The sequence below is a fragment of the Pantoea sp. CFCC18177 genome (genome assembly GCF_059412425.1).
Map to the genome: position 1 here is coordinate 170,335 of NZ_JBNBPL010000003.1, position 115,343 is coordinate 285,677.

General features: G+C 53.5%; 98 protein-coding genes (2 of these 98 only partly in view). 37 read left to right on the forward strand and 61 right to left on the reverse strand.

Features of this window, described 5'->3' with window-relative positions:
* The 4 genes in view from pqiB to rlmKL are tightly spaced (at most 16 nt apart) and all read right to left on the reverse strand, a layout consistent with a single transcriptional unit that may run on beyond the window.
* Window positions 1–1,133 carry the 5' portion of an intermembrane transport protein PqiB gene (gene pqiB, locus ACPUC8_RS04960; RefSeq protein ID WP_039328964.1) on the reverse strand. It extends 511 nt beyond the left edge of the window, so only the first 1,133 of its 1,644 coding nucleotides appear in the window; its start codon is at window positions 1,131–1,133; its stop codon lies off the left edge, out of view.
* A complete protein-coding gene (gene pqiA, locus ACPUC8_RS04965) occupies window positions 1,105–2,388 on the reverse strand; it encodes a membrane integrity-associated transporter subunit PqiA (RefSeq protein ID WP_039328965.1) in 1,284 nt (427 codons plus the stop codon). Before pqiA ends, pqiB begins: the two co-directional genes overlap by 29 nt.
* Window positions 2,389–2,404: 16 nt before the next feature.
* Complete coding sequence (locus ACPUC8_RS04970) at window positions 2,405–4,318, reverse strand: ABC transporter ATP-binding protein (protein ID WP_039328966.1); 1,914 nt, start codon at window positions 4,316–4,318, stop codon at window positions 2,405–2,407.
* A gap of 5 nt (window positions 4,319–4,323) precedes the next feature.
* Window positions 4,324–6,441 (reverse strand): bifunctional 23S rRNA (guanine(2069)-N(7))-methyltransferase RlmK/23S rRNA (guanine(2445)-N(2))-methyltransferase RlmL, encoded by a 2,118-nt coding sequence (gene rlmKL, locus ACPUC8_RS04975; protein ID WP_494925678.1) that lies wholly within the window; start codon window positions 6,439–6,441, stop codon window positions 4,324–4,326.
* Between the two features lie 97 nt (window positions 6,442–6,538).
* Here rlmKL and ACPUC8_RS04980 point away from each other — a divergent pair, with 97 nt between their 5' ends.
* Window positions 6,539–7,648, forward strand: coding sequence for a YcbX family protein (locus ACPUC8_RS04980; protein ID WP_058969344.1), 1,110 nt, complete (start codon window positions 6,539–6,541; stop codon window positions 7,646–7,648).
* A gap of 4 nt (window positions 7,649–7,652) precedes the next feature.
* Here ACPUC8_RS04980 and ACPUC8_RS04985 read toward each other — a convergent pair whose 3' ends face one another.
* The 5 genes from ACPUC8_RS04985 to ACPUC8_RS05005 form a co-directional block, all read right to left on the reverse strand.
* Window positions 7,653–8,195 (reverse strand): cell division protein ZapC, encoded by a 543-nt coding sequence (locus ACPUC8_RS04985; protein ID WP_039328969.1) that lies wholly within the window; start codon window positions 8,193–8,195, stop codon window positions 7,653–7,655.
* A gap of 274 nt (window positions 8,196–8,469) precedes the next feature.
* The gene (gene pyrD / locus ACPUC8_RS04990; RefSeq protein ID WP_494925679.1) at window positions 8,470–9,480 is read right to left on the reverse strand and encodes a quinone-dependent dihydroorotate dehydrogenase; all 1,011 of its coding nucleotides are present in this window, start codon (window positions 9,478–9,480) and stop codon (window positions 8,470–8,472) included.
* A 118-nt stretch (window positions 9,481–9,598) separates the two neighbouring features.
* Entirely contained in the window at window positions 9,599–10,588 is a 990-nt protein-coding gene (locus ACPUC8_RS04995) for a glycosyltransferase family 2 protein (RefSeq protein WP_058969340.1), read from the reverse strand.
* Window positions 10,585–12,108 (reverse strand): lipopolysaccharide biosynthesis protein, encoded by a 1,524-nt coding sequence (locus tag ACPUC8_RS05000; RefSeq protein ID WP_494925680.1) that lies wholly within the window; start codon window positions 12,106–12,108, stop codon window positions 10,585–10,587. Before ACPUC8_RS05000 ends, ACPUC8_RS04995 begins: the two co-directional genes overlap by 4 nt.
* Before the next feature lie 318 nt (window positions 12,109–12,426).
* Window positions 12,427–13,407, reverse strand: coding sequence for a glycosyltransferase family 2 protein (locus tag ACPUC8_RS05005; RefSeq protein WP_494925681.1), 981 nt, complete (start codon window positions 13,405–13,407; stop codon window positions 12,427–12,429).
* Window positions 13,408–14,184: 777 nt separating this feature from the next.
* Here ACPUC8_RS05005 and ssuE point away from each other — a divergent pair.
* Genes ssuE through ssuB form a run of 5 tightly spaced genes read left to right on the forward strand, consistent with a single transcriptional unit; the run spans window position 14,185 to window position 18,450 of the window.
* Window positions 14,185–14,736: an NADPH-dependent FMN reductase gene (ssuE, locus tag ACPUC8_RS05010; protein ID WP_494925682.1), complete on the forward strand. Its 552-nt coding sequence runs from the start codon at window positions 14,185–14,187 to the stop codon at window positions 14,734–14,736.
* 10 nt (window positions 14,737–14,746) lie between these two features.
* Window positions 14,747–15,706, forward strand: a complete 960-nt coding sequence (locus ACPUC8_RS05015; RefSeq protein WP_102136015.1) for a sulfonate ABC transporter substrate-binding protein — start codon at window positions 14,747–14,749, stop codon at window positions 15,704–15,706.
* 11 nt (window positions 15,707–15,717) lie between these two features.
* Complete coding sequence (gene ssuD, locus ACPUC8_RS05020; RefSeq protein WP_039328979.1) at window positions 15,718–16,863, forward strand: FMNH2-dependent alkanesulfonate monooxygenase; 1,146 nt, start codon at window positions 15,718–15,720, stop codon at window positions 16,861–16,863.
* A 10-nt stretch (window positions 16,864–16,873) separates the two neighbouring features.
* The gene (gene ssuC / locus ACPUC8_RS05025; RefSeq protein WP_039328981.1) at window positions 16,874–17,662 is read left to right on the forward strand and encodes an aliphatic sulfonate ABC transporter permease SsuC; all 789 of its coding nucleotides are present in this window, start codon (window positions 16,874–16,876) and stop codon (window positions 17,660–17,662) included.
* Window positions 17,659–18,450, forward strand: a complete 792-nt coding sequence (ssuB, locus tag ACPUC8_RS05030) for an aliphatic sulfonates ABC transporter ATP-binding protein (RefSeq protein WP_039328983.1) — start codon at window positions 17,659–17,661, stop codon at window positions 18,448–18,450. Before ssuC ends, ssuB begins: the two co-directional genes overlap by 4 nt.
* Before the next feature lie 63 nt (window positions 18,451–18,513).
* Here ssuB and pepN read toward each other — a convergent pair whose 3' ends face one another.
* The gene (gene pepN, locus ACPUC8_RS05035; RefSeq protein WP_494925683.1) at window positions 18,514–21,129 is read right to left on the reverse strand and encodes an aminopeptidase N; all 2,616 of its coding nucleotides are present in this window, start codon (window positions 21,127–21,129) and stop codon (window positions 18,514–18,516) included.
* Window positions 21,130–21,373: 244 nt separating this feature from the next.
* Between pepN and pncB the strand changes: the two genes are divergently transcribed.
* The 4 genes from pncB to ACPUC8_RS05055 all read left to right on the forward strand — a co-directional run bounded on the left by pncB (window position 21,374) and on the right by ACPUC8_RS05055 (window position 26,923).
* Window positions 21,374–22,579 (forward strand): nicotinate phosphoribosyltransferase, encoded by a 1,206-nt coding sequence (gene pncB, locus ACPUC8_RS05040; RefSeq protein ID WP_039329008.1) that lies wholly within the window; start codon window positions 21,374–21,376, stop codon window positions 22,577–22,579.
* A gap of 144 nt (window positions 22,580–22,723) precedes the next feature.
* Window positions 22,724–24,124, forward strand: a complete 1,401-nt coding sequence (gene asnS / locus ACPUC8_RS05045; protein ID WP_039328987.1) for an asparagine--tRNA ligase — start codon at window positions 22,724–22,726, stop codon at window positions 24,122–24,124.
* Between the two features lie 299 nt (window positions 24,125–24,423).
* Window positions 24,424–25,533 (forward strand): porin OmpC, encoded by a 1,110-nt coding sequence (gene ompC, locus ACPUC8_RS05050; RefSeq protein ID WP_039328989.1) that lies wholly within the window; start codon window positions 24,424–24,426, stop codon window positions 25,531–25,533.
* Window positions 25,534–25,732: 199 nt separating this feature from the next.
* Entirely contained in the window at window positions 25,733–26,923 is a 1,191-nt protein-coding gene (locus tag ACPUC8_RS05055) for an amino acid aminotransferase (protein ID WP_039328991.1), read from the forward strand.
* Between the two features lie 45 nt (window positions 26,924–26,968).
* On the opposite strand, the gene ACPUC8_RS05060 is transcribed toward ACPUC8_RS05055, so the two are convergent.
* From ACPUC8_RS05060 to cmoM, 7 genes are all read right to left on the reverse strand, one after another.
* On the reverse strand, window positions 26,969–27,598 hold the full coding sequence (locus tag ACPUC8_RS05060; RefSeq protein ID WP_039328992.1) for an MBL fold metallo-hydrolase: 630 nt from the start codon (window positions 27,596–27,598) through the stop codon (window positions 26,969–26,971).
* A 36-nt stretch (window positions 27,599–27,634) separates the two neighbouring features.
* A complete protein-coding gene (mepK, locus tag ACPUC8_RS05065) occupies window positions 27,635–28,186 on the reverse strand; it encodes a peptidoglycan L,D-endopeptidase MepK (RefSeq protein ID WP_039328994.1) in 552 nt (183 codons plus the stop codon).
* Window positions 28,187–28,374: 188 nt separating this feature from the next.
* Window positions 28,375–30,186, reverse strand: coding sequence for a L,D-transpeptidase (ldtD, locus tag ACPUC8_RS05070; RefSeq protein WP_059109802.1), 1,812 nt, complete (start codon window positions 30,184–30,186; stop codon window positions 28,375–28,377).
* A gap of 156 nt (window positions 30,187–30,342) precedes the next feature.
* Window positions 30,343–34,809, reverse strand: a complete 4,467-nt coding sequence (gene mukB, locus ACPUC8_RS05075) for a chromosome partition protein MukB (protein WP_059109803.1) — start codon at window positions 34,807–34,809, stop codon at window positions 30,343–30,345.
* Window positions 34,806–35,540 carry a chromosome partition protein MukE gene (gene mukE, locus ACPUC8_RS05080; protein ID WP_039332446.1) on the reverse strand — a complete coding sequence of 245 codons (735 nt, stop codon included), beginning with the start codon at window positions 35,538–35,540 and terminating at the stop codon, window positions 34,806–34,808. The genes mukB and mukE overlap by 4 nt, the downstream gene beginning before the upstream one ends.
* Entirely contained in the window at window positions 35,521–36,843 is a 1,323-nt protein-coding gene (mukF, locus tag ACPUC8_RS05085) for a chromosome partition protein MukF (protein WP_039332444.1), read from the reverse strand. The genes mukE and mukF overlap by 20 nt, the downstream gene beginning before the upstream one ends.
* A gap of 11 nt (window positions 36,844–36,854) precedes the next feature.
* On the reverse strand, window positions 36,855–37,628 hold the full coding sequence (gene cmoM, locus ACPUC8_RS05090; RefSeq protein ID WP_039332454.1) for a tRNA uridine 5-oxyacetic acid(34) methyltransferase CmoM: 774 nt from the start codon (window positions 37,626–37,628) through the stop codon (window positions 36,855–36,857).
* Between the two features lie 124 nt (window positions 37,629–37,752).
* Here cmoM and elyC point away from each other — a divergent pair, with 124 nt between their 5' ends.
* Window positions 37,753–38,538, forward strand: coding sequence for an envelope biogenesis factor ElyC (elyC, locus tag ACPUC8_RS05095; protein WP_039332441.1), 786 nt, complete (start codon window positions 37,753–37,755; stop codon window positions 38,536–38,538).
* Here the strand turns inward: elyC and ACPUC8_RS05100 are convergent.
* The 13 genes from ACPUC8_RS05100 to ACPUC8_RS05160 all read right to left on the reverse strand — a co-directional run bounded on the left by ACPUC8_RS05100 (window position 38,518) and on the right by ACPUC8_RS05160 (window position 52,840).
* Window positions 38,518–39,411, reverse strand: a complete 894-nt coding sequence (locus tag ACPUC8_RS05100; RefSeq protein WP_039332439.1) for a YcbJ family phosphotransferase — start codon at window positions 39,409–39,411, stop codon at window positions 38,518–38,520. The genes elyC and ACPUC8_RS05100 overlap by 21 nt on opposite strands.
* A 110-nt stretch (window positions 39,412–39,521) precedes the next feature.
* Complete coding sequence (kdsB, locus tag ACPUC8_RS05105; protein WP_039332437.1) at window positions 39,522–40,271, reverse strand: 3-deoxy-manno-octulosonate cytidylyltransferase; 750 nt, start codon at window positions 40,269–40,271, stop codon at window positions 39,522–39,524.
* Window positions 40,268–40,450: a Trm112 family protein gene (locus tag ACPUC8_RS05110; protein WP_039332435.1), complete on the reverse strand. Its 183-nt coding sequence runs from the start codon at window positions 40,448–40,450 to the stop codon at window positions 40,268–40,270. Before ACPUC8_RS05110 ends, kdsB begins: the two co-directional genes overlap by 4 nt.
* 92 nt (window positions 40,451–40,542) lie before the next feature.
* The gene (locus tag ACPUC8_RS05115; RefSeq protein ID WP_039332433.1) at window positions 40,543–41,760 is read right to left on the reverse strand and encodes a winged helix-turn-helix domain-containing protein; all 1,218 of its coding nucleotides are present in this window, start codon (window positions 41,758–41,760) and stop codon (window positions 40,543–40,545) included.
* Between the two features lie 19 nt (window positions 41,761–41,779).
* Window positions 41,780–42,784 (reverse strand): tetraacyldisaccharide 4'-kinase, encoded by a 1,005-nt coding sequence (gene lpxK, locus ACPUC8_RS05120; protein WP_039332431.1) that lies wholly within the window; start codon window positions 42,782–42,784, stop codon window positions 41,780–41,782.
* Window positions 42,781–44,529: a lipid A ABC transporter ATP-binding protein/permease MsbA gene (gene msbA / locus ACPUC8_RS05125; protein ID WP_039332429.1), complete on the reverse strand. Its 1,749-nt coding sequence runs from the start codon at window positions 44,527–44,529 to the stop codon at window positions 42,781–42,783. Before msbA ends, lpxK begins: the two co-directional genes overlap by 4 nt.
* Window positions 44,530–44,563: 34 nt before the next feature.
* A complete protein-coding gene (locus tag ACPUC8_RS05130; RefSeq protein WP_039332427.1) occupies window positions 44,564–46,822 on the reverse strand; it encodes a DNA internalization-related competence protein ComEC/Rec2 in 2,259 nt (752 codons plus the stop codon).
* Window positions 46,823–47,026: 204 nt separating this feature from the next.
* A complete protein-coding gene (gene ihfB / locus ACPUC8_RS05135) occupies window positions 47,027–47,311 on the reverse strand; it encodes an integration host factor subunit beta (protein WP_039332425.1) in 285 nt (94 codons plus the stop codon).
* 86 nt (window positions 47,312–47,397) lie between these two features.
* Window positions 47,398–49,071 carry a 30S ribosomal protein S1 gene (rpsA, locus tag ACPUC8_RS05140; protein ID WP_039332423.1) on the reverse strand — a complete coding sequence of 558 codons (1,674 nt, stop codon included), beginning with the start codon at window positions 49,069–49,071 and terminating at the stop codon, window positions 47,398–47,400.
* Between the two features lie 122 nt (window positions 49,072–49,193).
* Complete coding sequence (gene cmk / locus ACPUC8_RS05145; RefSeq protein ID WP_039332421.1) at window positions 49,194–49,874, reverse strand: (d)CMP kinase; 681 nt, start codon at window positions 49,872–49,874, stop codon at window positions 49,194–49,196.
* 197 nt (window positions 49,875–50,071) lie between these two features.
* On the reverse strand, window positions 50,072–51,358 hold the full coding sequence (gene aroA, locus ACPUC8_RS05150; RefSeq protein WP_039332417.1) for a 3-phosphoshikimate 1-carboxyvinyltransferase: 1,287 nt from the start codon (window positions 51,356–51,358) through the stop codon (window positions 50,072–50,074).
* 81 nt (window positions 51,359–51,439) lie between these two features.
* Window positions 51,440–52,525 carry a 3-phosphoserine/phosphohydroxythreonine transaminase gene (gene serC / locus ACPUC8_RS05155; protein ID WP_039332415.1) on the reverse strand — a complete coding sequence of 362 codons (1,086 nt, stop codon included), beginning with the start codon at window positions 52,523–52,525 and terminating at the stop codon, window positions 51,440–51,442.
* A 51-nt stretch (window positions 52,526–52,576) separates the two neighbouring features.
* Window positions 52,577–52,840: a hypothetical protein gene (locus ACPUC8_RS05160; protein ID WP_058969304.1), complete on the reverse strand. Its 264-nt coding sequence runs from the start codon at window positions 52,838–52,840 to the stop codon at window positions 52,577–52,579.
* Here ACPUC8_RS05160 and ycaO point away from each other — a divergent pair.
* The 4 genes from ycaO to pflA all read left to right on the forward strand — a co-directional run bounded on the left by ycaO (window position 52,839) and on the right by pflA (window position 59,050).
* Window positions 52,839–54,602 (forward strand): 30S ribosomal protein S12 methylthiotransferase accessory factor YcaO, encoded by a 1,764-nt coding sequence (gene ycaO, locus ACPUC8_RS05165; protein ID WP_039332411.1) that lies wholly within the window; start codon window positions 52,839–52,841, stop codon window positions 54,600–54,602. The two genes, ACPUC8_RS05160 and ycaO, sit on opposite strands and share 2 nt — an antisense overlap.
* Before the next feature lie 335 nt (window positions 54,603–54,937).
* Window positions 54,938–55,798 carry a formate transporter FocA gene (gene focA / locus ACPUC8_RS05170; protein WP_039332409.1) on the forward strand — a complete coding sequence of 287 codons (861 nt, stop codon included), beginning with the start codon at window positions 54,938–54,940 and terminating at the stop codon, window positions 55,796–55,798.
* A 68-nt stretch (window positions 55,799–55,866) separates the two neighbouring features.
* Entirely contained in the window at window positions 55,867–58,149 is a 2,283-nt protein-coding gene (gene pflB / locus ACPUC8_RS05175; protein ID WP_039332407.1) for a formate C-acetyltransferase, read from the forward strand.
* Window positions 58,150–58,309: 160 nt separating this feature from the next.
* Window positions 58,310–59,050 (forward strand): pyruvate formate lyase 1-activating protein, encoded by a 741-nt coding sequence (pflA, locus tag ACPUC8_RS05180; RefSeq protein WP_039332405.1) that lies wholly within the window; start codon window positions 58,310–58,312, stop codon window positions 59,048–59,050.
* 40 nt (window positions 59,051–59,090) lie between these two features.
* Here pflA and ACPUC8_RS05185 read toward each other — a convergent pair whose 3' ends face one another.
* The 6 genes from ACPUC8_RS05185 to lrp all read right to left on the reverse strand — a co-directional run bounded on the left by ACPUC8_RS05185 (window position 59,091) and on the right by lrp (window position 68,093).
* Window positions 59,091–60,242, reverse strand: a complete 1,152-nt coding sequence (locus tag ACPUC8_RS05185; RefSeq protein WP_039332452.1) for an MFS transporter — start codon at window positions 60,240–60,242, stop codon at window positions 59,091–59,093.
* A 311-nt stretch (window positions 60,243–60,553) separates the two neighbouring features.
* Window positions 60,554–61,846 (reverse strand): serine--tRNA ligase, encoded by a 1,293-nt coding sequence (gene serS / locus ACPUC8_RS05190; protein ID WP_039332403.1) that lies wholly within the window; start codon window positions 61,844–61,846, stop codon window positions 60,554–60,556.
* 96 nt (window positions 61,847–61,942) lie between these two features.
* On the reverse strand, window positions 61,943–63,289 hold the full coding sequence (locus ACPUC8_RS05195) for a replication-associated recombination protein A (protein ID WP_039332401.1): 1,347 nt from the start codon (window positions 63,287–63,289) through the stop codon (window positions 61,943–61,945).
* Between the two features lie 7 nt (window positions 63,290–63,296).
* Window positions 63,297–63,908 carry an outer membrane lipoprotein periplasmic chaperone LolA gene (gene lolA, locus ACPUC8_RS05200; RefSeq protein ID WP_039332399.1) on the reverse strand — a complete coding sequence of 204 codons (612 nt, stop codon included), beginning with the start codon at window positions 63,906–63,908 and terminating at the stop codon, window positions 63,297–63,299.
* A 175-nt stretch (window positions 63,909–64,083) separates the two neighbouring features.
* Window positions 64,084–67,479: a DNA translocase FtsK 4TM domain-containing protein gene (locus tag ACPUC8_RS05205; protein ID WP_494925684.1), complete on the reverse strand. Its 3,396-nt coding sequence runs from the start codon at window positions 67,477–67,479 to the stop codon at window positions 64,084–64,086.
* A 119-nt stretch (window positions 67,480–67,598) separates the two neighbouring features.
* Window positions 67,599–68,093, reverse strand: coding sequence for a leucine-responsive transcriptional regulator Lrp (gene lrp / locus ACPUC8_RS05210; protein WP_006118610.1), 495 nt, complete (start codon window positions 68,091–68,093; stop codon window positions 67,599–67,601).
* A 521-nt stretch (window positions 68,094–68,614) separates the two neighbouring features.
* On the opposite strand from lrp, the gene trxB reads away from it, so the two are divergent.
* From trxB to infA, 5 genes are all read left to right on the forward strand, one after another.
* Window positions 68,615–69,580, forward strand: coding sequence for a thioredoxin-disulfide reductase (gene trxB, locus ACPUC8_RS05215; RefSeq protein ID WP_039332392.1), 966 nt, complete (start codon window positions 68,615–68,617; stop codon window positions 69,578–69,580).
* A 147-nt stretch (window positions 69,581–69,727) separates the two neighbouring features.
* Window positions 69,728–71,497, forward strand: a complete 1,770-nt coding sequence (gene cydD / locus ACPUC8_RS05220) for a heme ABC transporter permease/ATP-binding protein CydD (RefSeq protein WP_494925685.1) — start codon at window positions 69,728–69,730, stop codon at window positions 71,495–71,497.
* Complete coding sequence (gene cydC / locus ACPUC8_RS05225; protein WP_494925686.1) at window positions 71,497–73,227, forward strand: heme ABC transporter ATP-binding protein/permease CydC; 1,731 nt, start codon at window positions 71,497–71,499, stop codon at window positions 73,225–73,227. The genes cydD and cydC overlap by 1 nt, the downstream gene beginning before the upstream one ends.
* Window positions 73,228–73,260: 33 nt before the next feature.
* Complete coding sequence (gene aat, locus ACPUC8_RS05230; RefSeq protein ID WP_039332385.1) at window positions 73,261–73,953, forward strand: leucyl/phenylalanyl-tRNA--protein transferase; 693 nt, start codon at window positions 73,261–73,263, stop codon at window positions 73,951–73,953.
* 346 nt (window positions 73,954–74,299) lie between these two features.
* Window positions 74,300–74,518, forward strand: coding sequence for a translation initiation factor IF-1 (infA, locus tag ACPUC8_RS05235; protein WP_002211347.1), 219 nt, complete (start codon window positions 74,300–74,302; stop codon window positions 74,516–74,518).
* Between the two features lie 95 nt (window positions 74,519–74,613).
* Here the strand turns inward: infA and clpA are convergent, their stop codons facing one another.
* Both clpA and clpS read right to left on the reverse strand, forming a co-directional pair.
* Window positions 74,614–76,893 carry an ATP-dependent Clp protease ATP-binding subunit ClpA gene (gene clpA, locus ACPUC8_RS05240; protein WP_494925687.1) on the reverse strand — a complete coding sequence of 760 codons (2,280 nt, stop codon included), beginning with the start codon at window positions 76,891–76,893 and terminating at the stop codon, window positions 74,614–74,616.
* Window positions 76,894–76,948: 55 nt separating this feature from the next.
* Window positions 76,949–77,269 (reverse strand): ATP-dependent Clp protease adapter ClpS, encoded by a 321-nt coding sequence (clpS, locus tag ACPUC8_RS05245; RefSeq protein WP_039332380.1) that lies wholly within the window; start codon window positions 77,267–77,269, stop codon window positions 76,949–76,951.
* Window positions 77,270–77,591: 322 nt separating this feature from the next.
* Between clpS and cspD the strand changes: the two genes are divergently transcribed.
* A complete protein-coding gene (gene cspD / locus ACPUC8_RS05250; RefSeq protein ID WP_038647847.1) occupies window positions 77,592–77,813 on the forward strand; it encodes a cold shock-like protein CspD in 222 nt (73 codons plus the stop codon).
* A 91-nt stretch (window positions 77,814–77,904) separates the two neighbouring features.
* On the opposite strand, the gene ACPUC8_RS05255 is transcribed toward cspD, so the two are convergent.
* Entirely contained in the window at window positions 77,905–79,545 is a 1,641-nt protein-coding gene (locus ACPUC8_RS05255) for an ATP-dependent nuclease (protein ID WP_039332378.1), read from the reverse strand.
* Window positions 79,546–79,680: 135 nt separating this feature from the next.
* On the opposite strand from ACPUC8_RS05255, the gene ACPUC8_RS05260 reads away from it, so the two are divergent.
* From ACPUC8_RS05260 to ltaE, 3 genes are all read left to right on the forward strand, one after another.
* Window positions 79,681–80,577: a LysO family transporter gene (locus ACPUC8_RS05260; RefSeq protein WP_494925688.1), complete on the forward strand. Its 897-nt coding sequence runs from the start codon at window positions 79,681–79,683 to the stop codon at window positions 80,575–80,577.
* Window positions 80,578–80,687: 110 nt separating this feature from the next.
* On the forward strand, window positions 80,688–82,409 hold the full coding sequence (gene poxB / locus ACPUC8_RS05265; protein WP_494925689.1) for a ubiquinone-dependent pyruvate dehydrogenase: 1,722 nt from the start codon (window positions 80,688–80,690) through the stop codon (window positions 82,407–82,409).
* Between the two features lie 86 nt (window positions 82,410–82,495).
* Window positions 82,496–83,497 carry a low-specificity L-threonine aldolase gene (ltaE, locus tag ACPUC8_RS05270; RefSeq protein WP_494925713.1) on the forward strand — a complete coding sequence of 334 codons (1,002 nt, stop codon included), beginning with the start codon at window positions 82,496–82,498 and terminating at the stop codon, window positions 83,495–83,497.
* Between the two features lie 13 nt (window positions 83,498–83,510).
* On the opposite strand, the gene ACPUC8_RS05275 is transcribed toward ltaE, so the two are convergent.
* Together ACPUC8_RS05275 and ACPUC8_RS05280 are read right to left on the reverse strand one after the other, a co-directional pair.
* Entirely contained in the window at window positions 83,511–84,335 is an 825-nt protein-coding gene (locus ACPUC8_RS05275) for an N-acetylmuramoyl-L-alanine amidase (RefSeq protein WP_058969271.1), read from the reverse strand.
* A complete protein-coding gene (locus tag ACPUC8_RS05280; RefSeq protein WP_038647859.1) occupies window positions 84,335–84,655 on the reverse strand; it encodes a heavy metal-binding domain-containing protein in 321 nt (106 codons plus the stop codon). Before ACPUC8_RS05280 ends, ACPUC8_RS05275 begins: the two co-directional genes overlap by 1 nt.
* Before the next feature lie 152 nt (window positions 84,656–84,807).
* Here ACPUC8_RS05280 and ACPUC8_RS05285 point away from each other — a divergent pair, with 152 nt between their 5' ends.
* From ACPUC8_RS05285 to artJ (ACPUC8_RS05310), 6 genes are all read left to right on the forward strand, one after another.
* Window positions 84,808–85,347, forward strand: coding sequence for a lipoprotein (locus ACPUC8_RS05285; RefSeq protein WP_494925690.1), 540 nt, complete (start codon window positions 84,808–84,810; stop codon window positions 85,345–85,347).
* Between the two features lie 284 nt (window positions 85,348–85,631).
* Window positions 85,632–86,360: an arginine ABC transporter ATP-binding protein ArtP gene (gene artP / locus ACPUC8_RS05290; protein WP_052206066.1), complete on the forward strand. Its 729-nt coding sequence runs from the start codon at window positions 85,632–85,634 to the stop codon at window positions 86,358–86,360.
* A 15-nt stretch (window positions 86,361–86,375) separates the two neighbouring features.
* Window positions 86,376–87,107, forward strand: a complete 732-nt coding sequence (gene artJ, locus ACPUC8_RS05295; protein WP_283228552.1) for an arginine ABC transporter substrate-binding protein — start codon at window positions 86,376–86,378, stop codon at window positions 87,105–87,107.
* Between the two features lie 6 nt (window positions 87,108–87,113).
* The gene (gene artQ, locus ACPUC8_RS05300) at window positions 87,114–87,827 is read left to right on the forward strand and encodes an arginine ABC transporter permease ArtQ (protein ID WP_494925691.1); all 714 of its coding nucleotides are present in this window, start codon (window positions 87,114–87,116) and stop codon (window positions 87,825–87,827) included.
* Window positions 87,828–87,829: 2 nt separating this feature from the next.
* Window positions 87,830–88,498, forward strand: coding sequence for an arginine ABC transporter permease ArtM (gene artM, locus ACPUC8_RS05305; protein WP_058973357.1), 669 nt, complete (start codon window positions 87,830–87,832; stop codon window positions 88,496–88,498).
* 142 nt (window positions 88,499–88,640) lie between these two features.
* Window positions 88,641–89,372, forward strand: a complete 732-nt coding sequence (gene artJ / locus ACPUC8_RS05310; protein WP_494925692.1) for an arginine ABC transporter substrate-binding protein — start codon at window positions 88,641–88,643, stop codon at window positions 89,370–89,372.
* A gap of 63 nt (window positions 89,373–89,435) precedes the next feature.
* Here the strand turns inward: artJ (ACPUC8_RS05310) and rlmC are convergent, their stop codons facing one another.
* The 10 genes from rlmC to ACPUC8_RS05360 all read right to left on the reverse strand — a co-directional run bounded on the left by rlmC (window position 89,436) and on the right by ACPUC8_RS05360 (window position 98,451).
* Complete coding sequence (rlmC, locus tag ACPUC8_RS05315; RefSeq protein ID WP_494925693.1) at window positions 89,436–90,572, reverse strand: 23S rRNA (uracil(747)-C(5))-methyltransferase RlmC; 1,137 nt, start codon at window positions 90,570–90,572, stop codon at window positions 89,436–89,438.
* Window positions 90,573–90,620: 48 nt separating this feature from the next.
* Window positions 90,621–91,085 carry a YbjO family protein gene (locus ACPUC8_RS05320; RefSeq protein ID WP_494925694.1) on the reverse strand — a complete coding sequence of 155 codons (465 nt, stop codon included), beginning with the start codon at window positions 91,083–91,085 and terminating at the stop codon, window positions 90,621–90,623.
* 224 nt (window positions 91,086–91,309) lie between these two features.
* Entirely contained in the window at window positions 91,310–92,155 is an 846-nt protein-coding gene (gene potI / locus ACPUC8_RS05325) for a putrescine ABC transporter permease PotI (protein WP_039332211.1), read from the reverse strand.
* Window positions 92,152–93,108, reverse strand: coding sequence for a putrescine ABC transporter permease PotH (gene potH, locus ACPUC8_RS05330; protein WP_039332209.1), 957 nt, complete (start codon window positions 93,106–93,108; stop codon window positions 92,152–92,154). Before potH ends, potI begins: the two co-directional genes overlap by 4 nt.
* 9 nt (window positions 93,109–93,117) lie before the next feature.
* Entirely contained in the window at window positions 93,118–94,251 is a 1,134-nt protein-coding gene (potG, locus tag ACPUC8_RS05335; RefSeq protein WP_494925714.1) for a putrescine ABC transporter ATP-binding subunit PotG, read from the reverse strand.
* 245 nt (window positions 94,252–94,496) lie between these two features.
* The gene (gene potF / locus ACPUC8_RS05340) at window positions 94,497–95,606 is read right to left on the reverse strand and encodes a spermidine/putrescine ABC transporter substrate-binding protein PotF (protein ID WP_039336359.1); all 1,110 of its coding nucleotides are present in this window, start codon (window positions 95,604–95,606) and stop codon (window positions 94,497–94,499) included.
* A 372-nt stretch (window positions 95,607–95,978) separates the two neighbouring features.
* Window positions 95,979–96,458 carry a YbjN domain-containing protein gene (locus ACPUC8_RS05345; RefSeq protein WP_039336361.1) on the reverse strand — a complete coding sequence of 160 codons (480 nt, stop codon included), beginning with the start codon at window positions 96,456–96,458 and terminating at the stop codon, window positions 95,979–95,981.
* An 86-nt stretch (window positions 96,459–96,544) separates the two neighbouring features.
* Window positions 96,545–97,447, reverse strand: a complete 903-nt coding sequence (gene rimK / locus ACPUC8_RS05350; protein WP_494925695.1) for a 30S ribosomal protein S6--L-glutamate ligase — start codon at window positions 97,445–97,447, stop codon at window positions 96,545–96,547.
* Window positions 97,448–97,464: 17 nt separating this feature from the next.
* Entirely contained in the window at window positions 97,465–98,187 is a 723-nt protein-coding gene (gene nfsA, locus ACPUC8_RS05355) for an oxygen-insensitive NADPH nitroreductase (RefSeq protein ID WP_039336366.1), read from the reverse strand.
* A gap of 12 nt (window positions 98,188–98,199) precedes the next feature.
* Window positions 98,200–98,451 (reverse strand): DUF1418 family protein, encoded by a 252-nt coding sequence (locus tag ACPUC8_RS05360; protein WP_039336368.1) that lies wholly within the window; start codon window positions 98,449–98,451, stop codon window positions 98,200–98,202.
* Window positions 98,452–98,663: 212 nt separating this feature from the next.
* Here ACPUC8_RS05360 and ACPUC8_RS05365 point away from each other — a divergent pair, with 212 nt between their 5' ends.
* Window positions 98,664–98,927 carry a GrxA family glutaredoxin gene (locus ACPUC8_RS05365; protein WP_039336371.1) on the forward strand — a complete coding sequence of 88 codons (264 nt, stop codon included), beginning with the start codon at window positions 98,664–98,666 and terminating at the stop codon, window positions 98,925–98,927.
* A 60-nt stretch (window positions 98,928–98,987) separates the two neighbouring features.
* Here the strand turns inward: ACPUC8_RS05365 and ybjM are convergent, their stop codons facing one another.
* Window positions 98,988–99,359, reverse strand: coding sequence for an inner membrane protein YbjM (gene ybjM, locus ACPUC8_RS05370; protein ID WP_039336373.1), 372 nt, complete (start codon window positions 99,357–99,359; stop codon window positions 98,988–98,990).
* A gap of 255 nt (window positions 99,360–99,614) precedes the next feature.
* Between ybjM and ACPUC8_RS05375 the strand changes: the two genes are divergently transcribed.
* The 3 genes from ACPUC8_RS05375 (at window position 99,615) to ybjG (ending at window position 102,853) form a co-directional block, all read left to right on the forward strand.
* A complete protein-coding gene (locus ACPUC8_RS05375) occupies window positions 99,615–101,303 on the forward strand; it encodes an aspartate:alanine antiporter (RefSeq protein WP_039336374.1) in 1,689 nt (562 codons plus the stop codon).
* Window positions 101,304–101,505: 202 nt separating this feature from the next.
* On the forward strand, window positions 101,506–102,261 hold the full coding sequence (locus tag ACPUC8_RS05380; RefSeq protein ID WP_071885746.1) for a phosphatase PAP2 family protein: 756 nt from the start codon (window positions 101,506–101,508) through the stop codon (window positions 102,259–102,261).
* Window positions 102,248–102,853 (forward strand): undecaprenyl-diphosphate phosphatase, encoded by a 606-nt coding sequence (gene ybjG, locus ACPUC8_RS05385; protein WP_039336376.1) that lies wholly within the window; start codon window positions 102,248–102,250, stop codon window positions 102,851–102,853. Before ACPUC8_RS05380 ends, ybjG begins: the two co-directional genes overlap by 14 nt.
* 33 nt (window positions 102,854–102,886) lie before the next feature.
* Here ybjG and ACPUC8_RS05390 read toward each other — a convergent pair whose 3' ends face one another.
* Window positions 102,887–104,092: a serine hydrolase gene (locus ACPUC8_RS05390; RefSeq protein ID WP_039336379.1), complete on the reverse strand. Its 1,206-nt coding sequence runs from the start codon at window positions 104,090–104,092 to the stop codon at window positions 102,887–102,889.
* Window positions 104,093–104,368: 276 nt separating this feature from the next.
* Here ACPUC8_RS05390 and ACPUC8_RS05395 point away from each other — a divergent pair, with 276 nt between their 5' ends.
* Entirely contained in the window at window positions 104,369–105,025 is a 657-nt protein-coding gene (locus tag ACPUC8_RS05395; RefSeq protein ID WP_494925696.1) for an HAD family hydrolase, read from the forward strand.
* A 1-nt stretch (window position 105,026) separates the two neighbouring features.
* Here ACPUC8_RS05395 and ACPUC8_RS05400 read toward each other — a convergent pair whose 3' ends face one another.
* The 3 genes from ACPUC8_RS05400 to ACPUC8_RS05410 all read right to left on the reverse strand — a co-directional run bounded on the left by ACPUC8_RS05400 (window position 105,027) and on the right by ACPUC8_RS05410 (window position 107,674).
* The gene (locus ACPUC8_RS05400) at window positions 105,027–106,160 is read right to left on the reverse strand and encodes a PQQ-dependent sugar dehydrogenase (RefSeq protein ID WP_494925697.1); all 1,134 of its coding nucleotides are present in this window, start codon (window positions 106,158–106,160) and stop codon (window positions 105,027–105,029) included.
* A 105-nt stretch (window positions 106,161–106,265) separates the two neighbouring features.
* Complete coding sequence (locus tag ACPUC8_RS05405; RefSeq protein ID WP_039336385.1) at window positions 106,266–106,922, reverse strand: DUF3313 domain-containing protein; 657 nt, start codon at window positions 106,920–106,922, stop codon at window positions 106,266–106,268.
* Window positions 106,923–107,038: 116 nt separating this feature from the next.
* On the reverse strand, window positions 107,039–107,674 hold the full coding sequence (locus ACPUC8_RS05410; protein WP_039336387.1) for a carbonic anhydrase: 636 nt from the start codon (window positions 107,672–107,674) through the stop codon (window positions 107,039–107,041).
* 316 nt (window positions 107,675–107,990) lie between these two features.
* Between ACPUC8_RS05410 and rimO the strand changes: the two genes are divergently transcribed.
* Window positions 107,991–109,316 carry a 30S ribosomal protein S12 methylthiotransferase RimO gene (gene rimO / locus ACPUC8_RS05415; RefSeq protein ID WP_039336388.1) on the forward strand — a complete coding sequence of 442 codons (1,326 nt, stop codon included), beginning with the start codon at window positions 107,991–107,993 and terminating at the stop codon, window positions 109,314–109,316.
* On the opposite strand, the gene ACPUC8_RS05420 is transcribed toward rimO, so the two are convergent.
* Window positions 109,313–109,762: a DUF4385 domain-containing protein gene (locus ACPUC8_RS05420; protein ID WP_494925698.1), complete on the reverse strand. Its 450-nt coding sequence runs from the start codon at window positions 109,760–109,762 to the stop codon at window positions 109,313–109,315. The genes rimO and ACPUC8_RS05420 overlap by 4 nt on opposite strands.
* Window positions 109,763–109,876: 114 nt before the next feature.
* Between ACPUC8_RS05420 and ACPUC8_RS05425 the strand changes: the two genes are divergently transcribed.
* Complete coding sequence (locus ACPUC8_RS05425; RefSeq protein ID WP_494925699.1) at window positions 109,877–111,544, forward strand: methyl-accepting chemotaxis protein; 1,668 nt, start codon at window positions 109,877–109,879, stop codon at window positions 111,542–111,544.
* Window positions 111,545–111,659: 115 nt separating this feature from the next.
* Here the strand turns inward: ACPUC8_RS05425 and gsiD are convergent, their stop codons facing one another.
* From gsiD to ACPUC8_RS05445, 4 genes are all read right to left on the reverse strand, one after another.
* On the reverse strand, window positions 111,660–112,565 hold the full coding sequence (gene gsiD / locus ACPUC8_RS05430) for a glutathione ABC transporter permease GsiD (protein WP_283228573.1): 906 nt from the start codon (window positions 112,563–112,565) through the stop codon (window positions 111,660–111,662).
* A gap of 10 nt (window positions 112,566–112,575) precedes the next feature.
* Entirely contained in the window at window positions 112,576–113,496 is a 921-nt protein-coding gene (gsiC, locus tag ACPUC8_RS05435) for a glutathione ABC transporter permease GsiC (protein WP_039336398.1), read from the reverse strand.
* 49 nt (window positions 113,497–113,545) lie between these two features.
* The gene (gene gsiB, locus ACPUC8_RS05440) at window positions 113,546–115,081 is read right to left on the reverse strand and encodes a glutathione ABC transporter substrate-binding protein GsiB (RefSeq protein ID WP_494925700.1); all 1,536 of its coding nucleotides are present in this window, start codon (window positions 115,079–115,081) and stop codon (window positions 113,546–113,548) included.
* A 180-nt stretch (window positions 115,082–115,261) separates the two neighbouring features.
* On the reverse strand, window positions 115,262–115,343 hold the 3' portion of the coding sequence (locus tag ACPUC8_RS05445; RefSeq protein WP_494925701.1) for a dipeptide ABC transporter ATP-binding protein. It continues 1,742 nt past the right edge of the window; only the last 82 of its 1,824 coding nucleotides appear in the window; its start codon lies off the right edge, out of view; its stop codon occupies window positions 115,262–115,264.

Genomic DNA, 115,343 nt, shown 5'->3' on the forward strand with positions numbered 1-115,343 from the left:
AGGTTACCGGTTTTCAGCGTGGCGCGCAGGCCGCGCTTCTTACCATCCTGCAGATGCTGCTCAAGATTGAAATCACCACCCAGTCGACTGATAAAACGATCGGGTTCGATGCGAATCAATACTGGCACACGATAATCCGTGTTCAACGCCTGATTCACACCCGGAATGGTGTAAGGCACTTGAGAAACGGTTCCCAGACGAATACCGCGGAACTCAACCGGAGCACCCACCTGCAGGCCACGAATCGAATCGGTGAAGAACAGCAGGAAATCTGTGTGCTGAGTGTAGAGTGAATCCTGGATACTGCGTTGATCGTCAAACAGATGGTATTCCGCTTTGTTGTCGGCAACCTGCCCCAGTTCCGCACCATCTGGCACGTCAAAACTGACACCGCCGCTAAACAGCGTGGTCAACGATCCCATTTCAACCCGCATGCCCGATGCCGACATATCGACGGCAATGCCGCTGTCTTTCCAGAAGCGCACATTGGTAGTGACAAGACGATCATAAGGTGCAGCGATAAACAGCTGATAGGTCATCATGCGCTTTTCGGTATCAAAGGTACTGGTCTCAACCGTACCGACACGATAACCCCGGAACAGCACCGGATCGCCTGCATTAAGCTGACCGGCCTTTTTGCTATCCAGCGTCACGCGAATACCTTTGGCATCTGGTGGAGCCAGCGGAGGCGCATCAAGTAGCTGATAACGTTCAGGTTGGTCGCCTTTAGTACCCGGCTGAAGTTCGATATAGGCACCTGACAGCAAAGTGCCAAGACCCGTAATCCCTTCGCGTCCAATTTGTGGTTTCACTACCCAGAACACGCTGTCGCCATGCAACAGTTTTTCCATACCTGAATTGAGGCGTGCCTTGATCTCCACATGGTGCAGATCATCCGTCAACACCGCACTTTCCACCACACCGACGTTAACGCTGCGGCTTTTAATGGTGGTTTTTCCGGCCTCGATGCCTTCAGCGCTCTCGGTGATCAACGTCACTTCCGGGCCCTGATGGCTAAAATGATAAAACAGGATCCAGCCACCAATTAATAGCGTGACGATAGGTACGATCCATACCGGTGACCAGCGTTTAATCTGGTCTACCTCAGCAGTCCCGTGATGGTTGTCCGTCAAGACGCGGCTCCTTACGTTCAGTTTCCCGTAGTCGATCCCAAATCAGGCGCGGATCAAAGGTCATGGCTGCAAACATGGTGAGAATCACCACCATCGCAAACAGTAGCGCGCCTGGCGCAGGATAAACACTCATCAACCGTCCCATCCGCACCAACGCGGAGAGAATGGCGATCACAAACACATCGATCATTGACCAGCGGCCAACAAATTCCACCACCTCATAAATCAGGTGCATTTTTTCGTCATCGCGCTGCCCGCGTCCGCTGGCGTGCCAGCAAAGCCAGGCAATCGCCAACATTTTCAATGTCGGCACCATAATACTGGCTACAAAGATCACCAGCGCTACCGGCCATGAGCCATCACTCCACAGCAGAATCACACCGGCCATGATGTTCGAGGGATATTGTGAACCCAGCGTTTCGGTCACCATGATCGGCATAATATTCGAGGGGATGTAGAGCATCACTGAGGTGATCAGCAGCGCCAGCGTCCATTGCAAACTGTGTTTCCGCCGAGCTGGCGCGACTACGCCACAACGTGGGCACTCCCCCTGCGCAGTGGATAATATCGCAGTACAACAAGGGCAACTGCGTAGTCCCTGCTTCAGGCCACTGATCCCCGCCATTGGGACGATGGGTAGTGGAGGAAGAGGATCGATGCGCTGCCATACCCAACGGCGATCAACACACTGAAAAGCGCGCAGTTGCAAGACACAAAACAGGCACCACGGCCAGAAGCTACTGCCCAGACCAATATCGCCATATGCCATCAGCTTGACGAAACTCACCAGCACACCAGCCATAAAGATTTCGGCCATGCCCCAGCTACGCAGCTGGAAAAGAATACGTGCCAGCCCCAGCCTGAGGCTATGCGGCATACGTACCCGATTGACCAGCAAAATAATGGTGATCATGCAGAAAGCCGGAATGCCCTGCACAAACAGCATGAACAGCGTGGCCAGGCTGCGATAGTCTTCGCGGTCCATCACTTGGGGAATTTCGAGCAGCGAAATCTGGCTGCTCAACCCCGCAACATGCATGTTGATGAAAGGAAAAAGATTCGCCAGCACCAGCATAAAGAGTGCCGCGCAAGCGTACCCGGTTGGGCGTTTGCGCGGCTCATGCCAGTTAGCAGTGAGCGTGGTGTGACAACGTGGACAACGCGCGCGGCTGCCCACCGGCACGGCAGGCAGTTTCACGGTTAAATCACACTGTGGACAGAGTATCCACTGATGCGCCTGATCCGTTGCACACATGCTGACTTCCTCTGTGTTACGCGCCGTTTTTCAACGCTTCTAACTCTTCCCAGCGCTCAAACGCCACTTCCAGCTCTTGTTCGGTTTGCGCTAATGCATCCAGGACAGGCTGGGTCTTATCGTGTGGCTGGCTGAAAAAGTCCGGATGGCTCATTTTCGCCTGCAATTCACCGATACGTGTTTCCAGTTGCTCCAGTTTTTGCGGTAGCTGTTCCAGTTCACGCGTCAGGTTATAGCTTAGCTTGCCTGCGCTACGTTTGGACGCATCGGTTTTTTCGGCCGGTTTTGCCGCTGGAGAAGCGCTTTTCACCGCAGACGATTTAGTCTGTTTGTAAGCACTCCGCTGCAACTGCGCATCATGGTAGCCGCCGACAAAGGCACCGATCTCACCATTACCTTCAAAGATCCAGCACTCAGTGACGGTGTTATCCACGAATTGACGGTCATGGCTGACCAGCATCACGGTGCCCTGATAGCCATCCACCAGCTCTTCCAACAACTCCAGCGTTTCCACGTCGAGGTCGTTGGTCGGTTCATCAAGAATCAGCAGGTTGCTTGGCTTAAGGAACAGACGCGCCAGCAACAGGCGATTACGCTCACCGCCAGACAAGGCACGCACCGGCGTCATCGCACGTTTCGGATGGAACAGGAAGTCCTGAAGATAACCCAGCACGTGACGCGGCTTACCGTTAACCATCACTTCCTGTTTACCTTCCGCGAGGTTATCCATCACGGTACGATCCGGGTCCAGCTCAGCACGATGCTGGTCAAAGTAAGCAATTTCTAACTTGGTGCCACAATGCACGCGGCCGCTATCGGCCTTGAGCTGATCCAGCATCAGGCGCAGTAAAGTGGTTTTACCGCAGCCGTTCGGACCGATAAGCGCAATTTTATCACCGCGCTGCACCTGAGTAGAGAAGTCACGCACCAGCGTTTTGCCCTCTACGCTGTAATTGACGTTCTCCAGCTCGAAGACAATTTTACCTGAGCGCGCGGCTTCGCCGACCTGCATATTGGCTTTGCCCATCACATCGCGGCGCTCAGAGCGTTCACGACGCAGCGCCTTCAAAGCACGCACACGGCCTTCGTTACGGGTACGACGCGCTTTGATGCCCTGACGGATCCACACTTCTTCCTGCGCCAGCTTGCGGTCAAACTCAGCGTTCTGCATCTCTTCCACACGCAGCGCTTCTTCTTTACCCAACAGGAACTGGTCGTAGTCACCTGGCCAGGAGACCAGTTTGCCGCGATCGAGATCGACAATACGCGTCGCCATATTGCGAATGAATGAACGGTCATGCGAAATAAACACGATGCTGCCGGTAAAGGTTTTGAGGAACGTCTCCAACCAGTCGATGGTTTCGATATCGAGGTGGTTAGTCGGTTCGTCGAGCATCAACACGCGCGGATTGCTGACCAGCGCACGGCCAAGCGCCGCTTTACGCAGCCATCCGCCGGAGAGTGAAGAAAGCTCGGTATCCGCCTCTAAACCAATCTGCTGCAAGACGTCGTTGATACGGCTGTCCAACTGCCACAGATTCTGGTGATCCAGAATGGTTTGCAGTCGCCCCATCTCATTCAGGTTTTTCTCGCTCGGATCTTCCATCACCAGATGGGAAATCGCGTGGTAAGCCTTAAGGTGCTCCGCCTGCTCCGCCACACCTTCAGCAACGAAGTCATAAACCGAACCGGTAATGTTACGCGGTGGGTCCTGTTGCAGGCGCGAGACCACCAAATCCTGCTCATAAATAATGCGGCCATCATCCAGCGGTTGTTCACCATTGATGATTTTCATCAACGTGGATTTGCCTGCGCCGTTACGGCCGACCAGACAGACGCGCTCGCCTTCTTCGATGTGCAGTTCGGTGTTATCCAACAGCGGCGCATCGCTGAAAGAGAGGTAAGCGCCATGGATACTGATCAGTGACATAAAACTTATTCCTTACCGGCGTGGCTAACCAGCCAGCAGTTGTGAATTTGACGATTGCGCGCAAAATCTTGCGACAACGTTTTTTGGGTAATTTCCTGCGCCTGCAGACCAAGACGGGCTAAGCCATCGAGATCCATTTTGAAGCCGCGCTTGTTATTAGAGAACATAATGGTGCCACCGCGACGCAGCAGACGTTTCAGATTCTGCATCAGCATCATGTGATCGCGCTGCACGTCGAAATCTTCTTCCATACGTTTGGAGTTAGAGAACGTCGGCGGATCGATGAAGATCAAATCAAACTGCTCGTCACTGTCACGCAGCCAGCTCAGGCAATCCGCGTGCATTAAACGGTGTTGGCGTCCGGTCAGGCCATTAAGACGCAGGTTACGCTCAGCCCACTCCAGATAGGTGCGTGACATATCCACGGTGGTGGTGGTTTTTGCCCCACCCAAACCGGCGTGCACACTGGCCGTGCCGGTGTAAGCAAACAGGTTAAGGAAATCTTTGCCCGCGCTCATTTTACCCAGCATCTGACGCGCCAGACGGTGGTCGAGGAACAGACCGGTATCCAGATAGTCAGTGAGATTCACCAGCAGACGCGCGTCAAACTCCTGAACTTCGAAGAAGTCACCCTTCTCGCCTAATTTCTGATACTGGTTTTTCCCTTTCTGCCGTTCACGGGTTTTCATCACCAAACGGTTAGCGGGGATCTCCAGCACGCTCAGGGTCGCACTGATGACGTCAAACAGACGCTGGCGTGCTTTATTGGCATCGACCGTTTTAGGGGGAGCATATTCCTGAATCACTACCCACTCACCGTAACGGTCAACCGCCACGTTGTACTCTGGCAGGTCGGCATCATACAGGCGATAGCATTCAATGTTGGATTGACGCGCCCACTTCTCCAGCTTCTTCAGGTTTTTGCGCAGACGGTTGGCGAAGTCTTCCGCGATCTGTGCGCTACCTTCACCACTGTTGGCGGCCAGCTGGTAGTTTTTCTGCACGCATTCCAGCGGGCCATTTTTCGCTTTGAACTGGCGTTCGGCGCGCAGTTGCAGGCAGCTCAACAGTTCCGGGGAAGCGCTAAACAGCGACAGATTCCAGCCACCAAATTGCTGTTTCATGATACGGCCAAGCAGACTATGCAGGGCGATCAGTGCTGGTTCACTTTCCAGACGCTCACCGTAAGGTGGGTTGCTTAGCACCGTGCCCGTCACATCCTGACCCGCCAGCGGATTTTTCAGCTTGATGACATCCTGCTGCGCGAAGGTAAATAGTTCGAACACCCCTGCACGACGCGCGTTAGCACGTGCAGATTCCAGCACCCGGCTGTCATTGTCATAACCAAAGAAACGGGCAGTCGCGGAAGAGGTACCGATGCGCGCACGCTCTTTTGCTTCGCTGTGCACTTCCTGCCAGACCGCTTGATTATGATTTTTCCAGCGATTGAAACCCCAATGGGTACGCAACAAGCCTGGCGCGCGATCGGTGGCGATCAACGCAGCTTCCAGCAGTAAGGTGCCGGAACCACACATTGGATCGATCAGCGGTGTGCTGCTCTGCCAGCCGGAGCGCATCACAATGGCGGCCGCCAGCGTTTCTTTCAACGGCGCCGGGCCGGTTTGCTGGCGATAACCACGCTGATGCAGCGCATCGCCACTGAGATCCAGGGCGATGCTCACGCGATCTTTATTCAGCCACGCATTAATACGAATCCCCGGCTGTTCACGATCAACGCTCGGACGTTCCAGGTTCTGACGCGTAAAGCTATCTACAATTGCGTCTTTGATGCGCAACGCACCAAACTGGCTGTTGCGGATCACTTCGTTGGTGCCGCTGAAGTGGATCGCAAAACTGGTGTTGCTGTCGAACATCTCGGTCCAGGGGATACTTTGCGCCCCAACATAGAGATCGAGATCGCTCCAGACGCCAAATTCTCCCAGCGGCAGCAAAATACGCGAAGCCAGGCGGCTCCACAGCAGGCTTTGGTACATCACACGGTCGTCGGCTCGGAAGTGGACGCCGCCCTGCACCACCTGCAAATCCTGCGCACCCAGCGCGTCCAGCTCAGTTTTTAACAGCTCTTCGAGCCCACGCGCCGTACTGGCAAACAGAGAATTCATATCGTCACTTTTTACTCTTGCTAAAATTGTTGCGCATTATAGCGAATCAGCGTCCTATGTCATAAAGTTAGCTTCTTTTTGTCTTGTTGGAGTTTTGATGATTACGCTCTCTCGCCTCTACATTCATCCGGTCAAATCCATGCGCGGTTTGCAACTGTCTCATGCACAGGTACTGGAGAGCGGTTTAGCGTTTGATCGCATCTTTATGGTGACAGAGTTAGACGGGACGTTTATTACCGCCCGGCAGTATCCGGAAATGGTTCGCTTTACCCCAGCGCTGTTACCCGATGGCTTATTTCTCAATGCGCCCGATGGCAGCCAGGCGCTGATCCGCTTCAGCGATTTCACCGCACAGCAGGCACCGACTGAAGTGTGGGGCAATACTTTCACTTCACATATCGCGCCTGCAGAGATTAACCAGTGGCTGAGCAGTTTCTTCCCGCGCCCGGTGCAGTTGCGCTGGACCGGAATCGCGCCAACCCGCCGGGTGAAACGCTTTGAAAGCGTGCCGCTTAGTTTTGCTGACGGTTTTCCTTTCCTGCTGGTGAATATGTCGTCTTTACAGGATCTCCAGCAACGCTGCCCCGCCAGCGTTCGGGTCGAGCAATTCCGTCCTAATCTGGTGGTCAGTGGTGCCGCTGCCTGGGATGAAGACAGCTGGAAGACCCTCAAAATTGGCGATGTCACCTTTGAGATGCCCAAACCCTGCAGCCGCTGTGTGTTCACCACCGTTGGTACCGAAAGCGGACGTAAACATCCTGAGGGCGAACCACTGGCCACGTTGCAACGCTTCCGCAGCGGCCAGGATGGCAGCGGCGATATCGATTTTGGTTTGAATCTCATCGCGCTGAACAGCGGCGTGATTCGGGTGGGCGATACAGTCACCATTCTTGAGCGACAGACGCCGCGAGCTTATGGTCCAGGTGAGGTGGTAGAAACGCTGAAGCCGGCCGCCAGCAACCAGGCTGAAGTGACCATTGGCTATCAGGGAAATGCGTTTATCGGTGACAATCAGCAAGTGTTGCTGGAACAGTTGGAGATGCAGGGCTTTCGCATCCCTTACTCCTGTCGTGCCGGGATTTGCGGCAGTTGCAAGGTAACGCTGGTCTCTGGCGAAGTAAAAGCACTGAAGAAAAGTGCAGTGCGTGCAGATGGCACCATTCTCAGCTGCAGCTGTATTCCGGCAGGTGACATCGAACTGGCGTAAGCGTTTAAACAGCTCTCGCCAGGTGGGCTGCTTGTTCCTGCTGGTGAGGATGCAGGCGATCGTTCATGATCTTGATTGCATCGCCTAACTGCATGCCTTTACCGGCAACCGATAACGCATTTTGTGCCAGCAGGCACAGCGCCGCATTTTCACCGCTCTCAACCACCAGCAACTGCGCCCGCTCTCCGGTGTCCGCTAATGTCACGGCGACCATATCGCCCGCACCGGGCTGCCAGCTTTGCGCATGGCTGGTGAAATGCCAGCTTTTCGGCATAAGAGGTTTGAGAAAACGGCTGGCGACCAAGGCATTTAATACTAATTCGGCACGTTGATCGCCTTTTAATCCACTCTGACGGCAACGTTCTTCAAAAGTAAAATACAACGCGGCGTCATCCACGCAAAAACCGCTTTCATTAAAGGCATCCGGCGTCAGCATTTTACGCGAGAAGCGCGAGCGAAATAACATGCCGTCTGCCAAATCCAGCATCATGCGGTCATGCTCTGCGTCGAAATACCAACGCCAGTTGTCATCAGGTTTAATTTTCATGATGTGCCCTGTAGTTTATCGCTGCGCTAAACGGCGCTTAATTTTAAAATATACCCGTCATACTTCTAACCGCAGTTGCGTTGGCTGCGCGTGCTCACCCCAGTCACTTACTGATGTAAGCTCATGGGGATTCCCCCACTTGCCGTCTTGCTGCAACTCGAATTATTTAGGGTATATAACGCTAAAGAAAAGCTGAAAAATGCATCAGCAGCACAAAATATAAACGAGCCGAAGGGATAAATAAACCCCCCGGCGCGGGAAAGTGAGAAATGTCTTAGAGGTGGGTCACGATATCTTTAATTAACGTTGGGCCTTTATAAATGAAACCGGAGTATATCTGTACCAAGGTTGCACCGGCTGCGACTTTTTCACGTGCAGAAACCAGCGAATCAATGCCACCGACACCAATAATGGGCAAACGGCCCTGAAGCTCCTGCGACAGGCGGCGGATCACTTCCGTGCTGCGGGATTGCACCGGACGGCCACTTAATCCCCCCATTTCGTCAGCATATTTTACGCCCGTCACCAATGCACGATCGAGTGTGGTATTTGTCGCAATCACGCCGTCAATTTCATGGCGCACCAAACTGTCGGCAACCTGGATCAATTCTTCCTCTGAAAGATCCGGCGCGATCTTCACCGCTACTGGCACATATTTAAGCTGCCGTTCTTGCAGTTCTTTTTGTTTTAATTTGATCGCAGACAGAAGATCGTCCAGCGCTTCGCCATATTGCAGCGTGCGTAATCCCGGTGTGTTCGGTGAGGAAATATTGATGGCAATATAACCGGCATGGGCATACACCTTCTCCATGCAGGTCAGATAATCGTCTTTACCCTGCTCCACTGGCGTATCTTTATTTTTGCCAATATTGATACCGAGGATACCTTTAAACCGCGCCTTTTTAACGTTCTCGACCAGGTGATCGACACCGTGATTATTAAAGCCCATGCGGTTAATAATTCCTTCCGCTTCCACTAAGCGGAACATACGCGGCTTATCATTACCCGGTTGTGGGCGTGGCGTGACAGTCCCCACTTCTACAAAACCGAAGCCCATCGCGCCGAAAGCATCAATGCACTCCGCATTCTTATCAAGCCCTGCGGCAAGGCCCAGCGCGTTCGGGAAAGTCAGTCCCATGCAACTGACCGGGCGCGACGGCAGCGACTGGCAAATCAGCCCTTCCAGCGGGGTACCGCTGATAAAACGTAATTGTTGCAAGGTGAGTTCGTGCGCACGCTCTGGATCGAGCTTAAACAGCGCCGGCCGGACGATAGGATATAACATGCACTCTCCTGAATGGCGGAAGCGAGGGAAGTCGGGTGCACGCAAATTTGTGCGCCAGAATGGTAAAGGCCTCTGGCGCAAAAGTAAATTTAATCAGGTGATGCAGAGTTGATCGAAGTCAGCGCTTACCGGTATAGCGTGCTAACAGACTGCGACTTGCCTTCAAACCGTTATAAAGCATGGGATAGTACCACTGCAGTTTCATGCGCTTGCTCTCGCCGGTCACTTTACGGATCAACTGGTCGATGGTGACGTGCCACTCCTTGGGGACGTCGATGTTATTTTTGCGCATCTCAATCAAACAACCGTACATCACCGGTTCGTAATAGCGGTCCATCAGCCACTCATCGGCAGGCATACCCCACGCTTGCATAAAGCTTTCGCTGTTACCGCGTGCAATAAAGTAGTTTTCAACCCAGGCAAAAGTGGCTTTGCGTTGTGACAGCGAAGTCACCATAAAACGCTTGTAGTAATAGCTTTCGCCTGTGAGCACCACTTCCTGCGCCTGCATGTACAAGGCAAACATGTAGGGCGCATCCTCATGGTTTTGAATCGGCAGAAATTGCACCCCCACCCTTTCAATCAAATGGCGTGAGACAATACTGCTCCACAACACGCGATGCGCAGATTGGTGTGTGATCATATTGCGGAGGGTAGTGCTGCCGCCGGGAAACGCGCCCTGGATACGTCGTTGGTGAAAAAGTTGATATTGCCGCTGGGCGACGGGCAAGTCCGTAAACATTTTGGCGCCAAAGCAGAACAACTCCATTTCGGGATGCTGTGCCTTTGCGCGACGGAAATCAGCGAACAGGGTTTTACCGATGAAATCATCCGCATCCATAAAATAGATGAAGTCGCCGGTGGCAATCTCCAAACCAAGCGTGCGCGCCGCACTGACGCCGCCACGCTGCGCCTGCAACACCGTGATTTGTGGATAGCGAGCCGCCATCTCTTCTAGTAGCGCCACGCTGTTGTCCGTTGAGCCATCATCAATTACGATGATTTGCTCGGGAGGAGAAGATTGACCTACCAGCGAATCTATCGCTTCCCCTAACCATGGAGCGCAGTTCCAGTTAGGCACGATCACCGTCATGCTCACGCCGTTCATTCTCTCTCCTCAACGTTAAAGCCTTTATTGAACGGCAGCAGACGCTTGATCACCAGGCTGTGTAAGAGACAACACACTCCCAGATTGACCATGCCAATCAGCCCGAGCCATAACAGATTCAGCCAGCGATTTTGATCCCAACTAATGGGCAGGAGTGAGCAGAGCCAGGCCATAACCGCCGCAACAACCCATACCAGCAACACATCACGCGTTAACCATGCGAAATGAATGCCCGGCGCGAAGCGGCGATGCACCAGCCACGCCCACCCCAGCAGGTAGAACACGTTTTGCCCCAGCCATAACCAGCCGGTACCCATCGCGCCAAAGTGGAGAGCCGCAAAAATATTGAGCGGCACCAGAATAATGGCAAAACAGGAGAAACCTTTAACATGCAGCTTGAGGTTGCCGTTGACGTATTGCAGGTGATATAGCAAGCCACATATTGCCTGCACGCCACTGCCCAGCGCATAGAGGCTGAGGACAAACGACATCTCATTCACCACCTGCTGATTCTGCGTCCATGCCCACAACAGCGGTGCAGAGAAGCACGCAATGGTGATACTGAGCGGAGCCATAAATATCGCCACCGCTTGGGTGGTATACCGATACAGCGTCAGCGACTGGGCATCACCCTCTTTTTTGGTTTTCATCCCGGTCATACGCGGCACGATAGCCTGCATAATCGGGCTGCTCAGCAAAATAATCCCGGTGGCGGCCGTCGCGACCACGGTAAAGGAACCGTATTCGCTCAACGGCAACGTTTTTGACAGTACCAGACGGTCAATCTGAGAAATGAACGTCCATACGGCGCTGGCGTAGGCCGCACTCAGTGCGAAGCGAATAAAAGGTTTAAGTACCTGCTTTAAATTCTCATGCTTCTGTTTGCGCGCTGAAGCTGGCACCAACTGGAAACATTTGTAAATCAGACATACCGCTTCGGCGATCGAGACCAGTAACTGCCAGATAAAGAAACTCAAAACCGGATTGGAAAACAGTTGGATCACCAGGATGGCACCAAACGTTCTCAGCGTGACGATCACCAGATTGACGCCGTTGAGCCACACCTGATGTTCAAAGCCGACGATGACACTGCGATACGGGCTGGTACGCCAACGAATAGCGGCGGTGATGACCATAATCGCTACTGCAGTCACCACATCTGAAGATGGAAGATGCTGTGCATCCAGCCAATGATGCGCAATCCATGGCGTGGCCAGCCAACCGATGACCACTAAAATCACGGTCGAAATCAGGAAGAATGTTGACAGTGCGGCAAATAAAGAGGGAAACCAGATAAATTCAGCCTGGTTAGCACGATAGCGCGCGGCCTCACGCATCAACGTCGTTGAAACACCCGCATCTAACAACTGTAACCAGGTCAGTAAAATCGAAAAGAAACCGACTAAACCATACGCTTCCATCCCCAAATGATGAATATAGAGCGGTACAACCAGAATACCCGAGAGTGTCAGGTAAATCTGACCTACATAGTTGGCAATAGCGTTACGTTTAATTGACATAAGTATTGAGGTGTCTGGGAAATTTCGCTGAAAAACAGAGCCTGACACAGAACACCCTAACTGCCTACCAGACTTATTCTTAATTTTATCCTTGGTGCTAAATTAAGATTTTTGACATGCCATTTCGGCCATGAAAAAGAATTCACTGGGATGGCTAAAAATAACCAACCCCAATCTTCTCATGGGCCGAAGGAAAGTGAATTGAAGTTAAAATGCACATTATCTGTAACATCTTTAGCCGTCATGACGATAATTATTACACTTTTCTTGCAGAAACAGCCGGTCGTGGTTATTTCCTTTCTTCGGAATAAAATGGAATTACGCAGCGCGTTTTAATGTTTTCGCCACTTTAATATTCTGCAACAGAATAAACATTTCTGGCCGATGGATAAGTAGCCACTCTTTAATATTGGCTGGATCGTACTGTCCGCCTAAAAAACGAATCGCATTAATCACATACTCGGGTACTGCGGTGCCATTATAGAGCGAGAGGTAAATCATTAAGCGGAACGAGTGCAATAAATACTCTTTCTCAAGCTTCAGTTTCAACGGAGAGTGGCCCAGCGCGATTTTTAAGGTGCTGAATGCCTGCATAAAGGCGTTATAGCGCTGCAGGAAATAGTCATCACTCTTCCTGCTGTTCGTCAGTGAACCGTTACGCACGCGTTGATGATAATAAACTTTCTGGCTGACCCACGCATGTTGTGAGTAAACAAACGCCGACAAGGTGAACTGGTGATCCTCATGAACGCGGTCGCGAAAGCGGAGACGATGCTGTTCGACCAACGCTCTCTTCACGGCATAATTCCATGCAGCTGAGGTGTAACTACCATTGCACAGCAGGCGGGAAAACACCTGTTGAGACGGTTGTTTGCCGAACGTTTCATGACGGACTTTGGGGCGAGTGATGTGTCGCTGCCCCTCCTCGAACATTTGCGAACTGAAGCAGAACAGCTCGGTTTCTGGGTACGTTTGGTAGACTTGCTGTAATTCCTCCACCAAACCATCGGCCACAATATCATCTGGATCGCAAAAGAATAAAAACTCCCCTTGCGCAGCTTCAATCCCCTTGTCACGCGCTTGTCCTGCGCCAACATTTATCGTGGTAATAATCTTTACCTGTGGTAGATGCCCATAATGTTGTTCAACTAGCGCCAGCGTGCCGTCAGTCGAACCATCATTAATGATAATAATCTCATTGGGTGTACTTATTTGTTTAAGCAACGCGTCAACACATTCGACGATATAATTCTCTACATTGAATGTAGGAATAATCACAGATAACAGGACTTTAGACATAAACCTTTCCCGATAACGGTTGAAAGAAAATAAACCCTCAGGTCAATACCCGCGAGTTAAAAGCATTACGCTCAACAGTTAAACGCACGATAAACAGCAATAATGTTAATTCCGGGATCAGTTAAGCAGAGGGGTTTTTTATTTCACAGGGCCAAACAATAATTAAGTGAATTAAATCAATTCCCATACATTACGCCCATTAACCTCTTAGCTGATCTCGCTAAAAGGCGCATTAATAACTTTTACGTTTCCCGCTAGAGGGAAAGGCTGGTTACATATTTTATGTATGAAGTCATGTCTAAAATGGCTTATCTAAAGAAAATAAACAGATAGTGTTAAATACATTCTTTCAATTAAAGCTAAACGGTGTTTAAACGTGCCTTATGTTGCTACTGATTTACCTCGTTTTTTTTCTGTATTTTCCTGTTGATATTTCTTAGGGTACTCATACCCACTCAATCGACATGAGTTTGACCAAACGTAACCACGGTTACACCTCTCTTTCAGAAAAAATATCATTTCGATAGCAACGATTAGCCACGGTTTAATTCACGGCTGGTAATCAATGCATCGGGTGTGGGTGCCGGTTTTTAAGATTATTCGCAATTCGGTAGAACCACATCTATTGCGCCCATTCTGCCGCAATCATCCTTTTTGCAGTTTCTGCCTTTTTATTGCCAGATAAATCATTTAAGCCCATCCCCCTGCTCTGCCAGTATTGAACACATCAGTTCTCAATATCAGATAACCAATAACTTTCAGTTATAAGGAGTGACCATGCGGGTTATTACGCTGGCGGGTAGCCCTCGCTTCCCTTCACGCTCTACGGCACTGCTCAGCCTATGCCAACACGCGCTGGAAGCACGCGGTGTTGAGGTGATTCCATGGAATATTCACAATTTTCAGCCGGAGGATCTCCTCTACGCACGTTTTGATTCCCCTGCACTGGCGGCACTTAAAGCCGATCTGGCTATCGCCGATGGCCTGATTGTCGCCACGCCCATTTATAAAGCATCGTTCTCTGGCGCGTTGAAAACGCTGCTAGATCTGCTGCCGGAACGTGCCCTGGAACATAAAGTGGTGCTGCCACTGGCCAGCGGTGGCAGTGCTTCGCATATACTGGCGGTGGATTATGCCCTCAAGCCGGTGCTTAACGCCCTGAAAGCGCAGGAAGTACTGCATGGCGTATTTGCCACTGACGGTCAGATTCTGCATTACGACCGCCAACCAGAACTGGACCAGCAACTGGCCGCTCGTATTGATGATGCGTTAGAGACCTTCTGGCATGCGCTGCATCGTCGCCATCAACCCTATGCTCACGCGGTTTAAAGGAAGAACAATGAAAAGGATGTTTACGGGTTTACTGTTACCGGCGTTTGCCGCGCTTGTTGCCTTGAGCGGCAGTGCTGGTGCGTCTGATGCCCCAGACCAGTTGCGCATTGGCTATCAGAAGGGTTCCGTCAGCATGGTGCTGGCCAAATCACACCAACTGCTGGAGCAACGTTTCCCACATACCAAAATTAAATGGATCGAATTTCCAGCGGGACCACAGATGCTGGAAGCCCTGAATGTTGACAGCATTGATGTGGGCAGCACCGGCGATATCCCGCCGCTGTTTGCGCAGGCTGCAGGCGCCGATCTGCTGTATGTCGGTTCGGAGCCGCCCAAGCCGCAAGCGGAAGTGATTCTGGTGCCAAAGGATAGCCCGATTAAAACCGTTGCCGACCTGAAAGGCCATAAAGTGGCGTTCCAGAAAGGTTCCAGCTCGCACAATCTGCTGCTTCGCGCGCTGGAGCAGGCAGGGCTGAGTTTTAAAGACATCCAACCGACTTATCTGACCCCAGCCGATGCCCGCGCCGCTTTCCAGCAAGGCGATGTGGATGCCTGGGCGATTTGGGATCCGTACTACTCTGCCGCACTGCTGCAAGGCAATGTGCGAGTCCTGGTGGATGGTAGCAAGCTCAATCAAACCGGCTCCTTCTATTTAGCCACGCGCAAGTACGCGCAAGCGAATGGCCCCTTTGTGCAACAGGTACTGCAGGCGTTTAGTGATGCCGATGCACTCACTCGCAGCCAACGTGATCAGAGCATCGACTTACTGGCGCAAGCCATGGGCCTACCCAAGCCGGTGATTGCCAGCTACCTCGACCATCGTCCACCGACCACCATCACGCCGGTCAGCGCCCACACCGCGCAGGCCCAACAGCAAACGGCCGATCTGTTTTACGCCAACCATTTGATGCCGGTAAAAGTGAATATCGCTGACCGTATCTGGCATCCACAATCGGCCCAGCCATAAGGAATTGAATCATGAGCGTATCCGTATTCTGGTTTCTCCCGACCCACGGTGATGGGCACTACCTCGGCACCGCAGAAGGCTCACGTCCGGTAGACCACGGCTATCTGCAGCAAATTGCACAGGCCGCCGATCGCCTCGGTTTTGGTGGCGTGCTGATCCCCACTGGCCGCTCCTGTGAAGATGCATGGCTGGTGGCGGCGTCACTGATCCCGGTGACACAGCGTCTGCGTTTCCTGGTGGCGTTACGTCCTGGCGTGATTTCCCCCACGCAGGCGGCACGCCAGGCAGCAACGCTGGATCGCCTCTCCAATGGTCGCGCGTTGTTTAACCTGGTGACCGGTGGCGATCCCGAAGAACTGGCGGGGGATGGCGTGTTTCTCGATCACCGTGAGCGATATGAAGAGTCCGCCGAGTTCACCCGCGTCTGGCGTCGTGTTTCCGAGGGTGAGACGGTGGATTACGAGGGCAAACACGTCAAGGTGCGCGGTGCACGTTTGATGTTTAAACCGGTGCAACAACCCCGTCCGCCACTGTGGTTTGGCGGTTCGTCAGACGCTGCCCAGGATCTCGCCGCTGAACAGGTCGATGTCTATCTCACCTGGGGTGAGCCTCCTGCATTAGTGAAAGAAAAAATTGACCAGGTGCGGGCCAAAGCCGCCGCACAGGGCCGCAAGGTACGTTTCGGTATTCGCTTGCACGTGATTGTGCGCGAAACCAATGAAGAGGCATGGCAGGCGGCCGATCGTCTGATTGCCCACCTCGATGATGCCACCATTGCTAAAGCGCAGGCTGCCTTTGCCCGCACCGATTCCGTCGGCCAGCAGCGTATGGCTGCGCTGCATGGCGGCCGCCGTGACAAGCTGGAGATCAGTCCTAATCTGTGGGCCGGTGTCGGTTTAGTGCGCGGCGGAGCCGGTACCGCGCTGGTGGGCGATGGCCCCACCGTGGCGGCACGCATGCAGGAGTATCAAGACTTAGGCATTGAGACCTTTATTCTCTCGGGCTATCCGCATCTCGAAGAGGCTTATCGTGTCGGCGAGCTGCTGTTCCCGCATCTTGATTTAGCCATCCCGGAAGTGCCGAAGCCACGCGTGGTGCAGGCGCACGGTGAAGCGGTGGCGAATGATTTCACACCACAAAAAGTGTCACAGAGTTAAGGAGTTGATGATGGCAAAGATACAAAAACAGCTAACGAATGCCCTGCTCCCCTGGGCGCTGCCGGTGCTGTTGATTGTGGTGTGGCAACTCGCTTCACAAGTGGGGTGGCTCTCTACCCGCATCCTTCCGTCACCGGAAAATATCATTATTACGTTCTGGAAGCTGACCGTTAGCGGAGAGTTATGGCAAAACCTGGCGATCAGCGGCTGGCGTGCCGCCATTGGCTTCGCCATCGGTGGATCGATTGGTTTGATTCTCGGGCTGATCACCGGCACATCACGCGTTGGCGAACGTTTACTGGATACCTCAGTGCAGATGCTGCGCAACGTGCCGCACCTGGCATTGATTCCTTTGGTGATCCTGTGGTTCGGCATTGATGAGTCTGCCAAAATTTTCCTGGTGGCATTAGGCACACTGTTCCCGATCTACCTCAACACCTATCACGGCATTCGCAACATTGATCGGGGTCTGGTAGAGATGGCACGTAGTTATGGTCTTTCCGGCTGGAGCCTGTTTATCCAGGTGATCTTGCCCGGTGCCCTGCCTTCCATCATGGTGGGTGTCCGCTTTGCCCTTGGGCTGATGTGGTTGACGCTGATTGTTGCCGAAACCATCTCTGCCAACTCCGGCATTGGTTATCTGGCGATGAATGCTCGTGAATTCCTGCAAACCGATGTGGTGGTGGTCGCCATCATTCTCTATGCGCTGCTCGGCAAACTGGCCGATGTTGCTGCCCAACTGCTGGAGCGCGTATGGCTGCGCTGGCATCCAGCTTACCAATTAAAGGAGAACGCATGAGCAACGTAACCTTAAGCCCGTCGCGCCTGAACAGCGGCACCCCAGTGGGTGTGAACGGTGTCAGTAAGCAATACGGCGATCGCACCATTCTGAATAACATCGACCTGCATATTCCGGCAGGCCAGTTTGTCGCCGTGGTTGGCCGCAGTGGCTGCGGTAAAAGTACCCTGTTGCGCCTGCTTGCCGGGCTGGAGTCCACCACCCGTGGCGAGTTACTGGCAGGAACCGCGCCGCTGGCACAGGCACGTGAAGATACCCGTTTGATGTTCCAGGATGCCCGCCTGCTGCCATGGAAAAAGGTGATTGATAATGTTGGTCTGGGTTTAAAAGGACGTGAATGGCGCGCTGCCGCGCTGGAAGCGCTGGATGCTGTAGGCCTCGCCGATCGCGCCAATGAATGGCCCGCTGCGTTATCGGGTGGACAAAAACAGCGTGTGGCACTGGCGCGTGCGCTGATTCATCGTCCGGGATTGTTGCTGCTGGATGAACCGCTGGGCGCACTGGATGCCCTGACGCGTATCGAGATGCAGGGATTGATCGAGTCACTGTGGCAACAGCATAACTTCACCGTGCTGCTGGTCACGCACGATGTCAGTGAAGCGGTGGCCATGGCCGATCGCGTACTGTTAATCGAAGAGGGGCAAATCGGTCTGGATTTAACCGTGGATCTGGCGCGACCACGCCGTCGTGGTTCGGCGCGTCTGGCCGAGTTAGAAGCGGAAGTTTTGGATCGCGTGATGAAACGCAGTACATCCGAACAACCGCTGAAATTTGCGCAACAGCGATAAGAGAAAAGCGCGATAAATCGCGCCGCTACAGATTGGTGCATACCCTGTAGCGGCGCAATTTTATCAGGCATTCAACGCCTTGGTGATCTTCTCATACAGATCGCCCGACAGTTTATCCAGCCCTTTCAGAGTCTCCAGTGCCTTGCGCATCAGTGCCTGACGGTCAGCATCATAGCGTTTCAGGCGAATCAACGGCTCGATCATACGCGCCGCCACTTGCGGGTTACGCGTGTTGAGATCGGTCAGCATCTCCACCAGGAACTGATAGCCACTGCCATCTTTAGCGTGGAACGCGGCTGGATTACCCGCAGCAAAAGCGCCAATCAGCGAACGAATACGGTTCGGGTTGCCCATGGTGAATGAGCGGTGGTTGAGCAATTCACGCACTTTATTCAGGACGTCATCTGCTGGGCTGGTTGCCTGCAGCACAAACCATTTGTCCATCACCAGACCATCCTGATGCCAGCGCTCATCGTACGCCGCCAGCAACGCGTCACGGCAAGGCAATTGCGCCGCCACTGCCGCTGAAAGCGCCGCCAGTGCATCCGTCATGTTAATCGCCTGCTGATACTGCGCCTTCACCAGCTTATCGGCCTGCTCCGCATCGGCGAAGGCCAGATAGCTCAGACAAACATTTTTCAGCGAGCGCTTGCCGATTTCCGCATGCTCAATACGGTAATCTTGGCTCTGATTCGCCAGATACACGGCATAGAGTTCATCGCTCAACTCCGTGGCCAGCGCATGGACTAACGCCGCACGTACTGCCGAGATCGCCTGCGGATCAATCACCTCAAACAGCTCGGCGATTTCGTTCTCTGAAGGCAGTGACAGAATCAGCGCCGTCAATGCCGGATCGCCCTGCTCATCCAGCAACACGGCACGGAAGGCATCCGCAACATGCAACGGTAATGACAACGGTTGTCCCTGCTGATGGCGCGCCACATTCAGGCGAATGTAAGTGGCCAGCAGGCTCTGTGCCGCATCCCAGCGCGAGAAATCATTGCGTGCGTGACGCATCAGGAAGGTGAGCTGTGCATCGCTCCATTTATAGTCGAGCTTCACCGGAGCCGAGAATTCACGCAGCAATGAAGGTACCGGCTGAAAGTGGACGTTATCGAAGATAAAGGTCTGGAACTCTTCCGTGACATTTAATACGTGATGTACCGGATGACCATTGTGCTGCAGCGGAATCACTTTGCCTTCGTTATCGTACAGTTCAATATCCAGCGGAATGTGCAGCGGTAATTTCTCTTTTTGTTCAGCAGTCGCCGGGGTGCGCTGCGTCACGTGCAGGGTGTATTGCTCCAGTTCCGGGTTATAGTCATCGCGTATTGTCAGCACTGGCGTACCCGCCTGGCTGTACCAGCGGCGGAACTGCGACAGATCGACGTTAGAGGCATCTTCCATCGCCTGGACAAAATCGTCACAGGTTGCTGCGCTGCCATCATGGCGCTCAAAATAGAGTTGCATGCCTTTCTGGAAGTTTTCCTCACCCAGCAAGGTATGCATCATGCGGATGACTTCCGAGCCCTTCTCATAAACGGTCAGGGTGTAGAAGTTGTTCATTTCAATCACCTGATCCGGGCGGATCGGGTGTGCCATTGGACTGGCGTCTTCAGCAAACTGCGCACCGCGCATCACGCGCACGTTATCAATGCGGTTCACCGCGCGTGAACCCAGGTCCGAGCTGAACTCCTGATCGCGGAACACGGTCAGCCCCTCTTTCAGGCTGAGCTGGAACCAGTCACGGCAGGTAACACGGTTACCGGTCCAGTTATGGAAATACTCGTGCCCAATCACCGCCTCAATGCCGAGATAATCTTTATCCGTCGCGGTTTCCGCTTTCGCCAGCACATATTTGGAGTTGAAGACGTTAAGACCTTTGTTCTCCATCGCGCCCATGTTGAAGAAATCCACGGCGACGATCATGAAGATGTCGAGATCGTATTCAAGATTAAAGCGCTCTTCATCCCATTTCATGCTGGCTTTTAACGAGGTCATTGCCCAGTCAGCACGGTCAAGATTGCCGCGATCGACAAAGATCTCCAGCGCCACATCACGGCCTGAACGCGTGGTAAAGCTGTCTCGCAGCACATCGAAGTCACCTGCTACCAGTGCAAACAGGTAGCAAGGTTTCGGGAAGGGATCCTGCCATCTCACCCAGTGGCGGCCATCTTCATGCTGTCCACTCTCCAGCTTGTTGCCGTTAGACAGTAAGAACGGATAAGTCGCGGCATCAGCAATGATGGTGGTGGTAAAGCGCGCCAGCACATCAGGGCGATCCAGATACCAGGTAATATGGCGGAAACCTTCGGCTTCACACTGGGTACAGAGCGCATCACCCGATTTGTACAACCCTTCCAGCGCGGTGTTCTTGTCTGGATGAATGTCATTAATAATGGTCAGCGTAAAGTTGTCCGGCAGTTGGCTGATCACCAGAGCCCCTTCTTCTTCACGGTAGTGCGGCCACGGCTGCCCTTCCACCGCCAGTGACACCAGCGTAAGGTCTTCGCCATCCAGACGCAGCTCGGCATCCGCAGCGCCAAGGCGCTTCACCTGGCTTACCGCAGTGACGCGCGTGCTGGCAGCCTCCAGGTCAAAGGTTAAATCGATATCGGTGATGGTGAAATCTGGCGCACGATAGTCGTGGCGATATTTAATTTGCGGCTGTTGCGTCATAAGTCCTTCTCGCATCGTTGAATTATCTACCCGTCAGAGTCTAAGCGGGTTGCGCCTTCGTTGCCACGCACAATGCGTGCCTTCGCTGAAAAGGCTACAATTCATTAACAATGGCACAAATGACCCTCGACCTGCCACCCGCAATTATGGTGTGATCCCGGTCATTACTGTTTTATACTCCTGCGTCTTTATGACTTTGTTGACACCGGGCTCTGCTCCGCGGAAGAGGATGCTGAAACGCACCATGACTGGACACGCTTCCCCGATTTTGACCACGCTGCTTGATACCGATGCGTATAAGCTTCACATGCAGCAGGCCGTTTATCATCGTTATTACGATGTCCCGGTTACGGCAGAATTTCGCTGTCGCGGCGATGAATTGCTCGGCCAGTATGCCGACGAGATTCGTGCGCAGATCGATACCCTGCAATCTCTCGCCCTGAGCGACGATGAATATAATTACCTCAGTGGCTTACCTTTCTTTGAAACCGATTACCTCAACTGGCTACGCCAATTCCGCTTCGATCCTGCGCAGGTTAAGGTGCGTAATGATAATGGACGCCTGACGATTCAGATCAGCGGACCGTGGCGTGAAGTGATTTTGTGGGAAGTGCCGCTGCTGGCACTGATCAGTGAAGTGGTACACCGCCATCGCACGCCGCAAATGGGCGTTGATCAAGCGGTCACACATTTGCAGCAGAAGCTGGTGGATTTCCGTCAGCAGGTGGGTGACCTGGATATGTCACGCTTCCAACTGATGGATTTCGGCACCCGTCGCCGCTACTCCAAAGCGGTGCAGGAAGCGATTGTCAGCACCCTGAAAGCCGATTTCCCATGGTTAGTAGGCACCAGTAATTACGATCTGGCCCGCCGCTTACAGCTCAATCCGGTTGGCACCCAGGCACATGAGTGGTTCCAGGCACATCAACAGATCAGTCCTGTGCTGGCGAACAGCCAACGTGCCGCGCTGCAATCCTGGCTGGATGAGTATGATGACCAACTGGGTATCGCTCTCACTGACTGTATTACCATGGATGCCTTCTTGCGTGATTTTGGGCCAGGCTTCGCGCACCGTTATCAGGGGCTGCGCCATGACTCCGGAGACCCGGTTGAATGGGGTGAAAAGGCCATCGCACATTATCAGCGCCTGGATATTGATCCGAAAAGTAAAACGCTGGTGTTCTCCGATAACCTGAATCTGGACAAAGCCTTGGCGTTATATCGTCACTTTGGCCAGCGCGCCAACGTGGTATTCGGTATCGGTACGCGCCTGACCTGCGATATTCCCGGCGTTACGCCGCTAAATATCGTGATCAAACTGGTGAGCTGCAATGGCAAACCGGTGGCAAAACTCTCGGATAGCCCTGGCAAAACCATCTGCCAGGATAAAGCCTTTGTCCGTGCACTGCGCAAAGCTTTCGACCTTCCACTGGTCAAAAGAGCCAGCTAATCACCGATGCAGGGTGCTCGCACCCTGCTCTCTTGCAACAAATCTCCCCTTCTCCCGGCAAAATTGCTTGTTTCCTGTTGGCTCGCAAGTAACATAGCAAAACCCCAAAAAGGGGCTTTTACCCACTTATATAGAGAGATATTTATGAGCGTAGTGCCTGTAGCGGATGTACTGCACGGCCGTGTCGCGGTTGACAGTGAAGTCACCGTACGTGGTTGGGTGCGTACCCGAAGAGATTCCAAAGCCGGTCTTTCCTTTATCGCCGTTTATGACGGTTCCTGCTTTAATCCCGTTCAGGCCGTCGTCAATAATTCTCTGAATAATTATCAGGATGAAGTGCTGCGTCTGACCACCGGCTGCTCGGTTATTGTCACCGGTAAAGTGGTTGAATCACCGGGCGAAGGCCAGGCGTTCGAACTGCAGGCGACGAAAGTGGAAGTCACCGGTTGGGTTGATGATCCAGACACCTATCCGATGGCAGCTAAACGTCATAGCATCGAATACCTGCGCGAAGTGGCTCACCTGCGCCCGCGTACCAACCTGGTCGGTGCCGTAGCGCGTACACGCCATACGCTGGCCCAGGCGCTGCATCGCTTTTTCCATGAGAATGGCTACTTCTGGGTTTCCACCCCGTTGATCACCGCCTCTGATACTGAAGGCGCGGGCGAGATGTTCCGTGTTTCCACACTGGACATGGAAAACCTGCCGCGCGATCCACAAGGTAAAGTCGATTACGACAAAGACTTCTTCGGTAAAGAAGCCTTCCTGACCGTTTCCGGCCAGCTGAATGCGGAAACTTATGCTTGTGCACTGTCAAAAGTCTACACTTTCGGCCCGACCTTCCGTGCAGAAAACTCCAACACCAGCCGCCATTTAGCGGAATTCTGGATGCTGGAACCGGAAGTGGCATTTGCTAACCTTGACGATGCCGCGGCGCTGGCAGAAGCCATGCTGAAATATGTGTTTAAAGCGGTGCTGGAAGAGCGTGCGGATGACATGGCGTTCTTCGCCGAGCGCGTAGACAAAGATGCGATTGCGCGCTTAGAACGTTTCGTTACTACCGATTTTGCTCAGGTAGACTACACCGATGCAGTGGATATTCTGCTGAAGAGCGGTCAGACGTTTGAGAACCCGGTGTCATGGGGTGTGGATCTCTCTTCTGAGCACGAACGTTATCTGGCAGAGAAACACTTTAAAGCGCCGGTAGTGGTGAAAAACTACCCTAAAGATATCAAAGCGTTTTACATGCGTATGAACGATGACGGTAAAACTGTGGCGGCGATGGACGTTCTGGCGCCGGGAATCGGTGAAATCATCGGGGGTTCGCAGCGTGAAGAGCGCCTGGATGTACTGGATGCGCGTCTGGCTGAGATGGGCCTGAATAAGGAAGATTACTGGTGGTATCGTGACCTGCGCCGCTACGGCACCGTTCCACATGCAGGTTTCGGATTAGGTTTCGAACGATTAATCGCCTATGTCACCGGCGTACAAAATGTAAGGGATGTTATCCCCTTCCCACGTACCCCGCGTAATGCTAATTTCTAAAATTAGCCATTAAATATAAGTAATTCATATATATAACGAGGTCGGCACTGCCGGCCTTTTTTTATTTTTGTAAATTTTGAGTTCTCTCACAAAGTTCCCGATATTTTACAAATTGTAATACATAATTTCTTTTTGATACGTAATTGCGAGATTTGAATCATTTTCGGGCTAGAAATAGCAACCCTGTGATGGAAAGATGCGTGCAGACACAGGAGACATCAAACTTCTTTCAAGGTTCTGTAAAGATTTCTTGACGGCAGTGGCAGATGTCCAAATAACTCCAATGAGGGTAATAAAAAATGATGAAGCGCAACATTCTTGCAGTGGTTATCCCTGCTCTGTTAGCTGCAGGCGCAGCAAACGCAGCAGAAATTTACAACAAAGACGGCAACAAACTGGATCTGTACGGTAAAGTTGATGCGCGTCACAATTTCTCTGACAACGCTGGCGATGACGGCGACCAGACCTATGTTCGCTTCGGCTTCAAGGGTGAAACCCAGATTAACGATCAGCTGACCGGTTACGGCCAGTGGGAATACAACGTACAGGCTAACCACACCGAAGGTGGTGCTGACGCACAGTCTGGCAACAAAACCCGTCTGGGCTTTGCTGGTCTAAAATTCGGTGACGCGGGTTCATTCGACTATGGTCGTAACTACGGCGTTATCTACGACGCAATGTCTTACACTGACCAGTTGCCAATCTTCGGTGACGATACCATGTACCAGGAAAACGACAACTTCATGATTGGTCGTTCAAGCGGTCTGGCTACTTACCGTAACAGCAACTTCTTCGGTCTGGTTAACGGCCTGAGCTTCGCTGTACAGTATCAAGGTAAAAACGAAGGCAGCCGTGACCCACTGTATCAAAACGGTGATGGTTGGGGTACTTCTGTAGCCTATGACACCGGTATGGGCATCAGCGCTGTAGGTTCTTACTTCTCAGCTGACCGTACCACCGCTCAGGTTGCTGATGGCAACGGCGATAAAGCTGACGCGTACGCATTCGGTCTGAAATATGACGCGAACAATGTTTACCTGGCAGCCTTCTATGGCCAGTCAAACAACACCACTGCTTACGGTAACACCGCTCGTCAGACTGCAAACAAAACTCAGAACTTCGAAGTGGTTGCACAGTACCAGTTCGACTTCGGTCTGCGTCCATCCATCGCTTACCTGCAGTCTAAAGGTAAGGACCTGAACGGAAACACTGCTAACGGTTCTACTTTCGCTGGCGGCGATGCAGACTTGGTTAAATACATCGAAGTGGGCGCGTACTACTACTTCAACAAAAACATGTCTACCTATGTTGACTACAAAATCAACCTGCTGGATGACAACGACTATACCCGTGCTCAGGGCGTAAGCACTGATGACGTAGTGGGTGTTGGTCTGCAATACCAGTTCTAATCACCTGATTAGAAATTTGTAAGACCTAAAAACGGAGCCTTCGGGCTCCGTTTTGCTTTTCAGTGATCGGCTTCTCAATTAGCGCCACTACTTTATACACGCGGCTTATTTCTTTTTTATGTCAGCGGTTGGCAATAGTATCATCTGACGTTACCCTGATAGCTCATTTCGCTAAAGTTCACCTACACGGAACTGACTCATGTTTGAATCGATCTCTGCCGCACCCGCCGATCCTATTCTGGGACTGGCTGACCTGTTTCGCGCCGATGACCGCCCGAATAAAATCAACCTTGGCATTGGTGTCTATAAAGATGAAACCGGTAAAACCCCGGTTCTGACCAGTGTTAAAAAAGCTGAGCAGTATCTGCTGGAAAATGAAACCACCAAAAATTACCTGAGCATCGATGGTCTGGCTGATTTCGCCAGCTGCACTCAGGCGTTGCTGTTCGGTAAAGAGAGCAGCTTGATTGCTTCGGGCCGTGCCTGCACGGCGCAGACGCCTGGTGGTACCGGTGCTCTGCGTGTTGCCGCTGATTTCCTCGCTAACCAGACCAACGTTAAGCGGGTCTGGGTGAGTAATCCAAGCTGGCCGAACCACAAGAACGTGTTTAACGCGGCTGGCCTGGAAGTCTGTGATTATCAATACTATGACGCAGCCAACCACAGCCTCGATTTTGCGGGCATGGTAGCATCGCTGCAGGAAGCGAAAGCCGGCGACGTGGTGCTGTTCCACGGCTGCTGCCATAACCCGACGGGTGTCGATCCTTCCGCAGATCAGTGGCAGCAGTTGGCGAAGCTGTCGCAGGAAAAAGGCTGGCTGCCACTGTTTGACTTCGCTTACCAGGGCTTCGCCCGTGGATTAGACGAAGATGCTGAAGGCCTGCGTATTTTCGCTGCCTCACATCAGGAATTGCTGGTTGCCAGCTCCTACTCCAAGAACTTTGGTCTGTACAACGAGCGCGTGGGTGCGTTGACACTGGTTGCTGCAGACAGCAACACCGCTAAGACCGCCTTCAGTCAGGTGAAGTACAGCATCCGTGCTAACTACTCGAACCCGCCTTCACACGGTGCCGCTGTGGTGGCAACCATCCTGGGCAACGATGCGCTGCGTACCATTTGGGTACAAGAGTTGAGCGATATGCGTCAGCGTATCCAGCGCATGCGTCAGCTGTTTGTGAATACGCTCGCCGAGAAAGGGGCAAAACAGGACTTCAGCTTTATCATCCAGCAGAACGGCATGTTCTCGTTCAGCGGTTTGACTAAAGATCAGGTGGTACGCCTGCGTGATGAGTTCGGCGTGTATGCCGTTAATTCTGGTCGCGTGAACGTGGCAGGTATGACGCCGGACAATATGTCTGCGCTGTGCGAAGCGATTGTCGCCGTGCTGTAAGACTCAGCATCGTTACATGAAAAATGGGCCTCTGCGGCCCATTTTTTATTGCAGAAATGGATTACTGATTCGCTCGCGACCCAGGGTTGAAATGGGTCCATGGCCCGGCACAAAAGTTACATCATCGCCTAACGGCAGCAGCTTAGTATTGATTGCAGCGATCAGGTCGCTGTGACTGCCCTGCGGGAAATCGGTACGGCCAACACCGCCATTAAAAATCACATCACCGGAGATCAGCAAGCGACCCGCGCGGTCGAAAAAGACAATGTGTCCCGGCGTGTGGCCAGGGCAAAGCAGCACCTCAAGCGAGACATTTCCTACCTGTACCGTTTCACCCTCTTCCAGCCAGCGATCTGGCGTCAGCGGCGCGCACTCGGGTAAACCAAACATACGGCTTTGGGTTGGCAGATTATCCAGCCAGAAGGCGTCCAGTTTATGTGGGCCGACAATTGGCACCTGATAATGCGCAGCGAGCTCGGCAGCGGCACCAACGTGGTCGAGATGACCATGCGTCAACAGGATTTGTGCGGGTGTTAAGCCCCGCTCAGCCAGCACGGCAATAATGGTTTCTGCATCGCCGCCGGGATCGACTAACGCCGCCTGCTGGGTCTCTTCATCCCAAATGACCGAGCAGTTCTGAGAAAAGGCCGTAACCGGAATAATATGGTAATTCATAGCGCTCCATGACCGACACACGCAGCGCTGCCGGTATCAGGACCAGTGCCTTGCAGGCCCGGTATCAATGTGTACGAAGTTGCTGCGCGGGTAATATCCTACACCACCAGCGCGCATAGATAACGCCGCTTTGCGAACATTGCTCAATGAAATTCCCTCGATATGGAAATCCATCGCCTGCCCTTTGGTGTGATAACTGTGTTTTGCCACGCCAGGGCCCGATTCACGCAGCATATTATTGGTGGCGAGCGTACGGTAACCCGAGATCAGCTGCACAGGCTTGCGCGTATTCAGTACCATCTGCAAACGGTAAAGCTGGTCAAAGAGATGCGGATCGATGTGTTTTACCTGATTGGCGCGGTAATCTCGGAAGAAGTGGTTTAAACGGGCTAACTCATCCTTGTCATAACTCTTGCCGTTAAAAAACTCCGTTTTAAGGGTTTCGCCGGTGTGAAGGTTATTAAGCGTCAATACTCGTGGGCGAGCGGTGGAAAGCGAAGCCAGAGCTGAACCTGGAAGCAGTGACAAACCTGCCGCTGCGCCTCCAATCAGGAGTAATCGACGACGTTGAGAATCAAAATTAGCCATGTTGCGGGGTTACCTAATCTAAAACGATAAAAATATGTGTAAAAAGTACACAAGGCCGAACAGTAACCTCAGCCCAAGAGTCAGTCAACCCAGAATGCGTCACAGAATGATCAAAACCCGCCTGAGAAGGTATTTCTCAGACGGGTCTTGGGGTTTTTATCGAGAGGTGATAACAGATAAATCAACCACTAGAGCAGCAGTTTGCCCGCTTTTGCCAGGACCTGGCTACCAGAACGCGCGGTGTTATCATAATTGTAAATATCTGTACGATATTGCGGTTGGCCATCTGCGGCGACCCATGCCGTCAGATAGTAGAGATTCACCGGGATACGATGACGAATCGGCACGTAACGGGTGTCGCCCTGCTTCAGCGTGTCGGAGATCCGGCTGTCGTTCCAACCCACATCCTGCAACAACAGATCGGCCAGTTCCGAAGCTTTATTCACGCGGACACACCCTGAACTTAACGCGCGTATATCTCGCTGGAACAAACCATGATTCGGCGTATCGTGCAGGTAGATGGCATCCGAACTTGGCATATTGAATTTATAGCGGCCCAACGAGTTCATCGCCCCCGGAGCCTGACGAATCCGATAAGGGAAGCTCGCGGCGGAAACCATGTGCCAGTCAATCATCGAAGGATCGATCACTTCAGCATCAGCACTCCAGCCGGATAACAAGGTGTAACCATGCTTATAGAGGTAGCCAGGATCCTGTTTGACCTTGGGCACAATATCCTGGCGCACCAGTGTAGTCGGCACATTCCAGGGCGGGTTAAGCACCACATTATTTAATGCGCTACGCATCAGCGGGGTTTTGCGATCCGGACGCCCCACAATCACACGCGATGAAAGGATGGTGGCACCGTTGTTGTAATAGGTCAGTGAATAGTTAGGAATATTCACCATGATGCCGTTATGCATATCATCCGGCAGCAGGCGCAGACGCTGAATATTGAGTGCCAGTAAAGAGGCGCGCATTTGAGGCGAGACATTCAGCCACTCGCGGGTACGCGGCCCAATGGCGCCATCATCCGCTAAACCTTGCCAGTGCTGGAAGCGCTTCACGCCCTCCACCAGCGCAGCATCGTAAACATTATCGCCTGCTGGGGTCGGATTGGCCGCCACATTACCGGCGGTCTGCGGGCTCTGCGACGGGAGATCACTGACGTTGGCCGCTGATGGGCTCACCGCCACAGGTTGATTGCTCTGACTGACCGGCACCGATGCCGTAGGCACCGCATCGTCAGCTGGAGTAGGCGTGCTGCTGTGCGCGGCTGTTAACATGCCGGTGCGCTGGAGAATCTCACGCAGTGCCGGGATATCGTTGCTGATTTGGCCTGGCTTTAAAGTTCCGTTGTCACGCAGCTGCGGCCAAGGGCGGTTATCGGTGAGCAGGGCCTTTAGCGCACTGTGCATCGGCGCATATTGTGGATGCTGTGGCGCTAAAGACAGCACAAAAGCACGGCTGCCGCCGCCGTTTACCGCATTCTGCCATTGATTAATGGCCGCGATGCCGGGCATAGCGAGTTTGTAAGGCACATTGCTATACAGCCAGGTTTCACCCTGGGTCGGCACATTAGCGACAAACTGCAAATACCCCAACATGGCATCGCTCAGGACGATATCGCGCGCAAGACCCGTAATGGTTGGATTAGTGAGCCTTTCAACCCAGCGCGTGAACTGCGGCTGTACGCCTGAAAGCGCCACTTCCGCCAGCTGTTGCTGAAATGCCTGCACAGCGTCACGGTCTTGCCACAGCGGCGCCATATTGCGTGACGCATAAATGCCGGCGAGACCGGGGAGATAAAACGGTTGTTCACTCGGGCTGAACGCCTGCTGAATTTGATGCTGGCTTGCCGCCACGCTCAGGGTGCTATGAGACGTTCCCGGCAGTGCGGCAATGATCGCTGCATGGCTGGTGGCCAGCGGCGATAAAACCAGTGAAAGACTGAGTGCTAATGCAGCACGTTTAATTCTGTTTCTTTTGTTCAGCAACATCCCTGCCCCCTTCTCACCTAAGACACAGCGCCCTGTTATCGCTATGTACAACCTTACTCTTATTGTTGAGTATACAAATAAAAAACGGCATCTGCCTCAGTGTGCAAATGCCGTTTACAGATTAAACGGTACGCTGTTTTTTAACCAGATTCAGCGCTAGGTATTTTCTGTTTCCAAATCGATATCGCTGTTCTCACGCTTCACCGGTGCCGGGTCCGCAGAGAAGCCACGCAGACCGACCACATGAACGTGTTCCGTATTATTGAACACTTTACGTACCAGCTTGTAAGTGGTCCCTTTTTCCGGACTGATGTTCTCTGGCGCAGCAATCACCAGCTGCATCTCCAGACGTTCACAGAGTTCAAACAGCGTGGCAATCGAACGGGCATCAAGACGCGCTGCTTCATCAAGGAACAGCAGACGGCACGGCGAAATATCCTTACCGCGCAGACGACGGGACTCCTCTTCCCAGCTCTGCACCACCATCACCAGAATCGACATACCGGTACCAATCGCTTCACCGGTCGACAACGCACCGCTCTCTGCGCGCAGCCAGCCATCCGAACCACGGTTAACCTCCACTTCCATCTCCAGATAGTTGCGGTAGTCGAGCAGCTCTTCACCGATGGTTTGCGGCGTGCGCTGACCCATATCGATTTGTGGGTTGAGGCGCTGATACAATTTTGCCAGTGCTTCCGAGAAGGTCAGACGATTACTGGTAAACAGATCCTGATGCGCTTCATGCTGTTCTGACAAGGTATCCAGCAGCGTTGAGTGCGCTTCGCGGACATTGACGTTGAGACGCACACTGCGCACCTGACCAAAACTCACCGCCTGCAGGCCTTGGTTCAGCTGACGAATACGGTTCTGCTCGCGCTGAATAGTCTTACGAATGATGTTAGCCGCACTGCGGGAGCTGATAGCCAGTGTTTGCTCGCGCGCGGTCAACTCTTCCGTCAGTCGATTCAGCTCGATTTCCATCTGTTCGATGGCTTCAACCGGATCGTCGGTGCGAATGATATCCTGGCGGATACGCTCACGCAGATGCTGATACACCGCGATAAAGAATTGAACCTTGCGCTCCGGGCGTTTGGGATCTTCTGACATACGCAATACATCGCGTAAATGCTCGTTATCTGCCACCGCCAGACGCAGCGCACCCAAGGCCTTATCTGACATCGAACGTAGCTCGTCACCGCTCAGATAAGCGAGTTCACGACGATGCAGACGGCGCTCAACGCCATTCTCTTTCACCAATCGCAGTACCGTGCACCAACCCGCTTTGGCACTGACCACCTGCTCGCGAATCACATGGTAATCGCGCTCCAGCTTACGCAGTTTTTTCTGCAGGCTGTCCATTTCGGCTTCGCAGAAGGTCAGCTGTTTTTCCAGCTGATTGCGACGCGCACGGTTATGGCTCAGCGCCGTGTACAGCTCATCACGGCGAATACGTGCACGCTCTTCGGCGCTGGCATCGGCATGAACCCCAATGTCCTGCATCTCTTGCTGCATCTCTTTCAGCATGTCGCGCTTGGCATCGTAGGAACTTTTCAGTGACGCCAATACTTGCGAATACTGCGTGAGCTGGGCCTGATGGCCACGCAGGCGTTCACGCGCGCTGCTGCGCTCGGCTTCTGCTTGTTCAAGACGACGGCGCAGTTTCTCGTTAAGATCGGTGTTGCCATTCAGCATGCCCGCTGAATCTTCGTAGCTGAAGTGCGCGCGGCGCTGCACCACTTCCGTCAGGGCAAAGGCCTGCTGACGAGCATCGCGCTGCTGCTGTTGCGCCTGCTGATAGTCACGTTCCAGTTGGTCATGCTGCTGAGGATCGCTTTGCAACACGGAGACCAGTGGCTCCAGCTTGCTGAGTTTAGTGCTGTGCTGATGTAAGAAACGCGCTGCTTCCTGTGCCTCTTCAACGCGCTCGCGGATCTCTTCGCAGCGATCGCCTAGCGAATCGTCCAACAGCAGGTTTACGCGCGGTAACAGGCGGTTCAGCTGGCTGACACCTTCTTTGGCCTGCTCGAACTGCGCACGCTGTTGCTGGTTGTCATTCTCATGCTGCGCCAAAGCGCGTTCCAGCTCGCCACGACGGCTATTGAGTTGGCGGATTTGCGCTTCAGGATCCTCATCAAAGGCTACCGCCAGATGACTGCCGATAAAACGGCTAAAGGATTGATGCAAACGCTGGGTTTTCTGCACATCGAACGAGAGCGTGGCAAAACGCTCCGCCAGCTGCTCGCGTTCGTTGTTCAGCAGTTCCAGCTGATTTTCACGCGCAGCGCGACCAAACAACGGCACTTTCGGGAAGCGAGAGTAGCGCCACTGGCGCTCTGCCACCTTCACCACGACTGCTTTTTCCAGCTCATCGACGCTGAATACGCTGTCATCAAAGGACTGCGGATCCCCTTCGATTAAATAGAGATCTTCCGGACAATCGTCGAGGCCATCCAACAACTCACGCACCAACGACAGATCCGGCACCACGATGGCGTGGCGAGAAGGACCATACAGCGCCGAGAAATAGGGTGCGTCGTCGAGCGTGACGTCATCGTAGATTTCCGACAGCAGCACACCGCCAAAACGCTCCGCAAGCTGGGTCAGGCGGGCATCTTCGGCACCGCCTGGCTGGCTAAGGCGCTCGATTTGCTGCTCTACCTCACGCTTGCGGGCCGCCACGTCGTCGCGCTCGACGGTGGTTTCACGCTCACGCTCCAGCAACTGCTGCATAAATTCGGTGATTTGCTGGCTATTGGTCAGCGCTTGTCCGGTCTGCTCACTGAGCTGAGTCAGGATTTCCTGCGCGGCCAACCAGTGCGGCGCACGGGCGGTCAATGCCGTGATACGTTCGCGCAGTTGTTCCAGCTCCTGACGCATCAGCATGCGGCGTTCACCCGCATCTGCAACGCTTTCATTCAACTGCTCAATCTGTGCTTCTAATTCACGTTGCAGCCCTTCCAGCGCATCCGCGTCGTACTGCTGCCCCTGGCGTTTGCAGAAGTCAGCCAGCAAACGCTCGGCGTCATGCTGTTCACGCAGACGCGTTTCCAGTTCGTTGAGGCGCAAACGCAGTGAAGAGAGTTGATCCGCGTGATGGCGCTGATTGGCCGCATCGCGCAGTAACTCACGTCCGACTTGCCATGCATCCTGACGGCTAACCTCACCGGCAATGCTGGTGACCAGCGCCAGTGCCTGCTCAAACTGACTGTGGGCCGCTTCGGCCACGCTGAGTTTCTGTTCCAGACGCAGCAGTTGCTCAGTCGCTTCTTCTTCACGTGCCTGGAACGTTTCTTGCCATTCAGCCGCGTTATCGATGGTCAGACCCGGCAACTGACACTGCGTACGCGCTTTTTCCAGCGCCTGTAAGGCTTGCTGATACTGAATCGCGCGGGTTTGCTGCACATCGAGCGCCTGCTGGAAGTCGGCTAACTGGCTTTTCAGCTCATCCACTTCGATTTCTGCTGCTTCGGCGCGCGCTTCGTTCTCTTCCTGCACTTCACGCGCTTCTGCCACCACCTCATTCTGCTCTTCGAGGCGGTAAGTCAACTCTTCGAGATCGGCATCATAACGCTCAATCTTCTCCTGCTGGCGCATGGCGGTCTGCACCAGATTCAGGTGATCGCTGGCACCTTGATAATCGGTTTCCAGATCGTTTTCTGCACCGTTATGCTCAGACAACTCTCGTGCCATCTCGATATGGCGATACTGCTCCGATGCCAGTTGGTTGCGGCTGGTAAACAGCTCATTACGCAGTTGCAGCGCACCGTCGAGATGAATACGTCGCTCATTGGCATGACGCATATAATCCGCAGAAACGTAGCTGGTCGATTCAGAAATCAGATGTTTAAACAGGTCGCGATCGGATTGCGTGACGCGAATCGCTTCCAGCGTCATGCGGTTCTCACGCAGCGCCGCTTCCATATCCTGGAAAGCTTTGCGCACGCCGCCATTTTCTGGCAGCAGGTAATCGCGCAATGAACGGGTGATCGCACTGGAGATACCGCCGTACAGCGATGCCTCAATCAAACGATAGAATTTACTACGATCGCCTGCGGTGCGCAGACGACGCGGCACCACGCCCAGCTCAAACAGCACCGCGTGGTAATCAGTTACGGAGTTGTACTGACGGAACTGTACGCCTTCCTGCGCCTCGACTCGTTCTTTCACTTCCGCCAGCGGTAACACACGCGCCTGACGGCTGTTAAGAATTTCGGTCAGCATATCTGTCGGCTGAGAGTCCGTCGGCAAGCCGTGAATACTGAAAGGCTTGATATCGACTTTCTTATCGCGACCGGCCACTTGCTGCAGTCGTACGCCCACCACCACACGCTGATGGCGTGAATTGACGACATCCAGCACCGAATAGCAGACGCCCGCACGCAGTTTACCGTGCAGACCTTTGTCACGTGAGCCAGAGGTGGCACCCGCTTCGGTGGTGTTACGGAAATGCAGCAGCGTTAAATCGGGGATCAGCGCCGTGACAAACGCGGCCATGGTGGTGGATTTACCGGCACCATTACCGCCGGAAAGCGTGGTCACCAACGCATCGAGATCAAAAGTACGGGCAAAGAAACCGTTCCAGTTGACCAGCGTTAGCGAACGAAATTTACCGCGTTCAATCATTCCTGTTCATCCTCCGCGTGATCATTCGCATCGCTTTCAGCGTCCTGTTCATTTTCTGCGTCATCACTCTCATTGGCTGCGGGTTTCGTCTCCAGCGTCATGGCTTCACCATCACGGATCAGGCGCAGTTGCGCTTCGCGCGCATCATCACCGCTGCGCACATCCGCACCAAAGCGGAATACGGACTCCATAATGCGGAATTTACTGCTGTCGTTGCCCATAAACCACACCATGCCCAAACGGCGCAGGCGGCTCAATGAAGCACGCATTTTTTCCTGCAGTTTGGCGCGGTCCAGGTCTGAGCCGGTTGAACGCTGATTCACCAGCTTCAGCAACTTGCTCTCATCAGCCAGCGACAGCAGCTCGTCATACAGCTCCTGCTGGGTGAAAATTCCTTCATTCGCCAGACGTTCCGGGCTGAGGTAGAGGTAGCACAGGATTTTGCCCACCATCATGTCCAGCTCTGAGAGTACCGAGCGCGGAATCAGCGTGGTTGAGCGCGGACGCAAATAAAAGAAACCTTCGGGTGCGCGCATCAGTTCAACGTTGTAGCGCGCATAAAACTCTTCCAGGTACTCCTGGTAATCCATCAAAAAAGCGTGATTATCCAGCTCTTCGATGCCGATGTGGCGTCCCGCACGCAACAGACTGTCAAGCGCAGGGAAAATCGGGTTTGCCAGTGCCAACGCCAGCTTAACTGGCATCACTTGTTCAATATTTGTCGATGACATGTGCCTGCACCTTGGCTCCGTAATCATTAATGGTCTGCCACTGCGCGGGCAGACCGGCTAAATCAGCTTCTGCCACACCCAGTCGCACCGCTTGATCGATGACGATGCGCGCCAAATCAAAGTGGCGCGCACGCGGATACTGCGACAGATAGTCACGCATCACGGTGGCGAGGTTGAGCGGCTTTTGCTCTTGCTTATAAATCTGTAAGGCTTCTTCGATCATCGCGGCCAGCTGCTCGCGAATCTCGTTAAACTCTTCGTATTCCATCTCAGGCGGCAGTTCACCCATCACCTCGTCATTACGCAGCGTCATCTCTTCATCACGCATATCGTAGAGGCGATCGGCATTGGCGTAGGTCAGCGCCCAGGGTTGATCGAAGTAGTTCTGCACCGACAGGCGTAAACGCTGTGCGAACACGCGGTTCTTATCCATGTCGATGGCGGTACGAATAAACTTATGCACGTGGCGGTCGTAGCCAATCCACAAATCGATGGCCTGCTGGCCCCAACTGATGATGCGGTCCAGCTTGCTTTGCAGGTCATACACCAGTTTGTCGACAAAGCCGAGATCCGGGCTGCTCAGCGTGGCGTCCTGAATGCGTAACAGGTTAGCCTGCAACTTATCGCCCGCAGCTTCCAGCGTATCCTGCAATTCACGCAACGTGCCGGAGGTTTCTGACAGCAACAGCTCACAGCTGGAAATTGCCGCACGCCAGTCTTGATTGAGCAGATCGGCGATGTCCGTTTTCACCGCTTGCTGCTGCTCATCCATCAAACGTTGCGTCATATCGATGCTGTCGAAGATCTCCGCCACGGAGTATTTCAGCGGCGCGAAGACGTTACGATGCCAGTGGAATTCGTCGCCATCCTCTTCAGCGGCATCGGCGGCGCGCTTCAATTCCTGGGCTACGATCGACAACTGCATCGACAGACGCAGCGTAGAAAACTCACGCTGACGGATGTAGTAGTCGGTAATGCCGATGGCGAGCGGCGTCAGGCGATAGATGGCATGCCCTTCCGTCAGTTCGCTGGTAAAGCGGTTCAGCAAGCGTTGACGCACCATGTCATTGATGGCGTTATTAGCACGCACTTGCACAGTTTCGTTGGTTTGTTCGAACGCTTTACTGACGTGACGAAATGCGTCGATCAGTTCACCTTCACTCATTTCACCGTCCATGCGCTCACCGTTTAAGGTGGCAATGGCCAGCAAAAAGGCCAGACGTTCTACCGGCAACGCAAGTGAAAAGTCATTCTTGCGCGCCCATGCCACCAATTCGGGGACCGTCTGGGAAAATTCGCTCATAGTTGATCCTTCTACCTGGGTTTGCGCGCGGTCACGTGGATATAGCGCCCTAAGCTTAAAAAGGGCTCCTGACGACAGTAGCGCCGTTCCATTTCAATAATGTCTTCTATGCTCTTCACAACGCCAGGCGGTGGGGGTTTCATGTAATCACAAAACACACGAATCCCGGCTCGCTGCTCAATCTCAAAACCTGCCGCGACCAACCAGCGATTGACGTCCTCAGGATCGCGCGGGAAATCCGGCGATAGTGTCCGCTTTTTACGTTTGGTCATATTGGCACGCAGGTAGCCGAAATTACCGAGTTGCAGCGTGCGGAACGTTAGGCTGTGCGCATTGTAAAACATCAATGACAACACTCCGCCGGGCTTCAGCGTTTGCCACAGCGCGCGGAGCACTGCTTCCGGTTCGGCTACCCACTCCAACACAGCGTGAAACAATACCAGATCAACTGGCTTATCCAAATGTTCACCAACCTGCTGGGCGCTAATTTGTTTGAATTGCATGTTGTGGCTCACACCCTCGGTGTGGGCATGGGCTTCCGCCAGTTTCAGCATCTCAGCAGAGAGATCGCACAGCAATACCTGATGGCCACGCGCCGCCAGACCACTTGAAATTTGTCCTACGCCGCCGCCGGCATCCAGCACGGCAAGCGGGCCATCTGGCAAAGTGGGTAACAAGGCATCAAGCTCGTCCCACAGGATCGCCTGGCGCACCTGCCCTTTGCGCGTGCCATAAATGTTCTGCGAGAATTTGTCCGCCAGATCGTCAAAGTTACGATCCTGCATGATGATGGCTCCGATCTGCTGCATTCAACTTATGCTATTTTGTCACAGGCTCGACAAGAATGAACCTTTCACGCCACCGTAACTGTCTGGCTGCTGTTTTTTCGGACAAAAGGAGCAATTTTCAATGTTTTTTGCATTAAAAAAATGGATTGGCGCGATGTTATTGCCTTTGCCACTGCTGCTGTCACTGATGGCGGCGGGACTTTTGCTGCTCTGGTTTAGCCGTTGGCAAAAAAGCGGCAAAATCCTTATCTCCGCCAGTTGGCTAATGCTCTTGTTGCTGAGCCTGCAACCCATCGCCGACCGCTTACTGCTGCCGCTGGAACGTCACTATGCGACCTGGAACGGCACGGAACCGGTGGATTATATCGTGGTGCTCGGCGGTGGCTATACCTTCAATCCGAATTGGGCTCCCAGCTCCAATTTGATTAACAACAGCCTGCCGCGAGTGGCGGAAGGTGTTCGCCAGTGGCGGCGCTATCCGCAGGCCAAAATGATCTTCACCGGCGCAGCAGCGGGGTTTAACCGTCGCAGCAACGCCAGCGTGGCGGCGGAAGTGGCGGAAAGTCTGGGCGTGCCGCCTGAGGCGATCATTACACTGGATCAACCTCACGACACCGGTGAAGAAGCGCAGGCAGTGAAGCAAACCATTGGACAACACCCTTTCCTGTTGGTCTCTTCTGCTAACCATCTGCCCCGTGCGATGCACTTTTTCCAGAGCGCAGGCATGAATCCGATTGCCGCCCCCGCGAACCAGCTCGCGATTACCTCACCTATCAGTGCGTGGGATCGTATTCTGCCTTCGCCGCTATGGTTAAGTCACAGTGAGCGCGCCATTTATGAAACATTAGGGCAAATCTGGCAGCGGCTGCGTGGTGATGACCTTAACTCAGCCGAGCCAGGGCAGTAACTGTTCACGGGCATTGTCGAAGCGCGGACGGTCAAACTGTCCGCTGCTGACTAAGGTATCCACACAATCCCACAGCTGGTATAGCCAGCGCCGCCAGACAAAGCCTTCGGCCACCGGTGCACGCTGCAGATAGTGTTGCAGCAATGAGGCTTCGGCACCGCTATCAGCCAGCCGCATCAGCTCATATTCGCGTGGAGCCCACAGAATATTGCCGGGTTGCATCATCGCCACCAGTTGGTCGCTGTGCGCATCCTTCAACATACTGGCCAGGCGCAGATTGCCATGCATCAGCACGCAGGGGTCATCGAAATCGGCAAACAATTGAGTTAATTGCTGGCGACTGCGGAACAAAATCTGCCGATCTTCTAACGTAAATGAGGGCGGTGAGAGGTAGCCGAGCGTCGACCACAACACTTCAACACGCTGGCGATACCACGCAGGCCAGCTGTTCTCCTGCACACTATCGACACGGCCCACTAAACCGTGGCTGTCGATTCGATGCCAGCCCAGCACACCCTCAACGATCTGTTCGCACAGTTGCTCCCAACGGAGTGAGGTACGGGCCGGTGCCTCAGCCGATACACCATTGAAACGAGCCATCAACAGCATTTCATGCACCGGTTGCTGCTGGCTCAGCACTAAGCCAAAGACCGCAGGCACCGGCACCAGGCCATCATGGCCCAGCATTGTAAGTTTTTTGGCTTCTAGCGCAGCGCGACCCTGATGACGGAAATACTTCGCCACCAGCGGCATAGGCTTACCGCTGTTGTCATAGAGTGCATACAGACGCGATTGCGCCTGTTCGCTGATGGTTTCGAGGCGGCTGATACCTTCACCCAGTACCAGCGCCAGTTCTGAACGGAGCTGTTCCATGCGTTATCCTCCGCGGTCAAAAGACTTTACTATCCTGGAGGCCATGGTGGCGTAATACTTAGCGCCAGATCAAACTTTGTGGCCAGCACACGTGGCTGGCCGATAGGAGATTAACCTTGCATGGCCGCACGTACGCGCGCCAGGTCTTCCGGTGTATCCACGCCAACGCTTGGCACGGTTTGCGCCACCGCGACGTGAATCTTCTCGCCATACCACAATACGCGCAACTGCTCGAGCAGCTCAATGTGTTCCAGCGAACACGGCTCCCAGGCGATATAGCGACGGACAAATCCGGCACGATAGGCATAGATACCGATGTGTCGTAGTAATGTGTCACCAATTTGCTCACGCGATTTCGCGTAACGCTCACGATCCCAGGGAATGGTGGCGCGTGAAAAATAGAGCGCGTAGCCTTTGGCATCCATCACCACTTTAACGGCATTGGGATTGAACGCTTCCTCAGCATCGGTGATCGGCACCGCCAGAGTCGCCATTCCTGCATCGGCTTGCGCCAGATTATTCGCGACCTGACGGACGATTTCAGCCGGGATCATCGGCTCATCACCCTGCACGTTGACGATGATAGTGTCATCGGCAAACTGGTATTTTTCGATCACTTCGGCCAGACGTTCGGTGCCAGATTGGTGATCGGGGCGCGTCATACAGACTTCACCACCCGCTGCCGTCACCGCTGCAGCCACTTCTGGGTGGTCAGTGGCGACAATTACCCGATCCGCTCCCGATTCGCGCGCACGCTCCATCACGTGCACCACCATCGGTTTGCCGTGAATATCCACCAGCGGTTTGCCTGGCAGGCGCGTCGATGCGTAACGCGCTGGGATGATCGCGACGAAACTCATGGATGGATCTCTTCAACTGACAGGGTACGGGCTTCCACTTCCAGTAACACGGGAATGCCGTCACGCACCGGGAAGGCCAGTCCGTCAGGTTTGCAGATCAGCTCCTGCTGCTCTTTGTTGAAATACAGTTTTCCGTTACAAACCGGACAAGCAACAATCTCAAGTAAACGGTGATCCATCATTTTCTCCTTTAGCACCGATTCGTCAGGCACTAAGCATACCATAGCGCACCCGGCCACAGTGCGCTGGGCGCGGCAATATTCGTGTGTTGTCAGCGGTTGATATCCCACTGATGGGACCAGGCAGCCAGCAACGCGGGGGGCGCATTTTCCAGTATCACCTGGCTCGCACCCTGCCATTGTGCAAAACGATTAATCGCTTTTTGCACATCCTCAAGAAACGCGTTGCTCACCCGCGCACCGGGTTCGAGCCAGAAGGCACGAATTACCAGTTGCTGGGACTGGCGATCCATTTTGGCATCAATACGCGCTTTTAAAGCGCCACGATGCAAGACAGGCAGGACAAAATAGCCATATTTGCGTTTCTCGGCCGGGGTGTAACACTCGATACGATAGTCGAAATTAAACAGTTCAAGCGCACGGCGTCGGTCCCACACCACGGGATCAAAGGGAGAGAGCAACGCAGTGTGCGTAGCTGTCGGCATTTTTTCCAACAGCGGCAACAGACCTGTGTGCAACCACATTTCACCCAGTTGCTCCACTTCGACCCGGACAATGTCACCCCGTGCCTCTGCCTTTTCCAGCCAGGTTTTGATAGGGGCGCGTTTGAGCCGGTAATAGTCCGCCAGCCAGTTCGTGCGGAAAATACCCAAGCTGCGTGCGCTATGATTCAACATCGCCAGCACCGCTTCCGCTTCGCTAAGCGCATGCTGTTCATCATTCCATTCCGGCATCACGCGGCTGCGCAGATCGTAAACACGTTGGAAGTTGCGCCGCTCTACCACCATCAATTCACCGGCGCTGAAGAGATTCTCCAGATGACGCTTATGGGGCTTCCATGCCCACCAGCCGGGTTTCGTCTGCTTATCGTTAGCGAAATCCGCGGCGCGAACTGGGCCGTTTTCACTGATATGTGCCAGTAAGTCGGTAATCTCCTGCTGATGCGCTTCCACCCACTGCTCACTGTATTTCCAGCCAAGCCGTTGTGGCTCCAGCATACGATGGCGCAGCAGCGGATAATCCTCAAACGGGATAAAACAGGCTTCATGTGCCCAGTACTCAAACAGTTCCCCGGCAGCTAACGTCTCTTCCAGCCAGTTTGTTGGGTAAGCGCCAAGACGGCTAAATAACACCAGATAAGGGCTGCGCGCAACCACGTTGATGGTGTCAATTTGCAGCAAAGACATTTGGCGCACGCTGGCGTGAATATCCGCAAAGCGCGCGCGGCGGCCCAGCGGACGTAACAGTCCCTGGGCAGCCAGATGGAGATGACGAGCGGTTTGCAGCGAGAGGGAATTAACGGTAGTCATACTCGGTTCCCTGTGACGGTTATGCGCGCGAGCGGGTTTCGCGCGCAGTAGTGCAGAGTTGCGTTACATCATCGAGTAGCGCATCAAGTGTTGCGCCCGACAGATGCGCATCAACCGGCAGATACCACCAATGCTTTTGAGCAAAGCCACGGCACTTCACGGCATCTTTTTCCGTCATCAGCAAACATTGCCCGGCCTGCGTTAAGCGGACCAGTTCATCTTCGCTGTAGGCATGATGGTCAGCAAAAGCGACCTCAGCAACCGGACTGACGCCCTGCTGCTTCAGGGTATTAAAGAAGCGCGGGGGGTGACCGATACCGGCCATCGCCACGATCGCCGGTAACTGATCCAGACTGGCAGTATCACCAGTGAGCAGATTCACCGCTAAGCCCGGCTGCAGCGTCATCGAGATTTCTCCCGCTTGCGCCTCACCGCCATTGACGATAACCGCATTCACATCCTGCAGGCGTGAAGCACGTTCACGCATGGGACCCGCAGGTAACCACCAGCCATTGCCAAAACGTCGTGCACCATCCACGACCACAATTTCACGATCGCGCTGCAAGGCGTAATGCTGCAGCCCATCGTCAGTAATAATCACATCCAGTGCGTGATCGGCCAGCAGCGCTTCCACAGCCAGACGGCGTTCAGGGGCAACCGCCACTGGCGCCTTTGTACGCTGCGCAATCAGCACCGGCTCATCACCCGCTAACGCTGTAGGGGTATCCGCCGTGACCCGCAGTGGGTAACGATCTGCTTTCCCACCGTAACCGCGCGACACAACACCCGCACGCAGACCACGCTGCTGCAGCGCCTGTACCAACCAGATCACCACGGGCGTTTTGCCATTGCCGCCAGCCGTGAGGTTGCCGACTACAATCACCGGGCAAGGCGCACGCCAGCTTTTACGCCAGCCGCGCTGATAGCTAAGGCGAATCAGTACACTGATGGCCCCATACAGCAAGCTGAGTGGCCACAACAGTAGCCACAACGGCGAGCGCCCGCTCCAGATGCGTTCAATCATTGGCCAAACTGCAGTTTGTGAAGTTGCGCATAAGCGCCCTTCTCAGCCAGCAAGACTTCATGGGTACCACGTTCAACAATCCGACCATCTTCCACCACCACAATTTCGTCGGCCTTTTCGATGGTCGACAAGCGGTGGGCAATCACCAGCGAAGTGCGGTTTTTCTGTAGTTCATCCAGCGCGGCCTGTATGGCGCGCTCAGATTCGGTATCCAGCGCGGAAGTGGCTTCGTCGAGAATCAGAATCGGGCAATCACGAAGCAAGGCGCGCGCGATGGCGATTCGCTGACGCTGGCCGCCAGACAGCAGAACTCCGTTCTCACCAATGACGGTATCGAGGCCGTTATCCATTTTCTTGATGAAGTCCATGGCATGCGCCATGGTGGCAGCCTGCTCGATCTGCTCACGCGTGTATTCACCGTTGCGCGCATAGGCAATGTTGTTGGCAATGGTGTCGTTGAACAAGTGGACATTCTGGGAAACCAGCGCCACCTGATTACGCAGCGAACGCAGCGTATACTCACGCAGATCGTGACCATCCAGCAGAATTTCACCTGAATCGATGTCGTAAAAACGCGTCAGCAGGCTAGCCATGGTCGATTTACCCGAACCCGAACGCCCCACCAGTGCCACGGTTTTACCTTCTGGCAGCGACAGGTTGATATCACGCAGTGCAGGCACTTCACGGCCTGGGTAGGTGAAGGTGACGTTGCGGAATTCAACATCACCTTTGGCACGGCCAATTTCACGCTTGCCGTTATCAATTTCCTGCTCACTATCCAGAATCGAGAACAGCGTCTGGCAAGCCGCCATCCCACGTTGGAACTGGGCGTTAACGTTGGTGAGTGACTTCAATGGACGCATCAGCGCAATCATTGATGAGAACACCACGGTAATGGTACCGGCAGTCAGGGTTTCCATTACGCTTGGGAAGCTGGCAGCATACAGTACAAAGGCAAGGGCCAGAGAAGCAATCAGCTGAATCACCGGATCGGAGATGGAAGAAGCCGATACCAGCTTCATACCCTGCTGACGCATTTTATTACTGACCTGAGAAAAACGTTCTGCCTCGACATCCTGACCACCAAAGATCAGCACTTCTTTGTGCCCTTTCAGCATCTGTTCGGCGCTGGTGGTGACCTGGCCCATGGTGTTCTGCATGTTCTTACTGATGTTGCGGAAGCGTTTGGACACGGTGCGAATGGCAAAGGAGACAATCGGTGCCAACACAATCAGGATCAATGACAGCTGCCAGCTGTAATAGAACATCATGATAAACAGGCCAATGATCGAGGCCCCTTCGCGTACCACCGTCACCAAAGCACTGGAAGAAGATGACGCAACCTGTTCCGAATCATAGGTAATGCGCGATAACAGCGTACCGGTGGATTGCTGGTCAAAGAATGCCACGGGCATGCCCATCATGTGACCAAACAAACGGCGGCGCATGTTCATTACCACGTTGCCGGATACCCAGGAAATACAATAGCTGGAGATATAACTGGTGACGCCACGAATCAGCATCAGACCAATCACCGCAAGCGGCATCCACAGCATCACGGACTTATCGGCTTTCCCGAAGCCATCATCCAGTAAAGGTTTCAACAGCGACAACATTAAGGTATCGCCAGCCGCATTGAGAATCAGCGCCACCGCAGACACGAACAGTCCAGCTTTGTGCGGTGCAATCATCGGCCAGAGTCGGCGGAATGTCTGCCACGTTGAGAGATCTTTGTCTTGATGCATTATTTATTCACGCTGTTTGAAATAGCCGCTCATTCTACCTGGATTCACGTTTGACGCCAAACCACTGATGATACCAGCGGGGCATTATTTGCTCTCTTAACCCCTTAATCTGCCAGTCTCCTTGCCGAATACCGATGTGGATCTGTCCCGATTGTGCGGTGTCATGCCAGATGTAGCCCTGTTCGCGATAGCGAGAGACCACAGATTGTGCCGGCATGCGCCACGCGTTATAGCGAGCGACAGAGGCGATTGCCGCTTTTCCTGCAACACTACGTAACAGTAATGGTCCAGAAGAAGTCCGGCTGCCGTGATGAGGAACCTGTATCAAGGTGCTGGCCAGCCGTTCTTTCTCCAGTGCCACTAATTTTTTTTCTGCTTCCAGCTCAATATCCCCCGTGAGCAGCAGACTGACTTTGCCGTCATCTACCCGCACCACACAGGAATCATTATTTTGCCCCTGAGTATTACCTGCCGGAGGCCAGAGTGCGGTGAAGGTCAGTTTCCCCCACAGCCACTGTTCCCCGCGCTGACAAGGCAAATGCCCTGCTTCTGCTAACGCGCTACGGATAACAAGGTCTGGATTGGCGTCGCGCAATGAGTGCAATCCACCCCGATGGTCCAGGTGTTTATGGCTAATGATCACCGCTTGTAGTTTGCGCCCCTGATAGTGTAGCCAAGGCAAAATAACGCGGGCGCCAGCATCATCCTGTTGCCAGCGTGGTCCCGCGTCATACATCACAACGTCTTTGCCCTGAGTAATGGCGATGGCGAGGCCATGTCCGACATCTATCATGTCCACCTGCCAGTCATCTTGCTCCGTCTGGCTGCGCCAAATGACGATAGCTAACGCCAAACCACAGCATGGCGTCAGCGCACGATACAGTAAGCCGCTACGCCACAATATCAACCCTACCCACAGCACCGCGACGGCGGGTATTGCTTCATTCAGCGGCCACCATCCTGCCGGGAGTAGCGCCAATCCCTTCATCACCAGACTGACAGACCCGTCGGCCAGCCACCACAAAACGGCAGAAACAGGCGGCACCGGTAGCAACAGTGCCAGTAAAATCAATGGCACGGTAATTAATGACACCACGGGCACAGCAATAAGGTTGGCAACCAAAGCACTGAGGCTGATGCCCTGGAACAGATAGATTTGCAGCGGTGCCATTAAGATCATCATGCCCAACTGCAAGTGCAACAGGCGCAGCGGCAACCATCGCCAGCCCTTGCTGAATCTCGCAGGCAGCGGATACCACTGAAACCAGGCTATCAACATCGCCACAGCGAGTGAAGAGAGCCAGAAACTCTCTGACAAGATGGTGAGTGGATCCAGCCAGAGCAGGCTGCCGATGCACAGCGTCCAAACCTGCCAGCCACTGAGTTGCCAGCCTGCAAGCCGACTCAGTATCCAGATCGTCAGGGCAACCATCGCGCGCTGCGCTGGAGCGTGGCTGCCAGAGATCCAGCAGTAAACAGCAGCCGTCACCAGGCTGCCCACCAGGGGCAATACATATCCAATGAATCGAGCTGGAAGGAAAAATTGCAGTGCCCGAGCGATTGCCCAGCCCACGCTGGCGGCTAGTGCGATATGCATCCCCGATATTGCCATCAGATGTGCGGTTCCCGTTTCCCGCAATAACTGACGTTGTGCAGACGTCATGCTGTCGCGATCGCCAAAGGCTAACGCTTGTAATATCGCCGGTTGCTGCAGCGTTTCTATTCGCGGTAAGTGAAAGTTGACCAACTGTGCTCGCCAACTGCAGTTCAGTGATTGTGCCTGCTGTTCGATAATACGTCCCTGCAGTGGCGTGTGATTGGCGAGTGCAAAGCGTTGGGCATCAAACCCGCCTTCATTTAATCGACCATGTACCGCACGCAGACGCAGTTTCATTTGCCAGCGTTGTCCGGCACAAAATGGTGATTCGTTGGACGCTGTACTGAGGGTGACAAACAGCGGGGGAAACTGATATTTTTCGCCAACGCGGATAATCTGCGCACTGAGTTGCTGCTTTGTTTCACGTACTTCGGTAATGCGCAGCGTCACATCGACGGGGGCTGGCGTCAAATCCTCTATCGAATCGATTATCTGCCGGGCTTCCAGCAGCGCCCATGACAACAGTAGTAAGCCCATGCCGGTTACACGCAACGCTGTAAGTGGCATCAATCCAGCAACGACGCCTGCCGCAGCCAGGGAGGCGATCGCTGCGCTTGTCGGAATTTGCGGCAAAAAAACCAACGCTAAGGTGGCCAGAATCATGGCCCGGGCCAGCAGTATCCCTGTCATACGCATGCACTATCTCCCTTAAAGAGCGATAAGTTTGCGCGCGGTTAGAGAGAATAGCGTGGTGATTATTTTGCGTTTTAGGCAGGGATTCAACGGAATCGATAGGGTTTGCAGCAGGCCAACTTGATGTTGGAATCAAGTGCACAGTGTCTGGCTGTAGGCAAAAAAAAACGACACCCTGAGGTGTCGTTTTTGTCGTTCGGTCACGGCTTAGCCGTATATGTTTGCACGGTCACGCAATTCTTTGCCCGGCTTGAAGTGGGGAACGTATTTACCTTCCAGATCCACTTTGTCACCCGTTTTCGGGTTACGACCAGTGCGCGGTGCGCGGTAGTGCAAAGAAAAGCTGCCGAATCCCCGGATTTCAATGCGCTCGCCCTGTGCCAACGTTGTGGCCATGTGCTCGAGCATCTCTTTGACTGCATCCTCAACGACTTTCGCCGGGATATGAGAGTGCTGGCCAGCAAGTCTTTCAATCAGTTCTGACTTGGTCATGTAACCTCCGGTTAATCCTTAATGGGAAAGGTATGACAGCTTTTACCGAAACCGGACGATTTGCATCGTCCGGTGCCTCGGGTCGATTACTCGCCTTTAGCCGCTTTGAACGCTTCAGCCATAGCGCTAGAGAAGTTGCTTTCTTCCTGTTTGGTGTTAACAGTGTTGATTGCTTCTTTCTCATCAGCCTGGTCTTTAGCACGAACAGACAGGCTTACAACGCGGTTCTTACGGTCAACGCCGGTGAATTTAGCTTCAACGTCGTCACCAACACTCAGAACCAGAGTTGCGTCTTCGATACGGTCCAGTGAAGCTTCTGAAGCGCGCAGGTAACCTTCAACGCCATCAGCCAATTCTACTGTAGCACCTTTAGCGTCTACTGCAGTCACTTTACCGTTAACGATAGCGCCTTTCTTGTTCAGGGTGATGTAGTTGTTGAATGGATCTTCAGCCAACTGCTTCACGCCCAGAGAGATGCGCTCGCGCTCTGCATCAACCTGCAGTACAACAGCAGCGATTTCGTCGCCTTTTTTGTACTCACGAACGGCTTCTTCGCCAGTCGCGTTCCAGGAGATGTCTGACAGGTGAACCAGACCGTCGATACCACCGTCCAGGCCGATGAAGATACCGAAGTCAGTGATTGACTTGATTTTACCTTCAACGCGATCGCCTTTGTTGTGGGTCTCAGCGAACTGCTGCCATGGGTTGTTTTTGCACTGCTTCAGACCCAGGGAGATACGACGACGTTCTTCGTCGATGTCCAGAACCATAACTTCAACAACATCGCCCACGTTAACAACTTTAGATGGGTGAATGTTCTTGTTGGTCCAGTCCATTTCAGAAACGTGTACCAGACCTTCAACGCCTTCTTCGATTTCTACGAAGCAGCCGTAATCAGTCAGGTTGGTTACACGACCAGTCAGGCGGGTGCCTTCTGGGTAACGCTTAGCGATAGCAACCCATGGATCTTCGCCCAGCTGTTTCAGGCCCAGAGATACACGAGTACGCTCGCGGTCGAACTTCAGCACTTTAACAGTGATTTCGTCGCCCACGTTGACGATTTCGCTCGGATGCTTAACGCGTTTCCAAGCCATATCGGTGATGTGCAGCAGGCCGTCAACGCCACCCAGATCCACGAATGCGCCGTAGTCAGTGAGGTTCTTAACGATACCTTTAACTTCCATGCCTTCCTGCAGGTTTTCCAGCAGCTGATCACGTTCAGCGCTGTTTTCAGATTCGATAACTGCGCGGCGAGAAACAACCACGTTGTTACGTTTCTGATCAAGCTTGATCACTTTGAATTCAAGCTCTTTGCCTTCCAGGTGCAGAGTATCGCGAACCGGACGAACGTCAACCAGTGAACCTGGCAGGAACGCACGAATACCGTTCAGCTCAACTGTGAAGCCACCTTTAACTTTGCCGTTGATAACACCGGTAACAGTTTCAGCTTCTTCGTAAGCTTTTTCCAGCGTGATCCAAGCTTCGTGACGTTTAGCTTTCTCACGGGACAGCAGGGTTTCACCGAAGCCGTCTTCTACTGCGTCCAGCGCAACGTCAACTTCGTCGCCTACCTGGATTTCCAGTTCGCCGGCTGCGTTCTTGAACTGCTCTGCAGGAATTGCAGATTCAGATTTCAGACCCGCATCAACCAGGACTACGTCTTTGTCGATAGAGACAACAACGCCACGAACGATGGAACCCGGACGGGTTTCGATTTCTTTCAGTGATTCTTCAAATAGTTGAGCAAAAGATTCAGTCATATTGATAATCTTAGGATTCTTCAATTTAACGTCCACCTGACGTCATTGTCGGATGGGGTTGTTTCACATGCCCAGCACCGGGTCCTTGGTACAGGGTTACAGCAATTCGGTTGCCTTAGCGATTACATGCCCAGCTTACTTCGGGCATAATCGAGTGCCTTTTCAATCACTTGCTCAATGGACATACTGGTTGAATCCAGCACCAGAGCATCAGCGGCAGGCACTAAAGGTGCGATAGCGCGATTACGATCGCGGTCGTCGCGTTCCTTTATCTCGGATAAAAGGCGATCAAAGTTAACATTAAAGCCCTTCTCCTGCAACTGTAGCATACGACGATGCGCACGCTCTTCCGAACTGGCATCCAGGAAGATTTTTACCGGTGCATCGGGGAAAACCACGGTGCCCATATCTCGACCATCCGCAATCAGGCCTGGTTCTTCACGGAATGCACGCTGGCGACGCAACAGTGCTTCACGCACACGTGGGAAAGCTGCCACGCGCGAAGCCGTGTTGCTGACTTCTTGCGTGCGAATTTCACCCGTCACGTCTTCACCTTCAAGAATGACCTGCATTTCACCTTCCACAGAAAGGAAACGCACATCCAGGTGAGCCGCCATCGGAACTAACGCTTCTTCTGATTCAATATCTACCTGATGATGAAGTGCAGCCAAAGCCAATACGCGATAAATGGCACCAGAGTCCAGCAAGTGCCACTGCAATGACTCCGCCATCGCTTTACACAAAGTCCCTTTACCTGCGCCACTTGGCCCATCAATGGTAATGATCGGGGCGATTGCCGTCATTGTTCTCTCCTGTTGCTGCGTGCTTATTATCAGCCTTCTTGGCTGTCTGGATTGCGCGGCATTATACGCTGCCCGCGTCAGGTTAGTACCCTTTCGCGAACACAGCGCTAGAATTTTAGTCAGATTCGGAAGAATTTCCGCTCATCAAGACCAGAAGAGAGCGAAGAAACCCGGCACAAGCGTACCGGGTAGGAAGATTATGAGGCGTGGCTGATTTTCGCTAACTGTTGGAAGTAGTCCGGGAAGGTTTTCGCCGTGCAACCAGGATCAAGGATGGTTACTGGCGTGTCGGACAGCGCAACCAGCGCAAAGCACATGGCCATACGGTGATCGTTGTAGGTACCGATATCCGCATGTTGCAACTGGGCAGGAGGCGTGACACGGATAAAATCGTGGCCCTCTTCCACTTCAGCACCGACTTTGCGCAATTCTGTCGCCATCGCGGCCAGACGATCGGTTTCTTTAACGCGCCAGTTATAGATGTTGCGCATTAAGGTTGTGCCTTTGGCAAACAACGCCGTGGTGGCAATGGTCATCGCCGCATCAGGAATATGGTTCATGTCCATATCGATGGCGGTCAGCGTGCCACGCGTACAGGCAATGTAATCATCACCCCACTCGATCACCGCACCCATTTTTTCCAGCACATCCGCAAAACGAATATCGCCTTGCACGCTATTGCGGCCGATACCCGTTACACGCACGGTTCCGCCTTTAATTGCTGCAGCAGCAAGGAAGTAAGAAGCCGAAGACGCATCACCTTCCACCAGATAATCACCCGGTGACTGATATTGTTGCTGGCCCTTCACCACAAAGCGTTGATAATTTTGGTTATCAACGTCCACACCAAAGCAACGCATCAGGTGCAGAGTGATATCGATATAAGGCTTGGAAACCAAATCACCTTTGATGGTGATAACAGTATCTTTCGCAGCCAAAGGCGCGGTCATCAGCAATGCGGTCAGGAACTGGCTGGAAACACTGCCATCCACGCTGACTTCACCACCCACGAAGCCGCCGTTCAGGCGTAACGGGGGATAATCCGTCTGCTCCAGATAATCAATGTTCGCGCCGCCCTGACGCAACGCATCAACCAGATGACCAATTGGGCGCTCTTTCATGCGCGGTTCACCAGTCAGTACGATCGACTGTTGGCCTAAGCACAGTGCCGCCGCCAGCGGACGCATTGCCGTACCCGCATTCCCCAGGAACAGCTCCAGTGGCTGGTCAGCGTGCAGTGGCCCTGCATTACCCACCACTTCACACACGGTGCGATCGGCAGAGAGCGTATAACTGACGCCCAGCGCTTTGAGCGCATTCAGCATGTGTTTGACGTCATCGCTATCCAGCAAGTTCGTCAGGCGAGTTGTGCCGTTTGCCAGCGCAGCCAACAGCAACGCGCGGTTAGAGACGCTTTTTGAACCCGGTAAGTTTACCGTGCCGTCAACGCGGGCAATCGGTTGTAGAGTCAGGGAGTCCTGCATGTGAAACCAAATCTCCAGAAAAGACGAGACCCCGTCCAATCACGGGGCCAGATGCCAGCCAGGCTGGCATAAAGTAAGTAATTAACCGTGGCGACGTTCGAAGTCGATCATGAACTCAGTCAGGGCTTTAACCCCTTCCAGCGGCATCGCATTGTAGATCGATGCACGCATGCCGCCAACCACACGGTGGCCCTTCAAGGCATGCAAACCTGCCTGCAGTGACTCCTCGAGGAATACTTTGTCCAGAGCGGCGTCGGCCAACTGGAATGGCACGTTCATGCGTGAACGGTTACCGGAAGCAACATCGTTACGATAGAAGCTGCTGCTGTCGATCACGCCATAGAGAAGGTCAGCTTTCGCCTGATTAACCTTATCCATTTCAGCCACACCGCCCTTCTCTTTCAGCCATTTAAAGACCAAACCAGAAAGATACCAAGCGAAGGTTGGCGGGGTGTTGAACATGGATTCGTTTTCTGCCAGCACCTTGTAATCAAGAATAGAAGGCACATAACGTTGCGCTTTACCCAGCAGGTCTTCACGCACCACCACCAGCGTTAAGCCTGCCGGTCCGATATTTTTCTGCGCGCCCGCGTAGATCACACCATAACGGCTGACATCAATAGGACGAGACATGATGGTTGAAGAGAGGTCGGCAACAACAACTTTGTCACCAAAATCCGGTTCTTCATCAATAGCAATACCGTCGATGGTTTCATTCGGGCAGAAATGCACATAAGCAGCATCATCGTTCAACTGCCATTCACGCATCGGTAACAAAGCACGTTTACCTTCCAACGTGGTTTTGACATCAATGGTGTTTGGGGAACAATATTTTTCCGCTTCTTTGATGGCGCTGTGAGCCCAGTAGCCGCCATCAATGTAGTCGGCGGTTTTGGCTTCACCCAGCAAGTTGCCCGGGATAGCCGCGAACTGTGCACGCGCGCCACCATGACAGAACAAAACTTTGTAGTTGGATGGGATCTTCAGCAGATCGCGAAAATCCTGTTCTGCTGCTTCAGCAACCGCAATGAACTCTTTACTACGGTGACTGATCTCCATCACCGAGGTGCCTAATCCGTGCCAGTTTGTCAGTTCTTGTTCTGCACGACGGAGCACTTCTACCGGCAGCATCGCTGGGCCGGAGCTAAAATTATAAACCTGCGTCATTTCCCCTCACCACTGTCATATCGAACGGTTATGAATACCGTATCGGTTTTATCATTGCCTCCGAATGGCTGCAATCATTAATCCGGCGGAGATCACATTTACAGAGCAGGCATCGCCGCAGCTTATGTCATAAATGCAATCAGCCACGGAATTTTGTGAGGTGGTTTCATGAAGTAAAATCAGAATGCAGCCAGGTGAATAAAAAGCCGCAACAATACCGCGATAAATTTGGAACACTGAATAGCGAAGCAGGCGCAAAACCCGTATCATTGCGCGCTTTACGCCCACCCCATCGACTTGAGAGAGCGCCAACATGACGCAAACGTTTATTCCAGGAAAAGACGCCGCACTGGAAGACTCCATTGCCCGCTTCCAGCAGAAGCTGCAAGATTTAGGCTTCAATATTGAAGAAGCCTCCTGGCTTAACCCGGTTCCACATGTTTGGTCTGTGCACATCCGCGATCGTGACTGCCCACTGTGCTTTACCAACGGTAAAGGTGCCAGTAAGAAAGCCGCGCTGGCATCTGCGTTAGGCGAGTATTTTGAGCGTCTCTCAACCAACTATTTCTTCGCTGACTTCTGGCTGGGTGAATCCATCGCGAAAGGTGAATTTGTTCACTATCCCAACGAGAAGTGGTTCCCACTGACTGAAGATGACAGCCTCCCGGCTGGTATTCTGGATGCGCGCCTGCAGAAATTTTACGATCCAGAAGATAGCCTGAGCGCCTCAGACCTGATTGATTTGCAGTCGGGCAATGCTGACCGCGGTATCTGCGGCCTGCCGTTTACCCGTCAGTCCGATCAGCAAACGGTCTACATTCCGATGAACATCATCGGTAACCTGTATGTTTCTAACGGTATGTCCGCCGGCAACACCGCCAATGAAGCGCGTGTACAGGGACTTTCTGAAGTCTTTGAGCGCCATATTAAAAATCGTATTATCGCCGAGTCCATCAGCCTGCCGGAAATCCCGGCTGAAGTGATGCAGCGCTATCCCGGTGTGATCGAGGCGATTGACCGTCTGGAAGCAGAAGGCTTCCCTATCTTCTCTTACGATGCTTCCCTTGGTGGGAAATATCCGGTCATCTGCGTAGTACTGTTCAACCCGGCAAACGGCACGTGCTTCGCTTCCTTCGGTGCACACCCTGACTTTGGCGTGGCGCTGGAGCGTACCGTCACTGAACTGCTTCAGGGCCGTGGCCTGAAAGATCTGGATGTGTTCACCCCGCCGACCTTTGATGACGAAGAAGTGGCTGAACATGCTAACCTCGAAACGCACTTCATCGATTCCAGCGGCCTGATCTCCTGGGATATGTTCAAAGACGATGCAGATTACCCGTTTGTTGACTGGAGTTTCTCTGGCAGCACGCACGAAGAGTTCGACACCTTGATGGCGATCTTCCGTGCTGAAGATCAAGAAGTGTATATTGCTGACTACGAGCATCTGGGTGTTTACGCTTGCCGCATTATCGTGCCGGGCATGTCCGATATCTATCCGGCGGAAGATCTGCTGTTGGCCAATAACAGCATGGGCGCGCCACTGCGTGAAACCTTGTTGGCGCTGCCAGCCAGCGAATGGGAACCCGAAGCCTATCTGAACCTCATCGAGCAACTGGACGAAGAAGGCCATGACGACTTCACGCGCGTGCGTGAACTGCTGGGTCTGGCATCGGGCAAAGATAACGGCTGGTATACCCTGCGTATCGGTGAATTGAAAGCGATGCTGGCGCTGGCAGGTGGTGATTTAGATCAGGCACTGATCTGGACTGAATGGACCATGGAGTTTAACCAGTCGATCTTCAGTGAAGAGCGCGCCAACTATTATCGCTGCCTGCAGACGCTGTTACTGCTGGCGATGGAAGAAGAGCGCGATCCAGTGCAGTATCATCGTGCATTCGTGCGCATGTATGGCCAAACGGCAGTTGATGCCGCATCCGCTGCTATCAGCGGTGAAGCGCCATTCTATGGTCTGCAAGCGGTCGATCTCGACCTCAAAGCCTTCCCTGCTCACCAGGCTCTGTTAGCGGCTTACGAAAAATTGCAGGCGGCCAAGCGCCAATACTGGTCAAAAAAATAACGCCAGTTTTGCAGTGAAGTATTAATTGGCACTGAATCATTTCAGTGCCTTTTTTATGACTAAAATACAGCTGTCACACTTAACCTTTATATTTAACAATTCGTCTTCAATCGCTAAACGTAATTAACTGTTTACTCGCGACCAGGCTACGTCATTAAAATATTAGTGTATATTTTAAAAAAAATTTATTTCATAAAAATCATATAATTAAATACAAAAAGCATCGTTACCCGCCTCGCTTATCCCCGCCAGCCCTGGCATTTATGATCCACATCAATTCCTGACCTATACTCCTTTGTTAGTATCATTACAGACAAATTTTGGAGAGCGTTAGTGTGAAAGCTGACAACCCTTTTAATGCATTACTACCGGCGGCAATGGCTAAAGTTGCAGAAGATGCCGGTGTTTATAAAGCCACTAAACACCCTTTAACCACCTTCTTCCTTGCCATCACCGCTGGCGTATTTATCTCTATCGCTTTCGTCTTCTATATCACTGCCACAACTGGCAGTGGCGCGATGCCTTACGGCATAGCCAAGCTGATTGGCGGCATCTGCTTCTCACTTGGCTTGATGTTAGTGGTGGTATGTGGTGCTGACCTCTTTACCTCCACCGTACTGATTGTGGTGGCGAAAGCCAGCGGGCGCATCACCTGGCTGCAACTCGGTCGCCACTGGCTGAATGTTTATATCGGTAACCTGTTTGGTGCCCTGTTCTTCGTGGCATTGATTTGGTTAGCGGGTGAACACATGGTCGCGAACGGTGCATGGGGTCTAAACGTGCTTCAGACCGCAGACCATAAAATGCATCACACCTTTATTGAGGCCGTAAGCCTGGGCACGCTCGCTAACTTGATGGTTTGCCTTGCAGTGTGGATGAGTTATTCCGGCCGCAGTTTGTTCGACAAAATGTTCGCGATGATCTTGCCCGTCGGCATGTTTGTTGCCAGCGGCTTCGAGCACAGTATTGCCAACATGTTCCTGATTCCAATGGCCATTGTTATTCGTGATTTCGCCAGTCCTGAATTCTGGCAGATGGCCGGTTCCAGCGCCGCACAGTTCCCGTCTCTCAGCGTTGGTGACTTTATAGTTAACAACCTGATTCCAGTGACCATCGGCAACATCATTGGTGGCGGATTGTTAGTCGGTTTGACCTATTGGGTTATCTATCTGCGCGGCGATGAGCCCGTGCATTAATGAATTGATACGGGCGTGCGGCAGCGCACGTCATACGTCAGAGTCTCCCTAAATAAGGCAGGTATATCATGTCCGAACTTAACGAAAAAATGGCGTCAGCCTGGGAAGGATTTAGCGCCGGCGAATGGCAGAACAGTGTCAACGTCCGTGACTTCATCCAGAAAAACTACACCCCGTATGAAGGTGACGAATCTTTCCTGGCGGGCGCAACACCAGCCACCACAGAATTGTGGGACAGCGTGCTGGAAGGCATCAAAATTGAGAACCGTACCCACGCTCCGGTCGATTTTGATACCGACCTGGCTTCAACTATCACCTCTCATGACGCGGGTTACATCAATAAATCTCTGGAGACCATCGTTGGTCTGCAGACTGAAGCACCGCTGAAACGTGCCATTATCCCATTTGGCGGCATCAAAATGGTTGAGGGGTCTTGCAAAGTCTACGGACGTGAACTCGATCCTGCGCTGAAAAAAGTCTTCACCGATTATCGTAAAACCCATAACCAGGGTGTGTTCGATGTCTACACCCCAGATATCCTGCGCTGCCGTAAATCCGGTGTGTTGACCGGTCTGCCAGATGCTTATGGTCGTGGTCGTATTATTGGTGACTACCGTCGCGTGGCGCTGTACGGCATCGACTATCTGATGAAAGATAAAGTGGCACAATTCAATTCACTGCAAAGTGATATGGAGAACGGTGTCGATCTGGAAGCCACCATCCGCTTGCGTGAAGAGATCTCAGAACAACACCGTGCATTAGGCCAAATCAAAGAGATGGCCGCTAAGTATGGTTGCGATATCTCTCTGCCAGCCGTGACGGCGCAAGAAGCGGTACAGTGGACCTACTTCGGTTACCTTGCCGCTGTGAAATCTCAAAACGGCGCAGCCATGTCATTTGGTCGCGTATCCACCTTCCTTGATGTTTATATCGATCGCGACATCAAAGCCGGTAAATTGAGTGAAGAAGGCGCGCAGGAGCTGATTGACCACCTGGTGATGAAACTGCGTATGGTGCGTTTCCTGCGTACCCCAGAGTACGATGAACTGTTCTCTGGTGACCCTATCTGGGCAACCGAATCCCTTGCAGGTATGGGTGTAGATGGCCGTACATTGGTCACCAAAAGCACCTTCCGCTTCCTGAATACGCTGTACACCATGGGCCCATCGCCTGAGCCTAACATGACCATTTTGTGGTCGGAAAAACTGCCCGTTAACTTCAAAAAATACGCGGCCAAAGTCTCTATCGACACATCCTCATTGCAGTACGAGAATGATGACCTGATGCGTCCTGACTTTGATAACGATGACTATGCCATCGCCTGCTGTGTCAGCCCAATGATTGTCGGTAAACAAATGCAGTTCTTTGGTGCCCGCGCCAACCTGGCAAAAACATTGTTGTATGCAATCAACGGTGGTGTGGACGAAAAACTGAAAATGCAGGTGGGTCCAAAAGAAGCGCCAATCACTGACGAAATCCTGGATTTCGATACCGTTATGGCGCGTCTGGATCACTTCATGGATTGGCTGGCGAAACAGTACGTCACCTCGCTGAACATCATCCACTACATGCACGATAAGTACAGTTATGAAGCCTCACTGATGGCGCTGCATGACCGTGACGTTTATCGCACCATGGCTTGTGGTATCGCGGGCCTGTCAGTGGCTGCCGACTCCCTGTCAGCTATCAAATATGCGAAAGTGAAAACCGTGCGTGATGCTGATGGCCTGGCCGTGGATTTCGAAATCGAAGGCGAATACCCGCAGTTCGGCAACAACGATTCACGTGTTGATGACATGGCCTGTGACCTGGTTGAACGTTTCATGAAAAAAATTCAGAAACTGCAAACCTACCGTAATGCGGTACCTACTCAGTCAGTGCTGACCATTACCTCAAACGTTGTTTATGGTAAGAAAACCGGTAATACCCCAGATGGTCGTCGTGCCGGTGCGCCATTTGGACCGGGTGCTAACCCAATGCACGGTCGCGATCAGAAAGGTGCCGTTGCCTCACTGACCTCGGTTGCCAAACTGCCGTTTGCCTACGCTAAAGATGGTATCTCTTATACCTTCTCCATCGTGCCAAACGCGCTGGGTAAAGATGACAACGTGCGTAAAACCAACCTCGCCGGTCTGATGGACGGTTACTTCCATCACGAAGCGAACATTGAGGGCGGCCAGCACCTTAACGTCAACGTCATGAACCGTGAAATGCTACTGGATGCGATGGAACACCCTGAGAAATACCCTCAGCTTACCATCCGTGTTTCCGGTTATGCTGTGCGCTTCAACTCGCTGACTAAAGAGCAGCAGCAAGACGTTATTACCCGTACCTTCACGCAGTCTCTGTAATTCTTCCAGAGATGTAAAAGGCTCCTGCGGGAGCCTTTTCTCCACAAGTCTGTTTTGCCAGTTTGCTGGTGATGGCAACCTGGCAAAATCGACTTTAATCCCAGAGCACAACACAGATTGTGCCGCCTGATGTTGAGGCTAAACCGGAGAACTCATCGCAATGTCCACCATTGGTCGTATCCACTCATTTGAATCTTGCGGCACCGTTGACGGGCCCGGCATCCGTTTTATCACTTTCTTCCAGGGCTGCCTGATGCGCTGCCTCTATTGCCATAACCGCGATACGTGGGACACGCATGGCGGCAAAGAGGTCACCGTTGAAGACCTGATGAAAGATGTCTTGTCGTATCGCCACTTTATGAAAGCCTCTGGCGGCGGTGTTACCGCGTCTGGCGGAGAAGCGATTTTGCAAGCCGAGTTTGTGCGTGACTGGTTCCGCGCCTGCAAAGCACAAGGGATTCATACCTGTCTCGACACCAACGGTTTTGTCCGTCGCTACGATCCGGTGATTGATGAGTTGCTGGATGCCACCGATCTGGTGATGCTCGACCTGAAGCAAATCAATGACGATGTTCACCAGATTCTGGTCGGGGTGTCCAATCACCGCACGCTGGACTTCGCCCGATATCTGCAAAAGAAAGGTAAACGCACCTGGATTAGATTTGTCGTGGTGCCTGGCTATTCCGATGATGACGACTCAGTACATCGCTTAGGTGAGTTCACCAAAGATATGGACAACATCGAGAAGATTGAGTTGTTGCCCTACCACGAATTAGGCAAACACAAATGGATAGCGATGGGGGAAGAGTACAAGCTTGATGGCGTGAAGCCACCGAGTAAAGAGACCATGGAACGGGTCAAAAATATTCTCACCAGCTATGGTCACGAGGTGATGTACTAAATGGCATAAGGGGAGCAATCGCTCCCCCTTCTTTTTGCCGTTAAGCATGTGCCACTGGGGTGGCATGCTGATCGGCCTTGCGCAGCAGCATCACCAAATACACCAGTGCCACCACCGCAATCATCACAAACAGCAGGCGATCGGAGTAGTTCTGCATCAGCATCGACGTCATGCCAGGCCCAACTAAACTGCCAACGGTATAGCTAAACAGCAGAGCCTGATTCATCGCGACCAGCTCGTGGTGAGCCACGGTCTCGCATGCCCACGACATCGCAACCGGGTAGAGGGTAAAACCTGCCAGACCCAACACAAACAGCGCGGGTGCCATGGCGGTATCACCCAGCATGGCAATCGCACCCAGAATGACGACAAACACCTGCACGCGTAAAACCATTAAGCGGCCAAAGCGGTCAGCCAGGCGTCCGACCGGCCACTGCCCTACGATGCCTGCGCTCACCAGTAATGCCATCCAGTATCCGACGGTGGCATCGCTCATTCCCTGATGGGACAAATAGAGTGGCATCAGTCCATACAACGATCCCAGCACAATGCCTGAAATCACACAGCCGTTAATACCCAGACGAGAACTGCGACGACGCAACATAGTCCAGATACGTCCGGTCGATGCCTCTTCTGTTGCAGCTCCAGCATTCACACGCAGGAATACCACTGGCAACACGGCACAAATAATCAGTGCGGTCACCCACGGAATAACGTGCAGCAACTCAGTCGAGACACGGCTAACCAAAAGCTGACCCGCAACCGTGCCCAGGTAGTAAACAATCATATAGGCCGCTAACAATTGGCCGCGATTGCGTACCGTGCCGCTACACAGCAATGCACTCTCCACCACAACCCAGATCAGTGCGCAACCTAAGCCAGCCATGAAACGCAGAGACGTCCAGTTATAGAAACCGTCTAATAGCGCCATACCCATGGTCGCCAAAGCAAACAGCACGCTCGCCAGATAAAAACAGCGATTAAATCCGTAGCGATTGATAAGCCAGCCTGCCAGCAAGGTCCCGAGCAGGTTGCCGGTGTAATAGGCTGAGCTGGCCATCCCCACCTGCCAGGTCGGCAGTTGATCATGTGTAAGCCAAAGCGGTACCAGCGTATTAAGCACAGCAATAGACACCGTCATGAGCATTAAGCCGCAGAGCAGCAACACGACGGGGCGCGACCAGGTTGACATAGGGATTAAAACCAAAGAAATGTAGATAATTGCGCGCAGTTTGCCATTCGCTATTTTAAAGTCAATGTGCAAAAAATAGTCGCCGCACAATTTGCTGCAGAACAATTTATTTTTTTTATCTTCAGCAGGTTAGAGGATATATCTCACACGATGGGACGATAGCTATCTGTATGAATTTATAGATTTTAGTCTTTTAAGGCCATCTACTGACGATAACGTTTATTTCTGATTAATTCTTACTAAAAAATAATCCCTGAGTTATAGACAATAAAAAACCCGGCATAGCCGGGTTTTTACTGGGAAAGTCTCGATTAACCAATCATTTCCAGACCGCCCATATAAGGGCGCAACACTTCTGGCACCTCAATGCGGCCATCAGCTTGCTGGTAGTTTTCCAGTACCGCAACCAAAGTACGGCCTACAGCCAGACCAGAACCATTCAAGGTGTGAACCAGGCGTGGTTTTTTGTCTGCTTTGCTGCGGCAACGCGCTTGCATGCGACGCGCCTGGAAATCCCACATATTTGAGCAAGAGGAGATTTCACGATAGGTATCTTGCGCTGGCAGCCACACTTCCAGATCGTAGGTTTTGGCAGAGCCGAAGCCCATATCACCGGTGCACAGCAATACTTTACGATAAGGCAGATTCAGCAGCTGCAAGACTTTCTCAGCGTGTCCGACCAACTCTTCCAACGCATCCATCGAGGTTTCTGGCGCAACAATATGCACCATCTCTACTTTGTCGAACTGGTGCATACGGATCAGACCACGGGTGTCGCGTCCGTATGAACCCGCTTCTGAACGGAAGCAAGGTGTATGCGCCGTCAGCTTGATCGGCAGATCTTCTTCTTCGACGATCTCGTCACGTACCAGATTGGTCAGCGGCACTTCTGCGGTCGGGATCAGCGCATAGTTGCTGCTACCGGCTTCTTCACCCAGTGGCTTAGTGTGGAACAGGTCTTCACCAAACTTCGGCAGTTGACCTGTACCAAACAGGGTTTCACGGTTGACCAGATAAGGCACGTAGGTCTCAAGATAACCGTGCTGCTCGGTGTGCAGGTCAATCATGAACTGGCTCAGAGCGCGGTGCAGACGTGCAATCTGGCCCTGCATCACAATGAAGCGAGATCCTGTCAGTTTCACTGCGGACGCAAAATCCAGGCCTTTTACCGCTTCACCCAGCTCAACGTGGTCTTTTACCGGGAAATCAAACTGGCGCGGCTGGCCCCAGCGGCTGACTTCCTGATTCTCGCTGTCATCTTTACCCAGCGGCACTTCATCGACCGGCAAGTTAGGCAGAGAGAGCGCAAAATCACGAATTTCGTTCTGCAGCGTGTCCAGTTCCGCTTTGGCCGCATCCAGGCGTTCGCCCAGCGCGTTCACTTCCTGACGCAGTGGCTCGATGTCTTCCCCACGCGCTTTGGCCTGACCGATGGATTTGGATCGGGAGTTACGCTCTGCCTGCAGGTTTTCAGTTTCTACTTGCAGGACTTTACGACGCTCTTCGAGGGAGCGAAGCGTTTCCACATCCAGTTTAAATCCTCGGCGTGCCAGTTTTTCTGCGACTGCGTCTGGCTCATTACGCAGCAGATTGGGATCGAGCATGCTTATCCTGTGTAATTAAGGTTGATTGAACGAATGAAGGGATGCATCCCACTGGAATGCATTGAAATACTTGCTCACCTTACCGTAAGGTCTTTATCAGCGGTAGCGTTTTATCGGGCTATTTTGATCCTGTTCAGCCAGCCAGGCGAGTTTTTCGCCAATTTTCCCTTCAAGCCCCCGATTGGTTGGCTGATAGTAGCGCGTTTGCGCCATTTCAGGCGGGAAGAACACCTCACCGGCGGCGTAGGCATTAGGCTCGTCATGCGCATAGCGGTACTCTTTACCCAACCCCATCTCTTTCATTAATTTGGTCGGGGCATTGCGCAGATGCTCTGGCACATCATAATCCGGCGATTCGCGCGCATCACGCATCGCCGCCTTGAAAGCGGTATACACGGCATTACTTTTCGGTGCACAAGCCAGATAAACTATCGCTTGCGCAATCGCGCGTTCGCCCTCTGCGGGGCCAACACGGGTAAAGCAATCCCAGGCTGAAATCGCCACCTGCATGCCACGCGGATCGGCATTACCGACATCTTCGGAAGCGATGGCCAGTAAGCGACGCGCCACGTAAAGCGGATCGCCCCCTGCGGTGATAATGCGTGCGTACCAGTAGAGCGCGGCATCCGGCGCCGATCCACGCACCGATTTATGCAGTGCGGAAATCAGATCGTAAAAGCGGTCACCTTTATTATCAAAACGCGCCGCCCTTTCACCGGACACTTCATTGAGCAGTTGCGGCGTCAGCTCGCGCAGGCCTTGTGCATTGCTCTCTGCCATATCGGCCATCATTTCCAGCGTATTGAGCGCCCGCCGCGCATCACCATTGACCAGTTCAGCAATCATCCGACGCGTGTTATCCGGCAACAGAATATCGCTGTTGCCATAACCACGGTCGCTGTCTTGCATGGCTTGTGTTAACACCCGTTCAATGTCTTCGGTGGTGAGGGATTTCAACAGATAAACACGCGCACGCGACAACAATGCCGAGTTGAGTTCGAATGAGGGATTTTCTGTGGTGGCGCCAATAAAGGTGATGGTGCCATCTTCAATATGCGGCAAGAAGGCATCCTGCTGACTTTTATTGAAGCGATGCACCTCATCGACAAACAAAATGGTGCGACGTCCGAGCTGACGATTCTGACGCGCACGCTCAATTGCCTCTCGGATCTCTTTCACGCCAGACGTCACCGCAGAGATGCGCTCAACGTCTGCTTGACCATAATGCGCGATGATCTCAGCTAGCGTGGTTTTCCCTATTCCTGGCGGCCCCCAGAGGATCATCGAATGCAGATGCCCGGCTTCAATAGCACGCGGCAGCGGTTTGCCCGGCGCCAGCAGATGCTGTTGCCCGATATACTGCTGCAACGTTGCTGGCCGCATACGCGCGGCCAGGGGTTGAAACTCATTCGAAGAGGCGAAATCAAGGGACAGGTTACTCACGCTGACCTCACTGACGTTGATCGTCGACCGTTACCCCTTTAGGCGGCGTAAAGGTAAATTTATCCGGGCTAATCGCGCCATTTTTCTGACTTTTTAGCTGGTAGTCACTGTGCTGGCCATCTTGTTCAATCGCGCTGAATTTATTAATGGTGCCGGATGCAGAAACATTGATGGTGAACTGTTTCAGATTGCCGTCGCTGCTTTTCGGCGTCAGTTCAAAGTTGTCGCCCTGCTGCTTGATGTTGTACTGCTGCCAGTCGCTTGGCTGGTTACGCGCAATCAACATAAACGGGGTGTTGCTGGTGGCATTCTGCAACAGGCTGACGCTCGCCTGCTCAACAAAGGGGTTATAGAACCACAGATTCTTACCGTCAGAGATGATGACGCTTTCGTCTGGTGCGGTCATGTGCCAGTTAAACAGGCTTGGGCGCTTAACCCACAGTTCCCCTTCCCCATCCTGCACATTGGCACCGCTACCGTCGGTGACCTTCTGGCTAAAGCTGGCATGGAAACTGTTCACCTTGTTCAGACGTTGTTGCAAATCGCTGGACGCATCCGCCAATACCGATGCAGAGACAAAACTGGCCAACAGGCCGCAGGCAATAACGCGTAATTTCATCTGATTCGATTCCTTATTCATGGTTTCCCGACACTTACCGCATTAAACGTAGTTGCCGCCCTGTCAGTTCGACAGGAGAAAAAGCCGAAAGCTCCCGAAGATATGGGGATCGTTTCGCAGATAAACAACGGGCCAGTGTTAACTGGCCCGAATATAGCTCACTGCTGACACAAGATTACATCTCATGCGGCGGCGGGGAGAGGACTTCACGGTTACCGTTATGACCCGGTTCAGACACAATTCCCTGCGCCTCCATCTGTTCAATAATACGTGCAGCACGGTTGTAACCAATACGGAATTGACGCTGGACACCCGAAATCGAGGCGCGACGTTTCTCCACCACGAACGAGACGGCCTGGTCGAACAGCGGATCCAGTTCTTCATCGCCGTCCAGCCCACCTGCAGCAGTTTCGCTCTCTTCACCCGCCGTGATGCTGTCGATGTATTGCGGACGTCCGCGTGCTTTCCAGTCTTGCACCACCGCATGCACTTCCTGGTCACGCACGAAGGCGCCGTGAACACGGACTGGCATCGAGGAGTTTGGCGGCATATAAAGCATGTCACCCATCCCCAACAGCGATTCTGCGCCCCCCTGATCCAGGATAGTACGCGAGTCAATCTTACTGGAAACGGTAAAAGCAATACGGGTTGGAATGTTGGCTTTAATCAAGCCGGTGATCACATCCACTGACGGGCGTTGCGTTGCCAGCACCAGGTGAATACCCGCTGCACGCGCTTTCTGGGCGAGGCGAGCAATCAACTCTTCCACTTTCTTACCTACCGCCATCATCAGGTCGGCGAATTCATCCACCAACACCACGATATAAGGCAGTTTCTCCAGTACCGGCGGCGTCGTGTCCATGCTGTCGCCCGGCTTCCAGAACGGATCAGGAATCGGACGGCCCATCGCCGCTGCCTGCTCAATCTTCTCGTTATAACCCGCCAGATTACGCACGCCGAGTGCTGACATCAGCTTGTAGCGGCGTTCCATCTCACCCACACTCCAGCGCAGCGCGTTGGCGGCATCTTTCATGTCGGTAACAACTTCAGTCAGTAAATGAGGAATACCTTCATAAACCGACAGCTCCAGCATTTTCGGGTCGATCATGATAAAGCGCACTTCTTCCGGCGTGGCTTTATACAACATGCTGATGATCATGGTGTTAACGCCCACTGACTTACCGGAACCGGTGGTACCCGCAACCAGTAAGTGAGGCATTTTCGCCAGATCCGCAACAACCGGCTGACCCGAAATATCTTTACCTAACACCACAGAGAGCGGTGAAGGATTATCACGGAATTTATCGCAATCCAGTACTTCACGCAGATACACGGTTTGGCGGTGCTTGTTCGGTAACTCCAGCCCGACATAAGGCTTGCCCGGAATCACTTCCACCACACGCACTGCAACCGCAGAGAGTGAGCGCGCTAAATCGCGTGACAGGTTAGAGATACGAGCGGCTTTCACACCCGGCGCAAGGTCGAGTTCAAAACGGGTGATCACCGGGCCTGGCGAAATGCCCACCACTTCCGCTTTCACACGATAGTCAGCCAGACGCGCTTCAACCAGACGCGCAGTTTGCTCAAGGGCAAACATATCCACCGGCTCTTCTTCCGAAGGCGGCGAAGTCAGTAAATCGAGCGTTGGCAATGGAGTAGACGGTTTTTCCAGTGGCCGCTCATGACGCACCAGGAACGGATGGAACAGGCTGTCCTGCGCTGGCGTAGCCGGTTTTGGCGTTTCGCTGGGTGCAGCATAACTTTCCGGCTCAGCCGAAGACCATGGGCTGTTCTGCTCAGTCAACGATGGCAGGGTTTCCGGTTGCGGCGCTGCAGGCTGCTGCCATTGCGATGGCGCTTCCGGTTCTGGCGTCGCGGCAATAGTAAACAGCGGCTCGCTTGGACCGTCATCAACCAAATCTTTCATCGGCGAAAAATCAAAGGCTGACGAGGTATCAAGACTAAATACCGGGCCATCACTGGCATCTGATGGCTGATAGCGCTGTTGCTGCTGTGCCGCAAACTGATTCGCGAGCTGCGCCTGATGCAACGCCTCTTCATCATCCTCTTCCGGTTGCTGCTGCCAGCTGTCGCCATAACGCTGCTGCTGTTGAGATTCATAGGCCTGACGCAACTGTGCCTGCTGCAGTGCGGCATCATCATCATGATCATGTTGCGGTGCATGGTAGGTTGCCGTCATTTCTGGCAACGTCTGCTCCGCCTCTTCTCGTGCCTTTTCTTCCGCCATACGCTGAGATGGCAGTTTAATGCCATAAGAAGCCCGTTCACGACGGGTTGGCAGTTTGACTTTATTCGGACGCGGTAATTCAGGACCAATACCCTGCTTCACCTGCGGGTTGTAATCTCGCTCAGGGACAATATCAAAAGCCGGTGTGTAAGCTGACGCGCTCTTCACCGCCGCCATGCCCGCTGCTGCCGCTGCGGCAGTATTGAGAGAAGCAGACGAGGATGCCGCATCCTGCCAGTTGCCCATGCGCGGGCCATCATCCTCATCAGCCAGTGAGAATGGAGCGGGCGTTGACGCAGGTTCATTCGGCACTTCAAAACGATACAACGGTGGCGCAGGCTGAATCACTGGCTCGGGAGCAGCCGCAACAGGTGCTACTGGCACAGGTTCGGTTGGCAAAGCGTTCACCGGAGGCGTCACAACAGAGGATTCAGTTGGCGAACTGACCGCAGGTTGCACAGCAGTCGGAGCCTGTTGTGCGGCTTCTGTGGTAACCGCAATAGCCGTGGCTGTTGCTGCACTGGCTTTCGCCAACAGCGGATCATCCGCCAGTTCTTCCGCAATGGGCTCGGCGATTTTACGTGGTTTAGCCAGCAGAACGTCATCAGCGTCATGATGGGCTTGCGTAGCACGTAACGGAGGCGCGGCATCTTCTGCCTGCTCCTCGTCTTCGTACTCGTCATCTTCTTGCCAGGGTTCGTCATGGCGCGAGCGATTGCTGGCAAAGGTCAGCACGCCCATCACCACACCGCCAATCCTTTCGGCAATGGTAAGCCAGGACCAGCCGGTATACAGCGTAATACCCGCAGCCCAGACGCACAGCAGCGTTAAGGTGCCGCCCGCGGAACTGAACCACGGTGCCATCGCATTGCTGACCAAGCTGCCAATCACGCCGCCGGAAGCAAAGTACCAGATGTCATCCACGTTGAGCGCCGCCAGGCCGCAGGTGGTGACCACCAAAGCCAAAACGCCGATCAAACGTAAACCAACGGCAAAGTAATCGATGTAATCCTGACGATCGCGCTGACGGAACGTAATCCAGCACAGCCCAATAATGACGGGAGGAATGGCATAGGCCATCACGCCAAAAATGAACAGCAAGGTATCCGCCAGCCATGCGCCAACACTGCCGCCTAAATTATGAATCGGCTCATGCCAGGCGGTCTGCGACCAGCTTGGATCTGAAGGGTTGAAGCTAACCAGCGACACCATCAAATAGATGGCGAACAGGGCCACAAGGATGAGTAACGCTTCCAGCAGCCTGCGTCCACTGCTCAGCGGTTGTAACGAAACGTCTTTATCTTCTGTATATTCCTGGCTCAAGAGAACTCTCCAGGTGCCTGTAAATTAAGAAGGAAACAGCGTCGGGCAAGCCCGACGCTGATCCTGTATGAATTCACAGGAGTGTACCGAATTCCTGCAAGCTTTGCACCTGCCCTGCACTAACGGGTTTTGATCACCAGACGATTGCTCTGTTTGACCTCTTCCATTACCACGTAAGTACGGGTGTCATTCACGCCCGGTAGGCGCAGCAAGGTTTCACCCAAGAGCTTACGATAGGCGGACATGTCCGGTACACGGGTTTTCAGCAAGTAGTCAAAGTCACCGGAAACGAGGTGACACTCTTGAGTTTCCTCAAGTTTTTGCACTGCGGCGTTAAATTGCTCAAACACATCGGGCGCACCACGATTCAGAGTAATCTCAACAAACACCAGCAGTGAAGCGTCCAGATAATGCGGGTTCAGCTGTGCGGTATAACCCAGAATGAAGCCCTGACGCTCCAGGCGACGCACACGCTCAAGACACGGTGTAGGTGATAACCCAACACGTTTCGAAAGCTCAACATTGGAAATACGACCGTCTTTCTGCAATTCATTCAGAATGTTTCTGTCGATACGATCCAGGTCTTTTCCGGGGCGTTTCTTATTGTCTACCATTATTATTGTCTCTCTTAATTCCTTCCCTTTACCTGCCACACCCTGAAAACGCTCATTGTTCAGGGCCTTACTTAAGCGAAGCCTATAAGTCTGTGCAGTAATGCGGCCATCCGTATGACGCATGTTGTCTGTCCACACCATGCGTCATTACCAATGTCAGACTGAGTTTATCTGGCAAAAACACGCAAAACAGAAATGAAATTCTGTTTTGCGCCGCTAAATATTCTCTGCTTCTGGTAATGTTTTCGCAAAACAGCAGGCGATTGTCAAAGTAAAACATCCAAATTCAGTACAAGATGCCAGACAGAGTGCTGGGATGCTGTTTTTTAATAAGAATTTTTATACTGCTGCACCAGAAATTGCCGAGCATTGCCCCCTTTTGGCGCAACAGACGTGCAAAATTGCGCCTCATCGACTACGCCGCTTGCAGCGATTGTTAACAAAATCGCTGAAACCTTTTTTTGCGTCGCTAATTTCCCTACAATCAAAAACTATGTTGTCAGAAAAAAACTGAGGAACGCATGAGTACGGCCAAACACAGTAAGCTGCTCATTTTGGGCTCCGGCCCTGCCGGTTATACCGCTGCAGTGTATGCAGCGCGCGCCAACCTGAATCCGGTATTGATTACCGGACTGGAAAAAGGTGGTCAGCTCACCACCACTACTGAAGTGGAGAACTGGCCTGGCGACCCGCACGATCTGACTGGTCCGTCGCTGATGGAGCGCATGCATGAGCATGCCGAGAAGTTCAACACCGAAATCTTGTTCGACCACATCCATACTGTGGATTTGCAGAACCGTCCCTTCCGCCTGACGGGCGACAGTGGCGAATACACCGCTGATGCACTGATCATCGCAACGGGGGCGTCAGCACGTTACCTCGGTCTGCCTTCTGAAGAAGCCTTTAAAGGTAAAGGCGTGTCCGCTTGCGCGACCTGTGACGGCTTTTTCTATCGCAACCAGGAAGTCGCTGTCATTGGTGGCGGTAACACTGCGGTTGAAGAGGCACTGTATCTGGCCAACATCGCGTCAAAAGTGCATCTGATTCACCGCCGCGACAGCTTCCGTGCTGAAAAAATCCTGATTGACCGTCTGATGGCGAAAGTCAGCAGCGGCAATATCGTGCTGCACACCGACCGCACCCTGGAAGAAGTGGTTGGCGATCAGATGGGCGTAACCGGCCTGAAATTACTCTCGACCAAGGGTGAAGCGCCGTCGACCCTGGATGTTGCGGGTCTGTTTGTGGCTATCGGCCACAGCCCTAACACGGCTATTTTTGATGGTCAGTTAGCGCTCGAAAACGGCTATATCAAAGTGCAGTCCGGCCTGCACGGTAACGCGACACAAACCAGCATTCCTGGCGTATTCGCTGCGGGCGACGTGATGGACCACATCTATCGTCAGGCAATTACCTCTGCAGGCACCGGCTGTATGGCAGCATTGGATGCAGAACGTTATCTTGATGGCTTGGTTAAAAACGATAAGTAAGTTGTTAATAAGCTGATCATAATTGCTGAGAGGCGACCTATATTGGTCGCCTTTTTTATGACCTGCGTGCTACAGTTCATGCGCTCAGGATGTCCGGACAATTGATCCGGTATTTGCCTCTCTCCATCAGTGATCAAACGGCTTCGCATGGATAAATCACGGCAGCAACACCTTCTCCGCTGGCTTCGTCAGCAACGCATTCACGGCGCACGTAGTTTACGTGCAGCATCGCTTTTCGGTTTAGCCGGGGCGCTGGTCATTATTGTTCAGGCCTGGTTGCTGGCTTCGTTGTTGCAAAATTTGATTGTGGCGCAACAGCCACGCGGCTCACTGCTTGCGGATTTTATGCTGCTGTTGCTCTGCTTTGTCCTGCGCGCCGGGCTGAATTATGCGCGCGAAATGGCAGGATACCAGGCGGGTGTTGCGATTCGCCGTGCTTTGCGCCAGCAGGTGCTGGATAGACTGAATGCGTTAGGCCCTGCCTGGATTCAGGGCAAACCCGCGGGAAGTTGGGCAACACTGCTGCTGGAACAGATTGAAGAGATGCAGGAGTATTACGCGCGCTATATTCCGCAAATGTCGCTGGCCGTGTTTATTCCCTTTGCCATATTGATTGCTATCTTCCCCGTCAATTGGGCCGCCGGTCTGATTCTACTCGCAACCGCACCGCTCATTCCGCTGTTTATGGCGATGGTCGGCATGGGTGCGGCAGAAGCTAACCGTCGAAATTTTCAGGCGCTGGCTCGACTGAGTGGCGATTTTTATGATCGCTTGCGCGGGCGCGAAACCCTACGCTTGTTTCATCGCGCCAAAGCCGAACAGCATGCGATTGCCGAAAGCACCACGGATTTCCGTCAGCGCACCATGGAAGTGTTGCGCCTGGCCTTCCTCTCTTCGGCCGTTCTGGAATTCTTCGCTTCCCTGGCAATTGCCGTCGTCGCGGTTTATTTCGGTTTTTCCTACCTTGGCGAACTCAACTTTGGGCATTACGGAACCGGCGTCACGCTGTTTGCCGGATTCCTGGCCCTGATTCTGGCACCGGAATTTTTCCAGCCTCTACGCGATCTCGGCACTTTTTATCACGCTAAAGCACAGGCGGTTGGCGGGGCAGATGCACTGGACAGCTTCCTGACAGAAAGCCCTGATATCGACGCGGCTCAGTCTTCTACCTCAATAGCATTTGATACACCATTGACGCTGCTGGCGCAGGATTTGATTGTCATGACAGCCCGCGGTGAGCCGCTGTCTCAACCTCTTAATTTCACTCTCGCAGCCGGCAAACGCATCGCGTTGATTGGTCAAAGTGGTGCCGGTAAAACGGCGTTGATGAACGTGCTACTCGGCTTTCTGCCTTATCAGGGTTCGCTACGCGTCAACGGTCACGAACTGCGTGATATCAGCCGTGACAACTGGCATCACCATGTGGCTTGGGTGGGACAAAATCCCCATTTGCCTGCGTCAACGCTGCGCGAAAACCTGTTACTGAACCGAACGGTTGATGACATCACGCTCACGAATGTGCTGCAACGCGCGGGGGTGAATGATTTTCTGGCACAACTTCCGCAAGGGTTGGACACGCCACTGGGCGATGGTGGATTAGGGCTTTCTGTTGGTCAGGCGCAGCGCGTTGCGGTGGCGCGGGCGCTGTTGAAGCCCGCACAGCTCCTGTTGTTGGATGAGCCTGGCTCCGGACTGGATAGCCAAAGCGAGCAACATGTCATGCATGCGCTGCATCAGGCGGCTACCCAGCAAACCACCCTGATGATCACGCATCAGCTCAATGCGCTCGCCGATTGGGATGAAGTGTGGGTCATGCAATCCGGGCAATTGGTACAGCAGGGCAGTTGGCAACAATTGAAGGATCAAGAGGGTCCGCTGCGCGAGATGGCGCAGCACCGCCAGCAGGAGATTGTTTGATGAAAAATTTATTGCCGTTCTTGCGTCTCTATCGCCGTCACCCCTGGCGTTTAGGTTTAGGCATCATCCTGGCGATCGCGACCTTGCTGGCCAGCATCGGCCTGCTTACCTTGTCTGGCTGGTTCCTTGCCGCCTCCTCGCTGGCGGGTGTGGCGGGCCTGTATAGCTTTAACTACATGCTGCCCGCCGCAGGCGTGCGCGGCGCGGCCATTACCCGCACGGCATCCCGTTACTTTGAACGTCTGGTCAGTCACGATGCAACATTCCGGGTATTGCAGCATTTGCGCGTATTCACCTTCAGCAAGCTGATTGCGCTGGCACCAGAGCAGCTGGCGCGCTTTCGTCAGGGCGATCTGCTGAACCGCTTTGTTAGCGATGTTGATACGCTGGATCATCTTTACCTGCGGGTGATTTCGCCGCTGCTGGGTGCCGCCGTTGTCATTATTATCGTCACCTGCGGTTTGGCCTATCTGGATGTGCCATTGGCTTTGCTGCTGGGTGGCATCATGCTGCTGACATTAATCATCCTCCCGCCTCTGTTCTGGCGGCTCGGAACTTCTGCTGGCCAGCAAATCTCGCAACGCCAGGCCAGTTGGCGCTTGCAACTCACACGCTGGGTGAGCGGGCTGGCTGAATTACACATTTATGGTGCGGCGACGCTGTGGCGCACTCACCTCGATGATGAAGAAAAAGCCTGGCAGCAGGCTCAACGCCGCCAGCATCGTCTGCAGGCCGTCGCGCAGAGTGTGCTGCTGCTGATCAGTGGTTCAACGGTGGTGCTCCTGCTGTGGATTTCAGCCGCGGGGGTGGGAGATAACGCAGCGCCCGGTGCATTCATCGCGCTGTTTGTCTTCTGCGGTCTGGCGGCATTTGAAGCGCTGGCCCCGGTTGCCGGTGCATTTCTGCCTTTGGCTCAGGTCACGGGGGCGGCACAACGCGTGCAGGAGATCATTGAGCAGGAGCCGCAAATCCGTTTCCCGGACGCAACGATACATTCTCAGCCCGGCATTTCGCTTACGCTGGAAGATATTGTTTTTCGTTACCCACAGCGGCCAGAGCCGGTGCTTAACCACTTTTCACTTCATCTCAAAGCCGGTGAACATCTGGCGTTGCTCGGCCCCACCGGCTGCGGGAAATCCAGCCTGCTGGCGTTGATCACGCGCGGCTGGGAAGCGCAGCAAGGTGAAATCGCGCTCAACGCGATCCCGATTAATGAATGGGATGAAACCAGCCTGCGCCAGCGTATCAGCGTTGTTACCCAGCGCGTCCATCTGTTTAGTCAGCCGCTGCGTGACAATTTACTGTTGGCTAACCCAATGGCCAGCGACACACAGTTGCAGGATGTTTTGCGCCAGGTAGGTCTCAGCCATTTAGTTGAGCATGATGAAGGACTTAATGCGTGGATGGGGGAAGGCGGTCGCCCGCTATCAGGCGGTGAACTGCGCCGTTTGGCCATCGCCCGCGCGCTGCTGCATAACGGTGATTTGTGGCTGTTGGATGAACCCACAGAAGGGCTTGATGCCACCACCGAACAGCAGATTTTAGCGCTGTTGCAACAGGTAGCGAGTGATAAAACGCTGGTCATGGTGACGCACCATTTAAGCGGCCTTGAGAAGATGGATCGAATTTGCGTTATGGATCGAGGACAGATTATTGAATCGGGCTCACACGACGAATTAATCTCAAAAGCGGGTCGCTACTGGCGTTTCCAGCAGCGCTTTGCGCTATAGTCTAAGCGACTAGCCCGAAGGGTAAATGACGCAATGAGACTGGTACAGCTTTCACGGGATTCGTTAAATTTTCCACCGCCAGAGATGGCGCTGCGCGAGCCAAATGGACTGTTGGCGATGGGTGGCGATCTCTCCCCTGCCCGCCTGATGAATGCCTATCAGCGCGGTATTTTTCCGTGGTTCTCCCCCGGTGACCCGATTTTGTGGTGGTCGCCGGATCCACGTGCTGTGATGTTGCCGGAATCTTTCCATCTCAGCCGGAGCATGGCGCGCTTTCATCGTCGCTCCCCTTTTCGTGTCACCATGAATCATGCGTTTCCGCAGGTGCTTGAGGGCTGTGCCAGCGGTCGTCAGGAAGGGACGTGGATTACGTTTGAAGTGAAGCGCGCCTGGCTGCGCTTGTATGAGCTGGGTCATGCCCATTCCATTGAGGTCTGGAGCGATCATCGTTTAGTCGGCGGCATGTACGGTCTGGCACTTGGGCAAATTTTCTGCGGTGAATCAATGTTCAGCCGTCAGGAGAATGCGTCAAAAACCGCGTTATGGGTTTTCTCTCAACATTTTCTGGCTCATCAGGGCCGTTTGATTGATTGCCAGGTATTGAACCCGCATACCGCCTCATTGGGCGCCGTTGAAATCCCACGTGTCGATTATTTACAGTACGTGCAAACACTGGCGTGGCAGCCTGTTTTGGCGGGTTGCTGGCAAACACAAACCCTTTTTTGACCCTCCCCGCAGATGTTTTGCACACAATTCCCGACAAAAGTGATACAATAAGCGAGTTTGGTATGTCGTCCGCGCTTCGCTGTGGCGAGCCGGAATTGCCAGGTTGGGAATCTCATACATTTCCCGAAGCTGTATCAGTTGTGCATCAGCAGCCAATTGCTACAGATTCTTAGCCCGCTAATCCCCCGCAGACGTCAAAAAACACCCGAATTTTTCCGTAATGCACGCGCAATGGCGCGACGCACGGCGAAGCGTTGGCAAAATCACCAACGGTTCTTTACATAAATCATGGAATTCGGCATTATCTTGCCGGTTCAACAGTTTGGTAGTTCACCCAGAGGATTCGATGGCCAAAGAAGACAATATTGAAATGCAAGGTACCGTACTGGATACGTTACCTAACACCATGTTCCGCGTAGAACTTGAAAACGGGCACGTGGTTACCGCTCATATCTCCGGTAAAATGCGCAAAAACTACATCCGCATCCTGACGGGCGACAAAGTGACTGTCGAGTTGACCCCGTACGACCTGAGCAAAGGCCGCATTGTCTTCCGTAGTCGCTAAGTTGTTGCCCACATCTCGCGTTGGTGGCAAGTAACTGAGCGCGAAAAAAAAGGCCGGATTCTCATCCGGCCTTTTCTTATCTGGAACTTAGCACATCAGTGCACAGTCCCTTCAGTTTTACGTTTTTCCGCACTCAGGAAGTGGTAAGTCAGCTGGTTTTTCTCTTTATCCAGCGCCACCGAGACTGAGCCTCCGTCGACCAATGAACCAAACAGCAGTTCGTTCGCCAATGGTTTCTTCAGATTTTCCTGTACGGCACGTGCCATCGGACGTGCACCCATCGCCTTGTCGTAACCTTTGTCAGCCAGCCAGTCACGTGCATCATCACTGACTTCCAGTGATACGCCTTTCGCATCCAACTGTGCCTGCAACTCGACGATAAATTTATCCACGACCTGATGAATCACCGCCGTATCCAGGTGACGGAACCAGATAATGTTGTCGAGACGGTTACGGAACTCTGGTGTGAAGATCTTTTTGATCTCCTCCATCGCGTCAGTGCTGTTGTCCTGATGAATCAGACCAATCGATTTACGCTCGGTTTCACGTACACCGGCGTTGGTGGTCATCACCAGCACGACATTGCGGAAGTCCGCTTTGCGGCCGTTGTTATCTGTCAGCATGCCGTTGTCCATCACCTGCAACAGCAGGTTAAAGACATCCGGGTGAGCCTTCTCGATTTCATCCAGCAGCACCACCGCATGTGGATGTTTGATCACCGCATCAGTGAGCAAACCACCCTGGTCGAAGCCCACATAGCCTGGAGGCGCACCGATCAAACGGCTAACCGTGTGACGCTCCATGTATTCGGACATATCGAAACGCAGCAGCTCGATACCCAGCGCCTTCGCCAACTGAACCGTGACTTCGGTTTTACCCACACCCGTCGGGCCGGCAAACAAGAACGAACCTACGGGTTTACGCTCCTGGCCTAAGCCTGCACGGCTCATTTTGATCGCTTCCGTCAGCGCTTCAATCGCGTTGTCCTGTCCGAACACCAGCATTTTCAGACGGTCGCCAAGGTTCTTCAGCGTATCGCGGTCCGTTGCCGAGACACTTTGCTCTGGGATACGCGCAATACGCGCCACCACAGATTCGATGTCAGAAACGTTGACGGTTTTCTTGCGCTTGCTGACCGGCACCAGACGCGCACGCGCACCGGCTTCATCAATCACGTCGATAGCCTTATCAGGCAAATGACGATCGTTGATGTATTTCACCGCCAGCTCTACCGCAGCACGCACCGCTTTCGAGGTATAACGCACATCGTGATGCGCTTCATATTTCGGTTTCAGGCCGTTGAGGATCTGTACGGTCTCTTCCACAGAAGGTTCGGTGATATCGATCTTCTGGAAACGACGCGCCAGCGCACGGTCCTTCTCAAAGATATTGCTGAACTCCTGATAGGTGGTTGAACCCATCACGCGGATTTTCCCGCTGGAAAGCAGCGGTTTGATCAGGTTCGCCGCATCAACTTGCCCGCCAGAGGCAGCACCCGCACCAATAATGGTGTGGATTTCATCGATAAACAGAATGCTGCTGGTGTCCTGTTCAAGCTGTTTCAGCAGCGCTTTAAAACGTTTCTCAAAGTCACCACGGTACTTGGTGCCTGCCAGCAACGAACCGATATCGAGCGAGTAGATAGTGCAGTCTTTCATCACTTCAGGCACGTCGCCCTGCACAATGCGCCAGGCGAGACCTTCCGCAATCGCGGTTTTACCCACGCCAGACTCACCCACCAGCAGCGGGTTGTTCTTACGGCGACGGCACAGCACCTGAATGGCACGCTCCAGCTCTTTATCGCGGCCGATCAGCGGATCGATTCCGCCGACACGAGCAAGCTGATTAAGATTGGTGGTGAAGTTTTCCATACGTTCCTCCCCGCCTGCTTGCTCTTCGTTAACCGGATTTTCCGCGTTGTTCTGCGGCTGGCCGGGTTCGTCTTTACGCGTACCATGGGAGATGAAGTTCACCACATCAAGGCGGCTCACTTCATGTTTGCGCAGCAGATAAGCCGCTTGTGACTCCTGCTCGCTGAAAATGGCGACCAGCACGTTTGCCCCAGCCACTTCGCTGCGACCGGATGACTGGACATGGAATACCGCACGCTGCAACACGCGCTGGAAGCTGAGCGTCGGTTGCGTATCGCGCTCTTCCTCACTGGCTGGCAGCACCGGCGTGGTTTGTTCGATGAAGGCTTCGAGTTCCTGTCGCAGAGCCACGATATCTACCGTACAGGCTTCCAATGCCTCTCTGGCCGACGGGTTGCTGAGCAATGCCAGCAACAGATGCTCGACGGTCATAAACTCATGACGGTGCTCGCGCGCTCTGGCGAAAGCCATGTTTAAACTGAGTTCCAGTTCTTGATTGAGCATTTGGCACCTCCCCCAATTATCGCTCTGACGACCTATCCCCTATATGGAGACGGGCTCAGGCTTTTTCTAGCGTACACAGCAACGGATGTTCATTCTCTCGTGCGTAGTTGTTCACCTGGGCGACTTTTGTTTCCGCCACTTCTGCAGTGAATACACCACAGATCGCCTTTCCATGGTAGTGAACTTTCAACATCAGCTGCGTTGCACGTTCAACATCATAAGAAAAGAACTTTTGCACCACGTCAATAACAAATTCCATAGGTGTATAATCGTCATTATTCAGAATGACTTTATACATTGAAGGCGGCTTTAACCCTTCGCGTACTTTATCTTCGGCCAGATGTTCAAAATTAAGCCAGTCGTTTGTGTTTGCCATAATGTTCCGTCGAAATTCTGCGTTACGATTGTGCACATTGCTGTGCCCATTCTTAAGTTTAACATGTCTGTCAAGCCACCATTCCTCGATTAAAAAACGGCACTAAAAGCCCATGCGCGACCTGTATCACAAAATTTGCAATAGCGTTAACTGCCTCAAATTTTGATGAATTTCTCCCCATGCGCCAGGGCCGTTTGCTTGACGATAAGGTCCGTTTCTCTACATTCTACTTACACAAGCTGATTGAGTTTTAAACAAACTCGACTCACAGCTTCAATGACCTCACCTACTTATCAAAATGTCTTGCGAGGGAAGTAAAAGCATGGAGACGGGTACTGTTAAATGGTTCAACAACGCCAAAGGCTTCGGCTTTATCTGTCCGATTGGCGGCGGCGACGATATCTTCGCGCACTACTCCACGATTCAGATGGAGGGATACAGAACGCTGAAGGCCGGCCAGCAGGTTCAGTTCGATGTCCATGAAGGGCCAAAAGGCAATCACGCCAGTCTGATTGTGCCCTGTGAAGTCACGCAAGTCGCCTGACGCGCGTGTCTCTTCATTCATTCTGACCACTCCCGAAAAAAAATGCCAGCCGCATACGCTGGCATTTTTCTTTTACGAATTTTCCCGCATCTTAGTCCGCCCGACCTCTTGCTAACCACATCACGCGCGCAAATAACTGGTCGAGTAACGGCGGAATCGCCTCTGGCCCACGTTCCGCCGCAGACAGCGCCACAGCAATCGCCAGTTCAGGCTTCGAGCTATGCTGAATCGCTTTGGTAATAATACGCCGTGCATTCATCGGCACGTTTAACGGCAGGTGCGCCGTCTGGTGGTAAACATCACTAAACCCATGCTTATAGAGAAAATGTTCAATGTCGGGTGCGGGGAACTGGGTCAGATGATCGGCCTCTTGCTCATGCTCCTGCAGTTGGCCGCGCGCACTGGCAGCATATTTGTTGCCCGCTTCATCACCGTCCGTCAGCACATGCCAGGCGATGCCCATGCGGCGGGCAAATTTCAATAACGGCTTAAGACCGGCCTGGGCAAACTCAATCACTTTGACCCCTTCAGCAGCAAAGTGATAGCCACGCTGCCGCGCCAGCTCATTGATAATCCACACTTCCGTCTCGCCTTCCACCAACAACCAACATCGCGCAAACAGGGCTGATGGGCGATTAACGCGAATGTGAAAGCCAATGCGCCGACTCTCCTCGGCACTCAGCCCTTCAGGCCCCACCCGCCAGGCTGCGACCCGCGTGGGTTCACGCACCAACCGGCAGATGTTTTCCACCGGCACTTGCGAGAGCAGTTCACCCGAATTGGTGGTGGTGATTTTCTGCAAAGGCATCAGATCCAACAGATTCCACGCCACCGATAGCATAATGGGGTGCAAACGCGTTTCCGGGTCTTCGACCAACAGCAGCGGATGCGCACCCGGCGGTAACGCTTCGTTACCGTGCGCCTGAATTAACAGCGAAAACATCCGTAACAGGATCACCTGACGGCTACGTGACTCAGTGCTGGCAATCAGATGATTCAGCTTATCCAGCGAACGCCAACCCTGGCTGCCGTCGCGCATTTCGGGGGCCACACGCGCAGCACTGCTGCCGGGTTGCTGCACGAGAAAATAGTGCTCCAGCAGTTGCTGCATGGTGTGCAATCCCTGACGCAGTAAATCATCGCTCAGCGTTTGCGGACGCACCACTAAATCACGCGTTAACTTATCGACTTCCTGCACCAGCTCGCTCATGGTCGATGCCCGCCGATCCGCATCCGTTTCACTCTGTCGCCCACGCCGACCAAAACGCGCATCGCGCAGGCGTAATACGGGGTAAAAAGCACGTAAATGGGCCAGCGCAGTCTCCGTGCCCTCCATCGGTAACACATCACCATGCTGATCAATAAAGCGCCAGGTGGTTTTCACCCCGTGTTCGTTACGCCGCGCACGGGTGCTGAAGCTGATGTAGCGCCCCATGTCATCGTGCTGCCAGAAAGGCTGAAACACCGCATTTTCATCGTCATCCTGGGCGCGAAAACGGAACACTAATCTTAGCTGGCGCAGGCGCGCGTCGAGGTCACCGGGAGGGAAATGAAAATCGTGCTCGGAAAATTGATAAGGCTCAGCAGCAGGTGCTAACAGCAAGGTCAAGGCATCCAGTAGGCTCGATTTACCCCATGCATTCTCGCCTATCAGCAGATTGGTGTCAGTCAGCGGCAACGACAGCCGATTAATGCCACGAAAACCCACAATGTCGATGTGTTCCAGAATCATCTTTTCCTCCCTTCGCTGTTTGCCTGAGCATGGTCCGCGGCGTTAGGTTGGTCAAGTAATCGAACCGGGAAAAGGTTTACACTTCAAATATTTTCCGCTAGCGTTGCGGCCCTTTCCCAAGGATGGACGCGTAATATGTACGGCTTAATCATTATTCTGCTGCCGCTGGTTTTCGGTTACCTGCTGCACATCCAGCACGCTCCCCTGCTGCGCGGCGTTGCCCGCATGCTCAGCGCACTGGTGTATATCATTCTGTTCTTTATGGGCACCAGTCTGGCGTTTCTTGATAATCTCAGTAGCAATTTGTTGGCGATCTTTCATATCGCCCTTATCAGCATGCTGTGCATTCTGGCCTGCTCTCTGTTGGCATTCTGGCTGCTGGAGAAGCGCGTTCCCTGGCACCACCCGCATAAGCAGCAAGCCCTGCCCTCACGCCTGCATATGGCGCTGGAGTCGCTCAAGCTCTGTGGTTCAGTGTTGGCGGGTTTTTTACTCGGTCTCACCCAATGGCCCGCGCTACGCCATGCCTCAACCGTAAGCGAATATGCGTTGATGCTGATGCTGTTTCTGGTGGGTATCCAGCTTCGCAGCAGCGGCATGACGCTACGCCAAATCACCCTGAATCGTCGTGGCATGCTGGTTGCCGCGGTGTCTCTTGGCAGTGCGCTCATCGGCGGTATGTTAGCGGCGTTGTGGCTCGACCTGCCGATAAAAACGGGTATGGCCTTAGCCAGCGGTTTTGGCTGGTATTCCCTTTCCGGCATTCTAATGACCGAATCTTTTGGCCCGGTGATCGGTAGTGCGGCCTTCTTTAACGACCTGTTGCGCGAGCTGCTCACCATTATGTTGATTCCAGTGCTAATCGGTCGCCAACGCAGTATGACGCTGGGGTTAAGTGGCGCCACGTCAATGGATTTCACCTTGCCGATCCTGCAACGCACGGGCGGTATGGAGATTGTGCCAGCCGCAATAGTACATGGCTTTATCATGAGTTTACTGGCTCCGATCCTTATCGCGCTGTTTTCCGCTTAATCGCCAACAGCGCATTTTTTCACGGCTACGCGAGGATTCCATCGTCTACGCTTCTGACTGACACGTTTCCGCCATCGGGATAGATGGCAAACACCAGAAAGGAGCGAACGATGAAACAAACTGTGGCAGCACTGCTGGCCAAAACCCTGGAGAGCGCGGGCGTAAAGCGTATCTGGGGCGTCACGGGTGACTCCCTTAACGGGTTGAGCGATAGCCTGAATCGAATGGGCACCATCGAATGGATGCCCACGCGCCATGAAGAGGTCGCCGCCTTTGCGGCGGGGGCCGAAGCCCAAATCAGCGGTGAACTGGCAGTGTGCGCTGGCTCCTGTGGCCCCGGTAACCTGCATCTGATTAACGGCTTGTTCGATTGCCACCGCAATCACGTTCCGGTGCTGGCGATTGCCGCACACATCCCTTCCAGTGAAATTGGCAGCGGCTACTTTCAGGAAACGCACCCGCAGGAGCTGTTCCGTGAATGCAGCCACTATTGCGAGCTGGTTTCCAACCCGGAGCAGTTACCGCAGGTGCTGGGGATTGCAATGCGCAAAGCGATCCTCAATCGCGGTGTGTCGGTGATTGTACTGCCCGGCGATGTGGCGTTAAAACCCGCGCCAGAAGGCGCACGCAGTGAGTGGTATCCACCACAACTGCCACACGTTGTCCCCTCAGCCAGCGAAATTGCCCGCCTGGCCGAAACCCTGAACGGCGCGCAAAATATTACCTTGATGTGCGGCAGCGGTTGTGCCGGGGCTCATGCTGAAGTGGTGAAGCTGGCAGAGACCCTGAAAGCGCCAGTGGTGCACGCGATGCGCGGTAAAGAGCACATCGAGTACGATAATCCTTACGATGTCGGCATGACGGGTCTGATTGGCTTCTCTTCCGGCTATCACGCCATGATGAACGCCGATACGCTGGTGCTGCTCGGTACCCAATTCCCCTACCGTCCGTTCTATCCCGCGGAAGCCAGGATTATACAGATCGATATCAATCCGGCCAGCCTCGGCGCGCATAGCCATGTTGATATGGCGCTGGTCGGTGACATTAAAGCCACGTTACAGGCGCTGCAACCTCAGCTCAGCCGTAAAAGCGATCGTCAACATCTCGACAGCGCGTTGGAGCACTATGTTGATGCCCGTAAAGGGCTGGACGATCTGGCCACCGCCAATGATAAACAAGCCATTCACCCACAATATCTGGCACAGCAAATCAGCCAGTACGCCGCTGACGATGCCATTTTCACCTGTGACGTCGGCACCCCTACCGTCTGGGCAGCACGCTATTTAAAGATGAACGGCAAACGTCGTCTGTTAGGGTCGTTCAATCATGGTTCGATGGCCAACGCGATGCCGCAGGCATTGGGCGCGCAGGCCATTGACAAACAGCGTCAGGTGGTGGCGCTTTGTGGTGATGGCGGTTTCAGCATGCTGATGGGCGATTTCATCTCCGTGGCGCAACTCAAGTTGCCGGTGAAGCTGGTGATCTTCAATAACAGCGTGCTGGGCTTTGTGGCGATGGAGATGAAAGCGGGCGGCTATCTCACTGATGGTACGGATCTGGAAAACCCTGATTTCGCCGCTATCGCTGCCGCCTGTGGCATCAAAGGCATTCGCGTCGAGAAAGCCTCAGACCTTAATGGCGCTCTGGAACAGGCTTTTGCGCATGACGGACCGGTGCTGGTCGATGTGATTACTGCCAAAGAAGAGTTGTCGATGCCGCCGCAGATCAAAGCCGAACAGGCCAAAGGATTCAGTTTGTACATGCTGCGTGCGATTCTTAATGGTCGCGGTGATGAGATTGTAGAACTGGCGAAAACTAACTGGCTGAGGTAAAACCGTTTCTACAAGCTGAGCGCAATGTGCGCCAGACGGGCAGCCTCAAGGCTGCCCCGACAACGCTGTTTACCCAGGAGAGCGATGTGATCGATTTACGCAGTGATACCGTAACCCGCCCGAGTGCCGCCATGTTGGATGCAATGATGGCCGCCGAAACTGGCGATGATGTCTATCGCGATGATCCCACCGTGAATGCCTTGGAAGCAGAAGCCGCGCGTTTGAGTGGCAAAGCGGCTGCTTTGTTCTTCCCTACCGGCACCCAAGCCAATCTGGTGGCGTTGCTGTGTCACTGTCAGCGCGGCGACGAGTATATCGTGGGTCAGCAGGCACATAACTACAAGTACGAAGCGGGCGGTGCTGCAGTGCTGGGCAGTATCCAGCCTCAACCGATTTCGCACGCTGAAGATGGTTCGCTGCCGCTGGCGGATATCATTGCCGCCATCAAACCGGATGATATCCATTTCGCCCGCACGCGCCTGTTGAGCCTGGAAAACACCCATCACGGCAAAGTGCTGTCACAGCGCTATCTGGAACAGGCCTGGAATTTAACCCGTGAGCGTAAGCTGGCACTGCACATTGATGGCGCACGCATTTTTAACGCGGTCGTGGCACAAAACCTTGAGCTGAAGGATATCGCACGTTACTGCGACACCCTGACCATTTGCCTGTCAAAAGGACTGGGCACGCCGGTCGGTTCGTTGCTGTGTGGTGATGAAGCCTACATTGAACAGGCGCGTCGCTGGCGTAAAATGACCGGCGGCGGCATGCGCCAGTCAGGGATTCTTGCGGCGGCTGGCTTATATGCCCTCAAACACAACGTGTCACGCCTGAAAGAGGATCACGACAATGCGGCGTGGCTCGGAGAACAACTCAGCGCCATTGGTGTTGAGGTGATGAATCAACACACCAACATGCTGTTTGTGAAGGTGCCCTCGGAGCAGGTTGAAGCACTGAAAAGCTGGATGCATTCAGGCGATGTGTTGATCAGCGTAGGCCCGGTGACACGTATCGTGACGCACATCGATGTCACCCGTCAGGATTTGCAACGCCTGGTTGCGCACTGGCAAGCGTTCCAACAACAGTAACTGTGGCGGCGCGTTACTGCGCCGCACCGTATTTCGCCAGCAGCGCACGGGCAATCGCCAGCGTTTCTGCATCCGCTATCCCACGATAATCCCGCGAGCGGAAATGCATCTGAAACGCCGCAATCAGCTTGCGCTGCATCTGTGGTGTCGTGGCCGATGCCACGTCATAGCCGTAGCGCTGCAATGCATCCAGCAGTTCTGACTGATCAACGGGTGCATCGACCGCCTGACCGTGTAAATAACGCTGCACTGTGGCCTGATCGGGCCACGCCCCTAAACCCTGCGCAGCCAGTTGCTGCCAGGGAAAGAGCGGGCCGGGATCTTGTTTACGCTGCGGCGCGATATCACTGTGGCCCACCAGATTCTCGGGCGTGATGGCATAGCGCTGGGTGATGTCTTTCACCAGTGCCACCAGCACGCTGATTTGTGCCGGCGTGAAAGGCTGCCACTCCACGCCCGTTAAGGTTCGCGTGTAGCCACGATTCACAATCTCAATGCCAATCGACGTGTCATTGATACGAGTGGCACCTCGCCAGAAACTCGGCCCGGCGTGCCACGCCAGTTCACTTTCCGGCACCAGTTGCCATATCACACCCTGCCCGCGTTTCTGTTCTGGCTGCTGTGGGATCAAATAATGGGCGCTGACCTCACGATCGGTGAGTGTGGCCAGTGAAGAGGGGAAGTCTTCAGCGGTGTAGTGGATCACCACCACTTTCACTCTCGGGCGCGCACCCTGCGCCGGATGGGCGGTATCCACCCAGTAACCGTGACGCGGCTCAATCGAGGACTGGCAGGCACTGAGCAGCAACGCCGCTGCCAGCAGAGCAATCAATCGCATCAGCGAATGATCACGGCAGTGCCGGTCACGCTGACCATCAGCATGCTGCTGTCTTTGCCCACCGTTTCGTAATCAATATCAATACCTACTACCGCGTTCGCACCCAGCGCTTTGGCCTGCTCTTCGAGTTCTTCAAACGCAATCTGGCGCGCTTTTCGCAGCTCTTTCTCATAGGCACCAGAACGGCCGCCGACGATGTCACGAATGCCGGCAAAGAAGTCGCGGAAGATGTTGGCCCCCAGAATCGCTTCACCGGTGACGACACCGCAATATTCGCTGATGCTGTGCCCTTCCAGCGTGGGCGTGGTGGAAAATTTCATCGCGGTCTCCTTGTTTGAGTGATTCGGGCGAATGCGTTTAGCCAACGTATCTGCATCCTGAAGTATGACGGGAACAGCTCGTACGGCGTAAAAGCGAAACTATACTCTATGATAAAAATGGCGCTTTGCCAGTGAACTATAAGGAAATCGAGATGAGAAACAATGCCTTTGCGCTGCTTGTTCCCGCTGCGTTACTGCTCAGTGCTTGTACCACCGTCGAACCGGTGACCAAGGATAATGGACCGCGTACCGCCAGCTGTATCGACGGTGGTCCGGATAGCGTTGCGCAGCAGTTTTACGATTTACGTATTAGCCAACCCACTCAGGGCCTGCCGAACAGCACCACTCTGGCAAAATATCGCCCCTACCTGAGTGATCGCCTGTATCAGAAGCTGTTGAGCGCCAGCACACAAAGCAATAAGCCTGCGTCATGGAGTCAGGGCGACCTGTTCTCCAGCTTGTCACAGGGGCCGACGTCAGCGGATGTCGCCAGCGCCTCAACCATTCCGAACCGCGATGCCCGCAACATCCCGCTGCGCGTCGCATTAAGCCGCGATGGCAAAAGCTGGAATGATGAAGTGCTGATGATTCAGGAAGGCACCTGCTGGGCAGTGGATGATATCCGCTATGTGGGCGACTGGCCGCATGCAGGTGGTGGCTCGCTCAGCCAACTGCTGGAAGAGAAAAAATAGCCTGACCGTGTCGCTACAGTCTTATACGGCGAGGTTTTGAAGGGTGCGGCCTTGAGGCACCCATCCCCGACACAACCGTAGCGAAGCGATTTATCGCGCTTCTTTCAGGCAACCCTGAGCTGAAAGAGGCGCAATCAATTCCGCCACCAGACCTTGAGCGCCGATATTTTGTGCTACGCTTTGAGGACTTCACTGCTGTTTAATAAATTTTAACCCACCACAATTGCATAACTATTCTGGTGACGTTAAGATTCGCGGCACTAATTACTATTCAATTTTTGCGCATGAGTATTCAACTAAACGCCATTAACTGTTTTTACGGTGCCCATCAGGCGCTGTTCGATATCAACCTGGCTTGTCCGCAGGGAGAAACGCTGGTGTTGCTCGGCCCAAGTGGCGCGGGTAAAAGTTCGCTCCTGCGCGTCCTTAATCTGCTGGAGCAGCCGCGTTCCGGTAGCCTGCAGATTGCCGGTAATCACTTTGACTTCAGCAAAGCACCGTCTGATAGCGCGATCCGCGAACTGCGCCAGAACGTCGGCATGGTGTTCCAGCAATACAATCTGTGGCCGCATCTCACCGTGGTGCAAAATCTGATTGAAGCGCCGTGCCGGGTGCTGGGTCTCAGCAAAGACGCCGCGCGTGCGCGTGCTGACAAACTGCTGGACCGCCTGCGTCTGACGCCTTTTGCTGACCGTTTCCCGCTGCACCTTTCCGGTGGCCAGCAGCAACGCGTGGCGATTGCCCGTGCGTTGATGATGGAACCCCAGGTGCTGCTGTTTGATGAACCTACCGCCGCACTCGACCCCGAAATCACCGCGCAGATCGTCAGCATCATTCGTGAACTGGCGCAGACCCAAATCACGCAGGTGATTGTGACCCACGAAGTGGAAGTGGCGCGTAAAACGGCCAGCCGCGTGGTGTACATGGAGAATGGTCATATTGTTGAGCAAGGCGATGCCAGCCACTTTTCACAGCCGCAAACCGAAGCGTTTGCACATTATCTTTCGCACTAAGTCAGGATGCATCTAATGAAAAAAGTCGTACTTGCTGCACTGCTTGCCGGTCTGAGCCTCAGCGCTTCTGCTGCGCAGACCCTGCGTTTCGCCACCGAAGCCTCTTATCCGCCGTTTGAGTTTGTCGATTCCGACAACAAAATTCAGGGCTTCGATGTCGATCTGGCCAATGCGCTGTGTAAAGAGATTGATGCAACCTGTACTTTCACCAACCAGGCGTTTGACAGCCTGATCCCAAGCCTGAAATTCCGTCGTTTCGACGCGGTGATGGCGGGTATGGACATCACCCCTGAGCGTGAAAAGCAGGTGCTGTTCTCCAAGCCTTACTATGATAACTCCGCCATCTTTATCGCGCAGAAAGGCAAGCTGGCCGATGTTGCCGCGCTGAAAGGCAAACGCGTTGGCGTGCAAAACGGCACCACGCACCAGAAATACCTGTCTGACAAACACAGCGACATCACCGTTGTGCCTTATGACAGCTACCAGAATGCGGTGCTGGATCTGAAAAACGGCCGTATTGATGCCGTGTTTGGTGATACCGCGGTGGTGAACGAGTGGCTGAAACAGAATGCTAACCTCGCGCCATTGGGTGAGAAAGTGACGGATAAAGATTACTTCGGTACCGGTTTGGGTATCGCGGTGCGTCAGGGCAATACCGATCTGCAGGGCAAATTCAACACCGCTCTGGAAAAGATTAAAGCTGATGGCACCTACAAAACCATCTACAACAAATGGTTCCAGCAGTAATTTCTGATGAATGAACTCATTCCACTCGCAAGCGCCGCCGGCATGACCGTCGGCCTTGCTGTTTGTGCATTGATCGCCGGCCTTGTGCTGGCGATGATCTTTGCTGGCTGGGAGATGGTGCGCTGGAAACCGCTGGCGTGGATCGGCACTCTATTGGTGACCCTGATTCGCGGCTTGCCGGAAATTCTGGTGGTGCTGTTTATCTATTTTGGCGCGTCGCAGCTATTACTGACGCTCTCTGATGGTTTCCACATTAATCTCGGCTTGTTCAGCATTCCCGTACAAGTGCAGATTGAGAACTTTGATGTCGGCCCCTTCCTGTGCGGGGTGATTGCTCTGGCGATGCTCTATTCCGCTTACGCTTCTCAAACCCTGCGCGGGGCGCTGAAAGCCGTGCCACAGGGGCAGTGGGAATCAGGCCAGGCATTGGGCATGAAGAAGTCGGCGATTTTCTTGCGCCTGATTATGCCGCAAATGTGGCGTCACGCACTGCCAGGTCTCGGTAATCAGTGGCTGGTATTGCTAAAAGATACCGCGCTGGTGTCACTGATCAGTGTCAATGACATTATGCTGCAAACCAAAAGTATTGCCACGCGCACCCAAGAGCCTTTTACCTGGTATCTGGCGGCGGCGGCCATCTACCTGATCATTACGCTGTTCAGTCAGGCGGTATTGCGCCGTATTGAATCGCGCACCACGCGTTTTGAGCGGGGGGCCTGACCATGCTGGACTACTTACCCGAATTGCTAAAAGGGCTGCACACCAGCCTGACGCTCACTGTGGCATCGTTAATCGCTGCGCTGGTGCTGTCAGTCCTGTGTACCATTGTGCTGGCATTAAAAGTGCCGGTAATGAATGCCTTGGTGAAAGGCTATATCACGGTGTTTACCGGTACACCGCTGTTGGTGCAGATCTTTCTGATTTACTACGGACCCGGCCAATTCCCGAGCATTCAGAATGTGCCATGGCTGTGGCATCTGCTTTCGCAACCCTGGCTGTGTGCGCTGCTGGCGCTTTCGTTGAACAGTGCCGCCTATACCACGCAGCTGTTTTACGGTGCGGTAAAGGCGATTCCGTCCGGCCAATGGCAATCTTGTGCGGCACTGGGCATGAATCGCAAGGATACGCTGCGCATTTTGCTGCCTTATGCCTTCAAGCGCGCCCTCTCCTCGTATTCCAATGAAGTGGTACTGGTGTTTAAGAGTACATCTCTGGCGTATACCATCACGCTGATGGAAGTGATGGGACATGGGCAACTGCTGTATGGCCGTACCTATGACATCACCGTCTACGCCGCTGCTGGCTTGATTTATCTGGTGGTCAACGGTCTGCTGACGTTAATGATGCGGTTGATCGAGAAGCGCGCGCTGGCGTTTGAACAACGGAACTAATCCTTAGCGGCGTGATAATTCACGCCGCTACCATTCTCACGCAACTCAATGTAATTTTTTAATCATATTTATTGCATATAAATTCATTAACTGGCATCGTGTTAACCGTTCAATCTCTGGCATGGTTTACAGGAGTCATATAATGAAAAAATGGATTGTTGCCGCTACACTGGCAACACTGGCAATGAATGCTTATGCGGCAGAAAAAATCCGCTTCGCTGCTTCTGCTACTTACCCCCCTTTTGAATCACTCGATCACGACAACCAGATTGTCGGCTTCGATATCGATCTGGCCAAAGCGCTGTGCCAGCAGATGAAAGCGGAATGCACCTTCACTAACAACGCCTTTGATAGCCTGATCCCTTCACTGAAATTCCGTCGCTATGATGCGGTGATTTCCGGTATGGATATTACTGCCGAGCGCAGTAAGCAGGTTGATTTTACCCAACCTTATTACGCCAACTCCGCGATTGTCATTGCCCATAAAGGCCAGTTTACCGATTTCAGCCAGCTGAAAGGCAAACGTGTCGGTGTGGAAAACGGCACCACGCACCAGAAATATCTGCTGGAGAAACACCCAGAGGTGATCGCCGTGGCCTATGACAGCTACCAGAATGCGATTCTGGATTTGAAAAATGGTCGCCTGAATGGCGTATTTGGCGATAGCGCGGTGGTCAATCAGTGGCTGAAAGCCAATGACGATCTCACTTCCGTCGGTGAGCACATTACGGATAGCCAATATTTTGGCACCGGACTGGGCATTGCAGTTCGCAAAGGGAATGACCCCTTATTAAAAGAGTTGAATACCGCGCTTGAGGCATTAAAAACCAACGGCACCTGGCAGCAGATCAACCAGAAGTGGTTCCCGGAATAGGCATTATGGAATGGCGTAGTATGCCATCTGGCAGGTTCTGCACGTCCTCAGTCCAGACGGCCGCTACGCTGTTCCACCCTTCTTGATCAGTAACGTCAGCACTTCAAAATGCGCGGTGTGCGGGAACATATCAAACAATTGCACACGGGTGATGTCATAATCCGCCAGCCGTGCAATATCCTGCGCCATGCTGCTCGGATTACAGCTTGAATAGAGAATGTAGTCCGGGGCCATCTGGCTGAGATAATCACACAATTCTGCTCCAATCCCGCGACGCGGTGGATTGACCAGCACCAATTGCGGCACCTGCGCGCGCGAGGTGGCAAACTGCGTGGAATCCAGTGCCGCAAAGCTCACTTTCTCCAGCCCTAATTGCTGCGCGGATTGTCTTGCGCAGGCGATGGCTTCGGCATTGATCTCGATGCCAGTAAGCTGCATCTCCGGTGTCGCACAGTGCAAACCGAACCCGCCCACGCCACAAAACAGATCCCACATGCTGCTGACAGGCAGTTCAGCGACCCACGCACGCGCGGTGGCGTAGAGGTTCGCGGCAACCTGCGGGTTGGTCTGGAAGAAGCTCTGTGGACGAATATACAGCGGCACCTGATTAAACATCTCTGGCAGCGCCTGCTCGGGCGTTAGCGCAATCTCTTCATCGCCCTCTAAAATTGCCATATGTATCGGCTGGATGTTGGCAGAAATCACCTGCAGCTGCGGCAACTGCTGCTGGAGCCAAGGCAGCGCAGCGCGCAACTGCACCAGCTTGCTGGTGGAGCGAAGCACAAAACGCAGCATCATCCCGCCTTGTGAACTCTCTGTCAGCAGCAGGAACTTTAGCTCACCGCGTTTACGCGCCACGTTATAAGGGGTTAAACCGGCACGCGCGATAAAAGGCTTGAGTACTTCAAATACAGGCGTGAAGCTGGCGGGATAGAGCGGACAATCACAGAGATCAACCGGCTCGCCCTCACGCGCCACCATCCCCAGAATCGGGCGCTCAACGCTGCCACTCACCACCATTTTGGCTTTATTACGAAACCCCTGCTGCGCAGACGTTACCGGCGGGAGATACTCAGCCACCGGCATCTGTTGCAGCAACTGCTCAAGTAGCGACTGTTTATCGCTGAGCTGTTGCGGATAGGGTTTTTCCAGCCACTGGCACGAGCGACAGCGACCGGCATCATAAAGCGCGCAATGCATGGAGAGGCCTGTATTCAGAATCGGGAGAAAAATCGGGGGCAGATTGTATCATCGGCCACGGAAAAAAGCGCGGCTGCTGGACGGGACAAACAGCAGCAGCAGTACCATCACATCCGGCACTTTCTGCAGCAAGGTATGATGAACGATCTGCGCATTGGTCTCTCCGGAAATGCTGAAGATTTCCGGGTAAATCCAGCCAACGGAAGCCATCAGCATATAGGCCAGAACAATGACTTGTGTCGCGACATAGCCCCAGCGACCACGATTACTGCCGCGCATCAGGGTAAAGGCGCACCGCAGTTCAAATAAGAAGATGAGCTGGCTGGCGATAAAAATCAGCGTGGAGTCCCAGGCTTGCGCACTACGATGGACAAAATTAGCGATTTCGTCGTAGCCCAGTTCGTTGGCGAGCATCAGCACGCTAAGACAGCGCGTGGCAATGATCGCGATGCCCGCGACCATGACCGCCACAGGCGCTGACGTTAAAATGGGGGTTTTTAGCGTTTCCGACATCCCTGAACTCCGTAACCATAAAAAACAGCCTGGTCGTGAGTTACCCCAAAGAATTCACGTGTCAGGAAGGTGGCAAATGAGCGAATCCCCCGTCACTTACATCAGTAAGTGACGGGGGGGAACACCTGTTGCCAACGCACCCATACCAAGAGTAGGCCCCATGGGGGGACGTGAAGTATGAAAGGTAAACCAGCCTGTGTTTATTTTGGCAAATGTTACGGCTTTCAGCCACGTCTGGCTTTCTGAATATCGCGTAAACGCTGCTTTTCTTCGTGTGCCATAAAGCGCCAGGCGATAAATCCAACAAGGCCGACGACAAACAAAATCAGCGAAGCCAGCGCATTGATCTCTGGGTTGACGCCACGACGTACAGTGGCAAAAATCGCCATTGGCAACGTCGTCGCACCCGGCCCCGTAACAAAGCTTGCGATAACTAAATCGTCAAGCGACAGGGTAAAGGCCAACAGCCAACCGGTGACAATCGCGGGGGCGATCATCGGTACGGTAATCACGAAGAATACTTTGAGCGGTGTTGCGCCCAGGTCCATCGCCGCCTCTTCAATCGAGCGGTCCAGCTCACGCAGGCGCGAGTTGATCACCACCGCCACATAGGCGGTACAGAAGGTCACGTGCGCCAGCCAGATGGTGAGCATGCCGCGATCGCTCGGCCAGCCAAAGGTGTTGCCCATGGCCACAAACAGCAGCAGCAGTGACAAACCGGTGATCACATCTGGCATCACCAGCGGTGCGGTCAACATAAAGGCAAAGCCACTGTGCCCACGGAAGCGACCAAAGCGCACGATAATCACCGCCGCCATGGTACCAAGCACCACCGCCATGGTGGCAGATAGCGCGGCAATAGTCAGGCTCAGGCCCACCGCATCCAGCATCGCGCTGTCCTGGAACAGCACTTTGTACCAGTGGAAAGAGAAGCTCTCCCACACGGTGACCAACTGCGAACTGTTAAAGGAATACACCACCAGCAACAGCATTGGCGCGTAGAGGAACAGGAAGCACACCACCAAAATCGCGGTGCGCCACGGAGAGCGAATGGTCGGTAACTGATTCATTCCTTCTCTCCTAACTCACGGTTTTGGTGCTTGTGGAACCAGATAATCGGCAAGATCAGTATCAACAGAATGATCACCGCCAGCGCAGAGGCCACCGGCCAGTCACGGTTGTTGAAGAACTCCTGCCACAAGATGCGGCCAATCATGATGCTGTCTGGCCCACCGAGCAGTTCGGGGATCACGTACTCCCCCACCGCCGGGATAAACACCAACATCGAACCGGCAATAATGCCGCCTTTGGTCAGTGGCACAATCACGCTGAAAAAGGTCTTCAACGGGCGCGCGCCAAGATCCAGCGAGGCTTCCACCAGCGAGTAATCAATGCGGGTCAGCGCGGTGTAGATTGGCAGCACCATAAACGGCAAGTAACAGTAAACGATACCGATATACACTGCCGTGTTGGTGTAAAGGATCACCAGCGGATGATCGATCACCCCCAACCACATCAGGAAGCGGTTAAGAATACCGTTGTTGTTGAGCAGCCCCATCCACGCATAGACGCGCACCAGGAACGAGGTCCATGACGGCAGAATCACCAGCAACAGCAAAATGGTGCGCATCGAGGGCTTACTGTGTGCCACCGCCCACGCCAGCGGATAACCAATCAGCAAACAAATCACGGTGGAGATCGCCGCCACTTTTAGCGAAGTCAAATAGGCTTCGGCATACAGCGGGTCGTCGGTCAGCGTGATGTAGTTGCCGAGGTTCAGCACCAGGTTGAGCTGATCGTCCGCCCAGGTCACCAAATCGGTGTACGGCGGGATCGCACGCGCAATATCAGCAAAACTGATTTTCAGCACAATCAGGAACGGCAACAGGAACAGCAGGATCAGCCACAGGTAAGGCAATGCGATCACCAGCTTGCGGCCATGCAGCATTTTGATGCGCGTGCCCCAGCGTTGCAGCGGCGTGCCGACAACTTCGGGTTCGCGGCGTTGAGAAATCTGGCTCATTGCGCCTCCTTAAACCGTCAGAACCACACAGCTATCAGCATCCCAGCACAGGCGTACTTCATCGCCCCATGTCGGCGCACCTTTGCGGTAGCGATGTGCATTCTGCAGCTGTGCACTGATCATCTGACCGCTGCGCAGGCGAACGTGGTAGATGGAGAGGTCGCCGAGATAAGCGATATGCACCACTTCACCCACCGCGAAATTGCAGCCGTCAGCCGGCACCTCTTCACACAGCATCACTTTCTCAGGACGCAGTGCAACGTGTACCGGCACGTTATCAATGATAGAGACATCGGTCTGAACTTTCAGTGGATGCACCAAACCTGGCGCGTCAATGACCACACCGTCTTCACCACGTTCACGCAGCAGGCCTTCAAACACATTGACTGAACCAATAAATTCGGCGCTGTAGCGGCTGGTTGGATGCTCGTAAATCTCTTCAGGTTCACCAATCTGCACGAACTTACCACGGTTCATAATGGCGATACGGCCCGCCATGGTCATGGCTTCTTCCTGATCGTGCGTCACCATCACACAGGTGGCACCGACTCGCTCCAGAATATCCACCACTTCGTGCTGCATGCGGTCACGCAGTTTCTTATCCAGTGCGCCCATAGGCTCATCGAGCAGCAGCAGCTTAGGACGTTTCGCCAGGCTACGCGCCAGTGCCACGCGCTGGCGTTGGCCGCCTGAGAGCTGATGTGGCTTGCGCTTGGCAAACTCCTGCATATGCACCAGCGTCAGCATCTCTTCAACACGGCTGCTGATTTCACCTTTCGGCAATTTGTCCTGCTTCAGACCAAAGGCAATGTTCTGCTCAACGTTCATATGCGGGAACAAAGCATACGACTGGAACATCATATTAATGGGGCGTTGATACGGCGGCACGTGGGACATGTCCTGGCCGTCAAGCACAATCTGTCCACTGGTCGGTGGCTCAAAGCCTGCCAGCATGCGCAGCAAGGTGGATTTACCACAGCCGGAGGCACCCAGCAGGGCAAAAATTTCACCTTTATAAATGGTCAGGCTGACATCATCCACGGCGTGCTGGCCGTCAAAAGATTTGGTCAGGTTGCGAATTTCCAGCAGCGGCGTTAACGCCTTAGCCGTTTTATTTGGGGGGCGGGGAATCGCGTCGTTCACTAACATTTCTCCGGCGCTAAGCGGTGTAGCGCGGCACAGCCAGCCGCTAAAATGGCACAACAGAGGCCATCACCGCGCCTCTGTTGTCGTCTACAGGTAAATGAATTCGTTTATACCCTTCATACTTCAAATTTCAGCTGCGTTGGCTACGTGCATTCACCTCAGTCACTTACTTCAGTAAGCTCCTGAGGATTCATGCACTTGCCGCCTTCCTTAAATTCGAATTATTTTGGGTATAGAACGAATTACTTACCACTTTTTACTTTAGTCCATGCACGGGTACGCGCACGATCCAGTTTTGGATCCTGGACTTTCAGCACAAACAACTTCGCCATGGCATCAGGCGTTGGGAAGATGCCTGGGTTGTTACGCACATCGGCGTTGATCAGCGGCAGTGATGCCTTGTTACCGTTGGCATAGTTCATTTTGTTGGAGACATCGGCGATCACTTTCGGATCCATGATGTAGTTCAGCCACTGATAAGCTTCATCCAGGTTCTTCGCATCTTTTGGAATCGCCATCATATCGAAGAAGGCCAAGGCACCCTCTTTCGGCACGCTGTACCCCAGGTGCACGCCGTTGTTGGCTTTTTCTGCACGATCTTTAGCCTGCAGGATATCGCCAGACCAGCCGATCGCCACGCAGATGTTGCCATTCGCCAGGTCGTTAATGTACTGAGACGAGTGGAAGTAACGGATGTTCGGACGTAGTTTCAGCAGCAGATCGGTGGCAGCACCGGTGTAATCTTTGGCATCAGAGCTGTTCGGATCTTTGCCGAGGTAATTCAACACGGTAGCGAAAATCTCTTCTGGTGCATCCAGGAAGGAGACGCCACAGCTTTTCAGTTTTTCCAGGTTTTCTGGCTTCAGGACCAGATCCCAGCTATTGACAGGTGCATCGGTGCCCAGCGCGGCTTTCACTTTATCGATGTTGTAGCCGATACCGGTGGTGCCCCACAGATAAGGAATCGCATATTTGTTACCTGGATCATGCTGCGCGACTTTCGCCATCAGGTCAGGATCGAGGTTTTTGTAGTTAGGCAGTTTGCTTTTATCCAGCTCCTGGAAGACACCTGACTGCAGCTGACGGGCAAGGAAGCTCGAAGAAGGCACCACAACGTCGTAACCGGTTGAGCCCGCCATCAGCTTGCCTTCCAGTACTTCATTGGAGTCAAACACGTCGTAGACCACTTTAATACCAGTCTGCTTTTCGAAATTAGGCACGGTATCGGCCGAAATATAATCGGACCAGTTATATACGTGCAGCGTTTTATCCTCTGCCTGAGCACCCACGGCCGCAGCCATCAGCACACCTGCAACCACACCTGGCAACCATTTTTTACGTTGGTTGATCATGTTTTACATCCTCCTTAGCGGGTCATCACAACGCTGCATACACGCGATCCTGACGTTGCGTTTATTGTCGAATTAGACGCATAGAATGAATCAATATTCAGCGGGAGTTTAATAGCAAAAACCTATGTTTGTGCTGAGGTTGCACGTCTCAGGCAGCCCCGCAAGAATAGCCCCACAGCTCCATGCGTGCCAGAGCCCAGCGTAAAAAACGCCTTTTTGCGATATCTTATGCATGTTTCTGCTATGGGGTTTGGTACTAGCGGCATAAAGCACGACTAATATCTGGCAATAAAGGGCAAAATGCAGAATAAAAAGTGGTGGGGATAAAATGAAAACTGCCGCAAAAAGCGGCAGTTAGCGAGACGGGGAATCTTAGTGCAGCATCGCGTGGCTGCCGGAACTGGGTTGACGTTCCTCTTCTTCGCCCATCATCAGTAAATTGTTGGCAAAGGCTTCCATAATCACCATGGAAATCCCCTCTTCACTCTGCTTCATAAAGTGAGAGAACTGGCCAAAGGTCAAACCGGCGGTGGTACTGATGGACTGGCAGACAATCAGCTTGGGCAGATTATCGTCCTGAATATCGATAAAGGCTTTCACCGTTAATGAACTGGCGTTGATTTGTGACAAATCGCCAACTAACGGGATCAGCGCCGTGGGCTTCACTTCAGCCAGCGCGGAGAAGAGGATGACGTCGTCCACCAGGTCGATTTTTGCATCAAACACCCCGTCAAAATTCTGCATGTGCGGCAGATGCAGTGCCTGGCAGGCATCGCATTCGAACCAGGTGATATTTTGTTGATCCAGCCAGCGACGCAGCATGTCGATGTCAGGAACGACCAGTGAATCCATCGTTGTATCCTGTGGGGTGAAGAAATAAGCGCCTTAGCTTACGGAAAAAGTCATGCTGATGCCACGAAAACCGCGTAAAAGCGGGCTCAGCCGCCCGTTTTAAGACGATAGCCGGGGCAAGCGTGTTGTTCAACCCATTCAATCATCATGGTGGCGATATCTAAACCGGTGTTGCCCTCAATACCTTCGAGACCGGGCGACGCATTGACTTCCATGACCAGCGGCCCGCGATGCGCACGTAAGATATCGACGCCAGCGATCTCCAGACCCAGCGTTGACGCGGCTTTCACCGCAATCTCACGCTCCTTGTTGGTGATGGTTACCGCATGCGCTTTGCCACCGCGATGCAGATTAGAGCGGAAATCCCCTTCTTTAGCTTCACGTTCAATGGCGGCCACTACCCGATCGCCAATCACCAGGCAACGAATATCGCGCCCTTGTGCTTCTTTGATAAACTCCTGCACCAGAATATGCGCGTTCAGGCCACGGAAGGCATCAATCACGCTTTCGGCGGCCTGACGCGTTTCCGCCAGCACCACACCAATCCCCTGCGTCCCTTCCACCAGCTTGACCACTAGCGGCGCTCCGCCCACCATGGCGATGAGGTCTTGCGTATCGTCAGGTGAGGAAGCAAATCCGGTGATCGGCATATCAATGCCTTCACGTGCCAGCAGCTGCAGCGAGCGTAATTTATCGCGGGCGCGGGTGATCGCCACTGACTCATTCAAGGGATAACTGCCCAACATTTCGAACTGACGTAGCACAGCCGTGCCATAGAAGGTGGTGGCAGTACCGATACGCGGGATGACCGCGTCAAAATGGCCCAGCGGTTCACCCCGATAATGCACAGCGGATGAATCGGAGTTGATGTTCATATAGCAGGAGAGCGGATCGATCATCTGCACCTGATGACCACGCTCTTCCGCAGCATCCCGCAGACGTTTACACGAATACAACGATCCATCGCGGGTGAGAATGGCCATCTTCATTGCTGAGTTCCTTGTGCTTAGCGTGTTGCCCAGCCTTGCTGATGCAGATAATCCAGCATAAATGGCCGCGTTTCTTTAATAATCAAGCGCTGAATCAGTTCGCTCCAGGTTTCGGAACGCTGGTTGCTGTCGCGCTGCTGATAATAGGCCGTAATTTGATTATCGTAATCAGCCAGTAGGTTTTTATCGACAACCTGATAACGATTTTCATGCACCAGCATAGCTTGCGGCATACGCGGTTTCACATCCGGCGCGGACGCAGGATGGCCAATACAGAAGCCAAACAGGGGCAACACAAATTGAGGCAGCCCCAGCAATTCGGTGACTTGCGCAATGCTGTTACGGATGCCGCCAATAAACACACCACCCAGGCCCAACGATTCGGCCGCCACCATAGCATTTTGCGCCATCAGCGCGGTATCGACGCAGCCCAGCAGAAGCTGCTCGGCGCGTCCGAGATGCGCATCGGGGCAAATTTGCTGATGGCGATTAAAGTCGGCGCAGAATACCCAGAATTCAGCCGCAGCACTGACCCAAGGCTGTCCGCCGGTCAGCTGCACCAACTGTTCACGCATGGCCTTATCCGTGATGCGAATAATGGAAGAGCACTGTAAAAAACTGGAGGTAGAGGCCGCTTGTGCTGCAGCAATGATCGCGCTGCGCTGGGCATCATCTATACCTTGCTCAGTAAAAGCGCGAATGGAACGGTGGCTGCATAGTAAATCAATCGTCGGCGTCATAATCCTCTCCGGTTACTTCTTTTTGTGGGTTTGATTGAACAACTGCGGCGCCATGGCTTTCGCCGTTCGCCACATCATCAGCCATGCTGCGGGCAGCATCAGCGCAATGCCAAGGAAAAACAATAGCGTAGCCAACGAGTTTTTCGCCATAAACGCTGGGGCGCTGACCCAGTCGTTGACCAACAGCAGCGCGCCAATCACCGAAAGAACGCCCAGCACTTCCAGCAGCAATATCGGTTTGGGCAAAGTCGCCAGATTACGCATAGGTGAATCCCTCAGTGACTCAATTTGTCAGTCGCATGCCAGATCCGCATACTTCGCATCATGAGAGTGAAGTATGACGGATATAGTTTGCGGCCATTAGATTAACAGGCAATTTCTTCTTTGCTTAAGCAGGATGGGCGGGCATGATGAATGCCATTATTCACGCTGTAATGTGAAACTGGTCACAAAACAGCAGCGGAAGGAGAGAAGCAATGATTGCAGTGATTTTTGGCCGTGAAAGCTGCCCATACTGCGTACGTGCCAAAGAGTTAGCCACCAAGCTAACCAGTGAGCGCGACGATTTTAACTATCAGTACGTCGATATTCAGACCACCGGTATTACTAAAGCCGACCTGGAAGCGCGTGCGGGCAAACCGGTTACCACCGTACCGCAGATTTTCCTCGACGATCAGCATATCGGTGGCTACACCGAATTTGCTGCCTGGACCAAAGAAAATCTGGGTGTTGAAGCCTGATTGATCGGGCGCGTTATAGGGGGCGGCTTTCAGGCCGCCTCTCGCCACAAATCCATCATATTACTCAGGCCGCATCGCCAACATTATCCGCAGTAGCCGCACCACCAAAGCGCCGCACCCCGCCCAGAACAACGCACTCAAACTCCACGCCACCACCAGCAGCCAACTGTGCATTTGCGTCACGGTGAACCACACCCACGCTAACCCCAGTAATGAGCCGCCCAACGCGACCCACAGCGTCCCGATCAGCGGGCTGTCTGGCTGCATCACAGCCATTAGCATGCCTGGCAATAAAAACAGCAATAACTCAGGTTGTCCACGCACGGCTTGTTCCGCCGCAGCGGCCCAAAAATGATGTGCAAAAATAAACACCAGCGTATAAAGCATCATGCCTAAAACCGATGCTGGCCAGCGATTATTGCGCTGCAACATAACCATCCTCAACTTTGACGTTAACAATATTGAAACGTTTACTGCCCTGATGCGCAAAAGTGGAAATAAAAATACACAGCAACGGCCCTAAGGAATGAAAATGGCTGATAGCTGAGGGAGTTAATTATGATTAGAATGACGCCGCTTTTAATTACGGTCTACCTCTCCGTGGCGGCAAGGATGCTTGCGGCTGCCACAAGATAGCGAAAAAAGACCCGTTCATCAACTCGTTACAGGTAAAGAAGAAGTTAAACCGTGAACATTAACGTCGCAGAATTGTTAAGCGGAAATGACGTTCTGTTATTATTTGTCGTCTTAGCCCTTGGGCTGTGTCTGGGTAAATTACGCCTGGGTTCTGTCCAACTGGGTAATTCCATTGGTGTACTCGTTGTTTCTTTGATTTTAGGCCAACAACACTTTGCGATAAATACCGACGCATTAAGCCTCGGCTTTATGTTGTTTATTTTTTGTGTTGGTGTCGAAGCGGGGCCAAACTTTTTCTCAATCTTTTTCCGCGACGGTAAAAATTACTTCTTTCTCGCCATTGTGATGGTAGTCAGTGCACTGCTGATAGCCTTAGGGCTGGGTAAACTGTTCGGTTGGGATATTGGGCTAACAGCAGGCATGTTGGCCGGTTCCATGACGTCAACGCCGGTGCTGGTTGGCGCGGGTGACACACTGCGACAAAGCATCAGCGATAGCCATCAGTTGAGCATGATGCAGGACAACCTGAGTCTTGGTTACGCCCTGACCTATCTGATTGGTCTGGTCAGCCTGATTTTTGGTGCGCGCTATCTTCCGCGCCTGCAGCATCAGGATTTACCGACCTGTGCGCAACAGATCGCGCGTGAACGAGGCCTTGATGCCGACAGCCAGCGCAAAGTGTTCCTGCCGGTAATTCGCGCCTACCGCGTGGGGCCGGAGCTGGTGGAATGGAGCGGCGGCAAAAATCTGCGCGAACTGGGCATTCACCGCCAGACCGGCTGCTATATCGAGCGCCTGCGCCGCAATGGGATCCTCGCCAGTCCCGATGGCGATGCAATGCTGCAATTGGGCGATGACATTTCCCTGGTGGGCTATCCTGACGCACACGCGCGCCTTGATCCCAGCTTCCGCAACGGCAAAGAAGTGTTCGATCGCGATCTACTCGACATGCGTATCGTCACCGAAGAGATCGTGGTGAAAAATCACAATGCGGTGAATAAGCGCCTCAGCCACCTGAAACTCACTGACCATGGTTGCTTCCTCAACCGCGTAATCCGCAGCCAGATTGAGATGCCCATTGATGACAGCATTATGCTCAATAAGGGCGATGTGTTGCAGGTCAGTGGTGAAGCGCGACGCGTAAAAAGTCTGGCAGACCGCATCGGCTTTATCGCTATCCACAGTCAGATGACCGATCTGCTGGCATTCTGCGCGTTCTTTATTATCGGATTGATGATCGGCATGATTACCTTCCAGTTCAGCAACTTCAGCTTTGGCATCGGCAACGCCGCGGGTTTGCTGTTCGCCGGGATCATGCTGGGCTTCCTGCGTGCTAACCACCCTACCTTTGGTTATATCCCTCAGGGTGCACTCACCATGGTGAAAGAATTTGGCTTGATGGTGTTTATGGCGGGTGTCGGCCTGAGTGCGGGAAGCGGCTTGCAACATGGACTCGGCAGCGCAGGCGCACTGATGCTGTTAAGCGGCTTGCTGGTCAGTTTAATACCGGTGGTGGTGTGCTATCTGTTTGGTGCCTATGTGCTGAAAATGAACCGTGCGCTGTTGTTTGGCGCCATCATGGGTGCCCGTACCTGTGCACCGGCAATGGAGATCATCAGTGATACCGCCCGCAGTAGCATTCCGGCACTAGGCTATGCAGGAACTTATGCCATTGCTAACGTTTTGCTGACGCTCGCCGGCACCCTGATTGTGATAATTTGGCCGCTTTTGCCTTTTTAAAAATATTTTTACCCCGTTCAGAACTTTCTATTTGGGGCGCAGTCTGAATAAGTGCCACTGCTTTTCTTTGAAATCCCCAAATTGAGGAGCCCGCCGGTCACTGACTTGCGGGTTTTTTTATGTCTGCTGTTCCTGCCGCTTAAGGTTCTCCTAAGCGTAAATTGCGACCCTGCCACTCTGATTTCGCTATTTTCAAACCTTCATGCAACTTTCATCAAAGTTAAACACTCCAACAACCCGCGATAAGATTAAGAGCCAGACTATTTATTGTTTGTCTGGGCGCTTTTACGCTATCAACTTTATTTTGCTGGCAATTTTTGCACTGGTGTTCTTGTGGTGGTCACGCCACGAAAGCCTGGATATCGCCATCAGCAGGATGTGGTTTGATCCCCTGACACAGACGTTTCCGTGGCAGCACAACCGCTGGCTGGACCTGATTAATCATCGTTTGTTTAAAGATGTGATCATTGTCGGGGCGGTACTGCTGCTGTTACGCGGACTACAGAAGCGCGATGGGCGTCGCGTGCTGGTGGCCCTGCTGTTTGGCTTGGGGCCGCTGGTGGTCGGTATTCTGAAGGCGCACAGCGCACATTCATGCCCGTGGGATCTGGCGATGTTCGGCGGTAAGGCTGCCACCTTCGCGCTGCTGGATGCCGTGCCCGCCAATAGCGGGCCGGGGCAATGTTTCCCTGGCGGACATGCCTCCAGTGGTTTTGCCGTGATGGCGCTGTTCTTCCTGTGGTGGCCTGAACGTCCCCGCCGCGCGCTGTTGGCGCTGTGCGCGGGTGGCGCAATTGGCCTGTTGATGGGCTATGGCCAGGTGATGCGCGGTGCCCACTTTTTCTCACACAACCTGTGGGCAGGCTGGTGGGTATGGCTGAGCCAGGTGCTGATTTTTGCTGGTGTTTCTTTTTGGGTAAACAGAACGAGGATGATGAAACGTGATGGAAGCACTTAACCACACGATCTTTTTATGGATTAACGCCACTGCGGATTCGCCGCAGTGGCTGATTCATCTGGCTACTTTTATCGCGAAAGATGTGATTGCGATTGTGCCATTACTGATTGTTGCGCTCTGGCTGTGGGGACCGCGCGATCAGGTTCAGTCACAGCGTGCTCTGGTGCTGAAAACCGGTATGGCGCTGATCTACGCACTGAGTATTTCCTGGTGTGTGGGGCAACTGCTGCCGCATCCGCGCCCCTTCGCTATCGGCTTTGGCCATCAGTTCCTGGCTCATGCGGCCGATGACTCTTACCCCAGTGACCACGGCACCACTATCTTCACCTTTGCGCTGGCGTTTATCTTCTGGCATCGCCTGTGGTCGGGCGTGATTTTGTTGGCGGTGGGCAGTGCGATTGCCTGGTCGCGCGTCTATCTGGGCGTTCACTGGCCGATGGATATGCTGGGTGGATTCCTGGTAGGTCTGTTGGCTTGTCTGGCGTCGCACATGGCGTGGCAGCTATACGGTGAACGCATGCTGGCCTTTACGCATCAGGTGTATCGCGCACTCTTTTCAATGCCGATTAAGAAAGGCTGGGTTCGCGGATAATGCAGAAGGCGGCGCAAATGCGCCGCCTATTTATCAATTGAACCACTTACCAAACCAGCCGTTGAATTTCATCATGATGAAGTCCCAAATGCGGCCAATAAAGCCACCCTCTGGTACATCCTCCATCACCACCAACGGACGTTGATCAATCGTTTTGCCATCCAGTTGGAAATCAATGGTGCCCACCACCTGATTCTTCTGCAGCGGTGCCTCCAGTTGCGGCGAATTCAGGGTAAAGCTCGCCTTGAGGTTTTTCATTTGGCCTTTCGGCACAGTGATTGCCGCATCCTTAGCGACTCCCAGATTGACCTGACTGTGGTCGCCAAACCAGACACGTTGTTGAGCAAACGGCTTATCGGCTTTGATTGGCGTCACCGTTTCATAGAAACGGAAGCCCCACGTCAGCAGTTTCTCGCTCTCACGAAAACGAATCGCATCGGTTTGCGTGCCCAGCACCACTGAAATCAGACGCATATCGCCATCCACCGCAGAGGCCACCAGATTGTTACCTGCGCCAGAAGTGTGCCCGGTTTTGATACCATCGACCTTCAGGTTACTGCTCCACAGCAGGCGGTTGCGGTTCATTTGCTTGATATGGTTAAAGGTGAACTCTTTTTCGCTGTTTAGCGCATACTCTTCCGGCACGTCACTGATCAGACGCTGACCAATGATGGCCATGTCACGCGCGGTGCTGTACTGCCCTTCCGCATCAAGACCGTGCACGGTCATGAAATGGGTGTTTTGCAGTCCGAAGGCTTTAACGTAGTTGTTCATCAGACCGATAAACGAGTCCTGGCTGCCTGCAACATAATCCGCCAGCGCAATACAGGCATCATTACCTGACTGAATCACTACACCTTTATTCAGTTCCGAAACCGGAATGCGGTCACCCGGTTTAAGGAACATCAGCGATGAGCCGCGCAGTTTTGGATTGCCGGTTGCCCAGGCATCCTGACCAATGGTCACCAGGTCATCGTTATGTATCTTGCCCGCTTTCAGTGCCTGTCCAACCACATAACTGGTCATCATTTTGGTCAGGCTGGCGGGATCGAGGCGTTGATCAGCATTGGACTCTGCCAGCACTTTCCCGCTGTTATAGTCCATTAAAATCCAGGCTTTGGCTTCAATCTGTGGAGCAGCAGGTGCCTGTTCAGCCTGAGTGGTGACTGGAAGGAAAAGCACTAATAATGAAGTGGCAGCCAGCGGCCGCAAGGCAGAAGTGACGGAGTTTTTTCTCATGAGCGTGACCAGATTGTCCTTGTTAAATCATGGTTTTGGTGCGGGTAAGACATGTCTTAATCAAAGCTACACGCTAACCCCCTGCGAACAAAACCGTCCAATCGTAAAGTTTTTTAGAGTTTATTAGAGTAACCCTGGCACCAACGCCGCAGTGCTGCCACTTTTGATCTATTGCACAAGATGAAAAAATGCGAGAAATTCCGATTTTTCGCAGAACGGTTAAGCCAGTCACAAAATTCCGCTACCCTGATACCAGTCAGCCCGAGGAGAACCACGATGGACTTAGCCGTTTTCGATCTGGACGAAACTCTGATTTGTGAAGACAGTACCAGCCTCTGGCTGCGCTGGCTGGTTTCACAGGGATTCGCACCCGAAGCAGTCATTTTGCAAGAGCAGGCTCTGATGGAAAAATATCACGCCGGCACCCTGTCAATTGAAGAATATATGAGCACCACTCTTGCCCCTCTCGCCGGTATGGCGACCCTGACCGTTGAGGGCTGGGTGCGTCGTTTTATCCATCGCGACATTTTACCCCGCGTTTTCCCTGCCGCACGCGAACGCATCGACTGGCACCAGAAACGCGGCGATACCGTGATGATCATCACTGCCAGTGGCGACCATCTGGCCGTTCCGATTGCGCAGCGTCTGGGTGTACACGGGGCACTGGCCATCGGTGTAGAGGTCGTGGACCAACGCTACAGCGGCCAGATTTATGGCACAGCGACCTACCGTGAAGGCAAGGTCACACGCCTGAGTGACTGGAAAGCCTTGCAGCATGATCAACGTTATGAGCGAACCTGGGCTTACAGCGACTCAATGAATGATTTACCACTGCTGGCCCACGCCGATCATGCCTGGGTGATTAACCCCAATGCGCAGTTGCAGCAGGAAGCGCAGCAGCGCGGCTGGGAAGTGTGCAACTGGGTGCGTTAAGTTAACCGCGAGGGGGGTTGGCCGCGTCTGCCAGCCCCACTTTTAACAGTTTTCCGTTAGCCTCATCTGTTAGCACATAGAGAAAACCGTCTGGCCCCTGGCGCACATCGCGGATGCGTTCACCACGATCCTGCAACAAGCGCTGCTCCTCAACCACTTTCTCACCATTCACCCGCAGGCGAATTAAGCTTTTCTCTTTCAAAGCACCAATGAACAGCGAGTTCTTCCACTGTGGGAAACGTGCGCTGTTGTAGAACACCATGCCGCTGATGGCCGGAGAGACTTTCCACCAAAACAGCGGTTGTTCAGTCCCGGCGACATGGGTTCCCTGGGCTTCTGGCACCTTCTGACCGCTGTAATCGATACCGTAGGTGGCCAATGGCCAACCGTAGTTTTTTCCTTTCTCTGGCAGGTTCACCTCATCGCCGCCACGTGGACCGTGCTCACTCTCCCACATTTGCTGCGTCCACGGATTGAACGCTAAACCCTGTGGATTGCGCATGCCATAGGACCAAATCTCTGGGCGGGCGTCTTTGCGATGCACAAAGGGGTTATCTGACGGGATCTCGCCATTCTGTGTCAGACGCACGATTTTTCCAGACAGCTTATCCAGCTGTTGGGCACTGCTACTGGCAAAGTTGTCACCAAAAGCGATATAGAGATATCCCTGATGATCAAACGCCAGGCGCGTGCCGATATTGGCACCGCTGGAGAGTTTCGGCGTTTGCTCCAGTACCACTTTGAAGTCGTTTAGCTGACGGTTATCGTCGCTGAGCCGCCCGTACCCCACCACGCCGCCGGCACGCCCTTCAGCATTTGCCGTGGTGTAACTGAGCCACACGCGACGGCTTTGGGCGAAATCGGGCGCCAGCACCACATCCAGTAATCCACCCTGACGATTGGCCCAGACTTTCGGCACCCCGCTGATGGGCTGCGATAACCCGGTGCCCGGTTGCCAACTGCGCAGCTGCCCGGAACGTTCAGTAATCAGCAAGGTTTGATTGTCAGGCAGAAACGCCACAGACCAAGGGTGGTCGAGCTTATCCTGCAACACCTGAACCTGGACCTCTGCAGCATGAGTGAATGAGGGGTAACTGAATACGCCAAGCAGTAGCGCGACGGGCAGTAAACGCATGGGGTGCTCCTTTATCACGGTTTGTGATCAAGGGTAGTCAGCCCGTAAGAAAGGATGTGCAGTATTTACAAAACATTAAGCCCGACGCGACGTCGGGCAGCAGGATTAAGGAGCCGAGAAAGCCACAACATCGCGCACCATCTCGTCGATGCCGGGACGTAAGTCATTGAGGGTAATTGGGGTGCTGTTATTAGGCAGTGACTTACCAAACGCCTTGCGCACCACCTTGATCATCGGTTTCCCAGTTTGGGCATCCACCGCTTCCACTTCCAGGAACAGCGCACTGTTTTGAGTTCTGTGCCCTGTGGCCGCCATGGTGCTGGCCACCACAGCAGCAATTGGTACCACTTCATAGAACTGCACCCCTTCGTTTTCGGCACTCACCGCCGTGATTGCACTTTTCACACGCAGGGTGTGCGCACCTGGCTTGCCCACCACAGGTTTACGTTCTGACACCGCTTTTTTTAGTTGAGCGTCAGTGTACTGGCGAATCTGATCGAGGGTTTGCTGACTGATTCGTTCGGTAGGGCGCGCGGCGGGATAATAGACCACCGGTTCAAACACCACGTTGGTGTAATCCGCGCTGTGGTAATCCGGGGAGATCCAGCGTAGCGTCGGCTTTCCACTGGGCGACTGCGCCGGTTTTAACTGGCTGTAATCGCCAAGGAACCCAGAGAATTGCTGTTTATCGGCAACATGAGAGGTACAGCCAACAGCCAGCATTGCCAGCGTCAAAGCAGGAATATAAAGACGAAATCGCATGAGAAAGCCCTTATAAGAGGTAAACGCTTCTCAAGTGTAGAGTGCACGCTGCGCTTTAGCGGGATAAATTCGCAGGTTGTGAAGAAAACCACCCGCAGAGCAGGTGGTTAACGGGATTATTCGAAGCAGGTCTCTGGATTTTCTGAAAGTGAGATAAACGATTCACCGCCTTTGGTCAGGGCGATAATACCGCCGCTCTCAATATCATAAACCCACCCATGCAGGCGAATTTTGCCTTTACGCAGCGCTACCGCCACGGAAGGGTGTGTTTTGATATTGTTCAGCTGAGCAATAACGTTTTCTTTCACCATCTCGTTGAGACGGGTTTCTACTGATTCATACTTGCGCTCTTCCACCACAGCTTTTGCCGCATTGGCGTAATGTAGCCAGTGATCGACCGCAGGCATGCTTTCCAGGTCGGCGTTAGCTGCAATCGCGTTCATGGCACCGCAATTCGAGTGGCCGCAAATGATGATTTCAGTCACGCCCAGTGCCACGACTGCATATTCAATGGTGGCAGAGACACCGCCCGGTTCAGGACCAAATGGCGGCACGATATTACCGGCGTTACGGATCACAAACAGTTGACCGGGCTCAGATTGCGTGACTAATTCGGGCACCAGACGGCTGTCTGAGCACGAGATAAACAGCGCTTTAGGATTCTGGTTTGAAGCCAGACTTTTGAAAAGATCCTTCCTTTCAGGGAACACATTCTGTTGAAAATTCAGAAAACCTTTGACGATCTCTTGCATATGTCTGCTCTCACATTATCCACTTCTGCTTAGGCAATAAAACGGCCTTCAGCGCGAGTTAACATTCTTCAGTGACAAGAATAACTTACCGTCACCGACCCAACATTTAAGCAAAACAGGCTGAATTGCACAACTCGGATCACCGCCCACTCTCCCGGCCACAACCTAAATTTATGAGCTGAGCGGGTAAGTTAAGCATAGCGGGAATAACACGTGTAACTGATATGGAGATTCTTTGCTTAACTATACATTTTCTCCAGCAACCTCTGTACAATCGCCCCCCTATCCACACTAATTATGATGAATTTTTATCCTTATGAGCCATGTCAAAAATCCGCCACGCGTGGGCTTCGTCTCACTCGGCTGCCCAAAAAACCTCGTCGACTCTGAACGCATCCTGACGGAACTGCGTACCGAGGGCTACGATGTGGTGCCACGCTACGATGATGCGGAGATCGTCATCGTTAACACCTGCGGATTTATTGATAGCGCCGTACAGGAATCACTGGAAGCGATTGGCGAAGCGCTGAACGAAAACGGCAAAGTGATCGTCACCGGCTGCCTGGGTGCCAAAGTGGATCAGATCCGCGAAGTGCACCCTAAGGTGCTGGAGATCACCGGTCCGCACAGCTACGAGCAGGTGTTGTCCCACGTTCACACCTATGTGCCAAAACCTGAGCACAACCCGTTCCTCAGCCTGGTGCCGGAGCAAGGTGTTAAGCTGACCCCGCGCCATTACGCTTACCTGAAAATTTCTGAAGGCTGCAACCATCGCTGCACCTTCTGCATCATCCCATCAATGCGTGGCGATCTCGACAGCCGCCCGATTGGTTCCGTGCTGGATGAAGCGAAACGTCTGGTGGAAGCGGGCGTTAAAGAGCTGCTGGTAATTTCACAAGATACCTCAGCCTACGGCGTGGACGTGAAGCACCGCACCGGTTTCTGGAATGGGTCGCCGGTCAAAACCAGCATGGTCAGCCTGTGTGAGCAACTGGCTAAGCTTGGCGTCTGGGTGCGTCTGCACTACGTGTACCCATATCCGCATGTGGATGACGTGATCCCGTTGATGGCCGAAGGTAAAATTCTGCCTTACCTCGATATCCCGTTACAGCACGCCAGCCCGCGCATCCTGAAGCTGATGAAGCGTCCTGGCGCAGTGGAACGCACTCTGGAGCGTATCAAACGCTGGCGTGAAATTTGCCCAGAGTTGACGCTGCGTTCGACCTTTATCGTCGGCTTCCCGGGCGAAACCGAGGAAGATTTCCAGATGCTGCTCGACTTCCTGAAGGAAGCGCGTCTGGATCGCGTCGGCTGCTTCCAGTACAGCCCGGTTGAAGGCGCAACCGCCAACCAGTTGCCGGATCAAGTGCCAGAAGAGGTGAAGCAAGAACGTTTCGACCGCTTTATGCAACTGCAGCAGAAAATCTCCAGCGAGCGTTTGCAGGAGAAAATCGGCCGCGAAGTGCTGGTGATCATCGATGAAGTCGATGAAGAAGGTGCGGTTGGCCGCAGCATGGCCGATGCCCCTGAGATTGACGGCGCCGTTTACCTGAATGGCGATCGTCAGGTCAAAGTGGGTGACGTGGTCCGTGTGAAAGTGGAACACGCTGACGAGTACGATTTGTGGGGTACGCGCGTTTAACCGTACTGCTGCTGGTGCGCACGTTTGCGCGCCAGATAATCCGTATCAGCTCGGATCCGATCCCAGCATGATTTGAAAATGGCCGCCGCAGCGGCCTTTTCTTTTTCCGTGGTACGCGGCAGCTCTTTCCCCTCCGCATCATATTTTCGCCCGCCTTTATGATTGCTGTAACGGCGTGCGCGGGTGTAACCCATCTGAATGAACTTGCGTGCCATGTCCATGCCAACAAAATCGTCCTGGGCGCGATAATCTTCAAACAGTTGCATGATTTGTACCGAAGACTCCTGCGCCAGCTCAACCGTACGAAAGCGCCAGAAAGGCAGGATTTCACTCTTATAAGGTTCAACCATCAACACGCCCTGCTCACCCCGCCCCACCTGATAGCGCTCTGGCTGTTGTCGAAAGTCGATATTGTTAAAGTCTTGTTCGTAATCAAAGGGTTTCACTGCATTTCTCCTGCACGACATTATCACCTGATGCAATTATTTTTTTTCGGCACTTAAGCAATACACTTCCACACCGATAACCTCTCTACCAGCCTACTTTGATCAGAGAGAATCATGTTGACGAAAATGAAAATTGTGACTGCCATCATATTGATGCTGTTGGTATTCACCGCCATGCAGGCCATCTCCGGCTCGCTATTTTTATCTTCCCTAATCGCTGGCCAGCATAATTTCACCGCCAGTAACCAACTGTCGCATCAACAGCGTGAGTTCTCCGACAGCTGGCAAACACTGGTGAAAACGCGCGTCATTATCAACCGCGTCGCGATTCGTATCCTGAAAAATCAGGCCGATGATGCTTCACGCGCGGCCATCAACAAACTGCTGGTTTCTGCCGGCGCATCGCTTGATGAAGCTAAACAGCACTTTGACCGCTACAAAAGTGTCCCGCGTATTACAGGGCAAAGTGCAGCTTCCGCCGAGCTTATCGAAAGTAAATTCAACAACTACTACCAACTACTGAAGCAATCTGCGACCTTCCTGAAAGCCAACAACTACGCCGCCTATGGCGAGTTGGATGCACAACTGGCGCAGGATGATTTGGAAGCGGCCTACAAGCAATGGCGTGGCGACAACGTTCAACTGATCAATGCGCGCGCTGCAGATAACGATAGCACTTATCAGCATATGCTGGTGATGGTCGCGGTGATGGCGGTGATTGTGTTGCTATTGCTGGTGGTGGTGTGGCAACTGGTCCGCCGCATTCTGCTGGCGCCAATGAAGCAGGTGCAGCAGCAAATGGAGCGTTTTGCCGACGGCGACCTTTCTGCCAGTTTAAAGATTGAAGGGCGCAGCGAAATGGCGGCCATCGCCGCGAGCCTCAACCATATGCAGCAGGCATTGTTGAGCACCATCAACAATGTACGCGACAGTGCCGATGCCATTTTTGGCAGCGCCAGCGACATCGCCAACGGCAATAACGATCTCTCTTCCCGCACCGAACAACAAGCCGCCTCACTGGAAGAGACGGCGGCCAGTATGGAAGAGTTAACCGCAACCGTGAAGCAGAACGCCGATAACGCACGCCAGGCTTCACAGCTGGCTAAAACCGCCTCAGAAACGGCGGATAAAGGCGGCAATGTGGTGGATGGCGTGGTGAAGACCATGCATGCCATCGCCGACAGCTCCAAAAAAATTGCCGATATCACCAGCGTGATCGATGGCATTGCTTTCCAGACCAATATTCTGGCGCTGAATGCGGCAGTCGAAGCGGCACGCGCAGGCGAGCAAGGCCGTGGCTTTGCTGTGGTCGCCGGGGAAGTACGTAACCTGGCACAACGTAGCGCACAAGCGGCGAAAGAGATTAAGTTGCTGATTGAGAATTCGGTGCAGCGCGTCGATTTAGGTTCGCAACAGGTGAGCAGCGCGGGCGATACCATGCAGGAGATCGTCAGTGCAGTGACGCGTGTGACGGATATTATGGGAGAAATTGCCTCGGCGTCTGATGAGCAGAGTCGTGGGATCGATCAGATTGGTCAGGCGGTGAATGAGATGGATCGCGTTACGCAGCAAAACGCCACGCTGGTACAGGAATCTGCTAACGCGTCCGCATCACTGGAGCAGCAGGCCAGCAGCCTGTCATCCGCCGTGGCACGCTTTAAAACCGGCTCCCGCCCCGCGATCGCCGTAGCGCCAAAAATCGTGAAGCCTGCTGCGATTGCGCCAGTCCGTGCTGTGCCGGCCGTCAGCGGCAACAGTAACGAGAATTGGGAAACGTTTTAAGCCCAGTATCTAACGCAGTGGCGTGCCACGGATTAGTTCTATAGCAAGCCTGTGTGCGCTTTCATCGTAGGGGAGGCCTTCCGGCCTCCCAAAACACGCCGCACCCGCCCAAAATTTACGTCTTCAGCTTCGGGTCCAGCGCATCGCGCAATCCATCCCCCAGCAGATTAAACGCCAGTACGGTCAAGAAAATCGCCAGACTCGGGAATATCGCCACGTGCGGGGCAATCACCATATCGGCGCGCGCCTCGTTGAGCATCGCCCCCCACTCCGGGGTGGGTGGCTGCGCACCGAGCCCAAGAAACGACAGGCTAGCCGCGGTGATAATGGACGTGCCAATGCGCATGGTGAAATAGACCACAATGGAGGACACCGTACCGGGCAAGATGTGACGCATAATAATGGTCCAGTCGGATGCGCCAATGCTGCGAGCTGATTCAATAAAGGTCTGATGTTTCAGCACCAAGGTATTGCCCCGCACCAGACGCGCAAACGCCGGAATACTGAATATCGCCACCGCCACAATCACGTTGCTCATGCCGCTGCCCATAATGGCTACCACCGCAATCGCCAGCAGGATGCCCGGAAAAGCGAAAAGCACATCACAGATGCGCATGGTTATGCGGTCCCACCAGCCTTCGTAGTAGCCCGCCAGCAGGCCCAGCACCGTGCCTATCAATGCCCCAATCGCCACCGAGAAGAAACCGGCGATCAATGAAATTCGTGTCCCGACCAGCACACGACTAAAAATGTCGCGCCCTAACGAATCCACGCCAAACCAGTGCATCAGCGACGGGCCTTCATTGAGCCGATCGTAATCAAAATAGTTTTCTGCATCAAAAGGGGCGATCCATGGCGCAATAAACGCCACCACAATTAACAGCAGCACAAATAAGCCCGCGATCATCGCCACATGTTGCTGACGAAAGCGACGCCAAAATTCGCGCCACGGCGTACGTACCCGGGTTTCCGTCATCATCGGCATGGTCTTCAATGCCGCTGCGCGTCGCCAGTTCTTCAATTGCGACTCCTTACCTGTAACGAATGGCCGGGTTGATTGCCGCGTATAACATATCGACAATCAGATTGATCAGAATAAATTCCAGTGAGAACAGCAGTACCTCGGCCTGAATCACCGGGTAATCGCGCATCTCTACGGAATCGACCAGCAACCGGCCCAAACCAGGCCAGTTGAATACCACTTCCACCACAATCGAGCCACCGAGCAGGAAACCAAACTGCAGCCCCATCATGGTCACCACCGGGATCATCGCATTGCGCAGACCGTGTTTGACCACCACCAAAGATTCACGCACCCCTTTCGCGCGGGCGGTGCGCATATAGTCTTCCTGCATCACCTCAACAAAGGAGGCGCGCGTAAAGCGTGCCATCACCGCAGCCACCGCGGCACCTAAGGTAATAGAGGGCAGAATGTAGTGTTTCCAGCTATCTGCGCCCACGGTCGGCAACCAGCCGAGTTCAACTGAGAACACCTGCATCAGCAGCATGCCAAGTGCAAAGGCCGGGAAGGAGATACCGGAAACGGCCAGCGTCATGCCAAGGCGATCGGGCCAGCGATTGCGCCACACCGCCGAGACAATGCCAATGGTCATGCCAAAAATCACCGCCCACACCATACTGGTGAGCGTCAGCCACAGCGTAGGGAAAAAGCGTGCGGCAATCTCTGAAGAGACCGGGCGTTTCGATACCATCGACTGGCCGAAATCCCCCTGCACCGCATTGAGAATAAAGTGCCAGAACTGCTGGATCAGCGGCTGATCGAGCCCCAGTTCCTGACGCACCAGTGCCACCACCGAAGCATCCGCTTCCGGGCCCGCAATCAGGCGCGCCGGATCGCCCGGCAGCAGGTGGACAAACAGAAAGACCAGCACCGCCACAATCAGCAGCGTGGGGATAAGCCCCAGTAATCGTTTGAGAAAATAGTTGAGCATGCGAAGTCCTGCGCAGCATCGGCCAGCCCCGCAAGGCTGGCCGCGTCTGTTACTTCAGATCCGCCTCATCAAAATTGAATGAGGTATCGGGCATAACGTAAAAACCGGTAAGGTTTTTATTGTTAGCAGAGAGCAGCTGCTCCACCACCAGCGGGATCCACGGATGGTCATTCCAGATGCGATCCTGTGCGTCTTTATACAGGCTCGCCTTTTGCGCACGATCAGTGGTTTTCAGTGCATCGCTGAGGTCTTGATCCACCTGCGGATTGCTGTAGAACGCCGTGTTAAAGATGGCTGGCGGCCAGGAGGTGGTGGCAAACAGTGGGGTCAGCGCCCAGTCAGCTTCGCCGGTTGATGCAGACCAGCCGGTGTAGAACATGCGCACACCGCTCTCTTTCTGCCCTTTGCTCTCGACTTCCGCCGCGCGCTGTCCCGCATCCATCGCCGTGACCTTCACTTTCACGCCAACCTGCGCCAGTTGCTGCTGCGTAAACTGCAACACTTTCTGCGCGGTGCTGTGGTTATGTGAAGACCAGAGCGTGGTTTCAAAGCCGTTCGGGAAGCCCGCTTCCTTCAGCAGCTCGCGCGCTTTTGCCGGATCGTATTTGATCGCCGGGTACGTCTGCGCAAAATCGATGGCTGGCGGTACAATTCCGGTGGCTGGGGTGGCATAGCCCGCAAACGCCACTTTCACCAGCGCCTCACGATTAATGGCATACTCCAGCGCTTCACGCACTTTCGGGTTATCGAAAGGCTTCTGCGTCACGTTGAGGCTGATATAGCGCTGCATAATCGACGGCGTAGTCACCACATCGAGTTTGCTATTACCTTGCAGCAACTTGGCCTGCTCAAAGGGCACCGGGAAAGCGAAAGTCGCTTCGCCCGTTTGCAACATCGCGGCACGGGTGTTGTTATCCACGACAGGACGGAAGGTGATGCTGTCCAGCTTCGGATAGCCCTTCTTCCAGTAACCATCCCACTTCTTCACTTTCACGAAGTCGGTCTGATTCCAGGTCACAAACTCATAGGGGCCGGTACCCACCGGGTGGAAGCCGATGTCTTTGCCATATTTCTTCAGCGCGGTCGGGGAAATCATCACTGCTGCCGGGTGCGCCAGGTTGTTAATGAAGGCCGAGAACGGCTGCTTCAGCGTGATCTTCACCGTGGTCGGATCGACCGCTTCGGTGCTGGCGACATACTTAAACAGGTTGTAACGCTTGAGATGATTGTCCGGATTGCTGGCGCGGTCGATGTTGGCTTTAACCGCTTCCGCATTGAAATCCGTACCGTCCTGGAATTTCACCCCTGAACGCAGTTTGATGGTGTAGGTCAGGCCATCGCTGCTGGCTTGATAGCTCTCCGCCAGGACGTTTTGCAGCTTCATGTCTTTATCGAAGCCGAACAAGCCTTGATAGAAGGCTTTCGCGACAGACTGCGACAGCGTGTCGTTCGCGTCGTACGGGTCCATCGTGGTAAAGGTCGACGCCACAGCAATCACCGCGACCTTTGCTGCCCACGCGGGCATCGCCAGCGCTGAACTCAACAAACCGGCGGTGATAACCCCTTTTCGCATAATGTGGTGCATTGTTATCGTTCTCCTGTAGTCCCTGTCTTGCGCGACATCGACCGATGACGCGGTTGCTTGCTGCTCAGGCGCCGCTAATGGCGTGTCGGGCCACAAAGTGTCCCGGTGCCACTTCCAGTAAAGGCGCCACTTCTGGCTCGTCACCCAGTGGGCGAATTGGGCTGGGGATCTCATCCACCATCAGTGCCCGCTCACGGNCAGTAAAGGCGCCACTTCTGGCTCGTCACCCAGTGGGCGAATTGGGCTGGGGATCTCATCCACC

Coding starts and splice junctions, on each gene's coding strand:
- pqiA (WP_039328965.1), bottom strand. CDS start 2,388: ATGTGTGCAACGGATCAGGCGCATCAGTGGATACTCTGTCCACAGTGT.
- ACPUC8_RS04970 (WP_039328966.1), bottom strand. CDS start 4,318: ATGTCACTGATCAGTATCCATGGCGCTTACCTCTCTTTCAGCGATGCG.
- rlmKL (WP_494925678.1), bottom strand. CDS start 6,441: ATGAATTCTCTGTTTGCCAGTACGGCGCGTGGGCTCGAAGAGCTGTTA.
- ACPUC8_RS04980 (WP_058969344.1), top strand. CDS start 6,539: ATGATTACGCTCTCTCGCCTCTACATTCATCCGGTCAAATCCATGCGC.
- ACPUC8_RS04985 (WP_039328969.1), bottom strand. CDS start 8,195: ATGAAAATTAAACCTGATGACAACTGGCGTTGGTATTTCGACGCAGAG.
- pyrD (WP_494925679.1), bottom strand. CDS start 9,480: ATGTTATATCCTATCGTCCGGCCGGCGCTGTTTAAGCTCGATCCAGAG.
- ACPUC8_RS04995 (WP_058969340.1), bottom strand. CDS start 10,588: ATGAACGGCGTGAGCATGACGGTGATCGTGCCTAACTGGAACTGCGCT.
- ACPUC8_RS05000 (WP_494925680.1), bottom strand. CDS start 12,108: ATGTCAATTAAACGTAACGCTATTGCCAACTATGTAGGTCAGATTTAC.
- ACPUC8_RS05005 (WP_494925681.1), bottom strand. CDS start 13,407: ATGTCTAAAGTCCTGTTATCTGTGATTATTCCTACATTCAATGTAGAG.
- ssuE (WP_494925682.1), top strand. CDS start 14,185: ATGCGGGTTATTACGCTGGCGGGTAGCCCTCGCTTCCCTTCACGCTCT.
- ACPUC8_RS05015 (WP_102136015.1), top strand. CDS start 14,747: ATGAAAAGGATGTTTACGGGTTTACTGTTACCGGCGTTTGCCGCGCTT.
- ssuD (WP_039328979.1), top strand. CDS start 15,718: ATGAGCGTATCCGTATTCTGGTTTCTCCCGACCCACGGTGATGGGCAC.
- ssuC (WP_039328981.1), top strand. CDS start 16,874: ATGGCAAAGATACAAAAACAGCTAACGAATGCCCTGCTCCCCTGGGCG.
- ssuB (WP_039328983.1), top strand. CDS start 17,659: ATGAGCAACGTAACCTTAAGCCCGTCGCGCCTGAACAGCGGCACCCCA.
- pepN (WP_494925683.1), bottom strand. CDS start 21,129: ATGACGCAACAGCCGCAAATTAAATATCGCCACGACTATCGTGCGCCA.
- pncB (WP_039329008.1), top strand. CDS start 21,374: ATGACTGGACACGCTTCCCCGATTTTGACCACGCTGCTTGATACCGAT.
- asnS (WP_039328987.1), top strand. CDS start 22,724: ATGAGCGTAGTGCCTGTAGCGGATGTACTGCACGGCCGTGTCGCGGTT.
- ompC (WP_039328989.1), top strand. CDS start 24,424: ATGATGAAGCGCAACATTCTTGCAGTGGTTATCCCTGCTCTGTTAGCT.
- ACPUC8_RS05055 (WP_039328991.1), top strand. CDS start 25,733: ATGTTTGAATCGATCTCTGCCGCACCCGCCGATCCTATTCTGGGACTG.
- ACPUC8_RS05060 (WP_039328992.1), bottom strand. CDS start 27,598: ATGAATTACCATATTATTCCGGTTACGGCCTTTTCTCAGAACTGCTCG.
- mepK (WP_039328994.1), bottom strand. CDS start 28,186: ATGGCTAATTTTGATTCTCAACGTCGTCGATTACTCCTGATTGGAGGC.
- ldtD (WP_059109802.1), bottom strand. CDS start 30,186: ATGTTGCTGAACAAAAGAAACAGAATTAAACGTGCTGCATTAGCACTC.
- mukB (WP_059109803.1), bottom strand. CDS start 34,809: ATGATTGAACGCGGTAAATTTCGTTCGCTAACGCTGGTCAACTGGAAC.
- mukE (WP_039332446.1), bottom strand. CDS start 35,540: ATGTCATCGACAAATATTGAACAAGTGATGCCAGTTAAGCTGGCGTTG.
- mukF (WP_039332444.1), bottom strand. CDS start 36,843: ATGAGCGAATTTTCCCAGACGGTCCCCGAATTGGTGGCATGGGCGCGC.
- cmoM (WP_039332454.1), bottom strand. CDS start 37,628: ATGCAGGATCGTAACTTTGACGATCTGGCGGACAAATTCTCGCAGAAC.
- elyC (WP_039332441.1), top strand. CDS start 37,753: ATGTTTTTTGCATTAAAAAAATGGATTGGCGCGATGTTATTGCCTTTG.
- ACPUC8_RS05100 (WP_039332439.1), bottom strand. CDS start 39,411: ATGGAACAGCTCCGTTCAGAACTGGCGCTGGTACTGGGTGAAGGTATC.
- kdsB (WP_039332437.1), bottom strand. CDS start 40,271: ATGAGTTTCGTCGCGATCATCCCAGCGCGTTACGCATCGACGCGCCTG.
- ACPUC8_RS05110 (WP_039332435.1), bottom strand. CDS start 40,450: ATGGATCACCGTTTACTTGAGATTGTTGCTTGTCCGGTTTGTAACGGA.
- ACPUC8_RS05115 (WP_039332433.1), bottom strand. CDS start 41,760: ATGACTACCGTTAATTCCCTCTCGCTGCAAACCGCTCGTCATCTCCAT.
- lpxK (WP_039332431.1), bottom strand. CDS start 42,784: ATGATTGAACGCATCTGGAGCGGGCGCTCGCCGTTGTGGCTACTGTTG.
- msbA (WP_039332429.1), bottom strand. CDS start 44,529: ATGCATCAAGACAAAGATCTCTCAACGTGGCAGACATTCCGCCGACTC.
- ACPUC8_RS05130 (WP_039332427.1), bottom strand. CDS start 46,822: ATGCGTATGACAGGGATACTGCTGGCCCGGGCCATGATTCTGGCCACC.
- ihfB (WP_039332425.1), bottom strand. CDS start 47,311: ATGACCAAGTCAGAACTGATTGAAAGACTTGCTGGCCAGCACTCTCAT.
- rpsA (WP_039332423.1), bottom strand. CDS start 49,071: ATGACTGAATCTTTTGCTCAACTATTTGAAGAATCACTGAAAGAAATC.
- cmk (WP_039332421.1), bottom strand. CDS start 49,874: ATGACGGCAATCGCCCCGATCATTACCATTGATGGGCCAAGTGGCGCA.
- aroA (WP_039332417.1), bottom strand. CDS start 51,358: ATGCAGGACTCCCTGACTCTACAACCGATTGCCCGCGTTGACGGCACG.
- serC (WP_039332415.1), bottom strand. CDS start 52,525: ATGACGCAGGTTTATAATTTTAGCTCCGGCCCAGCGATGCTGCCGGTA.
- ycaO (WP_039332411.1), top strand. CDS start 52,839: ATGACGCAAACGTTTATTCCAGGAAAAGACGCCGCACTGGAAGACTCC.
- ACPUC8_RS05160 (WP_058969304.1), bottom strand. CDS start 52,840: ATGTTGGCGCTCTCTCAAGTCGATGGGGTGGGCGTAAAGCGCGCAATG.
- pflB (WP_039332407.1), top strand. CDS start 55,867: ATGTCCGAACTTAACGAAAAAATGGCGTCAGCCTGGGAAGGATTTAGC.
- pflA (WP_039332405.1), top strand. CDS start 58,310: ATGTCCACCATTGGTCGTATCCACTCATTTGAATCTTGCGGCACCGTT.
- ACPUC8_RS05185 (WP_039332452.1), bottom strand. CDS start 60,242: ATGTCAACCTGGTCGCGCCCCGTCGTGTTGCTGCTCTGCGGCTTAATG.
- serS (WP_039332403.1), bottom strand. CDS start 61,846: ATGCTCGATCCCAATCTGCTGCGTAATGAGCCAGACGCAGTCGCAGAA.
- lolA (WP_039332399.1), bottom strand. CDS start 63,908: ATGAAATTACGCGTTATTGCCTGCGGCCTGTTGGCCAGTTTTGTCTCT.
- lrp (WP_006118610.1), bottom strand. CDS start 68,093: ATGGTAGACAATAAGAAACGCCCCGGAAAAGACCTGGATCGTATCGAC.
- trxB (WP_039332392.1), top strand. CDS start 68,615: ATGAGTACGGCCAAACACAGTAAGCTGCTCATTTTGGGCTCCGGCCCT.
- cydD (WP_494925685.1), top strand. CDS start 69,728: ATGGATAAATCACGGCAGCAACACCTTCTCCGCTGGCTTCGTCAGCAA.
- cydC (WP_494925686.1), top strand. CDS start 71,497: ATGAAAAATTTATTGCCGTTCTTGCGTCTCTATCGCCGTCACCCCTGG.
- aat (WP_039332385.1), top strand. CDS start 73,261: ATGAGACTGGTACAGCTTTCACGGGATTCGTTAAATTTTCCACCGCCA.
- infA (WP_002211347.1), top strand. CDS start 74,300: ATGGCCAAAGAAGACAATATTGAAATGCAAGGTACCGTACTGGATACG.
- clpA (WP_494925687.1), bottom strand. CDS start 76,893: ATGCTCAATCAAGAACTGGAACTCAGTTTAAACATGGCTTTCGCCAGA.
- clpS (WP_039332380.1), bottom strand. CDS start 77,269: ATGGCAAACACAAACGACTGGCTTAATTTTGAACATCTGGCCGAAGAT.
- cspD (WP_038647847.1), top strand. CDS start 77,592: ATGGAGACGGGTACTGTTAAATGGTTCAACAACGCCAAAGGCTTCGGC.
- ACPUC8_RS05255 (WP_039332378.1), bottom strand. CDS start 79,545: ATGATTCTGGAACACATCGACATTGTGGGTTTTCGTGGCATTAATCGG.
- ACPUC8_RS05260 (WP_494925688.1), top strand. CDS start 79,681: ATGTACGGCTTAATCATTATTCTGCTGCCGCTGGTTTTCGGTTACCTG.
- poxB (WP_494925689.1), top strand. CDS start 80,688: ATGAAACAAACTGTGGCAGCACTGCTGGCCAAAACCCTGGAGAGCGCG.
- ACPUC8_RS05275 (WP_058969271.1), bottom strand. CDS start 84,335: ATGCGATTGATTGCTCTGCTGGCAGCGGCGTTGCTGCTCAGTGCCTGC.
- ACPUC8_RS05280 (WP_038647859.1), bottom strand. CDS start 84,655: ATGAAATTTTCCACCACGCCCACGCTGGAAGGGCACAGCATCAGCGAA.
- ACPUC8_RS05285 (WP_494925690.1), top strand. CDS start 84,808: ATGAGAAACAATGCCTTTGCGCTGCTTGTTCCCGCTGCGTTACTGCTC.
- artP (WP_052206066.1), top strand. CDS start 85,632: ATGAGTATTCAACTAAACGCCATTAACTGTTTTTACGGTGCCCATCAG.
- artJ (WP_283228552.1), top strand. CDS start 86,376: ATGAAAAAAGTCGTACTTGCTGCACTGCTTGCCGGTCTGAGCCTCAGC.
- artQ (WP_494925691.1), top strand. CDS start 87,114: ATGAATGAACTCATTCCACTCGCAAGCGCCGCCGGCATGACCGTCGGC.
- artM (WP_058973357.1), top strand. CDS start 87,830: ATGCTGGACTACTTACCCGAATTGCTAAAAGGGCTGCACACCAGCCTG.
- artJ (WP_494925692.1), top strand. CDS start 88,641: ATGAAAAAATGGATTGTTGCCGCTACACTGGCAACACTGGCAATGAAT.
- rlmC (WP_494925693.1), bottom strand. CDS start 90,572: ATGCATTGCGCGCTTTATGATGCCGGTCGCTGTCGCTCGTGCCAGTGG.
- ACPUC8_RS05320 (WP_494925694.1), bottom strand. CDS start 91,085: ATGTCGGAAACGCTAAAAACCCCCATTTTAACGTCAGCGCCTGTGGCG.
- potI (WP_039332211.1), bottom strand. CDS start 92,155: ATGAATCAGTTACCGACCATTCGCTCTCCGTGGCGCACCGCGATTTTG.
- potH (WP_039332209.1), bottom strand. CDS start 93,108: ATGAGCCAGATTTCTCAACGCCGCGAACCCGAAGTTGTCGGCACGCCG.
- potF (WP_039336359.1), bottom strand. CDS start 95,606: ATGATCAACCAACGTAAAAAATGGTTGCCAGGTGTGGTTGCAGGTGTG.
- ACPUC8_RS05345 (WP_039336361.1), bottom strand. CDS start 96,458: ATGGATTCACTGGTCGTTCCTGACATCGACATGCTGCGTCGCTGGCTG.
- rimK (WP_494925695.1), bottom strand. CDS start 97,447: ATGAAGATGGCCATTCTCACCCGCGATGGATCGTTGTATTCGTGTAAA.
- nfsA (WP_039336366.1), bottom strand. CDS start 98,187: ATGACGCCGACGATTGATTTACTATGCAGCCACCGTTCCATTCGCGCT.
- ACPUC8_RS05360 (WP_039336368.1), bottom strand. CDS start 98,451: ATGCGTAATCTGGCGACTTTGCCCAAACCGATATTGCTGCTGGAAGTG.
- ACPUC8_RS05365 (WP_039336371.1), top strand. CDS start 98,664: ATGATTGCAGTGATTTTTGGCCGTGAAAGCTGCCCATACTGCGTACGT.
- ybjM (WP_039336373.1), bottom strand. CDS start 99,359: ATGTTGCAGCGCAATAATCGCTGGCCAGCATCGGTTTTAGGCATGATG.
- ACPUC8_RS05380 (WP_071885746.1), top strand. CDS start 101,506: ATGCAACTTTCATCAAAGTTAAACACTCCAACAACCCGCGATAAGATT.
- ybjG (WP_039336376.1), top strand. CDS start 102,248: ATGGAAGCACTTAACCACACGATCTTTTTATGGATTAACGCCACTGCG.
- ACPUC8_RS05390 (WP_039336379.1), bottom strand. CDS start 104,092: ATGAGAAAAAACTCCGTCACTTCTGCCTTGCGGCCGCTGGCTGCCACT.
- ACPUC8_RS05395 (WP_494925696.1), top strand. CDS start 104,369: ATGGACTTAGCCGTTTTCGATCTGGACGAAACTCTGATTTGTGAAGAC.
- ACPUC8_RS05400 (WP_494925697.1), bottom strand. CDS start 106,160: ATGCGTTTACTGCCCGTCGCGCTACTGCTTGGCGTATTCAGTTACCCC.
- ACPUC8_RS05405 (WP_039336385.1), bottom strand. CDS start 106,922: ATGCGATTTCGTCTTTATATTCCTGCTTTGACGCTGGCAATGCTGGCT.
- ACPUC8_RS05410 (WP_039336387.1), bottom strand. CDS start 107,674: ATGCAAGAGATCGTCAAAGGTTTTCTGAATTTTCAACAGAATGTGTTC.
- rimO (WP_039336388.1), top strand. CDS start 107,991: ATGAGCCATGTCAAAAATCCGCCACGCGTGGGCTTCGTCTCACTCGGC.
- ACPUC8_RS05425 (WP_494925699.1), top strand. CDS start 109,877: ATGTTGACGAAAATGAAAATTGTGACTGCCATCATATTGATGCTGTTG.
- gsiC (WP_039336398.1), bottom strand. CDS start 113,496: ATGCTCAACTATTTTCTCAAACGATTACTGGGGCTTATCCCCACGCTG.
- gsiB (WP_494925700.1), bottom strand. CDS start 115,081: ATGCACCACATTATGCGAAAAGGGGTTATCACCGCCGGTTTGTTGAGT.